Source organism: Planomonospora antibiotica (assembly GCF_014647955.1).
Lineage (GTDB): Bacteria > Actinomycetota > Actinomycetes > Streptosporangiales > Streptosporangiaceae > Planomonospora > Planomonospora parontospora.
Map to the genome: position 1 here is coordinate 1 of NZ_BMQE01000020.1, position 113,428 is coordinate 113,428.

Genomic DNA, 113,428 nt, shown 5'->3' on the forward strand with positions numbered 1-113,428 from the left:
CACAGTACTCATCAGGGGTGTCCTCCTTGATCAGGAGTTACACCGAAAACCGTACAGTCCCGGTCCTGGAGGTGGATGCGGCGGCGGCGGCCGTACGGCTCACGCGCTGGCTGTCCCTCCCCGAGCGGCCTGCCGGCACGTTGCGGGCCGGAGCGACGGAGTACCTGAGGGAACTCGCCTGGGTGGACCGTGCCCTCGCACAGGTGTGGGGAGCGAACACGGCGCGGATCCCCTCCGCCGAGGCCGCCTACGGAGCACTGTACGAGGCGGTCCGCGAGCGCCGCGCCGAGTTCGACCGGCTGTTCGCCGGACGCCTCGCCGCCTGGTCGGAGCTGTCCGGCGACACCGACGACCTGGTGCTCGCCGAGAACCTGCTGGAGCGGATCGCCCGGCCGCTGGCCGAACGGCGACCACCGCTGATCATCGTGCTGGACGGCATGAGCGCGGCCGTGGCCTGCGAGCTCGCCGAGGACATCGTCGCCGGCCGCCGCTGGATCGAGACGGGGCGCCGTGACGACGGCCGGGAGCCGGCGATCTCCGTGGTGCCGTCGACGACCCGGTTCTCCCGTACGAGCCTCCTGACCGGAGCGCTGCGGTCCGGTGGACAGTCTGAGGAGAAGGCCGGGTTCTCCGCGTTCTGGCGGGGCCGGTCCTCGGTGCTCTTCCACAAGGGGGAACTGCGCGGCGGCCCCGGGACGCACCTCGCCGAGCCGGTCCTCACCGCCATCCGGGACACCTCGACGGTCGTCGGAGTGGTGCTGAACACGATCGACGATGCCCTCGACCGCGGGCGGGAGGACGGGCTGCCGCACTGGAGGCTCTCCGACATCGCCTACCTCGACGCGTTGCTGGAAGAGGCGTGGATCGTCGGCCGTCCGGTCGTCCTCACCTCCGACCACGGGCACGTGCTGGACCGCGGCGCCGACGTCCACCCGGTCTCCGCCGAGGCCGCACGTTACCGTTCGGGGACTCCGGGAGAGGGAGAGATCGAGGTCCGCGGACCCCGCGTGCCGACCGGCGGGTCCGTGGTCGTCCCCTGGGACGAGCGGGTTCGCTACACCTCCCGCAAGGCGGGCTACCACGGTGGGGTCTCCCCGGCGGAGACGGTGATCCCGATCCTGGTCTTCGTGCCGGCGTCGGACCTCGTGCCTAAGGGCTGGACCGCGTACGGCACGCCCGTGCACGCGCCCGTCTGGTGGGACACCCCCGTGGCGGCGGCTCCCGTCTCCTCCCCCGTGGAGAGGCCGGAGCGGAAACGCCCGCGCAAGCCTCAGCAGGCTTCCGGCGAAGGACTGTTCGACGTCACGGAGGTATCGGCCGCCGGCTCTCCGGCGTCGGTGGGCGCCTCCATCGCCGCTTCGGAACTCCTGGCCGCCCAGCGGGCGTTCGTACGGCGTGCGCCCGATGGCGCGGAGATCGCGAAGCTGATCGACGGGCTGGCCGCGGCAGGTGGCAAAATGCCGGTCAGTGCGGCGGCGTCGCTGGTCGGCCAGCCGGTCTTCCGCATGCCCGGCTACCTCGCGCAGGTGTCCAAACTGCTCAACGTCGACGGGTACGTCGTACTGGCCGAGACGGACGGCGGGCGTACCGTTGAACTGAACATCGCGTTGCTGCGTGAACAGTTCCTCGGGGGCACATCGTGACGACTCCGGTGTCGGTCAGCGCCGTTCGCCGACGTGAGGTGATCGACGCGCTCCGGCGCGGCACCGTGCCTTCCGCCGGACTCGACCTGTTCGCCGTCGGGCTGGAGCGGTTCGAGAACGCCCTGGACGACGAGATCTCCACGGTGATCTCGGGCGGGGCGGTCTTCAAGGCGGTCCGCGGAGAGTACGGCTCCGGGAAGACCTTCTTCACCCGGTGGCTGGCCGAGCGGGCCAAACGACGGGGGCTCGCCACCACCGAGATCCAGATCTCGGAGGCGGAGACCCCGCTGCACCGGCTGGAGACGGTCTACCGGCGGCTGGTCGAGCGGCTCGCGACCGCGTCTGCGCAGCCCAGCGCGTTGCGGGACGTCATCGACGGCTGGTTCTTCACCCTGGAGGAGGACGTCCTCGCCGCCGGGACCGTGACGCCCGAAGACGTCGAGGCGTTGAGCGCCGGTGTGGAGGAACTACTGGAGCAGCGCCTCGCCGCCGTGGCTCGCACGACTCCGGCCTTCGCCGCGGCGCTGCGCGCCTACCGGCGTGCCCGGATCGATGAGAACCATGCTCTCGCCGAATCGCTGCTGGCCTGGGTCGGTGGGCAACCCAACGTGGCCGCCTCCGCCAGGCGGGCGGCCGGTATCAGAGGGGACCTGGACCACTTCGGCGCCCTCGGCTTCCTGCAGGGGCTGCTCACGGTGCTGCGCGACTGCGGTCATCCGGGACTGCTGGTGGTACTGGACGAGATCGAGACCCTGCAGCGGGTGCGGACCGATGTCCGGGAGAAGGGACTGAACGCGCTCCGGCAGCTGATCGACGAGGTCGACTCGGGACGCTACCCGGGTCTCTATCTCATGATCACCGGGACGCCCGCCTTCTACGACGGGCAGCAGGGAGCGCAGCGGCTCACCCCGCTCGCGCAGCGCCTCGCGACCGACTTCGGCACGGACCCGCGATTCGACTCCCCGCGTGCGGTGCAGATCCGGCTGGCCGGATTCGACCTACCGAAACTCGTCCGGCTCGGCTCCGCCGTACGGGACCTGTACGCGGCCGGCGCCCGCTCGCCTGAGACGGTGCGTGCGAAGGTCGATGACACCTACATCGGGATGTTGGCCGCAGCTGTCGCGGGCGGGTTCGGCGGCAAGGTGGGAGTGGCACCCAGGGTCTTTCTTCGCAAGCTCGTGGCCGACGTGCTCGACCGCGTGGACGAGTTCGCCGACTTCGATCCGAGGCAGCACTATGCGCCGACGATGTCGGCCGCGGAGCTGACCGAGGAGGAGCGCAACTCCCTGACCGTCCGGGCCGCGGACGCCGGGGATGTGGAGCTCGACCTGCCGTGACGATCGAGAGGCTGCATCCCTCGCTGGCTCACCACATCGTCAACACGATGGGCTGGCAGAGCCTGCGCCCTCTCCAGTCGGCCGCGGTCACCCCCGTGCTGGACGGCGCGGATACGCTGCTCCTGGCGCCGACGGCGGGCGGCAAGACCGAGGCGGCGGTCTTCCCCGTGCTGTCGGCCATGGCGGGCAACGGCTGGAACGGTGTCTCGGTCCTCTATGTGTGCCCGCTCAAGGCACTGCTCAACAACCTGCTGCCGCGCCTGGAACTGTACGCCACCTGGGTCGGACGCCGGGTCGGACTGTGGCACGGAGACGTATCCGCATCTCGGCGCGGGGAGATCCTCCGGGACCCCCCCGACATCCTGCTGACCACCCCCGAGTCGATCGAGTCGATGCTGGTCTCGACCAAGGTCGATCACCGGTGTCTCTTCGCGGGCCTGCGCGCCGTGATCGTGGACGAGGTCCACGCTTTCGCGGGGGACGACCGTGGCTGGCACCTGCTCGCCGTACTGGAGCGGCTCACGCACCTGATCGACCGCCCGATCCAGCGGATCGGACTCTCCGCGACGGTGGGAAACCCGTCCGAGCTGCTGTCCTGGCTTCAGGGCTCCAGCGAGGGGGTTCGGACCGCCCGTGTCGTGGCACCCGCCGTCACCACGGTCGTCGAGCCCGACATCCAGCTCGACTACGTGGGATCGGTCTCCAACGCCGCCCGGGTGGTCGCGGCGCTGCACCAGGGAGAGAAACGGCTGGTCTTCGCCGATTCGAAACGGCTCGTGGAGCAGCTCGGCGCCGAGCTGCGGACGCGGGGAGTCACGACATTCCTCTCCCACGCGTCGCTCTCCGCCGATGAGCGCAAAAGATCAGAGCGGGCATTCGCCGAAGCCCGCGACTGCGTGATCGTGGCGACGTCCACGCTGGAACTCGGCATCGACGTGGGGGACCTGGACCGGGTCATCCAACTCAACGCCCCTGGATCCGTCGCCTCGTTCCTGCAACGGCTGGGCCGTACCGGACGGCGGCCCGGAAGCAACCGGAACTGCCTGTTCCTCGCGCTGGACGAGGACTCGCTGCTGAACGCCGCAGGTCTCCTGCTGCTGTGGAGCCGGGGCTTCGTCGAGCCGATCAAAGCGCCGCCCGAGCCGCGTCACATCATGGCCCAGCAGATGCTCGCCCTGTGCCTGCAGGAGCACCGAGTGGGATCGAAGCTGTGGTCGGAGTGGTGGAACGGGCTCTTCGGCGACGCTGCCCGGCCGATCGTCGACTACCTGGTCGAGGAAGGCTTCCTGGATCAGGACGGCGGGATGTTGTTCATCGGCACGTTGGCGGAGAAACGCTTCGGACGCCGTAACTTCATGGATCTCACCGCCGTCTTCACCGCCGCACCGGAGTTCACCGTGCTCTCGGGAAGAGAGGAGCTCGGCCGTACGGATCCGGGACTGCTCACCGAGAAGATCGAGGGACCTCGGCTGATCCTGCTGGGTGGGCGGACGTGGAAGGTGACCTGGATCGACTGGAGGCACCGCAGGTGCTTCGTCGAGCCCTTCGACGGGCTCGGGGGCAAAGCGCGCTGGATCTCCTCCGGGCTCGGCGGCGCCTCTTTCGCGCTGTCCAGGTCCATGCGCGACGTGCTGCTGGGTGCTGACCCACCCGTACGGATCACACACCGTGCCGCGACGGCTCTCGCCGCAATCCGAGAGAACTCTCTCGATACCGTTCATCCCGGTGGGACGGTCATCGTTCGGGATGGCGACGATCTCCGCTGGTGGACCTGGGCCGGCTACCGTGCCAATCGCACCCTGCAGAGCACCCTCGGGTCCTTCGCCGACCAGAAGCAGCAGGTGGGCGACGCCTATCTCCGGCTCCGCCCGGATGTCTCACACGAGAACTGGAAAGCCTTGATGCGCGGTGCGCAGGACACGCTCTGCCGGCCGGATCCCGATCGGAAGGCTCTCGAAGGCTTGAAGTTCAACGCCGCTCTTCCCGTCCGGCTGGCCGAGCAGACCATGGCCGCGCGGCTGGCCGACCTTCAGGGGGCCGCTACCGTTTTGAACGAGGCGGGAAGGTTCACCGACCGCACTGCTTGAGGCGTGTTCCAGGCGCGACGGCATCAGGAAGTCATTCGCCTGAGCAGAGCCGCCTCATCGAGTCTCTGCAAGGCGGCCCGAACCGTATCGGGATGGAACAGGCGTCGTTTGCGGTCGCTCCACTGCGCCAACTGCCTGACGACGGAATCAGCGTCAGCGGACCGGTCTGCGCTCCCGGCCAGGTAGTGGACGCTGGCCAGGAGTTCCATGCCTTCTGGGTATTCGTAGCCGAGAGTGGCCCGTCGTACTGCTTCCCAGGCTCTCTCGAACTCCGCGTCTGACCGGACCGCGGCTTCCGCGGCTTCAGCGGCGCCCGGCAACAGTCGAAGGTCGGCGCGGGCACCGCCCGTCCCATCACCGAACCCCATCAGGTAATGGCCTTCCAGCCCGGCTAGGCCCTGGTTGAGCGCGCTGGAGAACGGGCCGTAGTGAAGACGGACGAAGCTGAGACCGAGGTCCGCTCCGGCGCTTTGCAGAAGGTAGGCCACCTTGTGGATCTCTATCAGAGAGGCACGTGGCTGATCGCTGATCCCTGACTCCCAGGAGGCGCGGATGTAGCGATGCAGCGCCGCCAGTAGTCGAGCACGAGGGCGATTGAGCTCAGGGCGCGCCGTACTGGTGGGCATGTCTTCCGGTGTCGGCGTACCGAGTCCGTAGAGCCGTACGGTGACGTCGAGCGCTCCCAGTCTCTCGATGATCAGAGGGCGTACCACCGACCAGTCCAAACCCCCGTTCCCACACCCCAGAGGTGGTACGGCAACGCTACGGATGTCCAGGTCGCGCAGGACTCGGACCAGATCGTCGAGACCGGCCTCGATGTCCTCTATCCGAGAGGGCTGACGCCAGTGACGCTTGGTGGGGAAGTTCAACACCCAGCGGTCGTCGTCACCGGGAATGGGCACGGCGAGGATACGGCCGGGTTGAACCTGACCGGCTTCACTGGCCTTCCGGTAGGCGGAGAAGACCTCGGGGAAAGCACGCTTGAACTGCAGCGCCAGCCCTTTTCCCATGACTCCTACGGTGTTCACGGTGTTGACCAGGGCCTGAGCGTCGTCTCGCAGTAGGTTCCCGGTGACTTCGGTGATCATGATTCATGCCTCCCCTCTGCCATCATGGCTGATTTCGCAAATATTTTCGAGTCGGTGTCTAGAAGTACCAGTTCGCCCGGATGATCGGTTTGGGGTGGAGGGGGTCGTTTTTCAGCAAGTCGCTGACCCTGCGTGTACTGCTATCGGAGCGGACCGCCACGTGGGAGAAGGCTCCCCAAGGTACATGCTCGTATACCAGCAGTTCAGCCATGCGGCGTTGCATCCGCGAACCGTCCTCCGGCGTGTTGGCCCACAGCTTGGCTTCCAGGACTTCGTGGTCGAGGTGAGTCTCGAGTTCGGAGGCCTGATCGGTGAATGTGGCCGTAGCCAATGCGGCGTTGAGGTCGCTGGCTACCCAGCTCAGGTTGTACGCCTGGATTCGGGAGAGTCGGGTCACGAGATAGATCAGTTCGTCCTGACTCCGCTGATATCCGCTCACACCGCCCTTGTGGATGCGGTACAGCATCGGGGACCGAGGCGCGAAGTAGAAGGGGACGTAGTCGGCGACCACTCCACCGGGTCCGATCGGCACACGGTTCGACCGGCGGCGTTCCTTGATTCCCGGCTCGGCGCATTCGACTGACACGTGGGGGTTGCGGCCATCCGCCAGCAACCCCTTGGTCGTGATCCCCGGCAGGTTGTCCACATGGGTGAAGTGGTACAACCAGGGATCCTGCAAGTTCAACATCGGAATCGTCATCGTACTGGGACGCGGGTCTTCGACCGGTCGGTCGGCGTGCTCGGTCCGTCGTAGCCGTCTGGAACGCTGAACCGCGACGACCCGATCGCTGCGATGGAGAGTGGACATGGGATTCGTGGGCGGGATCTGGCGGGTGCTGCGCGGACGGGAGCTCGTCGGGGAGATCATCGTCGAGGACGCCGACTTCCCCTGGTTGCGCGGGCGCTTCGCCCCCGGTCCGGCGTTCGCCGGGGTGAAGCCGCTGTTCGACCGTGATCTCGAACTGATGGAGGAGCAGCGGTGGGACGAATGGGAGGAGGTGTACGAAGAGATCCGGAAGGCCGTCCGCATGGTGGCGCCGTCCGGGCCCGTCGCGGAGTTCCTCCTGCACATCGAGAAGGGTGAGGCGTGGTTCCGTTGGAGTGAGGAGCCGTTCGACGAGAGCCGGGTGCGGTGACCTCGCGATAGGCACGCCGGCCGTGCCGAGCGTGCGGTCTGGACGCTCTCCGGGCGGGCCGTCCGCCCTCCCGTTCACGATCCGGCGGATGCCGTCGGAATCGCCCGCGGTGGATTCTCCACTGCGGTAGGCGATCCTTGTCCCGCTGTCATCGGTGAAGACGCCGAATACGCCCGACTGTCATTTCCGCCGTGCCGGATGCGATCGGCATCGCGATGGAGTACAGAATCCGGAATCCGGATACCGGCTCCCCGTCCGGGTGATCACCGAGCAGGGGCCGCCGGGCAGGGGGCCGCCGGGGGCGGCCGCGGATCCGGGCGTCGCGCGAGCACCGGCACCGGCCTCACCCGGTCCGCCGAACGGAACCCCGCACGCGTCGGGAAGCCCGGCGGGTACGGGAATCCGGGGACGGGCACCCGGCCGCGCCGGCGCCCGTCCCCCGCCGGCGGGGAAGCGCCGGGGGACGCTTCGGAGCGCGGATCTCGTGCCGCGGGCGCCGACCGGCGCGGTCGTCCACGCGGTCGTCGGCGCGCTCATCTGGGAGAACGCGAACGCCCGTATTGGCGGGCGGAATCCCAAGCCGGTCGCAAGACGCTCGCAAGTCGCCTGAATCAAGATCTCGACCATAAGCGCCGATCGGTCGGACGATTTCCAGGATTTCTCGTCACCGGGTGTGATTTCAGCTGGAGAAGAGGGCGAAGTGACCGTTGATGTGGAGCGCATCGATGCGGTGGGCCGCCGTGTCCCGGCGGCTGCAGGAGGGGCCGGCGCGGCGGGGCGCGTCCACGAGGCGATAGAGGCCCAGTGCCGGCGCACTCCGGAGCGCACCGCCGTCGTGGCGGGCACCAGCCGCCTCAGCTACGCCGAGCTGGACCGCAGGGCCGACGGCGTCGCACGCACCCTGGCCGGACGCGGCATCGGGCGGGGCGATCTGGTCGGGATCTGCCTGGAACGCGGCGAGTGGCTGCTCCCCGCGCTGGTGGGGGTGTGGAAGTCGGGAGCGGCGTACGTGCCGCTGGACCCCGCCTACCCGGCCGAGCGGTTGCGGTTCATGGCCGAGGACGCCGCGGTGGCCGCGGTGGTCACCTCGGTCGCGTTGCGCGAGACCGCGGCCCTGACCGGGGCCGAGGCCGTACTCGTCGACCACGTGGAACCGGGTGGCGGGGCCCTGCGGGTGACCGGAGAACCGGGTGGCGGGGCCCTGCGGGTGGCCGGGGACCCGGGCGACGCGGCGTACGTCATCTACACCTCCGGTTCCACCGGGACGCCCAAGGGCGTGGTGGTGGAGCACCGCAACACCATGAACCTGCTGACCTGGGAGGCTTCGGCGTACACCGCCGAGGAGCTGAGCGGCATGCTGGCCGGCGCCTCCATCTGCTTCGACGCGTCGATCACCCAGCTCTTCCTGCCCCTGGTCACCGGTGGGACGGTCATCCTGGCCGACAACGTGCTGGCGCTGCCGACCCTGCCGGCCCGGGACGAGGTGACCACGGTCTACGGGGTCCCCTCCGCGCTGGCGGTGCTGCTGCGCGAGCCCCTGCCGAGCGGGGTGCGCGCGGTGTTCTCCGGTGGTGAGCAGCTGACCGGCGCCCTGGTCCGGCGGATCTACGCCAACCCGGGGGTGCGCCGGGTGCTGAACCTGTACGGCCCGACCGAGTGCACCACCTCCTGCACCTTCGCCGAGGTGGGCCGGGACGACGAGGGCGAGCCGCCGCTCGGCGCGCCGATGGCCGGTGCGCTGCTCTCGGTGCGCGACGCGGACGGGAACCCCGTCCCGGAGGGTGAGCTGGGCGAGCTGTGGATCGGCGGGCCGGGGGTGACCCGCGGCTACCTGGGCCGTGAGTCGTCCGCGTTCCGCACCGGGCCGGACGGTGGCCGCGTCTACCGCAGCGGGGACCTGGTCCGCCGGGTGGACGGCGTGCTGCGCTACGCCGGCCGGGCCGACGACCAGGTCAAGATCCGTGGCTACCGGGTGGAGCCGGCCGAGGTGGAGGCGGTGCTGGGCCGCCATCCCGCGGTGCGCCGGGCCGTCGTGCTGGCCGTCGCGGACGACGACGGGACCGCCTACCTGGCCGGTCACGTGGCGGCCTCCGGCCTGGGCGAGCCGGAGCTGCGGGACTGGCTGCGCGCCCGGCTGCCCGATCACCTGGTGCCGACCCGGATCGGCGTGGCCGAGGAGCTCCCGCTCGCCCCCAACGGCAAGGTGGACCGGGCGGCCCTGCCCGTGCTCGGCGCCGCCCGGCTGGCCGGCGCGGCACCGGTCGCGCCCCGCACCGAGGACGAGCGCCTGGTGGCGGGGGTGATCGCGGAGGTGCTGGGCCTGCCGCAGGTCGGCGTGCACGACCGCTTCGCCGACCTGGGCGGGCACTCGCTGGCCGCGGCCCGGGTGGTCACCGAGCTGTCCCGCCGGTTGGGGCGCACCGTGCCCCTGGCGGCCTTCCTGTCCGCTCCCACCGCGGCGGGCCTGGCCGCCGGGCTGGACCGGGCCGGACCGGCGGCGGTACGGCGGAGCGGCCGGTCCCGGTACCCGCTCACCGACATGCAGCGCCAGTTCTGGACCCTGAGCCGGCTCCATCCGCACAGCCCGGTCACCACGCTGGGGATCCGGTTGCGTGTGCGCGGCCTGCGGGAGGCCGCGCCGCTGAGGTCGGCCCTGGACGCGGTCGTCCGCCGGCACGAGGTGCTGCGCAGCACGGTCGCCGTCGACGCGGACGGCGTGCCGTACGCCGTGGTGCACCCGCCGGCGGCCGTGCCCCTGGTCGAGCATCCCGTGGGCGAGGACCCGGAGAAGGTGGCCAGGGCGGCGGCCGCGCACGTGTTCGACCTGACGGGCGAGGTGCCGCTGCTCCGGGCCGAGCTGTGCCGGGTCGGCGAGGCGGAGGCCGAGCTGGTGGTCGTGGTGGACCACATCGCCTTCGACGGCGGCTCGGTCGCGGTGCTGATGGAGGAGCTGGCCGCCGAGCTGGCCGGCGAGCCGGTACCCGGGCCCGCGGTCCAGTTCGGCGACGTGGCCGTGGAGGAGCGGGAGCGGCCGGATCCGGCGCCGCTGCGGGAGTTCTGGCGGGACGAGCTGGCCGGGGCGCCGGTGGCGGACCCGGCGCCCGCGGACCTGACGGCCGGCCGGGTGATCCGTGCGCTGCCCGAGGAGTTCGAGGCGGGCGTGGGCGCGCTGGCCCGGGACTGCCGCGCGACCCCGTTCGCGGTGTACCTGGCCGGGCTGGCCCTGGCCTCCGGCGAGCCCGACACGCTGGTCGGGGTGGTCGCGGCGCGGCGGGCCCGGCCGGAGCTGACCGGGGTCATCGGCCCGCTGGTGGACACGGTGCCGGTGCGGTTGCGGCCGACCGGCGCGCTGACCTTCCGGGACCTGGTCCGGCAGGCGGCCGACGCGGCCACGCGGGCCCTGGTCCACCAGGAGGTCCCGGCCGGCGACCTGCCCCGCGCCCCGGTGCTGCTGGCCGTGCAGCACGCCGAGGTGCCGGTGCGCCTGGGCGCTCTGGAACTCCTCACCGACCTGGGCTCGGGCGCCACGGGCCACGAGTTCGGCGTCCTGGTCAACCGGACCGCGGACGGCGCCGAGCTGCAGCTGGAGTACGGCGTCGCCCGGATCGACCCGGTGCGGGCCGAGGCGTACCTGGACCGACTGATGTGGCTGCTGCGGTGCGCGCTGGCCGACCCGGACCGGCCGCTGTCGGCCTTCGAGATCGTCATGCCGGACGAACGCGCCGCCCTGCTGGCCGCCGCGGCCGGACCGGCGGTTCCGGAGTTCCCCGAGACGGTGCCGCACGCGCTGGCGGCCCACACCGGCGGGACGGCGGTGGTCGGCCCGGACGGCGCCTCGATCGGTTACCCGGAACTGCACGACTGGTCGGGCCGGGTGGCCGCGGCGCTGCTCGCGCACGGCGTGGCGCCGGGCGAGGTGGTCGGGGTCTGCCTGCCCCGCGACCACCTGATGCCGGCGGCCCTGCTGGCGGTGTGGCGGGCCGGGGCGGCGTACCTGCCGCTGGACCCGGAGCACCCGGCCGAGCGGCTGCGCCGGCTGGCCGAGGACGCCGGCGCGCGCGTGGTGCTCACCCGCGGCGGGGCGGCCGCCGTCCCCGGCGTCACCGTCCTGGACGCCGACGACCTGGCCGCGGCCCCCGGCGGGCCGGTGGAGCTGCCGGAGGTGCGGGGCGGGGACCTGGCCTACGTGCTGCACACCTCCGGCTCCACCGGGACGCCCAAGGGCGTGGAGGTCACCCACGGCAACCTGGCCGCCTACGTGGCCGGGCTGGTGTCCGAGCTGGGCCTGGGCCCCCGGGACGTGCAGCCGGTCGTGGCGCCGCTGACCTTCGACACCTCCGCGTCCGAACTGTGGAGCATGCTGAGCGTCGGCGGCACCTGCGTGGTGGTGGACCGGGCCACGGCCGTGGACGGGCACGCGCTGGCCGCGCGGATCGCGGACAGCGGGGCGACGGTGGTCGACCTGGTGCCCACCACCTACCGGATGCTGCTGGCCGCGGGCTGGGCCGGGGATCCGGGGCTGCTGGCCATCGCGGGCGGGGAGACCCTCGACCCGGCCCTGGCCGGGCAGATCCTGCCCCGGGTCCGGGAGCTGTGGAACACCTACGGCCCCACCGAGGCCACCGTCGCCTCGATCCAGCACCGGGTGCGCCCGCACGAGCCGGGTCCGGTGCCGATCGGGCTGCCGATGCCGGGGGAACGGGCCTACGTGGTCGACTCCGAGCTGCGGCTGGCGGCGCCGGGCGCGGTGGGCGAACTGCTGCTGGGCGGCGCCGGGGTGACCCGGGGCTACCGGGGCCGGCCCGAGCTGACCGCGGCCGCGTTCGTCGACGACCCGTTCGTCCCCGGCGGCCGGTGCTACCGGACCGGTGACCTGGTGCGGTGGCGGCCGGACGGGACGCTGGAGTTCCACGGCCGCAGGGACCACCAGGTGAAGGTGCGCGGATACCGGATCGAACCGGGCGAGATCGAGGCGGTGCTGCGCGAGGTGGCGGACGGGGCGGTGGCCGTGGCCGGTTCGGGCGCGCAGGCGCACCTGGTCGGCTACGTCGTGCCCGAGACGGCCGACCCCGCCGCGGCCGAGCGGCATCTGCGGTCGCGGCTGCCCGGCCACATGGTGCCCCGGCGGTGGGTCGTGCTGCCCGCCCTGCCCACCCTGCCCAGCGGCAAGGTGGACCGGCGGGCCCTGCCCGAGCCGGTCGACGATCCGGCGGCCGGGCGCGTCGCGCCAGGCACCGACCCCGAACGCCTGGTGGCCGCCGTGTGGAGCGCCGTGCTGGAGCGGTCCCCGATCTGGGCCGACGACGACTTCTTCGCCCTGGGCGGCCACTCCTTCGCCGCGACCCGGGTGGTCGGCCGGCTCCGCGAGACGTTGATGGTGCCCGTTCCGGTGCGGCTGCTGTTCGAGCGGCCGGTGCTCGCCGACTTCGCCGCCGGGCTGGAAGAACTGATCCTCACCGAACTGATGAACGGGAGCGACGCATGACCGAGGTCACCCAGGACCGGATCGCCGAGTTGGTCCGGTCCCGGTTCGCCGCCGCCCGCGCCGCGGCGGAAGCCCCCGGCACCGCGGCGGAAGCCCCCGGCGCCGCAGGGATCCCGGCGCTGTCGGCGGCGGACATGCCGCTGTCCCCGGCCCAGGAGAGGCTGTGGTTCCTGGCCCAGCTGGAGCCGGACACCCCCGCCTACAACGTGCCGCTGGCGCTGCGGCTGAGCGGGCCGGTGGACGTCGCCGCCCTCACCGCCGCGGTGGCCGAGCTGGCCGAGCGGCACTGGATCCTGCGCGGCGTCATCGACGGGACGAGGGTACGGCCGGCCGGCGGCGTGCCCGTCAGCGTGGTCGACGTGGAGCCCGCGGCGCTGGAGCGGGAACTGGCCGCCCACGCCTGGCGTCCGTTCCGGCTGGACGCCGAGCCGCCCATGCGGGCCGCGCTGTTCCGGCTCGGCGGGGACGAGTGCGTGCTCGCGCTGACCCTGCACCACATCGCCACCGACGCCTGGTCGGAGCGGCTGCTGCTGCAGGACCTCGCGGCGCTGTACGCCGCCCGCCTCGGCCTGGCGCCGCAACCGGAGCCCCCTGCGCTGCAGTACGCCGACGTGGCCGCGTGGCAGGCCGGGCGGTCCGAGGGCGGAGGCTCCGACGACGACCTGGACTGGTGGACGCGGCACCTGGCCGGCCTACCGCCGGTGCTGGACCTGCCCGTCGCCCGGCCCCGTCCGGACGTTCCCACCTGGGAGGGGGCCGCGGTCGCGTTCGAGGTGCCCGCGGACCTGGCCGCCAAGGTGCGCGCGGTGGCGGGCACGACGCCGTTCATGGTCTTCCTGGCCGGTCTGCAGACGCTGCTGTCCCGCCTGTCCGGCGGCGACGACGTCGCCGTCGGGGTGCCGGACGCCGGACGGCACCACCCGGACACCGAGGGCGTGGTGGGCTGCTTCATCAACACCCTGGTGATCCGGACCGACACCTCCGGCGACCCCACCGGCGCCGAGCTGCTGGCCAGGGCCCGTACGGCGGCGCTGGACGCGTTCGCGCACGCCCGCACGCCGTTCGAGCGGATCGTGGAGCGGCTGCAGCCGGAGCGGAACCTGTCGGTCACCCCGCTGTTCCAGGTGATGCTCAACGTGTACGACACGGGCGCGCCGGTGAGCCTGCCGGGGGTGGAGGTCCGGCCGGAGCCGCTGCCCGTGCCGACGGCCAAGTTCGACCTGAACCTGACGCTCGGCGACGACGGGGAGCGGTTCGCCGGCGAGCTGCGCTACCGGACCGACCTGTTCGAGGAGACGGTCGTCCGGCGGCTGGTGGACTGGTACCTGGCGCTGCTGGACGGGATGCTCACGGACCCGGACGCGCCGGTCCTGCTGCCCGCCGGCTCCGACCTGCACGGCCCGGCCGCCCGCCCGCCGGCGGACGTGCCGCTGCACGCGCTGGTCGAGCGGGCGGCCGAGGCCTCCCCCGACGCGGTCGCGGCGGTGTCGCCCGGCCGTGCGCCGCTCGGCTACGCGGAGCTGGAGCGGCGGGCCAACCAGGTGGCGCACTGGCTGCTGGAGCGCGGGGTGCGGCCGCAGGAGCCGGTCGGGGTGCTGATGGAGCGGCGGCCGGAGCTGGTGGTCGCCCTGCTGGGGGTACTCAAGGCCGGTGCGGCCTACCTGCCGCTGGACCCGGTCTACCCGGCGCGGCGGACCGAGGCCGTCCTGGCCGCCGCCGGCGCCCGGATCGTGCTCACCGAGTCCGAGGTCGCCGACGCCGCGGACCGGCCCGCGCACCGCCCGGACGTGGCCGTGCCGCCGGACCACCTGGCCTACGTGATCTACACCTCCGGCTCCACCGGGGAGCCCAAGGGCGTCGCGGTCGAGCACCGGCAGATCACCCACTACCTGGGCGCGGTGGGCGGACGCCTCCCCGAGGGGGCCGGCTCCTTCGCCCTGGTGTCCACCGCCGCGGCCGACCTGGGGCTGACCAACGTGCTGTGCGCGCTGACCTCGGGCGCGACCCTGCACCTCGTCGACCACGAGACGGCCACCGACCCGGCCGCGTACGCCGCCTACCTGGCCGCGCACCCGGTGGACGTCGTCAAGATGGTGCCCAGCCAGCTGGAGCTGCTGGGCGTGGACGCCCTGCCCGCGAAGCTGCTGATCCTGGCGGGCGAGGCCGTGCCGCGGGATCTGGTGGAGCGGGTGCGGGCGGCGCGGCCGTCCCTGGACGTGCAGATCCACTACGGCCCCACCGAGACCACGGTGTCGGCGCTGGCCTGCGACGGGGCCGAGACGGCGTCCGGCGCGGTGCCGCTGGGCCGGCCGCTGCCCGGCGTGCGGTGCCGGGTGGTGGACCCCGCCGGGCGGCCGCTGCCGCACGGCGTGCCGGGGGAGCTGTGGATCGGCGGGCCCGGCGTGGCCCGCGGCTACCTGGGCCGGCCCGACCTGACCGCGCAGCGGTTCACGGACGGCTGGTACCGCACCGGGGACCGGGTGCGGGTGAACCCGGCCGGGCTGGTGGAGTTCCTGGGCCGGATCGACGACCAGGTGAAGGTGCGCGGGTTCCGGGTGGAGCCCGGTGAGGTCACCGCCGCGCTGCGGGCACTGCCGCAGGTGGCCGAGGCGTTCGTGCAGCCGGTCGGCGCCGGGGCGCAGCGCCGCCTGGCGGCCTGGGTGACGCCCTCCCGGGAAGGCGCCGTGGACGTCGCGGCGATCCGGGCCGCGCTGCGGGAGCGGCTGCCCGACTACATGGTGCCGTCCGCGATCGGCGTGCTGGAGGCGCTGCCGCTCACCCCGAACGGCAAGGTGGACCGGGCGGCGCTGCCGGTTCCCGAGGCAGGTCCGGCGGTGCGGGTGCCGCTGGGCACGCCGCAGGAGCACCTGGTCGCCGAGGTCTGGGCCGAGGTGCTGGACCTGCCGCAGGTGTGGGCGGACGACGACTTCTTCGCCCTGGGCGGGCACTCCTTCGCCGCGACCCGGGTGGTCGGCCGGCTGCGGGAGCGCCTGGGCGCGCCGGTGGCGGTGCGTCTGCTGTTCGAGCACCCGGTGCTCGGCGACCTGGCCGCCGCCCTGCCCCGCCCGGCCGCGGCGCCCGCCGTACGGCGGGCGCGGGCGGACGGTCCGGTCCCGCTGTCCGGGGTGCAGGCCAGGCTCTGGTTCCTGGCGCAGCTGGAACCGGAGAGCACGGCCTACAACGTGCCCCTGGCGCTGCGGCTGCGCGGGCCGCTCCAGGCGGAGGCGCTGCTGGGCGCGGTGCGGGACCTGGCCGAGCGGCACCACGTGCTGCGCAGCGTGATCGACGACTCCGGCGCCGAACCGGTCCTGGTGGTACGGCCGGCCGGGGACGTGCCGGTGTCCACCGCGGAGATCGGCCCGTCGGAGGTCGAGGACGCGGTGGCCGCGCACCTGGCCGCGCCGTTCGCGCTGGACCGGGAGCCGCCGATGAGGGCGGTGCTGCTCGCGGTCGGCGAGACCGAGCACGTGCTCTCGCTCACCTTCCACCACATCGCCACCGACGCGTGGACCCGCGGGCTGCTCCTGTCCGAGCTGGCCGCGCTGTACGCCGCCCGGCTCGGGCTGCGCCCGCCGCCGGAGCCGCCGCCGGCCCAGTACGCAGAGGTGGCCCCGGTTCCCGACCTGGCCGAACTGGACTGGTGGGCCGAGCGGTTGCAGGGCCTGCCGCCGGTGCTGGACCTGCCCACCGACCGGCCGCGTCCCGCCGTGGCCGACCCGGGCGGCGCCTCGGTGGACCTGGAGCTGCCGGCGGAGCTGAGCGAGCGGGTCCGGACGGTGGCCGCCGCCTACCGGGCGACGCCGTTCATCGTGCTGCTCGCCGCCCTCCAGGCCCTGCTGGCGCGGCTGTCGGCCGGCACCGACATCGCGGTGGGCGTGCCGGTCGCCGGCCGGGACCACCCCGACACCGAGGGCGTGGTGGGCTGCTTCCTCAACACGGTGGTGGTCAGGACCGACGTGGGCGGCGACCCGACCGGCCGGGAGCTGCTGGCCCGGGTCCGGGAGTCGTCGCTGGGCGCGTTCGCCCACGCTAGCGCGCCGTTCGACCGGGTGGTGGACCGGCTGCGGCCGGAGCGGAACCTGTCGGCGACGCCGCTGTTCCAGGTGATGCTGAACTACGTCCCCGGCGCGGGCCGGCCGGAGCTGCCCGGCCTGGAGGCGGACGGGATCGAGCCGCCCGAGCGGACGGCGAAGTTCGACCTGAACTGGTACGTGGTCGACGACGGGCCGGGACGGCCGCTGCGCGGCGGGCTCGGCTACCGCACCGACCTGTTCGGGGAGGCCACCGCGGCCCGGTTCACCCGGTGGTACCTGGCCCTGCTGGACGGGATGCTGGCCGATCTGGACGCGCCCGTGGGCGCGCGGCCGCTGGAGCCGGTGACCGGCCCGATCCTGGTCGGCGGCCCGGCGCCGGAGGCGTGGACCGGTCCGGTCCCGAGCGGGGGCCTTCCGGCGGAGGCGGTGGCCGGCCGGGTCCCGCCCGGCACGCCGTCGCCGGTCGCGGCGGACGTCCCGGTGCACCGGCTGATCGAGCGCTGGGTGGACGCCTCCCCCGACGCGCCGGCCGTGGTGGGCGCGGACCGCAGCCTGACCTACGCGGAACTGGAGACGGCCGCCAACCGGATCGCCCACTGGCTGCTGGAGGGCGGGGTGGGCGCCGACGAGCCGGTCGGCGTGCTGCTGGAGCCGGGGGCCGGCCTGGCCTGCGCCCTGTTCGGGATCCAGAAGTCGGGCGGCGGCTACCTGCCCATGGACCCGGCCTATCCGGCCGCGAGGATCGCCACCATGCTCGACGCCGCCGGGGTGCGGGCCGTGATCACCACGGCCGAGTTCGCCGGCCTGATCGGGCCGGACCGCCGGGTGCTGGCGCTGGACCGCCTGCCGTCCCTGCCGCGGACCCGGCCGGAGACCGACGTGCGGCCCGGGCACCTGCACCATGTGATCTTCACGTCCGGGTCCACCGGCACGCCCAAGGCCGTGGCCGTCGAGCACCGCAGCGTGACGGGCTACCTGAACGGCATGCTGCCGCGGATCGGCGTGCCCGGCGGGTCGTACGCGGTGGTCTCCACCCCCGCCGCCGACTTCGGGCTCACCTGCGTGTTCGGCGCCCTGACCACGGGCGGGACGGTGCACCTGGTGCCGAGGGAGACCGCCATGGACCCCGAGGCGTTCGCCGGCTACCTGAGTGCGCACCGCGTCGACGTGGTCAAGTGCGTGCCCAGCCACCTGGAGCTGCTGGCCTCGGGCGGCGACCTGGCCGCGGTGCTGCCGGAGAAGCTGCTGATCCTGGCCGGTGAGGCCTGCCCGTGGGACCTGGTGGAGCGGGCCCGGGCCGCGCGGCCGGGGCTGCGGATCCAGAGCCACTACGGGCACACCGAGTCCACGATGATCTGCCTGGTCTGCGAGACCGAGGAGGTCGAGGCCGAGCACCGGACCGGGATCGTCCCGCTGGGCCGGCCCCTGCCGGGGGTGTACGGGCACCTGGTGGACGCGGAGCTGCGGCCGGTGCCGGTCGGCGTGCCGGGTGAGCTGGTGGTCGGCGGTCCGGGGGTCACCCGCGGCTACATCGGCCTGCCGGAGCTGACCGCGGAGCGGTTCGTGCCCGACCCGCTGACCGGGCGGGGGCGCTGCTACCGCAGCGGCGACCTGCTGCGGGTCACGGCCGACGGGCGGGTGGAGTTCCGCGGCCGGGTGGACGACCAGGTCAAGGTGCGCGGTTACCGGGTCGAGCTGGGCGAGGTCGTGGCCGCGCTGCGGGCCCTGCCCCAGATCGCCGAGGCCGTGGTGCTGCCGGTGGGCGAGGGGAAGGCCCGGCAGCTCGCCGCCTGGGTGACCCCGTCGGCAGGGGGCACCGGAGGCGCCCGCGAGGACGCCGGGAACACCGGGAACACCGGGAACACCGCGAGCACCGGGAACGCCGTGGACACGGCGGCGGTCCGGTCCGCGTTGCGGGATCGGCTGCCCGACTACATGGTCCCGACCCAGTTCGTCGTGCTCGACCGGCTCCCGCTCAACCCGAACGGGAAGATCGACCGGGCCGCCCTGCCCGAGCCGCAGCCGGAGACCGCCGAGTTCGTGCCGCCGTCCACGGCCGCCGAGGAACTGGTCGCCCGGGTGTGGGCCCAGGTCCTCGGCGTGCCCGAGGTCGGGGCGAACGACGACTTCTTCGCCCTGGGCGGGGACTCCTTCGCCGCGGTGCGCGCGGTCAAGGAGATCGGCGGCGGCCTGCGGGTGATCGACCTGTTCACCCGTCCCACGGTCGCCGAGCTGGCCGCCTTCCTCGGCGACAAGGACGGCGGCGGGCTCCTGCACCGCCTGAGCGGTGGCCGCACCAGCGAGTTCACACTGGTGTGCGTGCCGTACGGCGGCGGGTCGGCGGCGGTGTACCAGCCGCTGGCCTGGGCGCTGGGCGAACGGGTGGAGGTGCTCGCGGCGGAGCTGCCCGGCCACGACCCGGCACGGCCGGACGAGGCGCCGCTGCCGCTGGAGGAGCTGGTGGGGATCCTGGCCGCCGAGGTGACCGGGACGGCGTCCGGCCCCATCGCGGTCTACGGCCACTGCGTGGGCTCCGCGCTCGCGGTGGCCCTGGCCCGCAGGCTGGAGGCGGACGGGGTCCCCGTGCTGGGCGTGATCGCGGGCGGCAGCTTCCCCGCCGCCCAGCAGCTGCCCGGCCTGACCCGGCGGTTCTTCCGCGGTGACCGCTGGGTCTCCGACCGGATGTTCCGGGACGCGCTGCGGGCCACGGGCGGGCTGCAGGACGACATGGACGAGGCCGCGGTGCGGGCCGCGGTGCGGGCGATGCGCCACGACGCGACCGAGGCGCGGGAGTGGTTCGGCCGCGAGCTGGAGGCGGGGGGAGCGCCGCTGCGCGCCCCGATCCTGTGCGTGGTGGGGGAACGGGACCGGGCCACCGATCTGCACGAGGAGCGGTACGCCGAGTGGGCGGTCTTCGCGCCCAGGGTGGAGCCGGCCGTGCTGCCCCGCGCCGGTCACTACTTCCTGCGGCACCAGGCCGAGCCGCTGGCCGCGCTGGTGGTCGAGCACCTGCGGCGCTGGGCGTCCGGGAAACTGCCCGCTCCGGTGCGTCCACCGGAGCGGACCGGCCTGCGTCCCTTCTACGCCGTCGCGGGCGGGCAGTTCGTCTCGGCGGTGGGCACGGCGCTGAGCTCGTTCGCGCTCGGCGTCTGGGCCTACCAGCTCAGCGGCCGGATCCTGGATCTGGCCCTGGTCGTGATGCTCTCCCAGATCCCGGCGGTGATCCTCACCCCGCTGGGCGGCGCGCTGGCCGACCGGGTGGACCGGCGGCGGGTGATGCTGGCCTGCGACGCGGTCTCCGGGCTGGTCACGGCGGCGCTGGTGCTGCTGCTGGTCACCGGCCGGCTGGAGCTGTGGAGCGTGTGCGCCATCGTCGGCGTCACCTCGATGGTCACCGCGTTCCAGCAACCCGCCTATCTGGCCGCGATCGCGCAGCTGGTGCCCAAGCCGTACCTGCCGCAGGCCAACGCCCTGGCCAACCTGGGCTTCGGCGTCGGCAACGTGGTGGCCCCGCTCGCCGGCGGCGCGCTGATCGGCATGTTCGGGCTGTCGGCCGTGGTGGCCATCGACGTGGTCTCGTTCGGGGTGGGCGTGGTGACGCTGCTGGCGGTCCGCTTCCCCGACCGGTTGTTCCACCGGCAGGAGGAGACGTTCGGCGCGGCGCTGACCGGCGGCTGGAGGTTCCTGAACCGGCGCCGGCCGCTGCTGGTGATGGCTTTCTACTTCGCGGTGGTCAACTTCTGCACCGCGCTGATGTGGGTGCTGATCACTCCGGTCGTGCTGGCCATCGGCTCCCCGGCCGCCCTGGGCACGGTGACCGCGGTCGGCGGCCTCGGCGCGGCCGTGGGCACCGGCGTGGTGCTGATCTGGGGCGGGACCCGGCGCCGGGCCACCGGCATGATCGGTTTCGTGATCGGGTCCGGCGTCGGAGTGGTGCTGATGGGCGCGTGGCCGGCGGTGTGGCTGATCGCGGCCGGTCTGTTCCTCCGGCTGGCCTGCATGAGCATCGGCAACGCGCACTGGCTGTCCATCATCCAGGTGAAGGTGGGACCGGAACTGCAGGGCCGGGTCCTGGCCGTCAACGTCATGCTGGCCACGGCCATGCAGCCGCTGGGCTTCCTGACCGCGGGCCCGCTGGCCGACTGGGCCCAGCAGCACACCTCCGGACCGGGCCGGGGCGCGGCGGCGGTGCTGCTGGCCAGCGGCGTGTTCCTGGTGGTCTGGGGGCTGCTCGGGCTGCGTTACCGCAAACTGCACCACCTGGAGGACCTCGTCCCCGACGCCGCGCCGCCGCCCGAGGCCGCGGCCGATCTCGACGCCATCCAGGCCGAGGTGCTGGACAGATGAACCTGATGACCGAGGAGACGAGCCTGGTGGCGGCGGCCGACGTGGCCGCCGCCGCGGCCCGGATCGCGCCGTTCGTACGGCGCACGCCGCTGCTGCGCCTGCCGGGCGGACGGCTCTGGATCAAACCCGAGAACCGGCAGCCCACCCGCTCGTTCAAGGTGCGGGGCGCGGTGAACGCCGTGGGGCGGCTGGCGGAGCGGGGCATCGGGCACGTCATCGCCCAGTCCTCCGGGAACCACGCCCAGGCCGTCGCGTACGCCGCCGGCAGGTACGGCCTGCGGGCGACCGTGGTCCTGCCCGACACCGCGCCGGAGCTGAAGGTGGCGGCCGCCCGCAGGCTCGGCGCCGAGGTGGTGATCGTGCCGCCGGCGTTGCGGGAGGTGACCTGCCTGGCGCTGGCCGACCGGCTCGCGGCGACGGTGGTCCGCTCCGACGACTTCGACGTCATCGCCGGACACGGCAGCGCCGGGACCGAGATCGGCCTGGACCTGTCCGGCGTCGGCGCGATCCTGGTGCCGGTCTGCAACGGCGGGCTGCTGGCCGGGGTCGCGGTCGCGGCCAAGGCCGTCGACCCGGCGGTCATGGTGATCGGCGTCGAACCCGAGCTGGCCGCCGACGGCGCGGACAGCTTCCGCTCGGGCCGGCGCACCGCGTGGCCGGTGCAGCAGACCTACCGCACCCGGGCCGACGGGCTGCGTGCCCCGGTCCTCGGTGCGCTGGCCTGGGAGCACATCAACCGGTACGTGGACGACATGGTGACCGTGAGCGAGGACGGCATCGAGGCCGCCGCCGGCGTCCTCTGGCGGGAACTGGGGGAACGCGCCGAACCCAGCGGCGCGGTGGCCGCCGCGGCCTACTTCGCCCACCGGGCCGCGCTGCCCGACGGGCCCGTGGTGGCCGTCCTCTCCGGCGGCAACGTGATGGCCCGCCCCGATGCCGGGAACGTCAGGGAATGCTCTCTCATCGGAGGCCCGTGACGCGGATCCCGTCCCGGCCGCGGACCCCTGGACGCGAATTCACCGGGGCCGCGGATATCTCCCCGCGGACGTCCCATCGATCCGCAAGCGATATCCAAGCGCACCGGTTCATTCTCTTTTCAGGACACCGGATGTCCTACGGGTGATTCTCACTTGAATCGCCGTTCATGCAGAACCCGCTTCTTCACGAAAGGCAGGGAGAAATGAGAGCTCGTCGTCTGGCCGCAGCGGCGCTGATGGCCGGTGGGCTGGCATTCGGCACCGTCGCCGGCTCGGCCACGGCCGCCTCCGCTCAGGCCGCCGAGGGCTGGCACCTCATGGGCCACTACAAATTGCGCAGCGAATGCGTCAGCACCGGTTTCCGGGCGCTCGTCAACGGCGCTGCCCTGGACTTCCGGTGCACGCTCTCCGGTTCGCGTTTCGACCTCTACCTCTACTACTGACACGGGCCGGTCCCCGGCCCCGATCACAGGGCCGGGGACCACACCCCGGGCCGTCGTGCCGCCCCCGGGATTCGAACCCGGACCCTCCGCGACCTGAGCGCGGCGCCTCTGCCGGTTGGGCCAGGGCGGCGAGTGGGCGAGCCGCGCGTCCGGTCCGGGTGGCGTGGCCCGGGCGGACGCGGGTGGACCGTGGACCGGGCGGGGGTCGCCAATCCCGCCGCCGAGTCCCGGTCCGGTGCCCTCTCCTTTCAGGGCACTCGTGGACCGGCAGGGAATCGAACCCTGGACTCCTGCTTGCAAGGCAGGTGTGATCCCGCTTCACCATCGGCCCGGGAAGGTGCTCGTCGCGGCCCGCGCCGAGGGGAGCGGGCCCGCAATCCCCGCCGTGCCCCGCGGACGCCTGCGGACGCCTGTGGACGCCCGCCGCGCAGGCGGCGGAAACGACGGTTCAAAGGAAATGCATTCCACTGTGGAGTTGTCGGTCGTGTTCCCCGGGAAATCGTGCGGGACCGCGGAGACGAATCCGCGCGGGTCGATCCATGTGAGTCGGCGTGCACTCCGTTCCGGAGTCCGGACGCAGCCGGAACGCGCCGCAAGGATTCCCTTCCCGTCCGGAATCCGCCCCCGAACGAAGAAGCCGCCCGTCGGGTGGTGCGTCCCGGGGCGGCTGGCGTGCAGACGATGGCTACACGGCGGCCCCGGGGGACGGCAGCCCGCCGCCGAGGGCGGCTCGCACGCGCGGTGCGTGCCACTGCTGCGCGATGGCGTGGTAAACGTTCACTGCCGTCCCTTCTTTCGCTCGGCTGATCTCCGTATTCGAAGATTAGGTTTTTCCGTACGGAACGCCAAGTGGTTTTCTGCGCGGCCTTCTCCGCGGCGTCGCGCGTCCCGCCCTCAGCCGCGTGGATCCGAGCGGAGGGGGGGTGGGAAGCGCAGCACCCAGCGACGCTGCCATGGGGTTTCGACGGCCCGGTGATGATGGTGCTCGCGTGCCCAGGCGACGGCGTCGACCGGGTCGAGACCGGCCAGGACGGCCAGGCAGGCGACGACCGTGCCGGTGCGGCCGACGCCGCCCCCGCAGGCGACCTCCACCGCGGTGCCCGCCCGCGCCCGCTCGTACAGCGCACGGATCTGCTGTACGGCCGCCTCGCGGTCGCGGGGCAGCAGGAAGTCGGGCCACCGGATCCACGCGTGCGGCCACTGCAGTTCACCCTCGTGGCGGCGGCGGAGCCCGTCGGAACCCAGGTAGAGGCCGAAATCAGGCACGGGCCCCTCCGGCAGCGGACGGCGAAGGCCGCGGCCGCGGATCCAGGTGCCATCGGGAAGCCGGAAAGCGCCTACGAGCGGAGGCCCGCTCATCGGACGGGCCGTCGTGCCGTCCACGGAGTCGTTCATGGGGGTCCTCCTGGTCTCTTCGGAAAGCGGAGCCGTCTTCTTCAGCGAGCGGTGCGGTCGAGCCGCCGCCGTTCGCGGTGGTTCGCGACATTGATCCGGTTGCCGCACACGTCGGGCCTGCAGTAGACGCGACGCCCCCCGCGGCTGACGTCGACGAACACCCCGCGGCAGCCCGGGGCGGCGCAGGCGCGGAACCGGCCGTGCCCGAGCGCCCGGACGGCGCCGAGCAACCCGATGCCGATGAGCGTGGCCAGTTCCTCCGCCAGCGGCGCGCCCGGCCTGGTCGGGACGTACCACTGCCACCGCCCGTCGGGATCGCGCTCCAGCACCGGCCTGAGCCCTGCCCGCCCGGCCAGCACGGCGCCACCCGCGACGGCCTGGTCCTCCGTCTCGGTCTCCACGACGCCGCGTGCCTCCCGGCGCAGCAGGTGAACCTCGCGGACGTCGTCGTCGGTCGGCGCCCGCCCGTCCGCCACGGCGTCGAGCCGCAGCCCGTGTCCTGCGAGGAATCGCGTCAACGCGTCCGGGGTCGGCAGAGCCTCGCCCGCCGCGGCCTGCACGGTGGGCGAGGTGTTGGCCAGATCGCCGGCTAGAGTCGCCCCGGCCGTGTAGTCGGTGATGGAGATCCGCACGCCTCACCTCGTCTCAGTAATCGAATAAATAAAACTGTAGCCCTTACAGCAGCCGGGTAGGGATGACCGGACCCAGCCGGGGCGACGTGAATCCGGCCGAGCGGTGAGAGCGGTCCGCGCACGTGGGCGCAGGGCGAGCGGAGGCGGGCCGGGGTGGGCTCTCACCGGCGGAACACCGTGCCGGCCACCAGTCCGCGCAGTACGGTCCCGGCCGGCCGGCATGTCGTGCTCCCGAGACTACGAAGGGCCGGATCCGCCTCACCGTGATCGCCGAGACCGACGGGCTGACCGCTGTGCCGGGCTTCGTCCCCCGGCCTCCTGGACTGGTCGCCGCCACCAGGGAGAACGGTGATCTCACCGCGGTCGCACGCGGCTACACCCTGACCGGGGCTCCTGACTCCCCTCACGGGCGCCCGCCGCGATCGAGGGCGGCACGGCCGTCCCCGATCGCGGCGGGAAGCGATCCGCGGTGGCCCGGCATGCCGGTGAGCCGCCTCTCCGCCGTCCGGACGGGTCTCCCGGATCTCACCCGGCGGGCCCCGCCGGTCGCGGTGGCGCCGGGCGGGGCCGGTGGACTCGGCGGGTCAGCTGAAGTTCACGTCGCTGCACAGGTAGTACGCCTGGTCCATGTGCGAGGCCTGCCAGATCGTGAAGACGACGTGGCGGCCGGTGCGTCCGGGGGCGCTGACGTCGAACGAGATGTTCTGGCTGGGGGCGTACCGGCCGGTCTGGTGGACCAGCTCCAGGTTGCTCCAGCGCAGCGGCTGGGTGGTGGCGTCGTAGCCCTGGCGCGTGACGTACACCCGGAAGTAGTCCGCGCCGTGGCTGGCCTGGTCGTAGAGCTTGACGGTGAAGTCGCTGCGGATGTCGGTCGTCTTCCACGCGCCCACGGCGTCGAGCGCGTTGTAGCGGCCGCCCTCGGTCCGGCCGCCGCTGCACAGCTGCCCGTCCGGGATCGCCGCCTGGTGGTTGCCGCCGACGCCGTTGCGGTACAGGCCGTTCCAGTTCCACATGGCGTTGGGGTTGGCCTGCCACGCCTGCCAGCACATGGGGTCCTGCTGCTGCATGGAGGGGTTCAGGTGGTCGTTGCCCCAGCGCTGCCAGCAGCCGTAGTTGCGGGACGCCGGGTCGACGATCGACCCGTGGGCGGAGGCGCTCTCGGCCAAGGGGATCAGGAAGAGCGCTGCCGCGGACAGCAGGGCCATGGAGCGAAGCGTCCGGCGGGGCCTTCCGGCGTGGTCGTCACGGTGCATCGTGCGGTCTCCGTCTTCCGGTCGGGGGGTTTCCGGTGAGTGGGAGCGCTCCCATACGATGGAGATATTACCTGACAAACGGCAGTCGCAACCTCTGACTTCGAAAAGTTGAAAGTTTCATCCGATCATCGGTTCCTCCATGGGGACGCCTCTGCCGAGGAGGCGGCCGGACGGCGACCGTGACACGGCAGCGCGCCCGCGCCGGGCTCCGAAGCCGGGTGTACGGCCTGCGACGAGTCCGAGGCAGGGCCCGTACGGCCTGCGACGGTGCGGAAAACCCTCAAGACCGGTCCCCTCCCGTCGATGGGCCTCCGCAGGGGAAGTCGGAAGCGTCGCAAGGAGGCCAGGACATGCGAACAGGCCGGAGCGAGCGCACCGTGCCCCCCGGTGCGATCCTGACCCGTCTCCTGACCCGTTCCCCGGCCGGCCCGCTGCCGCTGCGGGGCGGTGCTCCAGGCCGGGTGCCGTCCCCGTCGCCGACGGCCGGCCTCGGCGTGCTCGCCGTGTTCGGCGCGGGATGGTTCGTCCTCGACTTCGTGCACCCCGTGGGCGCATCCGTCGTGGCCTGGGTGCCGGTGGTCCTCAGCGCGCTCCTCGGCGCGCTCGTGTGCATGCGCACGGCGGGTCGCACGTCCCTGAACGCCGCGGCACGGCTTTTCTGGCGGTGGCTGGGCACGGCGGCGCTCATCATCGGGCTCGGTGTGGCCTGCAACGCGTACGACGCGGTCGCCGGGCCCGGTGCGCCGACGCAGCGGCCCGGGCCGCTGACCACGGCACTGTACCTCGGCGGTGTGCTGTCCGCCCTATGGGCGCTGCTGCGACTGCCCGTCGCGCGCCGCTCGCGCAGGGAGCGGCTCACCCTGTGGCTCGACACGGGCATCGTCATGCTGGCCGCCGGCCTGTTCGCCTGGGCCTTCGCGGTGCACGGCTCGCCGGAGCTGGCCGCGACCACAGGCTCGTCCCTGCCGGGGCTGGTCACCATCATGCTGGGGTTCGTCGCGGTGCTCACCGCCGTCAAGCTGGCGCTGGCCGGCGCCGGGCCGCTGAACCGGGAGTCGCTGTCCGCCCTGGGGGCGGCGGCCCTCGTGGGGGCGACGGGCGGGGCGCTCATGCCGTTGATCCAGTCCAGGCCGGACCTCAACGCCGCCCACGTCGGGGTCCCGATCACCTTCCTCCTCCTCGCGATCGCGGCCGGGCGGCAGCGGGAGGCGGAGGGGGAGACCGTCCGGCCTCCGGGGCGGGGCAGGCCCTTCAGCCTGCTGCCGTACGCCGCGATCGCGGCGACCGGCGGCCTCCTGCTGGTCTCGACGCGTACGGCGGGCCTGGAGACCCAGGTGATCGCGGCGGGCGCGACCGTCATCACCTGCCTGGTGGTGGGACGCCAGATCCTGGCCTTCTACGACAACGCCGACCTGCTGGCCCGGCTCGACGCCAGCATGCTGGAACTGCGCCGGCACGAGCGGCGGGCGCGCTCGCTCGTGCAGAACTCCTCCGACATCATCGCCGTCACCGCCGCGGACGGGACGCTCTCCTACGTCAGTTCGAGTGTCGAGCGCATCCTCGGCGTACCGGCCGACCACTGGCTCGGCCGGCCCGTGGCCCACTGCGCCCACCCGGACGACGTGCGGCTCCTCGAAGGTATGCGCCGGCGGCTCATGCGCGACCCCGGCGCCACCGCCACCTGCCAGGTCCGCATGCGGCACGCGGACGGGGACTGGCGGTGGCTGGAGCTCGTCGGCGCGAACCGGATGGACGACCCCGGAATCCGCGGCATCGTGAGCAACGCCCGCGACATCACCGAGACCAGGCGAGTCCAGGACCAGCTGGCGCACCAGGCCACCCACGACGCGCTGACCGGGCTCGCCAACCGGATCCTGTTCAACGAGCGGGCGGCGAGCGCCCTCGCACTCGCCCGCACCGCGACCGACACCGCGACCGCGACGGTGGACGGTGCCGCGACCGCGACCGGCACCGCGATCGCGACCGCGACCGGGGCGGTGGACGGCGCTGCGACCGCGATCGGGGCGGTGGACGGCGCCTGGACCAGGGCGGGGATGGGGACCGGGGCGGGGGACGACACCGGGACCGGCGCGGGTCCCGGTTCCGGCGCCCGCGGGGTCGCGCTCGCCCTGGTCGATCTCGACGACTTCAAGACGATCAACGACCGACTCGGGCACGCGGTGGGCGACGCGCTTCTGACGGTCGTCGCCGACCGGCTCCGTGAATGCGTCGGGCCCGACGACACGGTCGCGCGGCTGGGCGGCGACGAGTTCGCCGTCCTGCTGCGGGACGTCTCCGCGGAGGAGGCCGACCGCATCGCCGGACGCGTCATCGTGGCGCTCGGCACCCCGGCCAGGGCCGCCGACCACGACCTGCTGGTGCAGGCCAGCATCGGCCTGGTGGCCGGCGAGCCGGACACGGACGCCAGCGAGTTGCTGCGCCGGGCCGACGTGGCCATGTACGCGGCCAAGGAGCAGGGCAAGAGCCGTTACGTCCGGTACACCGCGGAGATGGACGCCCGGACCGTCGAGCACGCCCGGCTGGGCGCCGAACTGCAGCACGCCCTCGTCTCCGGCGAGCTGTTCCTGCTGTACCAGCCCGTGGTGACCCTGCCCGAGGGGGAGCTCTCCAGCGTGGAGGCACTGGTGCGCTGGCGTCACCCGGAGCGGGGGCCGGTCTCCCCGGCGGAGTTCATCCCGGTCGCGGAGCGCAACGGCATGATCGTCCAGATCGGTGCCTGGGTGCTGCGGGAGGCATGCCGCCAGATGGCCGAGTGGCGGCGGCGGTACGGCGCCGCCGGGCCTGTGCGGATGGGCGTGAACGTCTCGCCCCGGCAGCTCCGGGAGCCGTCGTTCGTGCAGGCCGTCACGGACGTGCTGCGCGAGACCGGGCTCCGGCCGGAGGACCTCCTGCTGGAGATCACCGAGACGGCCGTTTTCGACGGCGGACCGGCGCTGGAGACGGTTCGGGCCCTGCACGCGCTCGGGGTCAAGCTCGCCCTCGACGATTTCGGCACCGGGCACTCCTCGCTCGGGCTGCTGCGCACCTGCCCCGTCGACGTGCTCAAGGTGGACAAGCTGTTCGTCGACGGGGTGACGGGCACCGTCGAGAACTCGGTGATCGCCACCTCGCTGGTGCAGATCGCCCATGCGCTGCAGCTGCAGGCCGTGGCCGAGGGCGTGGAGACCGAGGCGCAGGCGAGGAGGCTGTACCAGCTGGGTTACCGCCTGGCTCAGGGTTTCCACTTCGCGCCGCCGCTGCCCGCGGAGGGGGTCGGCCGCCTGCTGGCCGCCCGCGCGGCGGGCCTCGGCTGCGACCGGCTCGACCCGCCCGCCCTGGCCGGCTAGTCCGGCGAGCCCGTCCGGTGCCCTGTCCGTCCGGTGCCCTGTCCGTCCGGTGAGCCGGCCCGCCAGGGGAGACCGCCCGTCAGTCGAGTCCGCCTGTCAGGCGGATTCGGGGAAGAAAGTCAGAGTCCGGTAAACCGGGCGGAGTCATCGGCCGTCCTGTGGGGTGGGCGCGAAGGAAGACGCCCCGCCCCTTCGAAGGGTGGGATGCGGTCCTCCGAGGGGGTGTGGGCGCCCCTGGTCATCGTGCCCCGGTGACCAAAGGCGCCCTCCCCCGACGCGAGCGTGGCTTCCCCCTTCGATAACCTCACCCGCACCAGATGTATCTACCAGTAGTCGGTCGATCACATCAGGTGAATGTGCGAACACGGGGTGTGAACACGCTCTCTTGTTTCTTCTCCGTACGGGAGATGGAGTCGTCCGCCCAGAATTGAGGCTTTCCTTCCCGCCGTGGTCGTGGACCGATGTCCGTAAGCGGCACCCCGCAGCTCGGCATCCCACGGACCGGCACCCCGCAAGCCGGCACCCCGCAGCTCGGCATCCCACGGACCGGCGACAGGACGGCCGCGACCCGCAGCCCCGGTGGCCCCCGCGGCCCCTGCGGCCCCCGCGGCGCGGATTTATTGATGCGACATCATGAGAGGAAGACGGCAGGATGGTTCCTCTTGTGGATTCTGTGAGGAGCCGGCCGTGACCCCCTACCGTCGCGACATCGACATGCTTCGCGATCGGCGTTTCAGCCTGCTGCTCGCCGCGCGGACCATCTCCGTCCTGGGCAGCTCGTTCGCCCCCGTCGCCCTCGCCTTCGGCGTCCTCGAACTGCCCGGTGCGACGGCCACGACGCTGTCGGTGGTCCTCACCGCCGAGGCGCTGCCGATGGTGGCGTTCATGCTCGTCGGCGGGGTGATCGCGGACCGTTTCCCCAGGCACCGGGTGATGATGGCCGGTGAGGCGCTCAACGCGGCGGCGTTCGCCTGCCTCGCCGCGATGCTGCTCACCGGCTGGACCCCGCTTCCCGCGCTGGTGACGGCGTCGGCGTGCAGCGGCATCGCCATGGCGGTCCTCTTCCCGGCGCTGACCGGCATCATCCCCGACGTCGTCCCGGCCGACCGGCTGCAGACCGCCAACGCCCTGCTCGGACTGGGCGCCAACAGCTCACGCGTCGCCGGCCTCGTGCTGAGCGGCGCCACGGTGGTCCTGATCGGCGGCGGCTGGGCGCTGGCGGTCAGCGCCGCGATGTTCGCCACGGCGGCGGTCCTGGTCGCGGCGCTGCGCCTCACCCCGGCGGAGCGTACGGCGGGCGAGGGGCACTCGGTCCTCGCCGACCTGCGCGACGGCTGGCGCGAGTTCGTCTCCCGGCAGTGGCTCTGGGTGGTCGTCGCGCAGTTCTCCGTGCTGATCATGGCCGTGCAGGCCGCACACGGCGTGCTCGGCCCGCTGGTGGCCACCGAACGCCTCGGCGGGGCGTTCGCCTGGTCGATGATCCTGGCGGGCGAGGCGGTCGGCATGATCGGTGGCGTCTTCATCGCGATGCGGCTGCGGCCCCGCCGTCCCATCCTGGTGGCGACGCTGCTGACCGCGCCCACGGGCCTGCCGTACCTCCTGCTCGGATCGGGCGCCCCGCTGTGGACGATCGTCGCCGGGGCGGTCCTGATGGGCGTCTGCTTCGACGTCTTCGGCGTGCTGTGGAGCACCACCATGCAGCGCGAGATCCCGGCCGAGTCCCTGTCCCGGGTCAGCTCCTACGACGCCCTGGGGTCGCTGATGTTCGGCCCGATCGGCCTGCTGGTGGCCGGACCGGTCGCCTCCATGATCGGTCCGGAGCCCGCGCTGCTCGGCTGCGCCGCGATCGTCACGCTGTCCGCCGCCGCGGCGCTGCTCTCCCCCGGCGTGCGCGGGCTGCGCGCCCCGGAGCCGGAGCCCGTCGCCGACGCCGACAAGGTCCCGTCGCACTGATCCGGGCCGCCCGGACGATGGCCGGTGCCGTCGCCCGGACCGTAGCGCGGCGGGCGGCCGCCGCTTCCCGCGGGGCGCCCGGCATGGTGACGGTCCGGACCCACCGGGTAAGGGTGAGTCCGGGGGCATGGCGTGACCAGGACGGTGGATACGGTTCGGGAGTCGCGGTGGTCGCAGGCGCTGCGGGTCACCGGTCTGTTCGACGCGCCCGGCGCGTCCGCGCTGAGCGGGCCCGCCCGGCTGGCGGCCCGGCTGCTGAAGGCGCCCGCCGCTTTGGTGGCGCTGGCCGACGGCGACCGGCTGGTGTGCCTCGGCGCGGCGGGGCCGGCCGAGCGCTGGACGGGACGGGACCTCGCCCCGCACCCGCCGTTCCGGCGGATCCTGGCCGTGGACGCGCCGCTGGCCGTGACCGACGTGCGGGCCGATGCCCGGCTGGACGGCATGCCCGCCGTCGACGGGCTGGAGCCGCGCGCCTGCGCCGTCTTCCCGCTGCGCGCACCGGACGGCGAGGTGCTGGGCGTGCTGTGCGCGCTGGACGTACGGCCCCGGCGGTGGGACCCGCACGGGCTGCGCCTGGCGGGAGAGGTGGCCCGCTCGGTGGAGGAGCAGCTCGCGGCGCGGTCGGACGAGGGGCGGGCACGGCTGGCGGCGGCACGTCTGGGCGCGATCCTGGAACGGTCGCGCGACGCGTTCGTGTCCATCGGCGCCGCCGGGACCGTGACGGCGTGGAACCCCGCCGCCGAGCGGTTGTTCGGCCGCTCGGCGGGTGAGGCCGTGGGACGGCCGGTGGACGAGCTGATCGTCCCGCGGAGGTTCCGGCCGCGGCTGCGCGAGGAACTGGACAGGGTACGGCGCGCCGGCCCGCCGTACCCGTCCGGACGCCGGATCGAGCTGACCGCGGTCGACCGGACCGGTCGGGAGCTGCCGGTGGAGATGGCGCTGCAGGTCCACACCGAGCAGGGTGAGCCGGTCCTGCACGCGCTCGTGCACGACATCGGGCACCGGGTGGCGGTCCGGCGGCGGCTGGAGCAGGAGCGGCGGTTCCTGACGGCGCTGATGGACAGCCTGGACGCCGGGGTGGTCGCCTGCGACAGCGACGGCACGGTGGTGCTGGTCAACCAGACGCTGCGCGAGATCGAACCGGCTTCGCGATCGGGCGCCGAGTCACCCTCCCCGGAGGAGCTGAGAAAGGGCGACTGGAACGCCCTCTACGAGCTGTACGACTCCGACGGGCGTCCGCTGCGACCGGAGGAGGTGCCGCTGGCACGGGCGCTGCGCGGGGAGCGGGTCGACGGCTGCGAGGTGACGGCCCGTATGACCGGGACCGGGACGGATCTGCGCCGCTATCTGGTCAACGCCCGGCCGATCGAGGCCGCCGACGGGCGCTGCCTGGGCGCGGTGACCGCCATCCACGACATCACCGAGCGGCACCGTGCCGAGTTGCTGCGCACCGCGCAGGAGGCGGTGGCCCGGGTGCTGGCCGAGGCCGCCTCCAGCGGGCAGGCCGCCGCCGGCGTCACCGCCGCGGTCGCCGGCACGCTCGGCTGGACCTGCGGCGAATACTGGCAGGTCGACCCCGACGAGACCGTCATCCGGCGGCTGGGCCTGTGGGTCCGGCCCGGACGGGACCTCGACGCGCTGATCCGCGACGAGCCCGACGTGTTCCCGCGCGGGGGCGGTCTGGCCGGAACGGTGTGGGTGAGCGCCCGCCGGACCTGGGTCCCCGACCTGGCCGCCGACCCGCTCGACTTCACCCGGAAACCGGCCGCGCTGCGCGTCGGGTTGCGCGCCGCGATGGGCCTGCCGGTGCGCAGCGGCCGACGCGTACTGGGAGTGCTGACCTTCTTCGCCGACACCGTCCAGGAGGCCGACGACGACCTGGCGGCCATGCTGGACGGCGTCTGCGCCCACATGGGCCGTTACCTGGAACACCGCCGCTCCCACGAACTGGCCCTGGCCCTGGATGCCGACCGCCGCCACCTGGACCGCATCGTCGCCCAGATCGACGACTACGTGTGGACGGTCGAGGTCGCCGCCGACGGCACGGTCCACCCGGTCTGTCTGGACTCCGACAGCAGCGTCGTGTTCGGCGGCAGGCTGCCCGCCGGCGCCGACGCCGCCGCGGTCATGGCCGAACTGGTCCACCCCGACGACCGGGAGTCCTTCGCCGCCTTCCACGCCGCCATCGCCGATGCCAGACCCGCCCGGCTGGAGTGCCGGATCATCGGGCTGGACGGGGTGACCCGGTGGGTGTGGATCCGGGCCCGGCCGCGCCGTGAGGGTGACCGGCTGCTGGTCGACGGCATCACCAGCGACGTGACCGAGCGCCGCCGCCTGGCCGAGCAACGCGAGCTCCTGCTGACCCGCCGGCAGGAGCAGGTGCGCCGACTGCGGGAGCTGGACCGGATGAAGGACGAGCTGGTGGCACTGGTCAGCCACGAGCTGCGCTCGCCGATCGGCGCCATCCGCGGCTATGCCTCACTGCTGCTGGACGATCCGGAGCTGAGCACCGAGCAGCGCGCCTTCACGGACGTGATCGACCGCAAGAGCGCGCACCTGCAGCGGCTGGTCGACGACCTGCTGGATCTAGCGCGGTTGGACGCCGGACGGATCGCGCTCGATCCGCGGCCGGTGGCGCTGGACGGACTGGTGCGCCAGGCGGTCGACGACCACCGGCCGGCGGCGACCGCCAAGCGGCTGGCGGTGCGGGCGGAGGCGGCCGGAGGGCTCTGGGTGCGGGCCGATCCGGTGAGGCTGCGCCAGGTGCTGGACAACCTGCTCTCCAACGCGGTCAAGTACACCCCGGACGGGGGCGAGATCACCGTCGTCGCCCGCCCGGGTGACGGGACCGGTGACGGGACCGGTGACGGGACCGGTGACGGGAGCGGTGACGGGACCGGTGACGGGAGCGGCGGGAACGACAGCGGAAACGAGAACGACAGCGGAAACGAGAACGGGGGCGGGAGCGAGAACGGGAGTGAAGACGGCCCGGGTGGCACGGTCACGGTCGCGGTCGCGGACACCGGCATCGGGATCCCCGCCGAACAGTATCCGCGGTTGTTCGGCCGGTTCTTCCGGGCGTCGACCGCGGTGGAGTCCGGGATCAAGGGCACCGGCCTGGGGCTGGCGATCACCCGGGCGATCGTCGAGGCGCACGGCGGCACCATCACCGCCTCCCCGAGGGAGGGCGGAGGAACGGTCTTCACCCTCATCCTGCCCGCCGCCGGACCGCCCCGGGAGGAAACGCCCTGAGGCGGCCTGGCCCGTCTGGGTCCACCAGGGTCCGGTCCGCCGGGGTTCAGCCCGCCGGGATCCGGTTCGCCGGTCCTGCCGGTCGGTGAGGATCCAGGTCACAGCCGTGGCAGAACCGGGAGGAGCCGAGTGACGGCCGTGGCGGAACCGGGAGGAGCCGAGTGACGGCCGTGGCGGAACCGGGAGGAGCCGAGTGACGGCCGTGGCGGAGCCAGGAGGAGCCGAGTGACGGCCGTGGCGGAGCAGGGAGGATCCGAGTGACCGGGATCCGACCGGATCACATGACGGGGCCCCGGCGCCTGGAAGCGCCGGGGCCCAAGAGTTCAACACCGTTCTTCCGACTGTCGTGTCGGTTTCCTCATCCGCACGGCCGCCTCATCGGACGGGGCGGGGTGCGGGAATCGCGTAGGCGTGACCGGAAACCACCTCCCGTTCATCCGGAACCGTTGCACCCGCGCGGCGGAAGCCGGTCCGCGGGCGCTCCCGATGGTGTCCGACCCTCCTTTCCCGTGTCGCCGGTATCACTGCGTTCTCGCAGGCGGCACGTGGCCGCCCGACGCGTCGGACGGCGGATCCCGCACGGCCGACGGTCATCTCACAAGGGTCATCGACATCTGCCGCATAGGCTGTTTTTCCCCTGTGCACAACAAACGCTAATCACACCTATAAAAGATGTCCACATCGGCTGATGTAGATCTTTATTGGCATTCTGCGGCGTCGCGACCGTGCCCTCTCGGGAGGATTCAGGGAGAGCAGGAGCGATCCGGATCAGGGCACTTCCCAGTCGACCTCGGCGCTGCCGCTGACGCGGAGCTTGCGGCGGGCGCGCTCGTAGAAGGTGGTCGTCCCCAGCCGGACGACGCGGGCGGCGGCGCGCATCGCGGTGACGGTGAGCCGGTGTCCCGGCGGCAGGTGCCCGACGACCGCGCCGTCCACCTCCACGGCCAGCCGCCCGCTCGTGGGCAGGACGTCGAGGGTGACCTCCTCGTCCGCGGAGAGCACGATGGCCCTGTTGAACGTCGAGTGGGCCGCGGCGGGCACCACGAGGAAGCCTTCGACGGTCGGGGAGACGATGGGACCGCCGGCGGAGAAGCTGTAGGCCGTCGACCCCGTGGAGGTCGCCACGATGACGGCGTCGGAGGCGTAGCGGACGAAGGGGTGCCCCTGCACGGAGACCGCCACCTCGGACAGTCCGTGACCGGGGGTGCGCACCAGGGCGATGTCGTTGAACGCGGTCACCGTCGCCCCTTCCGGCAGGGTCGTCCGTACGGCCATGCGGGGCTCGACGGCGTACTGACTGCCGTCGATGGCCGACAGCGCGGCCGACAGCTCGTCCACGTCGATCTCGGCGAGGAAGCCGAGCCGTCCGAGGTTCACGCCGAGCACGGGGGTCGGCCGCCCTGCGATGAGCCGCATGGTGCGCAGCATCGTCCCGTCGCCGCCCAGGCTGACGAGCAGGTCGGCGCGGTCGATCAGGGTGGCGCCGTCGACCGCGATGGCGCTGCAGTCGATGCGGCCCACCTCCTCCGGCGACCCGAGCACCGTGACGTTCCGGGAGCGGGCCCATTCGATGATCGTGTCGATGGCCGTCTTCGAGTCGCGCCGCGGGTGCAGTACGAGTCCCACTGTCTCAACCATGCCCATGGGGACACCGTACGACCGCCCGGATGGATCGCAGGGCGGCCCTCCCGGGCCGGGACCGGGCGCGGCGCGGAGGCGGGACGTCCCGCCGCGCCGTACATGATCCGGGAGCGCGGTGGCAGGGGGAGGGTGGCCCGGGCCCGCGCGGCCGGGGAATGAAAGCCGGACGGAACCGGCTGATCGTGGCAGCAGGAGAGACCGAGGAGACTGTGATGACCGTCAGCATCGCGTTCGTGCCCGAGAAGGACCTCTTCGAGGCCAAGGTGGACGGTGAGCACGCGGGACAGCTGGAGTTCACCCGGAGGGACGGTGTGATCGTCTACACCCACACCGAGGTGGATTCCGCGTTCGAGGGCCGCGGTGTGGGCAGCGCGCTCGCCCGCGCGGCGCTGGACGCGGCGCGCGCGGAGGGGGCGCGGGTACGGCCCCGCTGCTCGTTCGTGAAGCACTGGATCGACCGGCACCCCACCTACGCCGGGCTGGTGGAGGAGGCCTGACCCCCATCTACGCCGGGCCGGCCGAGGAGGCCTGACCCTATCCACACCGGGCCGGCCGAGGAGGCCTGACCGCCCGGCCGGGCGCGTCCGCCCACGACCGGTGCTCGGGCCGCTCGGAGAAGGAGGACGGCTACGAGGCGGAGCTCGTGGCGGATCGTGATCCCGTGGACGCCCACCGTGCGGAATCGTGATGAAAATCACGCAGTGCGCGCAGATTCGCCGCTCTGGGATCAAGCGCCTTCCCGGCCGGACTGCCGTTCCTTGCTAGGCTGCAAGGAACCGTTTTGAACCGGGCGTCGTCTCACCCCGGCAGGTGAGACCGTCGAGAAGTGGGGTCACACCGTGAAGAAGCTGCTCGTTCTGGCGCTCGTCGCCCTTGGGGGGCTGCTGGTCTGGCGTAAGGTGCAGGCTGACCGCGCCGAGCTCGATCTGTGGACCGAGGCGACCGGCAGCGATAACTGACCGCAGCGGCTGCCGATCAAGGTGTGCCCACGGTCCTGAAGCAAGGTTGGGGGAATGGCACCCATCAAGCTTGCCTGTCTGGATCTGGCAGGCACCACGATCGGTGATGTCGCCATGGTCGAACGGGCGTTCGCCGAGGCGATCGCCACGCAGGGCATCGTGCCCGGGACCGGCGCGTACGCACGTGCCATGGTGCATGTGCACCGGTCCCGGGGCTGCCCCAAGATCGATGTTTTCCGGGGCATCTTCCCCGACAACGAGGCCCAGGCGCAGGCGGCCAACCTGACCTTCGAGCGCTCCTACCAGGGCGCGATCGACCGTTCGGGACTCCTTCCCGTCCCGGGCACCGTGGAGGCGCTGGAGAAGCTCCAGGGCTCCGGGGTCAAGGTCTGCCTCATCACCGGCTTCAGCCGGTCGACCCTCGACCGCGTGCTGGCCGCGCTGAGCTGGTCCGACCGGATCGACCTGGCACTGAGCCCGGAGGACACGGGCGGCCGGGGCCGTCCGAGACCCGACATGGTGCTCACCGCGCTGCTGCGCCTCGGCGTCGAGGACGTCCGCGAGGTCGCGGTCGCGGGCGACTCGGAGAGCGACATGCTCTGCGGCCGCCGGGCGGGCGCCTCGGTGATCGCCGGCGTCCTGACCGGAAGCCACAGCCGGGAGCGGCTGGTCAAGGGCGGCGCCACCCACGTCCTGGACTCCATCGCCGACTTCCCCGGCCTCGTCCTCGGCGACGACCTGACCGGGCACCGCACCCCCGCCTCCTCCGTCCACTGACGGTTCCGGCCCCGGCCTCGTGACCGGAGAGCCGTACGGAGGCGCAGGAGACGCACCGCGGCCGGTTCAGATGGTGATCTGTTCACAGCATCTGTCGTGCGGTGAGTCGGTGGAAACCGGTCTACTGCTTCTCCGTCTGGCGCTCGCCGTCCTCGGGGACGGAGACGAAGGTCCCCTTGCCGTGGATGCTGTAGACCTCACCTGACTCCAGCAGTTCGTTGATCACTCGCCGTGCTGTGCCGCGGGCTACTCCGAACTCCTCGGCGAGGCGCGGTTCCCCTGGGATGGGATGGCCTGGCTGGTACTGACCCTCATGGATGCGTCGCCGTATCTCGTTGAGGATGGCCTGCCACTTGAGCTCGTCCGGGCGAAAATCGATCACCTGGCAAGGCTAGAAAACTTCGCCTGACCTGCGAATACCATAGTATCCAATGGATATCTATGAGTACCCATGGGAATGACTATGTATGTTGAGGTAGCGTTCCTGCCTGGCGCACCTGACAGCAGACGGGCCCGGCAGGCGCGCGAACGCCGTACCGGGCCCTTGATCGGACGTAGGAGGTCCGACCTGTGGACAACTTTAGACCGCCGACGTTACCCCGGGTTCCAGTCACTCCAATCGAATCCGTCTGCGGGCCGTGCTTCTCCGCTGAACGGCCTCCGCTGCCGATGGGCTGCGCCGTCTGCGGGCACCCGCCGTACGACCACGGATGCCTGCACGTCGAGGCGCACGACTACCGGGTGCCCTCCGCAGGGCAGGCGGCCGCCCGCTGGGAGCTGATCCGGGCCGCCCGGCTGGACGAGCTGAGGATGCCCGCGCGGGACTGGGTCCGCCCGGCCGAGTGCCTCCCGGCGCCTGCCTCGCAGCCCACCGAGCAAGAGCCCGTTCCCGCCGGGCGGCCCATCGAGCGGCAGCGCGTCCCCACCGGTCAGCCGGCCGTGCGGACGCCGGCCGTACCCGCGCCCCGCACGGCCGAGCCCGTGTCCGGTACGAACCTTCCCGCCGTGGGATCGTCCTGGCCGATGGCGCTCGCCGAGACGTGCCGTACGGCGGACCGGCCGGTGGAAACCCGGGAGACCCGTGCCCTGCGGCTGTCGCTCGCCCGGGAACCGCTCGCGCTGCGGCGGGCCCGCGCGGTGGCCGCCCGTGAACGGCAGCCGCGTCCGACGGCCGCCATCGGCCACCTGATTCCCGGCGGGCCGTCACCCGGGACGGCGGGCCCGGTGAGTCCCGGCGAACTCGCCGTGCACCACGCGGCGGCCCGGTCGCCGTACCCACCCGGCTCCACCCGGTGGCGGCCGTCCACACCTGTGGAGAGGGCCGCGTGACGGGAGGCTCCATCGGCATGACCTTCGACGAGGAGCAGGCGGCGCTCATCAGGTACCTCCGGCGCGCCTGGCCCGGCTGGACGATCTGGCGGAGTGGCGGCGTCTGGTACGCCACCGGATCGTGCGCGGTTCCGGACTGCCGGTGTGGGCGGACGCTGCACGCCCGGGGCATGATCCGGTTGTGCGAGCGGCTGGCCGAGGAGGAACAGGCGCGTAAGGGAAGGACGGCATTGTGACCGGTCGGTCTCCCCTGGGGCCGGGTCCTCGGTCCCGTATGACCTGCCGCCGACCTGCTGTCCCGGACCGGCGTCGTTTCCGGGGCTGCGGAGCGGATCGCGGATCGGCGTCCATGCCGACGGGAGCGTTATATGCTGTCCTGGCGGTGTGATGAACACGGATTCGCCGTTCACGGTGTTTCCTCAGGTCACGTCACCCGCAGAGGGGCCTTAGCTCAGTTGGCAGAGCGCCTGCTTTGCAAGCAGGATGTCAGGAGTTCGAATCTCCTAGGCTCCACCAGGGGCGGTTCTTGAGATGGCCTGATCACGTGTCACGAGTGCTCGTCTGATCATGAGAATCGGGCGGGCTATCTCCGTTTCCGGGCCCGTGACCGTGCTCGCCGGGCGGTTCGAGGCCGGTGCGGCGGTCGTGGTGAAGGGCTCGGGTGGTGTCCGGTCGCGTCGAGGGCAGGGCGAACCAGCCGGTGAGCATGCTCGCGCCGGCTCCTTGGGACGTGCTGCCGGGACGGGCCGGGGTGACGATCTGTTCAGGGCCGGTCGGGCGGGGGCCTGCCGCTGTTGTCGGTGGTGTCGTCGATGCCCGGCTCGGCCGGGAGGTTCTCTCCGACGGTAGGCAAGGGCTGGGTTTCGTGGTCGTGGACCTGCCGCCAGGACAGCAGGATCTTCTGGTTGGCGACGCAGATCATGAGGGCGACCAGGATGGTCTGGGCGACGCGGCCGTGGGCGAGCCGGTTAGTCGGGTCGGCCAGGTTGATGACCTGGCCCTTCAACCTGCCGTTGATCCCTTCGGTATTGGCGCGGATGGCCTTGAACGCGCCTTTCCAGGCCGGGCTCAGATAGGGCAGGTCCTGGCGGAGCTTGTCCTTGTGGCCGAGGTCGCCCGGGTGCAGGGTGATGGTCTGCTGGGTGCAGATCGTCGGCAGGCACCCGTCGCCGCTGCTGGGCTTCGGCAGCAGGACGGTGGGCTTGGCGGCGGCGTGCGCGGCCCGCTGCCGTGCGTCGGTGAGGTCGATGCGGGTTCGCGGGCCAGGGGTCGCCGCTCTGGCCTGGTTGAAATGAGGGCAGTTCACCGACGGGGCGGTCCCGGCGGCCGGGCACTGCAGGCGGAGTTTCCCCTCGGCGTCGGGGGTCTGCTTGACCTTCAGGAAATACGGCCGGCGCGCGTGGATCAACGCGGTGAGTTCGTCGTCGGGGGTGCGGACGGCGGCGTCGTCGAGACCGGTCGTGGCGTGGATGAGCGGGGTGGGCATCAGGGGGCAGGCCAGGCTGCCGTCGACCAGGAGCGCGCCGTGCACCGAGCCTTGCAGTCCGCGCTGCTCGGCTTTGTAGTCCAGGGCGAGCCGGTAGCCGTGGGCGCGGGCGGGGCGCGCGAAGTGGTCGGCGGTCTGGTCGGTGTAGGCGCGGTCGACGGCGAGCGTGCCGGTGGGCAGGCCGAGCGAGGCGATGGCGTCCAGAGCGGTGATCGCGGCCGGGCCGACGCGCCGGTGCGGAGTGTCGATGACCAGGCCGAGCGCGAGTTGCGGGTGGGTGCCGAGCGTGTCGCGGGTGCGGGCGGCGGTGGCGAGGGTGGCGCTGTAGCCGAAGGTGGGCGGGCCGTCGCCGGCGCTGTGGTGCCAGCCCGCGGTGATCTCGATCGAGGCCAACGGCTGGCCGGTGGAGCGGCGAAGCCGCGGCGGCTGGGCCCAGGTAGGAATCGCGGTGGCGTCGATCCCCACATCCCCGCCGTAGTGCGCGAGATAGCCGCGACCGCGGGCCCGGCGGACCGGGGTCAGCACGAGCCGGGTCACGATGTCTTGCAGCAGGTCGCGTTTGCGCTGGTGCTCGGGCTCGTCGCCGTCCCAGGCGGAGGTGTAGGCGCCGGCTTCGGCCGCGGTGAGGCGGCGGCGCCGGTCGACGCGGACGACGTCCAGCCCTGTGGTGACCTTGTCGAAGGTGCGGTAGAACCTGCGCGACAACGCGTGCCGATCGTATGCGTCGTCAGGGTCGAGGTCGGGGATGTGGTGGCGTCGGCGCATGTCCGGGCTGAGGCTGAAGGCCATCAGCCGCCAGGCGTCCGCGAGCTGAGCACTGCCGGTGTAGTAGATGGCGAGCAGCAGGCCGAGCAGCACCGTGCGGACCGGCAGCCCGGGCGGCCCGGGACGGTGCGCGAGCTCAGCCTCGATCACCTCGATGACCCCGGTGTCGGTGAGCAGGTCATCGAGGTGGGCCACCATCGCGTCCGGGATCAGCAGCGGCGCTTCGGTGACCGGCCGGGGACGGCAGGCGGCCACCCGCTCCGTGCGGGGACGCGACCCGCCCGCCATCAGCGGCCGCGCAGCAGCTCGGTGGCGGTGCGGGTATCCAGAGGCGGGACGAAATGGCTGTAGCGGGCCAGCGCGCTCGGGGCGAGCCCGGCCGCCGCGGCGACCACGGTCAGGTCGATCCGCGCACTCAGCAACTCGACGATCCAACCGGCGCGCAGCCGCCGCGCCGACAGCGGGGGAAGGGCCCCGGTAGGGCGGTGCGCCCACGTCCACGAGGCCACGAGGTTCTTGGCGTAGGCGGTCGTCCGGCCTGGCCGGAACAGATACCGGTCCCCGCCGGTGAGCGCGGTGCCGACGGCGACGGCCAGGTCGCGTTCGAAGGCCGCGCGGGCGACGATCAGCCGGGTCGTGCCCGGCGCGGCGACGATGACCGTCCCGTCGTCGAGGACGCGCACGTGGCTGCCGCGGACGGCGGCGAGTTCGGCCGAGGTCAGTCCGCACCCGGCTGCCAGGGCGATCAGCGCGAGGGCATCGCTGCGGGTCTGGCCGCGAAGGTGGGCAGCCCACTCGCGCAGCCGGGCCAGTTCGGCCGGGGTGTAGGGGGCGGTGCGCTCGCTGGGGGCGCTGAGTGCGACCGGGGTGCTTTCCCCGCGCTGTGCCCAGGCGAGCGCGGCGCGGACCTGCCGCAGCCACGACCGGTAGGTCTGCGTGGTGCGTGGGGCCAGGCCGGCGCAGCCGGCCAGCACGAACGCGTCGATCGTCTCGTGCCGCAGCCACACGTCCGGGTCGGTGGGCAGGCCGCGCCCGTGGCACCAGATCGCCAGCCGGCCGACCACGTGCAGCAGCCGCCCGGCAGGGGGGGCTGGTCCACGGCGCGGACGCGGCGACGGTGGCGCGGACCTGGTCGGCCACCGCCTCCCAGCCCGGCGGGACAGGGCGTGGCCGATAGCCAGTGATCTTCGCCGAGGTGTCCGGGTCGAGGGTCACACTCCATCCATAGCGGCTGGACAAGCAGCCGTTACAGTCGCGGGTGACATCCACCGATAGGAGAACTTCGTGATGGTCGGAGGACGTGCGCGCTCGGCGGCTCCGCGGGAGCTGGCCGAGGATCCGCAGGCCTGGCCCAATGCGGACCTGACCCCTCATCCCGCCGCCGCCGTCGTTCAGGCCATCGCCGCCACCCTGGCCGGGATCCTGGTCGAACGCCGGCTGAGCCTGCGCGGCCTGGCCGCCGCCTCCGGTGTCAATCGCCAGTCCATCGCAGACCTGTTGGCCGGGCGGTCCTGGCCGGACGTGGCCACCATCGCCCTGCTGGAGACCGCGCTCGCGGCCCGGCTGTGGCCGGAGGGCACCTCGGCGCCCCGATGACGGCGCCGAACGCCGTGATGACCTCGACGGCATGGTCGAGCCTTCCCTCCGCCGCCCCGGCAACCCGGACATCCGGGCATGAGCGGCCGTCGTTTGGCTCGACAGCCTCCAAGCGATCACCTGGCGCGTTACGCTCGGAAGGCGCGAGCCTTCAAAGAGTTAGGTCTTCTGGGCGCTCACGCAACCCGGTGCCGTCGAGCTGCTACTCGGCGGCACCACTTTTCGATCCGGTCACCAGACCGGCACGCCGGTTGAGTCCGTGGCGGTGTCCCCCTCGCCGGTGAACCCGTTCATCCCGGATGCGATCGTGAACAGGCCCTGCTCGCGCTCGACCAGCCAGCCATCGCTTGAACCAGGCGAACGTCGCCTGCCAGGTGTTTTAACGTACGAAACAGGAACGCCATAGCTATGAGGCAGCAGGGGGGCCTAGCATGCCGGAGCGTAGTACTACCGCACAGCCGGGCATGACACCCGCGGTCCGCCCGACCGCAGGCACCATGTTCGCGGCCCTGTACGGGAAACTGATTCCGCATGCCTGGCGCGCTTCCGGGTCGACGGACGACGCCCACTCGCTGTTCTATCACCGGTCCCTCGCCATGGGCTGGCTCGACGAATCCTCGACCGTGGCGACAGGCGGAGATGAGGATCATCTGGCGGTCGCGCCCGGGTTGTGGGCTATGAACGACGCCGGATGGGATCACCCTCGCGGTGTTGCTGAAGCGGGACTGGTCTCGTGGTTCCAGGTCGAGGCCAGCGCGGTCGCCGCAGACCGCCCACTGCCGGTGCAGCCGTTCCTGCGCTGCGCCGGGGACGCGACAGTGCGGGCCGGCACACTACGTCTGTCCGCAGTTCAGGTCCTCCTGCCGGTTCAGGGACTCGGCACCGCGTCGCGTCCGCAGTACGCGCCCGTGCCGTCGATGCTCTCGGGAGGCTGGTTCGCCAGCTGCGACCCGGAAGCGAAGACGCACGTCGAGGTCAGTATCAGTAGCGGCCAGGACCCGTCGATCTCTGCTGTCGCACAGCAGTTCAGCGACCACCTCGACCGCTTGGAGCAAGACGTGTTCGTGTGCCGGTCGTTCGACATCGCCGGCGGAGGCGATTGCCCGCCTCCGCCGTTCGACGACAGTTTCTGGAACGGCCCGCCCCGGCACGGCGTCGTGCTGCGTGGAGACCTCACCGAGTGGTCGTGCGACGCGATCGGGTGGCTGGCTGAGACCATTGCCGACCTTGCCGCCAGACTCGATGTCCGCTCACCGCTACTACTCGCCGCCACACGAAGGTGACGTCCAGGGTCCCTTCGGTATTCAGATCATGAGATTGCGGATCCGCCTGCGCGGTGTCGTCACTGGGAAGCGATCATCCCCATTCTGGGAAGCGATCAACGGTTCCCCGTCTCATCTGCAGGTCAGGGCCACTCGTGAACAGCCCACCACCTCCACGACATGAAAAAGCCCAGGTCAGGCATGGTTGCCTCACCTGGGCTTTGATCTTCATTCGGCCTCGTCCGGCTCCCGTGCCCGTTGCGTGCCCGATCGCTCCCCGAGTGCCCCACGGGCGAGGCCGTCGAGCTTGCGGGCGACCTCCCGTTGCCGCTCGTCCGTCGAGTGCTGATAGATCATCTCGGCGCGCGTGCTGGAGTGGCCCATGCGCTCCATCAGCTCCCGGATCGACGCTCCGGCGCTCGCGGCGAGGGTGTTGCCGGTGTGCCGGAGGCCGTGAAAGTGGATCTTCTGAAGGTCCGGCAGGCCTGGGTGCGGGAGGGCAGGCTTACCGGGCCAGGGTCGAGGTGGCGAAGGACACAGCGGGGCGTCGGACGCACGCCCGCAGCCCTCTCTGTCAGACTGCTGTGAGACACGGGACGCATGAGTCCTTGTGATGTGAAGCAGGGCGAGACAGGACGACTACGACAGTGACGATGACCCTTGCCGACCAGACCGCGATGACGGGGCAGGATGGTCGTGTGACCTCCCAGCAGCCGCAGCGGCCCAAGCGGCGCACCTTCACCAAGGCCTACAAGGCGCGGATCCTGGCGGCCTTCGACGCCCTGCCCGAGGGCAGCGCCGAGCGCGGCGCCCTGCTGCGCAAGGAACGGCTGTACCACTCCCACATCGAGCACTGGAGAAAGCAGGCCGCCAGCGGGACCCTGGCCGCCTCGACGGGCAAGCCCGCGAAAAGCGCCGAGTCCGAGGAAATGGCCCTGCTACGCGCCGAGAACAAGAAGCTCAAGGCTGAAGCGGCCAAACTCGAAGCCCGCAACGAAAGACTCGCCGACGAGCTGGGAAAGACCAAGACCGCCCTGGACATCGCGGGAAAAGCGTTCGCGCTGCTGCAGGACATCTCAAGCAGCGCGGACTCCGAAAAGAGCTGAACCGGATCCTCGACGAGCATTTCCCCGCGATGGAGGAAACACTCGGCACGGCCAAAGCATGCGCGCTTTTGGGGAGATCCCGGGCCACGCTGCACCGGCACCGCAACCCCGCCCCGCCCCGGCTGGGACCGCGCCGCCCGTTCCACCACCCGGCTCAGCTCTCGGAGCACGAACGGGCCCAGGTGCTGGCGGTGCTGGACTCGCCGCGCTTCGCCGACAAGTCGCCGGGCCAGGTGTGGGCCACCCTGCTGGACGAGGGTGTCTACCTGTGCTCACAGGCCACCATGTACCGGCTGCTGCGGGAGCGCGGCACGGCCGGCGAGCGCCGCGCCCAGGCCGTCCATCCGGCGAAGAAGAAACCGGAGCTGGAAGCCGACGGCCCGAACCAGGTGTGGTCGTGGGACATCACCAAATTGAAAGGCCCGTCGCGCGGCGTCTATTATCTGCTGTACGTCATCATCGACATCTTCTCCCGCAAGGTCGTCTGGTGGGAGATCTGGCCGACCGAGACCGGGATCCTGGCCAAGGAGTTCATCGAGCACGCGATCGAGGCCAATGGCGGGATCGCTCCGGAGGCGATTCATGCCGATCGGGGCACGGCGATGACGTCGACCACCGTGTCCGGGCTGCTGGCGCTGCTGGGCATCGACCAGTCCCATTCCCGGCCGCGCGTGTCCAACGACAATCCGTATTCCGAAGCGCAGTTCAAGACGCTCAAGTATTGTCCGGCGTTTCCGGGCGAGTTCGGGTCCATCGAGGATGCGAACGTCTTCTGCGGGCAGTTCTTCCGGTACTACAACACCGAGCACCGCCATTCCGGGATCGGGATGCACACTCCCGCCTCGGTGCACGACGGCTCGGCGGTCGAGATCCAGGCCCGGCGGGCCGCCACGCTGGACGCGGCGTTCCTGGCGCATCCCGAGCGGTTCCGCGGCCGGCGGCCGAGCCCGCCGTCGCTGCCCTCCCGGGTATGGATCAACCAGCCGGCGACGGTGGCCGAAGCCGAGGCCTCAGCACAGACAACGAACGTGGCTTGATGTCTCAACAGGTTTGACAGGTACCGCAGTGGTCAACCTCGCTGCCGCGCCTGCTCCGGCGGATCGTCGGCAACCAGATCGAGCACTTCACCCGGCACACTGATCATCCGCCACTGCTCTTCGATGTGCTTCTCGGCCGCCAGACAGCCGGCCAACTCCTCCAGGGTCCGGCCGCACCGCACGTAGGACAGCCCGCGTCGCATGCTCTCCTGGGACAGGTCGTCTCGGCGCACCGCGTACCACCCGCCTCCCAGGGCCGCCGAGATCCTCCACCGCCTGCCGTAGACGGCGTTCAACTCGTTGACGGTCACACCGATCACCCCGGCTACGCAGGCGTGGTGAAGCGCTGCCCGCGCAGGTCGACCGGTCGGCGATCGTCCGGGAGCACGCATTGGACCTCTTCGACCGGCTTCGACGACGGGTGAGCGCCACGCAGCTCCGCATACCGGACGGCGACCCGGCGAGCGGCCGTCAGCGGATCACTCACCGGGCTGTAGGCGTACAGCCGCCGTCCGCGCGCCGAGGTGTTCCCCGACCACCAGTGATACGAGACCCCGTTCGTCCAGACGACCAGGTCGATCCAGACCGAAACCAATGCGACTCCGACACCGCAGTGAATATCGACGGGCATTCCCAGATTGCGCAGTTCCTCAGTGAGGCGCGCGGCGGCATATGAAGGATCGCCAGTCGCGGACTCAGCTGGTCGCCACCAAACAAGTGTGTCTGTCATGTTCCCTGCCGTCCGGTTCCGGCGCAGTCGAAGCAATCGCTCCGCGTTCTCCGAGCGCGTCGGCCGTCGATGGCCTGCGCGCCGTAGGCCGCGCTCACCTGCGTATATCGCCACCCCTTGCCCCGGCAGGCCGAGCAGCAGCCCTCCTGGCCGGTCTCGCGTGTGCCCGTCGTGTCCACTCCTTTTCCTCCGTCGTCATGGACGTTTTCTCGGTATGCCGAGACACTAGGAAGCAGTGGCCGCTCCGCCCCGGAAAAGAATTCCGGGGTCTCCGAGTTATCCATGCGAGGCTGACCGGTATGCGAGGCATGACGGATCACCTGACCATCGGGGAACGCGTAGCGTGGTACCGCCGACGCCGCGGAATGTCACAGGAAGTCCTGGCCGGCCTTGTCGGCCGCACGGTCGATTGGCTCAGCAAGGTCGAGAACGACCGGATCGATCTCGACCGCCTGTCGGTCATCAAGTCCTTGGCGGTCGCCCTGGACGTCGCCCTCGGCGACCTCCTCGCCGAGCCGTCCCTACTCGACTGGAGCCCCGACAGCGGGGACCGCACCGTCCCGGCATTGCGGGCGGCGATCACCGATTACCGCCAGCTCACCCCGCTCGCCGCTCTCGCCCAGGCCCACGAACCGCCCAGCCTCACCGAGCTGCGCAGCGAGATCGCCGACGTCTGGCACGCCTACCAGGCATCCCGGTACGGCCTCGTGGTCCGCCGCCTTCCGGCCCTGCTCGCCGAAGCCCACCACGCCGCCAGCGCCTACCAGGAAGACCAGCACGTTCAGGCGCTCAGCCTGCTGGGCCAGACCTACCACGCAGCCGCCACCATCCTCGTCAAGGTCGGGGAGACCGACCTCGCGTGGATCGCCGCCGAACGCGGTCTCACCTACGCCCAGAACTCCGGCGATCAGATCGTGGTCGCCTCACTCCTGCGCTCGGTCACCCATGCCCTGCTCTCCAACGGCCGCTACGACGCCGCCGCCCAACTGACCAACGACGCCGCCGGCCTTCTCCAATCAGATCTGTCCCAGGCCGGCCCGGAACTGCTGTCGGTGTACGGCACGCTCTTTCTCGCCGGATCGATGGCCTCCGCCCGCGCCGAGGACCGCACCACCACCCAAGCCTTCTTGAAGGAGGCCGCGGAGTCCGCCCGCCGTCTGGGGGGCGATGCCAACCACGTGTGGACCGCGTTCGGCCCGACCAACGTGGCCATCCACCAGGTGGCGACCGCCATCGAACTGGGAGACGTCCAAGTCGCCATCGACCTCGGCCCCGGCCTGGACACCAGCGCTCTGCCGATCGAGCGCCGCGCCCGCCACGGGATCGCCGTCGCCCAGGCGTTCAGCCTGTGGAACCGCACCGACGAAGCGTTGGAAGCGCTCCTTCAGGCCGAGCACCTGGCCCCCGAGCAGATCCGTCACCACTACCTCAGCCGCCAACTCGTCCTGAGCTGGATCCGCCGGCAGAAGGGCAAGCCCAGCCACCGGCTCAGCGACCTGGCCCGCCGTCTGCGCGTCACCTGAGCCACCCTCCGCACGGGGCGGACTTCCCGTACCGTAGGGATCATGACCGGACAAGAGACCCCGCCCATGGCCACCCCCCGCGCCGCAGCCGGGGCACTCTTCTTCGACGAGCACGGCCGCCTGCTCCTGGTTCGCCCGCATTACAAGGACTACCGCGATCTGCCGGGCGGCTACATCGAACCCGGCGAGGCCCCGTTCCAGGCATGCGTGCGCGAAGTCCACGAGGAACTCGGCATCCAACCGCCGATCGGTGACCTCCTGGTGGTCGACTGGGCACCCCATCCGCAGGAAGGCGACAAGGTCCTGTTCCTCTTCGACGGGGGAACCCTCAGCCCGAGCATGCGCGACAGCATCCGTCTCGGCGCCGACGAGCTGGCCGGCTACGACTTCCATCCCGTCGAGGAACTGCCCGGCCTCCTGATCGAACGCCTCGCCAACCGCGTCACGGCCGCCGTCACCGCCCGCAGCCTCGGCCGCCCGCTGTATCTGGAGCACGGCCAGCAGTTGCCGAATTAATCTCATAGGAATCAAGGCGGCGGCGCGGCGCGCCGCCGCACGGCCCAGCGTCGCGGACCCCGGCCGCGCTGCGGCCTGGGGGCCGGTCACGGCCGGGGCCGCACTCGGGCCGCCCGCCGACCGCCGGACTCGCCGTACCAACCGAACCGGCCGAAGGTGGGCCACGCCGCCGCCCAAATGCAGCCCTCACGATCGCCCCATCGCGACTGGTCACCGCTCATGGCTGGGGGCGATCGCCGATCCGGTGCTTCGTCCCTCAGCACCGGCTCACTGATCACCCTGACGGCAGACATGCTCGACCTGAGCCATACCGGCAGCAGGATCACAACCCTCCAGGCACACGACCGGGTAAGCCGCCGTTGTCCCGACAGCGTCCATTGACGGTGTACGTACAACTGCTGGTCGCATCACCGCACTTACCGTTCACGGTCCGCGTGCAGCGCGGCGGGCGCTTCGTGGGCGCGTTGTTCGGCCGGTCAGGCTCAAGAACGGCCCGATCACCTGTCCCACCTTTTGCGCGTGCCCTGTAGCTCTCGACACCGGTGCGATAGAAAGATCCGCCGACGGCCCTCCTGCCCACTGCAGATACATGATCATCGTAGGGGATGTGATACCAGGCGAAGCCGTTGTCCTCGTCGTCGCATCTACTGTCGGAGACTCGGACCCGCGTCTTCTCCTTCACACACACCTCGAACCGGACATCATCGGAGAGGGCCGCCTCAGAGCCGACCCCTCCACTCCTTCGTGCGGGAGAGGTCATCATGTAGCCGAGATCCTCGAACGTCCCGCCTTCAGCTTTCCTGCCGACGGCGGGGACTTTCTGCTCCCACGGTATGAAGTACCAGGTAAATCCGGGTTCGGCGTCATCACACGGACGGTAGGACATGCGGACCCGTGTGCGCTTTCTGACACAGATCACGATGGCCGAAGAGTCCTCCTCCAACTCCTCGGAATCATCTACGTCCATGTTGCCCTCCGACTCCCTGTCGGCGGTTTCCGGAGGTGAGGGCACTGAACGATCAGAGGTACATCCGGCGGTCAGCGTAACGGCCAAGAGGACAAGCAGCGACCGGAGAGCAGCAGGAGACAAATGTCCTCGAATCTCAGGGGAAGCTTCCATGCGGTCAACGAGAAGGGCCAGTTGCCGGTTCCGGGACGACGGATGAAGTTGGTGCTCTCCTCTCGTGCCCGTTGCGTGCCCGTCAGATGAGTGATCGAGGGGGACTCACAGCGAATCACGGGCAGTCGGACCGCTCCCCCACGGGTCAGCGTTTCCCCAGCTCAACAACCAAGATCGATAGAGACTTGCCAAGCTGACAACTCCGCCCTTACGTCACTCATTGCGCATGCGGCCTAGGGTCCTTCTCGTGCGAGCACCTCGCTGGCGAGAATGCGCTGTTAGCGTTGCCAAAGCGGAGCGAACTATCGTCCGTTTGTCTCAGCCGCTATGATCATGGCCATGATCTGGCGGAACATATTTCTCACGTTTGGCGTGCTCGCCTTGCTGATAGGCGCCGTTCTCGGCTTGGCCGGGAGTGGAGAATTCATGATCGGGACCTCCCTTGCGGGTATTGGATTCATGATCGGTGCTGTTGCCATGGCAATTACTGGACAGCACAAGTGAGACTGGGGCCTCCGGGTCACGCCTCTGTTTAAGTCTCGGTAAGGGTTGACATGGAAACCCGACCCCCAGGCCCGCCATCGCCCTGGGGTAAGCAGAGCAGACCACGAACCAAGATATCAAGATCGTTAGTCCAGCAATCTACTCCACCTTGGCCGCCGGCACGCTTCCCGGGCATAAGATCCAGAACATGCGCGGAATGCCGTCGGTGCATTCGACCAAAGCATCCCACAAGAAGCCTTCCTCTTTTAATCCGTAGGCTTCCGGATCGGGGTGCTTTCTGCGACACAGGGCGGTGACGGTCTCCGGTGCTATCCAGCATCCCGGGCGTCGCGCCCGATCGCCTACGGCAAGCCGTACCCATGCGGGGAGGCGCGGCGCAATGCCGGAGACCGTCTCGATAAGGGTACCGCCGTGCCCGTCGCGTGCCCGATGGGGCGGAGAATCAGGGGGAACAGCGGGGAGTCACGGGGAACGGGGAAAGTGTCGTGAGCTGCGTCTTCGCTGATGGCCCATGATCGGAATGTGTCTTTGCAAGCAGGATGTCAGGAGTTCGAATCTCCTAGGCTCATCCCAGCTCAAAGGCCACCTCCCATGATCGGGAAGTGGCCTTTTCGATCTTATACAGCAGCGAAATACAGCAACGGCTACGAATCCAGCCGGCACCGAGCTTCTTGAGCGCCTTGCGCGTCTCCTCCGATGAGACCTCGCTGTAGATGTTCATGGTCACCGAGATCTGACTGTGCCGGAGGATCTGCATGGCCACGCGCGGGTGGACGTCGAGGGCGATGAGAAGAGACGCGCAGGTCTTCCGGGTCGCGTGGACGTTGACCTTCCGCACGACCGCCCGGTCGCACGCCCTGGCGAAGCTGCGTCGAAAGTTCGACGGCTCCACCGGCCGTCCGCTCGCGGTGGTGAAGACGAGGCTCGTCTCCTGCCACGAGTCCCCCGCCGCCTCCCGGGCCATGTCGTGTGCCCGTCGACGGGCACGGAGCGCCGTCGTCACGATCTCGGGGAAGGGCAACGTCGCGTCCGAGGCGTCCGTCTTGGTCTGCCGGTGGAGGAGCTGGCCGGCCACCCGCTGGAGCTGCCAGCCGATGGTCATTTCGGTGTTGCCGAGGTCGACGTCCTCCCAGCGGAGCCGAGGGCCTCACCGAGGCGCAGGCCCAGGACGAGGACCAGGACGTAGACCGGATACATCGGGTCCTCATGGGTCCGGGCCGACTCCAATTCCCCCTCGCTCGCAAGATCCGCCGCCTGATAAGGTTTCGATCATGGTCTACATGTTCATCCGTCTTCGGACTGCCTGAGACGGTGTCCCGCCGGTCGCTCAGCGACCAGCGGCAGCTGAGGCGATCCCGCTATCAACGTTGCGGTCTGAATTCCGCGTTTCGCCCGGCTGACCCATCATCCGCGCACCCGCCCGCCGGCGCGTGCAGCCGCGTTCCGTCCTCGACGGTCTGCCGTGATTCGGGCCGGTACCGCCGCCGCGTCCACGCTCTCCTGTGCCGCCACCGGGTTCCGGTGAGCTCGCCGGCGGGTGCGCCCGCCGTCTCATCATCAGCGGCTCAACGCGCCGTTTTCTCCCCGCTTCGATCCGATCGGACTGATTCACATGTCATCCATCTCAACCAGCTCGCCGCACCCTCGATCCGTGTCCGGCGGTGCTCCCACGTTCGTGCTGGTCCACGGTTCCGGCTCCAGCTCGTTCATGTGGTCCTCCGTCCAGCGCGAACTCGCGTTGCTCGGCCACCGCAGCTTCGCCGTCGACCTACCGGGGCACGGCCTCGACGCGCAGTACCCCGTCGCCTACCAGGCTCCGCAGGACCTCGATGCGTGGGCGACCGAGCCGTCGACCCTGGCCGGGACCACCCTTCAGGACAACATCGACATGGTCGTCGACGTCGTCCGCCGCGTGGCCGGGTACGGGCCGGTGGTGCTGGTGGGTGCCAGCCTCGGAGGGACGGCCGTCACCGGAGTCGGTAACACGATTCCCGATCTGGTGGACCGGCTGGTGTACATCTCCGCGTGGGCGTGCGTGCAACGGTCGAACCCGATCGAGTACATGCAGGAGCCCGAGTTCGGAGACAGCCTGATGCCGTCCCTGGCCGCGTTCAATGTCGGAGATCCGACCCGACTCGGCGTCGGCCGGGCCAACTACCGCACCGCCGATCCGGCGCTGCTGACCGGTCTCAAGGCGGCGACCATGGCCGACGTCACCGACGAGCAGTTCCGGGCCTTCCTCAACATCCTGCAGCCCGACGAGTCGATCGCGGTGATGACGGCCGACGCCCGCGGTCACGCCGACACCTGGGGCACGATCGCCCGCACCTACATCCGTCTCACCGGTGACCGATCCATTCCGGTCGCCATGCAGGACAGGCTGATCGCCGAGGCAGACGCGCTGACCCCCGGCAACCCCTACGACGTCCACACCCTGGACACCACACATGCGGGGTTCGTGTTCAGAGCAGCGGAGGTGGCAGCGATCCTCGACAAGTCAGCTGTATAGCGACGACTCAGAGCCGCCTTGTGTCCAAGCCGCCAGAGCTTGGACACAAGGCGCTCGCAAGCAGAAGGCTCGATGCCCCATGCCGTTGGGCCGAGTCCTCGCGGCCGGCTGGCCTTCCCTTCTTCGGCAGGCTCAGGAGCACCAGCACCCGGTAACGCGGTTCGATCGCGTCGGCGAGCTTGGGGCACCTCGCGGGGAACCACGGGCAGCCGGACCGCTTCCCCGTAGGTCAGTGCTTATCCAGATCAGGGACCAAGATCGCTGGAGACTTCCCGGGCTGGCAGCGCACGGACCGAACGAGTGAAGTCGTCGGACCCCGCTGCCATGATCTTCGCGTCCACGGCTCTCGCGGGAAGGCATGAGAATGAGCAGCGCTACGGCGGCAGCCTACAGGTGGCTCTGCCAGGAGTTCAGCGACGGCGTCGGAGAGATGTGGCTCTTCGCCGGCTTCGTCCGGGACCTGCCCCCCGAACACGCCCTGCAGCGCATCGGCGTCATCCCGGGGGCCCTGGGGGAATCCGGATTCGGCGTCGCGGCCTATGCGGCCGGCGGCGGAACCGTTCTGATCGAACACGGCTGGGCCGGCATCATCTGCAACCACGACATGCAACTGTCGGAGGGCACAGCCGCGGCCGTGGTGCGGGCGACCATCAACAACCGGGACTTCGCCTACTCTGTCGACGGCCGCTTGATCACCACGTTCGGCCTGTACTCCTACCGCTTCCGGGAGGGGGCCGACCCCGACCGGCTCCAGGCGGATGTCGAGGACCTCGGCATGGACATCGACGGCGACCGGCCCGGCTTCCCCGACGATCCCGTCTCCAGCGCTCTGGCCCTTGCCGAACGCGCCACGGGCGTCCACCTGTCTTCCGCCCGTTTCGCCCGTCCGGCTCTGATCGGATCCACCGACCACCTCCATCCCTACTGCTGACGCCCTCGGCTCATGAAGATCCGGAACATGCACGGAACGATCCCGGCCCGTCATGCTCGATGCGGCGCGAAACCTCAGGCCACGGCCCCACACGCCGCGTAGGAAGCACTCCTCGGCGATGCCGCGTCCGAGGTGTCCGTCTTGGTCCGCCGGTGGAGGAACTGACCGGTCACCCATTGGATCTGCCGGTCGATGCTCATTTCGGCGTTGCCGAGGTCGACGTCCTCCCAGCGGAGGCCATAGTGGTTCCTTGGTCGGATCCGTGGAGTCCTGCGCCTGGGGTGGATCTATGATCAACCCATGCGAACCGGGTACAACGCGTTATCGGCGATGCTCGGGTATGTACTGGGCATGTTCGTCACGTCCGTACTCGCCGGGTGGGCGCGCGGGGGCGGTGGGGAGTCGCTCAGCGAAGTCCTGCTCATGTGTTCACTGCTGTTCGAGATCGCGTTCCTCTTCGGGTTGGTCCGGTTTTTCTTTCGGGGGTTGCGGTGGGGCGGCCGCCGCTTCGCGCGTCGGCGGCGGATGACGGCCCCGCAGGGGCCCGGGCCACGACCGGCGGCTTCGAGTACCTGATGCAGCCGGTGATCGCCGAGGTCGCGGCCCGTGGGCAGGTCGATCGGCGGCCGAGCCTGGCCGCTCGCGGGGCGGGCTGAGCAGCGAGGTCCACCTGGCGGCCGACCGGATCCGGAGCCTTCGGCTCACGTGAGGATCCGTACTCCGTACGGGCCCTGGAGCGGCCCTCCAGATGGACAGGCCTCACGCCAGGATGAGGACGGCCGCGACCACCGCCATCACCGCGGCGGTGAGGCCGTGGACGCCGAACGCCACCGCCCGCGGACCCCCGTTCCTGAGCACGACGACCATGTCGCCCAGCGGGGCGAACACGCTGGCGAGAATCAGCCAGCCGAGCATGTGCTGGTCTCCCGTCACGAGGGCCGGGAGCACGACGAGCCCGGCCGTGATGTCCCGTACGCCCTTGACGGTCAGGTACGCGTTCATGGACACGGGAACCCCGAAGCCCTCCGCCGACGCGACCGGCTGCAGCAGGAAGCGGATGCCGATGAGGATGATCCCGATGGCGACCAGCCCGGCGAGCCAGGTGGCGATGGTGACCATGTCGTCTCCTTTTAATCGTCGCTAGAAGTGTTAGCGACGCTAGCCTAGCGAGGCTCACCTGTCTAGCGATGCTAGAATTCGAGGGGTGTCCACACAGCAGCGCAGAGAACGCGAACGCGCCCAGCGCCACGACCTGATCGTCAAGACCGCCCGCAGGCTGGCCGAGTCCGAGGGCTGGGACGCCGTGACCACCCGCCGCCTGGCCGACGAGATCGAGTACAGCCAGCCGGTCCTGTACAGCCACTTCGCCGGCAAGGACGCCATCGTCGCGGCGGTGGCGCTGGAGGGCTTCACGGAACTGGCCGTACGCCTGCGCGCCGCGGCCCGGGCGGGCGAGCCGCGGGCCGCGCTGGAAGGGCTGGCCAGGACCTACCTGGCGTTCGCTGAGGAGAACCCCGCGCTGTACGACGCCATGTTCACGATGGCCGTGGATCTGCCGTTCGGCCAGGACGACACCCCGGAGCCGCTCCGGGACGGCTTCCAGGCGCTTCTGTCCGGAGTCGCACAGTTCGCCGACGGCCGCGATCCGGCGACCCTGACGGAGGTCGCCTGGAGCGCCCTGCACGGGCTGATCGTCCTGTCCCGCGGCGGCCGCCTCCCCGCCTCGGGCCGCGAGGCCCGCCTGACGCTGCTGCTCGACCAGCTCAGCGTCACCCGCTGACCCGGCAGCGTGCGGCTCCGGTCCCGGAGCCGGAAACGGAGGGCATGCTCCACAGCCGCACCGTGCCGCCCGCATCGGGGGCGGCCAGCAGGCTTCCCCTGGGGTGGAAGGCGAGTGAGGAGACGTGCCCGGTGTGACCGTTCAGCGGCTCCCCGGCGGGCCGGACGGTCGCGGTGTCCCACAGCCGCACCATGAGGTCGTCACCCGCGGTCGCGAAGAACCGGCCGCCGGGGTGGAAGGCCACCGCCCAGACGTGATCCCCGCGATGGCCGAGCACCGGTTCGCCGACGGGGCAGCCGGTTGTGACATCCCACAGTCTCACCTGGTTCCGGTCGTATCCGGCCGCGGCCAGCAGGCGCCCGCCGGGGTGGAAGGCCACCGCGTGGACGGATCCGCTGTGATCACCCGGCAGGTGGCCGACGGGCCGTCCGGTCTCGCCGTCCCACAGCCGCACGGTACGGCCCGCGGCGCCGGCCAGCAGCCGCCCGTCAGGGGAGAAGGCCACCGCGTAGGCGGGATCGCCGGTGCCGCCCAGTGGTTCACCGGCGGGCTGCAGGGTGTCGGCGGGCTGCAGGGTGTCGGCGGGCTGCAGGGTGCCGGCGTGCCACAGCCGTACGGTCCCGTCCTGGCCGGCGCTGGCCAGCAGGTGACCAGCGGGATGGAAGGCCAGCGCGGTGACGCCCTCGGCGTGGCCGCCCGGCGCTTCACCGGCGGGCCGGAAGGCGTCGGTGCGGAACACCCGGATCGTGCCGTCCGACCAGCCGGTGGCGACCAGACCGCCGCAGGGGTGGAAGGCCACCGCCCAGGCCTGTTCAGCCGGGCCGGCCGGGGACCGGCCGACGGCGTGGCCGGTGGCGGTGTCCCACAACCGCACCGTCCCGTCCTCCCCGGCGACGGCGAAACGGCCGCCGCCGGGGTGGAAGGCGACATCCGCCGGGGTGCAGCGCCCGATCTGGACGTCCCGGAAAGGAAGGGCCATATCGATTGTCAGGCGTCCCGCGAGCGGAACACCGCGAAGGCCGCCAGCAGCAGACCGGCGGTGAAGGCGGTCATCAGGCCGAAGCCCGTCCACGGAGCGAGCCGGTCCGCATGGTGGACGGTGGTGGTGACCTGGAGCCCGGCCGAGATCGGCCAGTAGACGGTCACCCAGTCTCCGACGGCTGCGGGCATGAGGCGGGGCCCGATGATCGGGATGATGAAGTTGACGATCGTCACCGCGGTCGTGGCGGCCATCGTGTTCCGCAGCAGGCAGCCGAGTGCCACGCCGACCAGGCCCACCAGTGACCAGATCATCCCCATGCCGACGACGGCGCGCAGGACACCGGGCTCGCCGAGTGCGGCGGACGGAGCACCGGCGGCGCCGATCAGGGTCTGACCGAGGAGGAACGAGCCGAAAGCGGCGACCTCTCCCATCACCAGGGTGATCAGGCCGAACGTCCAGATCTTGGCGGCCAGCAGCCGTCCGCGCCGCGGGACCACGGTCAGGCTCGTACGGATCGTCCCGGTGGCGTACTCGGAGGTCACCGCCAGCGCGCCGAGTGCGCCCACGCTGATCTGCGCGAACAGGAACCCGCCGTACATGCTGACGTGGGTGGCGTCGAACGCCGCTCCCGCCGCCCGGTAGGTCCCGCTCGCCCTGCCGGCGGTGAGCGCGCCCGCGCCCACCATGACGGTGACGGTCGCCAGCAGGATGGGGATGTTGGAGGGGACCGAGCGGAACTTGGTCCACTCCGACCGCATCGTGTCCGCGATGGCGGCCCTCATGCCGCGCTCGCCTGGAACTCGACGCTGTCGCGGGTCAGATCCATGTAGGCCTGTTCCAGTGAACGTTGCGGCGTCAGCTCCGTCAACACTGTCCCGGCGGCCAGCGCGGCCTCGCCGATCCGCCGGGCCTCCAGGCCGATGACGATGAAGGAACCGTCGGTCCCCTGCCTGACGGAACCGCCCGCCTCCACCAGGAGGGGGACGAGCCGGTCCGGGTCGTCCGCCCGCACCAGCACGTTGGACCCCTGCCGGACGAACTCGCTGATCCCGATGTCCGCGATCAGCTTTCCCCTGCCGATGATGAGGAGATGGTCGGCGGTCTGCGCCATCTCGCTCATCAGATGGCTGGAGACCAGGACGGTGCGGTTCTCGCCGGCCAGGCCGCGCATCAGCTCGCGGATCCACTTGATGCCCTCGGGATCCAGGCCGTTGACCGGCTCATCGAACAGCAGCACCTTCGGATCGCCGAGGAGCGCCACCGCGATCCCGAGCCGCTGGCTCATCCCCAGGGAGAAATCACCGGCCCGCTTACGCGCCACCGATTCCAGCCCGACCAGCTCCAGCACCTCGTCCACCCGTCCGCCCGGGATGCCGTTGGTCCGGGCGATGCAGAGCAGGTGGTCGCGGGCCGTACGCCTGGGGTGCAGCGCGCGGGCGTCCAGCAGGGCGCCGACCTCGTGCATGGGCCTGGCCATGCCCACGTAGTCGCGGCCGTTGACCGTCACGCTCCCGGCGTCCGGCCTGTCGAGACCGAGGATCATCCTCATGGTCGTCGACTTTCCCGCTCCGTTCGGGCCGAGGAAACCGGTGACCCTGCCGGATTCGACGGTGAACGACAGGCCGTCCACGGCCGTCCTGCCACCGAAGCGCTTCGTCAGCCCGTCTATTCGGATCATGTCCCATCGCCTCACGCGCGTTCTTTTCGATCAAGAAGTTCGTTCAGCCCGTACACCGGCGCAGTGAGGGAGCCGAGCACGGCCCTTCATGGCCTTGCTCTCCGTGCTCCAGGGGCATGTGTCGTCGGCCGGCATGCGGCGTCGGCTGCCCCTGCCGCCTCCGGACCTCATTCCGAACGACCGGTCAGTCGTAGAGCCGCCACGGCATCCCGCCGTCCTTCGCATGCTTGAGCGCGAGCACGCCCTCGGCCTTCAAGAGCTCCTGCTCGCGCTCTTCGAACGCTTCGGCCTTCCTGTAGAGATCGTTGCTCGCCGTCTCCAGTATCGTTTTCCAGAGGTACAGGATCTTCTCTCTCGTATCGAAGAAGAGGGCGTCCGCCCGGTCCCGCTCGGATCGGATGTCATGGACCTCTAAGTCATTTTCCGCCGCCTCCAGTTCTGCGGCCAGATCCGGGTTCTCCAGGTTTCCCTGGAAATCCCGCTGGTGTCCGCGGAACAGGACCAGGGAAAGCTTTCCGCTCCCCCTGAGGGTGAAATTCCTCCTCGCCAGATCCAGGGCTCCGGAGGCGGCCTCGAAGAGGAACTCCTTCCGGTGTCCGGGTGTCTGCCCGGATTCGTGGACGTGGGAGACGAGGCCGCCGTCCCCGTCCACCGGGCTGACGATCATGCCCATGCAGCCGGCGAAGGATCCGCTGTAGATGTCCGTACGTCCCGATCTGGAGATGCCGATCCTGCTCATGCCGAGGAGGAGAACGGTGGCGTCATCCCGCCAGACTTTCCCGGAGGCGGCCCACAGTTCGTCGGTGACGTATTTGATCTCCATCGTCGGATGGTATGGCGACGCGCTTCGGCGGGTCAACGGGTGGAATTCCGCCTCGTCTTCGCGTGGCGCGGGAAAACCGGATCGGTGCACGTGTCCGGTGGATTCGGCGTCTTGTTTTCGGACCGGCCGTAACCGGAGGCCGCAGCGTATGAGGTCGATATCGCCGAGGTCGATATCGCGGCTTGCTTCGGAAATGAGCGGCGCGCCCACCGGCGCCGCCGCCTGGTCGGAGGTCGCCCAGGCGAGCCTCATCATGGCGGGCGTCCGGGCGCTGGGCGGCAGCACGAAGAACTGGGCGCTGGGCGGCAGCACGAAGAACTGGGCGCTGCCGGTGGACATCCGGATGCCCGTGATGGACGGCATCGCGGCCGGTCCCAGGCCGTGGTGGTGGCATACGAGACCGGCCTGGCCATGCCGTCATCGGCGGACACCGGTCCTGTCGGCGGAGCCGCCCGTGCCGGTTCCCGGCCGGATTCGTAGCGTCCCAGGTCCGGGGGCGGGTCTGAGATCGACTCATGCGTGCACCACCGGTCCGCGCGTACCATTCGGCGGTGGAGGTTTTGGAGCCGGAGGTGTGGCGCGTCCGGGCGGAGGAGCACCGGCGGCGGGTCGAGGAGTGGACGGCGCCGTACCTCGCGCGCAAGGCGCGGCGGGAGAGCCATCCCGTCGAGGACTTCCTGTTCGTCTACTACGACCACCGGCCGGCCTGGCTGCGGCGGTGGCACCCGGGCGCCGGGGTGGTGCTGAAGGGGGCGAGCGGCTTCGGCCGCTTCTACCTCGACACCCCCGAGGGGGCCGTGCTCGACACCGCGGCGCTGATGGCCAGGCGCGGGCCCTCCGTCGAGTGGATCGCGCGGCTGCTGGCCGCCACCGCGTCGCGGCCGGCCTATCTCGGCTGCTTCGGCCTGCACGAGTGGGCGATGGTCTACCGGGCCGCGGAGGTACGGCACGGCGCCTGGCCGCTGCGGCTCGGCGACGAGGAGATCGCGGAGGTCGTGGAGCAGCGGGGCGTGCGGTGCGGCCATTTCGACGCGTTCCGCTTCTTCACCCCGGAGGCGCGCCCGCTCAACGTGCTGCAGCCGACGCGCGAGCGGCAGCGGGAACTGGAGCAGCCGGGCTGCCTGCACGCCAACATGGACCTGTACAAGTGGGCGTACAAGCTGTCGCCGCTGGTGAGCAGTGAGCTGGTCGCCGACTGCTTCGCGCTGGCCCGCGACATCCGCGAGGTGGACATGCGGGCCAGCCCGTACGACCTGAGCGCGCTCGGCCACCGGGCGATCCGGATCGAGACGCCCGAGGGGCGGGCCGAGTACGCCGCCGAGCAGCGGGGCTTCGCCGAACGGGCGCGGCCGTACCGGCAGCGCCTGCTCGACGCCTGCGAACGGCTCCTCGCCGGCGCCCGCCGCCCCTGAGAACCCGCGGCCCGAACCGAGGTCCGTGAGAACCGCAGACGCTGAGAATCGCCGCCCCTGAGAATCAGGCCATGCGGCGTACCATTCCGCCATGATGGAGCTGATTTCCATGCCCTTTGCGCTTATGGGCATCCCTGCGGCGTTCGTGATCGGCGCTGTGGGGTTCGCGGCGCGATCGGCTCCGGCCGGCCGGCACGCCCGCGTACTCCGGCACCACCTGGGCTGGGGATCGGTCCTGTCGGCGATCGGCCTCGCGGTGATGCTGCTCACCGCGTGGGCCACGTACGGGGATCAGTACTACGACGACCTCGAATGGGCTGGGATCTTCCTGGCGTCCGTGATGGGCGGAGTGCTGTTCCTCTTCGGTCTGGGACCGTTCGTCCCGTGGCTGCTGGGACTCCTCGGGCGGAGCGCCGTACGGCTGCCGCCACCGGTCCGGCTGGCGGCCCGCGACCTGGCCGGCAACCGCGCCCGGACGGCCCCCTGACCGCGGCGACGATGACCGCGACCGCCTTCGCCGTCGCTCTGACGATCATCGCGCTCGCGATGACGGCGCAGGACCGGGCGCAGTACCAGCCGCAGGCCCGTCCCGGAACCCTCCTGGTGCGGTCGTTCTCCGCGGAGGAGACGGCGGCCGTGCGCGCGGCCGTCCAACGTGAGCTGCCTGGAGTTCCCGTCGTGCAGAGAGACGTCCTGCGTGAGCACGGACCCTTCGGCTCGGACATCGAGAACGTGGAGCTACCGGACCTGGAGAGCGTCAGCCCGTCCGAACTCATCGGTGACCGGGCGCTGCTCCACTATCTGACGGGAGATCCGTCGACCCCCTACGACGAGGGTACGGCCGTGGTGGTCACGGCCGCCGACGTGGAGGTCGACGAGGTGACGATCCACTACGACCTCTCCGGAAAAACCGACTCGCTGCAGCACAAGACGATTCCTGCGATCGCCGCCAAGCCCGCCGCTCCTCACCTGGAGACGATCTTCCTCCCGGCGGAGGTCGTGCGAGGCCTCGGTTACCACCTGGACCCGGAGGAGCTGATCATCGATCCCTCCGCCCATCGGACCTCGGTGGCCGAGCAGGAGCGGCTCGACGGCCGGCTGGGTGACGCCGCGGTCACCTATGTCGAACGGGGGTTCCAGGAACCGACCGGCTGGCGGATCGTCGCCGCGTCGGCGGCCGTCATCGCACTCGGCTGGGCGCTGGCCGTACCCGGCAGGACGGTCGCGGCCTCCCGGTCGAGACGCGTGCTGCTGCGGCTCGGCGGCTCGGCCGCGACCCTGCGGTTGTTCACCGCGTTCCGTACGGGGCTCGGCGCGGCCTGCGGCGCGGTGACGGGCGTGGCCGCCGGGTGCGTCATCGGCCTGCTCCTGGCGTGGCCGATGACGTACCCCGCCTCGTCCGGCTGGGAGCCGGTGCCGCGGGTGGCCTTCGACACCCCGTGGCCGCTGCTCGCCGTGCCGGCAGCCGTACTGCCCGTCCTCGCCGCCGCCGTCGCCGGACTCCTCCCCCTCAGGCGGTCCGCCGCGGTTCCGTCCGTCCGGCGGTGAGGTCCCGGCCTCGTCTCTGCCTGCCGCGGTTCCGTCCGTCCGGCGGTGAGGTCCCGGCCTCGTCTCTGCCTGCCGCGGTTCCGCCCGCGGGCCCGGACGTCGCCGGCCTCGGATAGCGTCGGGGCCATGCGGCTTCATGTGGGATGCGCGATGTGGACGCACAAGGCATGGCAGGGGCGCCTCCTGCCCCACCCGCTTCCCCCGGAGGAGCGGCTGAGGTCCTACGCGACCTGGTGCAACGCGGTGGAGGGCAACACCACGTTCTACGCGACGCCGGCGAGGAGCACGGTGGAGTCGTGGGCGGCGCAGGTCGGCCCCGAGTTCCGCTTCGTGGTCAAGCTGCCCAAGCCGATCACGCACGAGCGCCGCCTCACCGGCGCCGACGAGGAGCTCCGGGCGTTCCTGGAGGCGATCGAACCGCTCGGGCAGCGGGCCCATGCCCTCTGGGTCCAGCTGCCGGGGTCGTTCGGACCGGACGACCTCGGCGTCCTGGCGGGCTTCCTCCGCGGGCTCCCCCGCTCGTACAGGTACGCCGTCGAGGTCCGGCACCGCGCGTTCTTCGACGACGAGCGATCCGCGCGGCTTCTCGAAGGGGTCCTGTCCGGGGTCGGGGCCGAGTGGGTCCCGTTCGACACCACGGCCTTCTTCCGGAGCCCGCCGACCAGCGACGCCGAACGGGACGCGTGGCTGAAGAAACCGCGGTTGCCGCGCCGGGCGCCCGCTCTCACCGACCGCCCGATCGTCCGCTACCTCGGCCGGGACGACACGGCCCGCACGGTCGAGGGCTGGCAGGAGTGGGTCGCCACGGTCGCCGGGTGGTTGCGCGAGGGCCGGTCGCCGACCGTGTTCGTGCACACCCCCGACAACGCCGACGCGCCGGTGCTCGCCCGCCGCTTCCACGACGAGGTGCGAGCCGTGCTGCCCGGGGTCGAGCCGCTGCCCGAGCCCGCGCCGGTCGAGCCGCTGACCCTGTTCTGACAGTGAGGACGCAGGTGAACGACTCCCAGCGGAGTCCGGCTCCTGCTCTGACCGACCACGGCGTCTTCGACCGGATCCGCCGGCCCGCGCCGGCCGGCGGACTCCGCACGGGTGCGGCTCGTTCCCCGGCGAGGCCGTACAGCCGGGCCGTACAGGGGAGAAAACGCTTTGTGCCGGCGTGGGACGGGGAGGCAGGGTACTCTGCATGCCGGTTCAGCACCAGGTGAGAGCGGACTACGACGCCGAGACGATCGTGGTCTACCAGGCGTACCCGTCCGCCGTGGCCGACCCCGCCCTCAGCGCCGGGCGGTTCGTGCCGCCCTTCTCGTTCACCCGCATGACGTGGATCAAGCCTTCGTTCCTCTGGCTCATGCACCGCAGCAACTGGGCGCGGAAGCCGGGTCAGGAGCGCGTCCTGGCGGTGCGGATCACCCGGGACGGATGGCACGAGGCACTCTCCCGGGCCGTGCTGACGACGGCCGGACCCGCGGCCGTCGACCGGGCGGCGGTTCACGTCCAGTGGGACCCCGAGCGCTCGTTGCGCGGGGCGGCGCTCAACCACTACAGCATCCAGGTCGGGATCGGCCGGACCCTGATCCGCAGGTTCGCGGACGAGTGGGTGGTCGGCCTCACCGACGTCACGCCCACGGTGAGGAGGATCGCCGGGCTGGTGCAGTCCGGGCAGGCGTCGAAGGCGCAGCGGCTGCTGCCCCCGGAGCGTGAGTACCCGGTGCCCCCGGAGATCGCCCGGCGGCTTCTCATCGGCTCGTGACCGTGAACGCGGCGAGCAGGCGCCCGCGCGTGAACCGGGCGCCCGTGCGTGACGCCCGTGCGTGACGCCCGTCCGTGAACCGGACGTCCGGCCGGGGCGTCCACCGCGCAGCATGGAGGTTCAGGAGGGCTGCGTCGCCAGCCGCAGTCCGAACCCGATCACGACGAGGCCCGTCAGCCGGTCCAGGCCGCGCTTGACCGGCGGCCTGCTCAGCCAGCCGCGCACCAGCCCGGTGAACCCGATGAGCAGCGCGCTCCAGAGGAGCCCCTCGCAGACGTGCACGCCCGCCAGCAGGGCGCCCATCGCGACGTGCGGCGCGCCGTCCGGGATGAACTGGGGGAGCATCGCGATGTAGAAGACGCCCATCTTCGGGTTGAGCAGGTTGGTCAGCAGCCCCCGGCGGAACGCGGGCCACGATCCGTCCCTCCCGGACGGTCCGGACGCCGCCGTCTCGCCCGCGCCGCCCCGGCGGCTGTGCCAGAGCATCTGGCCGCCCATCCACATCAGGTAGGCGACACCCGCCCAGCGCAGCACCTCGTAGGCGAGCCGGGAGGTGGAGAGGAGGGCGGACAGGCCGGCGGCGGTGACGACGCCCCACACGAGCGTTCCGGCCTGGATGCCGAGGACCACGGCCCAGGCGGGTCTCCTGCCGGCCAGCAGCGAGGTGCGCAGGATCAGCGCCGTGTCCAGGCCGGGCGTGAGCGTGAGGAACCCCACGACGACGGCGAACGAGGCGATCGAGCCGTAGACGTCCATGGGCCCTCACCGTAGTCCAGCGCGGTGCGGGCACGACGGCCGCCCCGAAGCGCCTCACCCGGCGCGCCGCTCCGTCATCCGGTCCTCCAGTTCCTGCGGGACTCCTCCACCAGCTTGATGAACCCGGCCTCGGAGTCGGCGAACTTCATGACGCGCCTGCCGGGATCCGTCGTCACGAAGAACAGCCAGGGACCGGGGGCCGGACGCAGCGCGGCCTCGACGGCGGCGGCGCCCGGGTTTCCGATGGGGCCGGGCGGCAGGCCGGGGTGCACATAGGTGTTGTAGCGGGACCGGCTCCTGAGATCCTCGACCGAGACGGTGGAACCGGTCTTGCCCAGGCCGTACATCACCGTGCTGTCCAGCTCCAGTTTCCTCGGGGGCGTGCGGTCCAGCCGGTTGTAGACGACCCGTGCGATCTTCGGCATGTCCTCTGCGCGGACCGCCTCGGCCTGGACGATGCTGGCGACGGTCAGGACCTCCAGCGGCGTACGGCCGATCCGCCCGGCGCCCTCCACCAGCCCGGCGTCCCCGGCGGCGCGGTCGAACCGGGCCACCATCGCGGCGAGGATCTCGCGGGGGCTCGACCCGGCCGGGAACTCGTAGGCCGCGGGGAAGACGAATCCCTCCAGCGCCCCCTTGGCGTAGGCGGGGAGACCGAGCGCCTCGCCGTCCTCCGCGGCCCGCTCGAACTCCGCCACCGGCCTGCCGGTGGCGTCCGACAGCAGCCGCAGGACCTGGGAGAGCCGCATCCCCGCCCGCACGGTCAGGACGATCGGCTTCCGCGGGGTCTCCGCACGCGTCTCGTCCGGGCCCCGGCCCGTGACACCGGGCGGATCCGCCACCGGTGCGGGCAGCGCTCCGGCCACGAGCGCCGCTCCGGCCGCCAGCACGGCGACGGCGGCCGCCGCCGCGAGGGCAGGGCCGCGACGGGAAGGCCGGCGGGACCGGAGGAGCCGGCCGGGCGGAGGCGGCTGCTCCTCGTGGGCCATGTCCGAAAGGGTCTCCCGCAGCAGGTCCTCGATGTTCATCGCATCTCCCTCACGCCGTCCAACTCGGGAGCGGCCTTCCGCAGCCGTTCCAGCGACCGGTGGATCTGACTGCGGACCGACCCCACCCCGATGCCGAGCAGCCGGGCGATCTCGGTCTCGGACAGGTCCTCGAAGTAACGCAGCACCAGCACGGTCCGCTGCCGGGGCGTCAGGCGGGCGAGAGCCGTACGCATCACCAGGCGGAGGTCCGCGGTCTCGGCGTGCCCGTCGCCGATCCGGTCGGGAGGCTGCTCCGTGGACACCTCCGTGATCCGGGAGCGGCGCCGCCACCCGCTCACCTGCTCGTGGTACATGGCACGGCGGACGTAGCCCTCGACGGCCGCGGGGTCGCGGAGACCGCGCCACCTGGCGGCCGTCTTCGCCAGTGCCGACTGCACCAGGTCCTCGGCGGCGTGCCGGTCGCCGGTCAGCAGGTACGCGGTGCGGAACAGCGCCCCCGACCGGGCGACGACGAACTCCCGGAAGCCCGCCTCGAAACCTGGATCCACCTGTCCTCCTCGCGGTGTCACCAAGCAAGGACGCGGGCGGGGCGCCGATCTATGCCGGTACGGCGGAAAGCCGGAAGGGAGCGGAGAACCGGGCGGGAGGACGGTGCGGCGGGAGGACGGGCGGGTGGGAACGGTGCGGCGGGAGGACGCCGGTGGCCGGGGGACACGGGACTCAGCGGGAGCGTGTGTACGTCACGGTCCGGGCCCCGGCGCGGAATCCCAGCGAGCCGTACAGCTTCGCCGGGACGGGATGGGCCTCGTCCCCCCTGGCGTAGACCATCGCCTCCTCCGCCCCCTCGGCGCGCAGGCGGTGCATCGCGTACAGGCACGCGGCCCGCGCCAGGCCGAGCCGCCGGAACTCCCGGGAGGTGCCGACCGGCTCGAACTGCCCGACGCGGTTGTCCGGGTCCAGCCAGGCCAGGCAGTAGGAGACCAGCCGCCCGTCCGGCGCCTCCACGACGCAGTCCAGCTCACGCCGGTACGGCCACGCCCGCATCACCCGGCGGTAGCTCTCCTCGGTGACCCCGGACGGGTGGAAGGCGGACCGGTGCGCGGCCACCCGGCCGGGGACGTCCTCGTCCCCGCGCAGGGAGCGCACGGTGAACCCGGGCGGCGTCTCCACCTCCGGGAGCCCGTCCAGGCCGCGCGACATGCGCAGGAGGAAGGAGGCGTCCTGCGCCCGCCGGTAGCCGCGGCGCGTGAGGACCTCCGCCAGACCCGTCTCGGTGTCGAGGATCGTGGTGGCCAGCCGGTCGCCCGCGGTGACTTCGTGGAACCAGTCGAGCACCTCGTCGGCGAGGTCGTCGGGCGCGACGAACTGCAGGCCGCCGGGGAGGCGCACCCAGGCCCACGCGATCGTGCGGCCCTCGCGCTCCCACAGCATCGTCGGCCACTCCGCCTCCCGGCCCCGGTGCTGGAAGCGGTCCCAGGCGAGCTCCCCCACATGGCACCGGCCGCCCGGCCCCCAGCCCGCCTGGACGAGCTCCTGCATCCTGCGCAGGTCCTCGGCGCCGCCGTACGGCCGCATGGTGATGTCGGACACCTGCTCGGCTCCTCCTCGGGTCGCTGCCAGGTCTTCCTCGGGCGGGACGACGACCGGCCCCGGGCCTGACCGGTCCGCGGTGCTCGGGGGCGGGTCCGGGAGCCGGTCGGGTCTCCGGCCCGGACGCACGGCTCCACGAGATCGCGTTCTATACGAGCATCATGCCTCTGATCCGGACGCGGTGCTGACGCCGGTGAGGCCGCCTTCGGACGGGACCGGACTCTCCGAGGTGCTTGCGGCAGGCGGACGGAACCCGTCATGATCATCCCTTCCGCCGGTGAAGGGATGATTCACGTGAAACATCGGACCGCCGTGATCGCCGCCGTGGCGGCGGGGGCGCTGGCCCTGGAGACCGGGCAGGCGTCCGCGCTGCCCTCCGGCTCCGCTCTCACGCACCCGTCCTCCCTCGCGAGCGCCCCCGTCTCCGCGAGCGCCCCCGTCTCCGCGAGCGCCCCCGTCCTCGGCGGATCCGTCCTTTCGGACGCCTCAGCCTCCGCGGGCTTCTCCGGTCCCGGATCGCGCCGGGCGCCGAAAGTGGTCGGGACCGACGTCAGCAACTGGACGGGGGACATCGACTGGGAGGCCGCCGCCGGCGCCGGCGCGGCGTTCGCGTTCGTGCACGCCTCCGAGGGCGTGGACTACGTCAGCCCCCGGTTCGCCGCGCAGTACGGCGGAGCCGCCGAAGCCGGCCTGCTGCGCGGGGCCTACCACTTCGCCCAGCCGCACGAGTCCGGCGGTGCGGAGCAGGCCGACTTCTTCGTGCGGAACGGCGGCCGCTGGACCTCCGACGGCCGTACGCTGCCGGGCGTCCTGGACCTGGAGGACAATCCGTACGGCAAGAGGAACCGCCTCGACAACTGCTACGGGCTCACCCCGCAGCAGGCGGTCACCTGGGTGGGCGACTTCACCCGGCGCTACCGGCAGCGGACCGGCAAGGACGCGATCATCTACACCACCACGAGCTGGTGGCGGACCTGCACCGGAGACTCGCGCGCCTTCGGCCGCCACCCGCTCTGGCTGGCCCGGTGGGGCACCGAGCCGGGGGAGATCCCGGCGGGCTGGAAGCGCCACGCCTTCTGGCAGTCGGCGGACAGGAGCGGCTCCCTGCCCGGCGGCCAGAACTCCTTCAACGGCACGGCGTCCCAGCTCAGGGCGCTCACCCGGGCGCCGTCGAAGATCCGGCTGACGGGTGCGGCGCGCGGGAACACCTACACGGTGACGGTCGCCAACACCGGCACCGAGCCGGTCACGGCGCTCAAGCTCACCGGCCGCACGTTCGGCGGCCAGAAGTTCACCAAGGCCGGAAAGGGCTGCCGGTTCAGCGGTACGGCGGTGCGCTGCACGATCACCAGGCTGGGCCCGAAGACGACGGCCAGGCTGACCTTCACGGTCGCGCCCGCCAGATCCGGCGGCCCGAAGCGGGGGCTGAAGGTCGCGGCCGGTCCGGTGACCCTGACCCTGGCCGCGGCCCGGTGAACCGGTCGCGTCGCTGACCGCGGCGGTCCCGGTTCTGGCAGGCTCGGAGGATGATCGAACAGTGGCGGGAAGTCGGTGACCGCGTCTACGTCAGGCGGCACGAGTCGTTCGACCTGAACGTCGGCCTCGTCGTCGGCGGCGAGGGCTGCCTGGTCGTCGACACGCGCATGTCCCACCGTCAGGGCCGGGAGCTGGCCGGAGCCGTCCGGGAGATCACCGCCCTGCCGTGGACCGTGGTCAACACCCATGCGCACTTCGACCATTTCTTCGGCAACGCGGTCTTCCTCCCCGCCGACATCTGGGGTCACGTCCGGTGCGCGGAGGCGGCCGCGGCCACCGGGGAGGAACAGCGGCGGACGTGGCTCCACGAAGGGCCGGAGGAACTGGCCGAGGTGGAGATCGTCCCGCCGAGCCGTACGTTCACCGGCTCCGTCACCCTCGACCTCGGCGGACGCCCGGTCCACCTGCGGCATCTCGGCCGGGGCCACACCGACAACGACGTCGTGGCCGAGGTCCCCGACGCCGGGGTGGTCTTCGCCGGGGACCTGGTGGAGGAGGGCGCGCCGCCGCAGTTCGGGGACGCTTTCCCGCTGGAGTGGCCGGACACGCTCGCCCGCCTGCTAGACCTGCCGGGCGAGGCGGTCGTCCCGGGCCACGGCGCCGTCGTCGACCGCGACTTCGTACGGCACCAGCGCTCAGATCTCGTCACCGCCGTCGGGATCCTCACGACGGATGGCGACCCCGCCCGGGCCCCGTTCCCCGCGGACACCATGGCGGAGATCGCCGCGCGGCTCCGCGGCCGGTAGGGCGCCGCTCAGGCGGGTGACGGTGCGGTCCGGGCCGGAGGGGCGAGGGGGAGGCGGGCGCGCAGGCAGGCTCCCGGCGGGCCGGACGCGACGGCCAGGCCGCCGCCGTGCCGTACCGCGACGTCCCGGGCGATCGCCAGCCCGAGCCCCGCGCCGCCCGCGTCCCGGTCCCTGGCCTCGTCCAGCCGGGTGAAGCGGTCGAAGACGGCCTCGTGGTGCTCTGCGGGGATGCCCGGCCCGTCGTCGCGCACCTCCAGGACGGCCTCGTCCCCCTCCGCCGCCAGCCGGACGGTGACCGCCGACTCCGCATGCCGTACGGCGTTGTCCACGAGGTTGGCCACCAGGCGGCGCAGTTGCTCGGCCGAGCCGCGGACCAGCACGTCGGCGGCGATCTCCAGGGCGACCCGCACCTCCGGCCGCGGCCGGGCCCGGGTGCCCTCCTCCGCGGCGACCTGTCCCAGGTCCACCTCGTCGTGGCGGGCCGGTTCGCCGGCGTCCAGCCGGGCCAGCAGCAGCAGGTCGGAGGTGAGCGCCTGGATCCGCTCCACGTCCGCCAGCGCCTCGGCGGTCAGCCGCTGGGGCGGCGCGAGTTCCAGGCGGGCCCGCAGGACGGCCAGCGGGCTGCGCAGCTCGTGGGCGGCGTCGGCGACGAAGCGCCGGTGGCGGCCGACGGCCAGCTCCAGGCGGTCGAGCGTGCGGTTCGTGGCCTCGGCCAGCCGGGCGATCTCGTCGCGGGACCTCGGCACGGGGACCCGCCGGTGCAGGTCGCTGGCGGTGATGTCGGCCAGCTCCGCCCGGATCGCGGAGACCGGCGCGAGCGCCCGGCCGACCGCCAGCCAGGTGAGGACCGCGACCAGCAGGAGCAGCGCGGGGATGCCGGGGAGCAGGACGCCCTTCAGGGTCTGCAGTGCGGCCTGGGCGGGCTCCAGGGAGGCACGGGCCCGCACGACCACCGTCCCCCCGGCGGTGCCGACCGGCGCCGTGGCGGTGACGAAGGTGTCCGCCGGCGCCCACCGCTCGGCGGGCAGGGCGGGTACGGCGTGCACGGAGAACTCCGCACCGGCGGGGGGATGCACCGTCTCGGTGAGGATCTGGACGTCCGGGTCGGCGGCCCCGGGGGCACGCCCGGTCGAGGAGCCCGGCGCGGGAACCGCCTCACCGGAGATCCGCTCGGCGACGACTCCGGCGCGCCGGACGGCCTCGTCGGAGGCGCTCGCCATCAGGCTCTCGCTGAGCACGCCGACCAGCACGGCGGCGGCGGCGGCCAGCGCGACCGCCACGATCGCGGTGGCCGCGAGGGCCGTCCGGACCCGGACCGACAGGCGCGGCACCTCAGGCCTCCAGCCGGTATCCGGCGCCGCGCACGGTCACCAGGGACGACCGGCCGAACGGGGCGTCGATCTTCCGGCGGAGCGCGCTGACGTAGACCTCGACGATGTTCGGGTCCCCGTCGTAGGCGAAGTCCCACGCCTGGGCGAGCAGCTCGCTCTTGGAGACCACCTCGCCCTGCCTGCGGGCCAGGCCGTGCAGGACCGCGAACTCCTTCGGGGTGAGGGAGACCTCCACCCCGCCCCGGTGGCAGCGCAGTCCCGCCGGGTCGACGACCAGGTCGCCGACCCTGATCGACGCCGGCCGGGCCCGGCCGCCCCGGCGGACCAGGGCGCGCAGCCGGGCCGGCAGGACGACGTAGGAGAACGGCTTGGACAGGAAGTCGTCGGCCCCGGTGTCCAGCGCCTCGGCCTCGTCGTGCTCGCCGTCCTTGGCGGTGAGCATCAGGATCGGCGTCCAGTTCTCCGCGTCGCGGAGCCGCGAGCAGACGGTGTAGCCGTTCATCCGGGGCAGCATGACGTCGAGCACGATCACGTCGTAGGGATTCTCCCCGGCCATCCAGAGCCCTTCCCGGCCGTCGTGGGCGACGTCCACCGCGAAACCCTCGCCGGCCAGCCCGCCCTTCAGCAGGTCGGCCAGGCGCTTCTCGTCCTCCACCAGCAGCACGCGCATGGCGCCAGCGTGCCGGACGCGACCTAAAGCCACCCTGAAGAAGGCGGGACGGCGAAGAGGAACCTGAAGAAGACGGGGCGGCGAGGAGGAACCTGAAGCCGGCTTCGGCGGCGTTCAGGACGGCTTCAGGTTCCGGGAGGGACGGTGTGGCCGCACCTTCCCACCGGACGCGGCCGATGCCCCAGCGGACACCGGCCGCCGGCCGGACGTCCGCCCGGCGCCGACAGGACTTCGATCCGAAGGGCGCCGGCCGGACGCCGGCCGGACTTCGACCCAACGAGGAGAACCGACCATGCGCATCCGCTTCCTCGCCGCCGCCGCGGTGACCACCGGAGCCCTGATGACCGTCCTGACCGGCGCGGCCGGTGCCTCCGGCACCCCCGCCCCCGCCGAATCCTCCGCATCCTCCGGGCTCGCGGTCCCGGCGGTCCCGGCGGCCCCGCCGGAGGGCGCCGTCACCATCGCCTGCAGGGGCGGAAAGGGGTTCGTCACCCGCGCGCTCACCGAGGCGGAGCGGGAGAGGCTTCGTGCCGAGGGGCGCAGGCGGGCGGGGGACGGGGAGGTGGTGCCCGCGGTGCCCGCCCTCCCCGCCCTCCCCGCCGACGGCCCGTCCGAGGTCCGGGTGGCGGAGCGGGGTGAGACCGTCCACCCGGAAGGGTGGGACGAGGTCCGGGTGCCCGGTGAGGCGACGCGCGGCAAGAGGCCCCACGGGAAGCCGTACTGCGTGAAGGCGTTCCCCGGCAGGGGGTCCTGCGAGGTCGTCAAGGGGCGGGCGGTCCCCGTCCCGCGCCACGGCTCCTCCGGCTCCTCCGGCTCCTTCCACTCCTCCGGTCCGGAGGACGTCGTCCGCGTGCGCAAGCTGCCCGGCAAGCCGGCCGTGGTCTGCGTCTCCGAGCGGCGATAACGACCCCGGGCGCCGTGCCGTACCGGGCGGGGACCGGTACGGCACGCACACCGGGAGCCGCCCGGCAGGACGGGGCGGACCCGAGGAGGTCCCGCCGTCCGGCCCCGGGGCGGACCCGCGGCCCGCAGGCCGCCCGGCGGCTCCCCGCACGCGCGTACGGCCCGCACCCGAGGGGGCGCGGGCCGTACGCGGCGGTCACGGATCAGGTCAGGTCAGGTCATGTTCCTGGTGACCTGGCTCCGGTCGGCGTCGGTGCCCTGACCGGTCACACCGGTCGTGGGCTCAGCCTTGTGGCTGAACTCCTCGGCCTTCGACTTCATCCCTCCGGCCACGCCGGAGACCTTGTCGGCCGCGGTCTTCGCCTTGTCGCTCATCCAGTGGGACGCGTCGCTCGCGCTGCCCTTCATCGTGTCGGTCCACTGGCTGGAGTTCTTGCGGTACATCGCGAAACCCGCGGCTCCGGCCGCGAGGCCGGTGAGCAGCAGGAGCATCGGCCAGTTACGGGATCTGACCTTGGCCGGGGGTGAGGGATCCAGCTTGGTCGCCGCCTGGGACAACATCGAGCTCAGCTTGGGTCCCAGCTGCTGCTCGACGGTGTGCGCGGCGGCGTCCAGCTGCGGCGCGGCCCATCTGCGGGCCTCGCTGATCTTCTCGTCCGCGGCGCTGACGGCGGCCTCACGGGCCTGCGCGGCCATCGGGCCGACCCGTTCGGCGGCTCGGGCGATCTGCAGCATGGCCTGGTCCCTGGCCACCATGGCCTGGTGTTTGGCCAGTCGCATCCGGGTCTCCGGAACCATGCTGGTGTTGCGCTTTCCGAACAGTGTTGCAAGAGGCACGGCAACTCCTCCCCTGTCGTTGGGGCCCCGCAGCGACCCCTTCCCGCTCGAAAGCGGCTCAATCATGACCAGTCGTGGGAGGATGTTGACGGGCCGGTGACGGCCATAGTTGACACAACAGCACAAATGCAGCGCCTGAGGCAGGCTTTGCGTGATTACCTGAAGGGGGCAGCCCGACCGTGGCTGAGAAGTTGATCGCTACCCTGAACACGAACCGCGGCACCGTGAAGGTGCAGCTCTTCCCGGACCACGCGCCCAAGACCGTGCGCAACTTCGTGGAGCTGGCCGAGGGCACCCGGGAGTGGACGCACCCCGAGACCGGCCAGAAGACCACCGACAGGCTCTACGACGGCACCGTCTTCCACCGGGTCATCGACGGCTTCATGATCCAGGGCGGCGACCCCCTGGGCCAGGGCATCGGCGGCCCCGGCTACAAGTTCGACGACGAGATCCACCCCGACCTCTACTTCAACCGCCCCTACCTGCTCGCCATGGCCAACGCCGGCATCCAGATGGGCCGCGGCACCAACGGCTCGCAGTTCTTCATCACCGTGGTGCCCACGCCGCACCTGAACGGCCGGCACACCATCTTCGGTGAGGTCGTCGAGGGTCAGGAAGTCGTCGACGCCATCGCCAAGACCCCGACGGGCCCCGGCGACCGCCCCGTCGACCCGGTCGTGCTGGAGAGCGTCACGGTCGACCGCGTCCAGGGCTGAACCTCCCGTGCGGCGGCCGCGGTGACGGCCGCCGCGCACGGGCGCCCCGATCGCACAGGCCTCGCGGTGAACCGCCGCGCGCGGACGCACGGCTCCCGGGGGCCGCGGTGACGGCCGCCCGGGCGCACGGTGCCCGGAAATCTGCATAGGGTTGGGTGAGGATCCGAGCACGGTCGAAAGGGTCGCCGACGCGTCATGACCACCCAGCCCCCCGGCGAGTCCGGGACCCAGGCCGTTCCCACCTGCTACCGCCATCCGGACCGCGAGACCTATGTGCGCTGCCAGCGCTGTGAGCGGCCCATCTGCCCCGACTGCATGCGCGACGCGGCGGTCGGCTTCCAGTGCCCCGAGTGCGTGGCCGAGGGCAACAAGGGCGTACGGCAGGCACAGGCGGTGTTCGGCGGAGGAGCGGTCACCACGCCCTACGTCACCTGGGGACTGCTGATCCTCAACGTGCTGGCCTACGTCGCGGAGAACGTCTCCGCCCAGGTTTTCAACGGCCTGGCCATGTCATCGGGGGCCGTCGCCTACGGAGGCGAGTGGTGGCGCCTGATCACCGGTGCCTTCCTGCACTCTCCGCTCGACGCGGGGAGCTTCGCGCTCACCCACATCCTGTTCAACATGTGGGCGCTCTACGTCATCGGCCCCGAGCTGGAGCGCCGTCTCGGCTCGATGCGGTTCCTGGCGCTCTACCTGCTCTCCGCGCTCGGCGGCTCCGTCGCGGTCTACCTGTTCGGCATCGCCGCGGTGGGCGCGTCGGGTGCGATCTACGGCATGTTCGGCGCGTTGTTCGTGGTCTCCAGAAAGCTCGGCTACGACGTCCGCGGAGTGCTCTGGCTGATCGGCATCAACGTGGTGGTCACATTCATGATCCCCGGCATCAGCTGGCAGGGCCACCTCGGCGGCCTGGTCACCGGTGTCGTGGTCGCGGCGACCCTCGTCCACGCCCCGGCCAGGAACCGCACCGCGGTCCAGCTCGCCGGCTGCGCCGCGGTCCTGCTGCTCCTGGTCGCCGCGGTCGGGCTGCTGCCGCCGTACGCCTACGACACCGCCCTCATCAACGGCCTCTTCGGCTGATCCACACCCTGACGCGCGTCCCCAGGGTGTGGACAGCCCTGTGGAAAGTCCTAACGCCAGCGGGTGGAGAGGATCACACCGAAGATGATGAAACCGAACCCGATGAGCAGGTTCCAGTTCGCGAGCGTCCCGAGCAGCGGCGCGTCCGGCGCCACGTAGTAGACGGCGATCCACAGGATGCCGATGATCCAGGAGGCCACCATGACCGGCGCCAGCCAGCGCGGGCTCATCTTGACCTGCTGGGTCGTCTTCGGCGGAGTGTAGACCGCCTTCTTGCGAGTCTTGGGCTTGGGCACTGGGGTTCTCCTGCGTCAACCCTGCGCGATCCGGATCGTGCGCAGGCTCTGTCGGCTAGCGTAGTCGCTGGTGAGCAAGGATAGTCGGCGCAGATGGGACATGGCGATCCCGCGGGCGCGGGCTTTCTCCGCCCGGGGCGGGCCGGTCGGCGGGTGGACATAGTCTGATGTGTCGTGTTCTCCTGCTGTGAATCGCAGATCCTCCCCGGCCGTCCGGTCGTGGCACGATGACCCGCGTCCTCGTCGTGGACAACCACGACAGCTTCGTGCACACCATCGTCCAGTACCTCCGCGAGCTCGGTGCCGTCTGCGACGTGCGCCCGCGCGACCACGTGGCGGTCGAGGACACGGCGGGCTTCGACGGGGTTCTGATCAGCCCCGGTCCCGGCGCCCCCGAGGACGCCGGGGTGAGCCTCCCGCTGGTCCGCCACTGCGAGGCCCGCGACCTGCCGCTGCTCGGTGTCTGCCTGGGCCACCAGGCCATCGCGGTCGCCCACGGCGCCGTCGTGACGCGGGCCCCGGAGCTGATGCACGGCCGTACGAGCGCGATCTCCCACGACGGGCGCGGGGTCTTCGCCGGACTGCCCTCCCCGGTCACCATGACGCGCTACCACTCGCTGGCCGTACTGCCCGGCACGGTGCCGGACGTCCTGGAGGTCAGCGCGACCGCGGACGACGGCGTGATCATGGGTCTCCGCCACCGTACGGCACCGGTCGAGGGGGTGCAGTTCCACCCGGAGTCGGTGATCTCCGAGCACGGGCACCGGCTGCTCGGGAACTGGCTCGCACGGATCGTGTAACGCCGCCCGCGCGCCGTACGACTAACCGGTGAGCCCTTCCGCCATTGCCCCCGAGTGGCGGAGGGGCTCTTCTCGTGCCCGGCGGAAGGCGCCGCGTCCGGTGTATGCGAGAGGGCCCCCGCCACGGGCGGGGGCCCTCTCAGGCCGGGCGGCCGGTCAGCCGTGCTCGCCGTCGGGATTGTCGAAGAACGGGTCGTCGGTCGGCTCGTCGCTCGGGACGTCCGGCTGGTCGTCGGTCGGCTCGTCGGTCGGGATGCTGGGATCGTCGGTCGGAAGGGTCGGCTCCGCCGTCGGCATCGGAGGCTGGCCGCTGGAGACGGTGAGCGTGATCGTGGTGCCCGGCTGGATCTTCGCACCGCTCCCGGGGGTCTGGCTGAGGACGGTGCCCTCCGCCTGGTCGCTCGGCTGCTCGACGGTCTTGACCTTGAAGCCCGCGTCCTTGAGCGCCTTGGTCGCGTCGCCCACCGTGTAACCGGTGACGTCCGGGACCTCGACGGCCTCCTTGGGGATGTAGATGCGGACGGTCCCGCCCTTGGCCGCCTTCTTCCCGGCCGCCGGATCGCTCTCCAGGACGACGCCCTGCGGGCGGGAGGACGCCTTGGTCACCACGGTCACCTCGAAGTCCTTGCCCTCGAGCTCGGCGGTGGCCTCCTCCACGGTCTTGCCGACCACGTCGGGCACCGTGACCCGCTCCACGCCCTTGGAGACGACGACGACCACCTCGGTGTCCTTGTCCACCTTGGCGCCGGCCGTCGGGTCGGTCTTGATGACCGCGTCCTTCGGCAGCTCCTCGTTGAACTCGTGGGTCACCTTGACCTTCAGCCCGAGATCGCTGAGCTGCTTGGTCGCGGCCTCGACCGTCTGGGAGGCCAGCGCCGGGATCTCGACCTTGCCGTCGCCCGTGGGCGTGCCCGGAGCACTGAGGAAGGTGTAGCCCACGCCGATGAAGGCACCGATGACCAGGAGCGGGATCAGGATCCACGCGGCGGTCTTGAGCGCGGTGTTGCCGCCTCCCTGGGCGCGCCGGCGTCCGCGCTCGCCCCGTCCGGCGCCGTCCTCGGTGCCGTACTCGTACGCCGGGACGGCGGTGGTGCGCTGGGTGACGGGTCCGCCCGGACCGGGCTGCTGCTGCTGCATGGTCCGGGTGGCCGCGCCGTAGTTGTTGGCCAGCGCCATCGTCTGGGCGTCCATCGGCATGCCCTGCAGGGCCCGCTGGATGTCGGCCCGCATCTCCCCGGCGCTCTGGTAGCGGTGCGCCGGGTCCTTCGCCATCGCCTTGAGCACGATGGCGTCGGCCCACGCGGGGATCTCCGGGTCGATCTGCGACGGCGGGATCGGGTCCTCGCGGACGTGCTGGTAGGCGATCGCCACCGGAGAGTCACCGGTGAACGGCGGCTGCCCGGTCAGCAGCTCGTACAGCACGCAGCCGGTGGAGTAGATGTCGCTGCGGGCGTCGACCCGCTCGCCCCTGGCCTGCTCCGGCGAGAGGTACTGCGCGGTGCCGATCACCTGGGCGGTCTGCGTCATGGTCGCGGCCGAGTCGGCCATCGCGCGGGCGATGCCGAAGTCCATGACCTTGACGTCGCCGTTGCGGGTGATCATGATGTTCGCCGGCTTGATGTCCCGGTGCACGATGCCGCCGCGGTGGCTGTAGTCCAGCGCCCGCAGGATCCCGTCGACCAGCTCGGCCGCCCGCTCGGGCAGCAGCCGCCGGTCGGCCCGCAGGATGTCGCGCAGCGTGCTGCCGTCGACGTACTCCATCACGATGTACGGCACGGGCGCACCCTCGGAGGTGTCCTCGCCGGTATCGTAGACCGCCACGATGGACGGGTGGTTCAGCGACGCGGCGGACTGCGCCTCGCGGCGGAAACGCGCCTGGAACGTGTGGTCCCTGGCCAGGTCCGCGCGGAGTGTCTTGATCGCGACGATCCGGTCCAGCCGGATGTCTCGGGCGCGATAGACCTCGGCCATGCCGCCACGCCCGACGACGCCGTCAAGCTCGTAGCGGTCGCCTAGGCGTCGAGGCTGAGTCATTTCCTGCACTGTCCCTTACCGTTCATCTTGGGTGCCGGTGAGCTCTCAGGCCACCGGTGTCCATCATCGGCCCCTTCCCGCATCACGTCTCCCCATTCGGTGGGACCGTCTCGCCGGGCTCGGTCGTGACACTCGGCGTGGGGTTCGGCGTCGTCGTCGGGGGCGGGGGAGTCGGGGTCGGAGTGGTCGGTGTGGGGCTCGGGGTCGGTGACTTCGTCGGCCCCGTGGTGGGCGTGGCCGACGTACTTACCGTAGCCGACGGCGACGGCGAAGGTCGGGGCGACTTGGTCGGAGGAGCGGCCGGCCGGGTCGTCGCAGGTCGGCTCCTGCCGGGGGTGGCGGTCGGCGACGTGGAGGCCCGCGGCTCGGGGGTGAACGGCTCCACCGACTCCTGCCTGTCGTCCGGGCCGGCCAGGTCCTGGGACATCAGCACGCCCAGCCCGACGGCGGCGGCGCAGCCCGCGGCCACCGCGGTGATCGCGCCGGCCCGGCGCAGCCCGTTGCGGCGCGGCGCGGCCCGCACGGCGCCCGCCGGGTCCGGTACGGCGCCCGCCGGGTCCGGTACGGCCTCCGCGGCGGGGAGGCCCCGGTAGCCGGTGGGATCGGTGAGCAGGACCAGGCCCGCGGCGCCCGCGGTGGCGAGCGACTCGCGCAGCACGTACGCCCGGTCCGACAGCTCCCTGGCGCTCGCCGGGCGCTGCGCGGGATCCTTGGCCAGGCAGGCCGCGACCAGGTCGCGCACCGGGCCGGGGACGCTCGCGGGCAGCGGCGGCGGCGGGTCGTTGAGGTGCATCAGCGCGATCGCCACCTGGTTCGCGGCGGTGAACGGTGGACGGCCGGTCAGGCACTCGTAGGCCACGACGCCCAGCGAGTAGAGGTCGGTGGCGGGGGTCAGCGTGGTGCCGGACGCCTGCTCGGGGCTGACGTACTGGGCGGTGCCGAGGATGGTCCCGGTCCGGGTGACGGACGCGGACTCCAGCGCCCTGGCGATGCCGAAATCGGTGATCTTGATCGCGCCGGCCCCGGTGACCAGCAGATTTCCGGGCTTGACGTCCCGGTGGATGATCCCGGAGGCGTGCGCGGCGTGCAGCCCTCTGGCGGTCTGGTGCACCACGTCGAGGGCGACCTCGGGGCTCAGCGCGCCGTTGCGGGCCAGGATGGCGGCCAGGGACTCCCCGGGGACCAGCTCCATGACGAGGTAGGCGACGTCGTCGGCCTCGCCGTAGTCGAAGACCTGGGCGATCCCGGGGTCGGCCAGCCCGGCGGCGATCCTCGCCTCGGTGCGGAACCGCCCGCGGAAGTCGGGGTCGTCCGCGAGGTGCCGCCGGAGCAGCTTCACGGCGACCTCGCGGCCGAGCAGCTCGTCCCTCGCCCGCCAGACCTCGCCCATGCCGCCCGCCGCGATGCGCTCCAGCAGGCGGTAGCGGTCCCCGAGGAACGACGTCATCTACCGAGCACCGCTTCCATCACGCTCCTGGCGATGGGGGCCGCGGTCTGGCCGCCGGAGGCGTCGTTGCCGGCGCTGCCCGACTCGACGATGAGCGCGACGGCGACCTTGGGGTCCTCGGCGGGGGCGAAGGAGACGAACCAGGCGTGCGGGGCGCGGTTGCCGGAGGTCTCGGCGGTGCCGGTCTTGCCGGCGACGGTGACGCCCGGGATCTGCGCCGCGCTCGCCGTGCCCAGGTTGACGACGTTGACCATCATCTCCTTGAGCTTGGCCGCGGTCTCCTCGCTCATCGCGGTGGAGAGCTCCTCGGGGTCGGCGGTCTCGACCTCGCCGCCCTCGGCGTCGGCGACCTTGTTGACGAGGTACGGCTTCATGACCACGCCGTTGTTGGCGACGCCCGCCGCGACCATGGCCATCTGCAGCGGCGTCATCTGGTTGTTGCGCTGGCCGATCGAGGCCTGGGCGAGCGCGGCCTGGTCCTCCTCGTCGCCGATGCTGCTGGCCGAGACCGGCATCGGGATCTCCAGTTGCTCCCCGCCGATGCCGAACCTGGCGGCCTGCTCCTTCATCGCGTCGTAGCCGAGGTCCATGCCGATCTTGCCGAACGGCGTGTTGCAGGACTTCTCCAGCGCGTACGAGAGCGTCACGCGACCGTTGCCGCAGGCGGAGTTGCCGTGGTTGGGCAGGTCGTGAGTGGTGTTCGGCAGGTCGAGCCGGGTCGGGGCGTCGATCTGGCTCTGCGGGCCGAGGGTGTCGTCGCTCTCCAGGTAGGCCGCCATGGTGACGACCTTGAAGGTCGAGCCCGGCGGGTAGGTCCGCTCGATCGCCCGGTTCAGCAGCGGCTGGTCCTCGTCCTCGGCCAGTTTCTCGTAGGCCTTGTTCACCCCCGCCTTGTCCGCCTTGGAGAGCGGGTTCGGGTCGTAGGTGGGGACGGAGACCATGGCCAGGATCGCACCGGTCTTCGGCTCGATCGCGACCAGCGCGCCCTTCTTGCCGCTCTCGCTCAGCGCCTTGTAGGCCGCCTCCTGCGCCTTGGGGTTGATCGTCAGGTCGACGTTGGCGCCCTTGGTCTGGGTGCCGCTGAACAGGTCGATGCTGCGCCGGATGAGCAGGTCGGCACTGGACCCGTCGAGCAGGTTGTTCTTGGCCCGCTCGATGTCGCGGGTGCTCTCCGGCGCGAAGAACCCGGTGATGGGCGCGTAGACCTTGCCCTCGGGGTAGCGGCGGGCGTATTTGAAGGTGTTGTCGCCGGTCTCCACCGACTCGGCGAGCACCTTGTTCCCCGCGGTGATCCGGCCGCGCTGGACCTCGTAGCGGGCGTAGAAGTTGCGGAAGTTGCGGGAGTCCTCCCGGATGCCCTCCGCCCGCACGGCCTGCAGGTAGTTCACGTTGAGCATGAGCAGGCCGAACATCAGGATGCAGGCCAGGGCGACGCGCTTGAGGGGACTGTTCATCGCTGGAACACCTGCGTCATTCCTTCGTCCTGGATGGCCTGGGGCGCCGGCCTGCGCGCCGCGTCCGACATCCGCACCAGCAGCGCGATGAGGATCCAGTTGGACAGCAGCGCCGAGCCGCCCTGCGACATGAACGGGGTGACCAGGCCGGTGAGCGGGATCAGGTTGGTGACGCCGCCGACGATGATGAAGACCTGCCAGGCCAGCAGGAACGACAGGCCGCCCGCCAGCAGCTTGGTGAACGGGTCGCGGGCCGCGATCGAGGTCCGCAGGCCGCGCTCGACCAGCAGTGCGTAGACCATCAGCAGGGCCATCAGCCCGGTCAGGCCCAGCTCCTCGCCGATCGCGGCGAAGATGAAGTCGGAGAAGGCCAGCGGGATCAGCCCCGGATGGCCCTGACCCAGCCCGGTGCCGAGGATCCCGCCCTGGCTCAGACCGAACAGGCCCTGCATGAGCTGCGCGCTGCCACCGAGCTCGCGCTCGAAGAGCACGGGGTCCGCCGGGTTGAGGAAGACCTCGAAGCGGGCGTACACGTGATCGAAGATCGTCCCGGCGAGGATCGCGCCGCCGACGAAGAGCAGGATGCCGATCAGCACCCAGGAGGTGCGCTGGGTGGCGATGTAGAGCATCGCGATGAACGTGCCGAAGATCAGCAGGGAGGAGCCGAGGTCCTTCTGCAGGATCAGCACGCCGAGGCTGAGCCCCCAGGTGATGAGGATCGGCCCGAGGTCGCGGGCGCGGGGCAGGTCGATGAAGAGCAGTCGCCGCCCGGCCAGCGCCAGCACGTCGCGCTTGGCGACCAGGTAGCCGGCGAAGAAGACGATCAGGGCGAGCTTGGCGAGCTCGGCGGGCTGGAGCTGACCCACGCCGGGGATGCCGATCCAGATCCGCGCACCGTTGATCTCGACGCCGAGGAACGGGATCAAGGGTGAGACCAGCAGGAGGAGACCGGCGGCCCCGGCGGTGTAGGTGAGCCGCTGCAGGGCGCGGTGGTCGCGGAGCACGATCAGCGTCACGCTGAACACGACGACCCCGACGGCGGTCCACAGCAGCTGGGTGTTGGCGGACACACCGCCCTTCCCGCCCGCGCCCAGCTCCAACCGGTAGATCATCACCAGCCCGAGGCCGTTGATCAGCGTCACCAGCGGCAGGATCAGCGGGTCGGCCCAGGGCGCGAACTTCGCCAGCACCAGGTAGGCGGCCAGCATGAAGCCGCCCAGGCTGAGCCCGTAGGTGAGCATGCCGGAGGGGACCTGCCCGTCGATCGCCAGGCCCACGTTGGCGTACGCGCCCAACGTGATCGCGACCGCGAAGGCGAGCATCGCCAGCTGCGCCAACCGCCGTTTGGCCGGCAGGGGGACGGGTTCGACGCTAGGGGTGCTCATGTCTCTATTGTGACCTTGTGGGTTTCGGGGTGGGGGTGCCCTTCTGCGGCGGGCTGGCGGTGGCGGCGGGCGGATCGGTGCTGGTCGTGCCGTCGTCGGGGGCCTTGTCACCGGTGTCACCGGTGTCTGCGGTGTCGGGGGTCTGCTCGGCGGAGGCCTTCAGCTCGGCCACCTTCTTCAGGCCCGCGTCGACGTTCGCGACCGGGATGCCGTCGCGCACCTGGCCCTGCTGGAACGCGCCGAGGGTCGAGACCGCCACCTTGGTGCCGCGGACGGGGTCGAAGAGCTCGACGGGGCCGAGGGTGGTGTTCACCCCGCGGTAGACCACGATCTCGTCACCCCGCACCCCCACGAAGTACTGGTCGTCGAGCCACTGGCTCCCGAAGTACCAGCCTAGGCCGCCGCCGACGAGGACGACGCCTCCCAGCGAGGCCAGGATCGGCCACACGCGCCGGCGTCTGGCCGGGCGGCGGGCCGCGGCCTGACCCCTGGGGGCGGGCTCGTCGAGGTCGTCGTCCGTGACGACGGGCTGGGGCATGGTGATCGCCCCGGCCCGGGCGCCGGGCGTGCCCGGCGCCGCCGGTGACGGCTGCGAGAGGCTCAGGGTGGAGCCCGCGGCGCCCACCACGGCCGCCTCGGTGGACGGGGCGGAGAACCCCTCGTCCAGTTCCAGCACGTCGGCGACCACGCAGGTGATGTTGTCGGGGCCGCCGCCGCGGTTGGCCAGGTCGATCAGCGTGCGGACCACCGTCTCGGGGTCGTCGATCGTGGAGAGCGTGTGGTGCAGCGTCTCGGCGCTCACGACCCCGGACAGCCCGTCGGAGCAGAGCAGGTAGCGGTCGCCGACCTGGGCCTCGCGGAGCGACAGGTCGGGGTCGACCTCGCCGCTGCCGTCCAGCGCGCGCAGCAGGATCGAGCGCTGGGGATGGGTGGCGGCCTCCTCCAGGGTGATCCGGCCGTCGTCCACCAGCGACTGCACGAGGGTGTGGTCGTGCGTGATCTGGTAGAGCTCCCCGGTGCGCAGCAGGTAGGCGCGCGAGTCTCCGACGTGGACCAGCGCGACCCTGGTGCCGGACCACAGCATGGCGGTCAGGGTGGTGCCCATGCCCTTGAGGCTGGGGTCCCGCCCCACCATCTCGTGGAGACGGCGGTTGGCGTCGCGGACGGCCGCCTCGATGGCGCTGAGCAGGTCACCCCCGAGTGCGTCCTCTTCGAGGGACGACATGGCGGCGATGGCGACCGAGCTGGCCACCTCACCGTGTGCGTGTCCGCCCATGCCGTCCGCGACGGCGAGCAGGCGGCCGCTGGCGTACGCCGAGTCCTCGTTGCCTTCGCGGAGGAGGCCGACGTCCGAGCGGGCGGCGTAACGGAGTGCGATGGTCATTTGCGCAATTCGATGACGGTCTTACCGATGCGGATCGGAACGCCGAGCGGCACCGGAGTCGGACGGGTGACTTTGGAGCGGTCGAGGTAGGTGCCGTTGGTCGATCCGAGATCTTCCACGATCCACTGACCGTCCTGGGGGAAGAGCCGGGCGTGCCGGCTGGAGGCGTAGTCGTCGCTGACTACCAGGGTGGCGTCGTTCGCCCGGCCGATGGTGATGGGCGTCTCCGAGAGGGTGATGGTGGTGCCCTGGAGGGGGCCGCCGGTGACGACCATCTGCCGGGGCTCTCCCTTCTTGGACTTGGCCGCGGGTTTGGCCGGTTTGGGAGCCTTGCGCGCGGGAGCGGTGGCGGGCGTGCGTGATCCGAACAAGTCTGTCCGGATCACACCGACCGCGGCAATCACGAAGAACCACAGCACCGCGAGGAACGCGAGGCGGATCAACAGCAGCGTGAGCTCGGACATGGACCGTCTGTTTACCTTTAATCGCGCCGGAAAACCAGGGTCGTGCGCCCGAGCGTCACGCGAGTGCCGTTCTGGAGCTCGATCCGGCGAACCGGCTGGCCGTTGACGAAAGTGCCGTTCGTGGAACCGAGGTCGACGAGCACGACCTGCGGGCCCTCCACTCGCAGCTCGGCGTGGTGCCGGGACACGCCCGGATCCACGAGCCGGAGATCGCAGTCGGTGCCCCTGCCGAGCAGGGTCACCGGTGTGGTCAGATCGTAGGACCGCTGGCCCTGCGGGTCATCCTGGGTGGAGACCAGCAGCCGGGGCCTGCCCTCGAACGCGTGCGAGCGGCCGGCGGGCACGTCGGTCACGGGCTTGCGGATCTCGTCCTGCTCGACCGTGGCTCCGCGGATCACTCCGGAGCGGATCCGGAACAGGCCGACCGCGAGGTCGTCCGCCGTCTCGAAACGCACCCGGACGGGTCCCACGAACGAGTAGCCCTGCTCCTTGGCGTACTCGCGGGCGAGGTTGGCCAGCTCGTGGCTGATGCTGTCGGCGTACACCTGCAGGCGCTCGCTGTCGGTCGTGGACAGCTCGACCACGAAGTCGTTCGGGACGAGGGTCCGCCCCTGAGCGACGATCGCGGCCCGCTCGTCCATCTCCCGCTGCACCGCGCTGGCGACCTCGACCGGCTGAAGGTCGGACTTGAACGCACGCGCAAAGGCCCCCTCAACCAAGCCTTCGAGCCTCCGCTCGAAGCGCTGAAGGACTCCCACCGGGTACCTCCCTTCCTCCGTCATCTAGAAGGATCGTATCCGGGTTCGTGGGTACCGGCTGATCCGTGCTAATGTTTCGAGCGCACCCAAACAAGGGCGGGTGGCGGAACGGCAGACGCGCACGGTTCAGGTCCGTGTGTCCGAAAGGACGTGAGGGTTCAAATCCCTCCTCGCCCACTCTGGATCGCCGACGAGATCGGTGATCCGACAGTGACGGAACTCGGCCCCGGCTCGCAAGAGCCGGGGCCGAGTGCTTTCTGCGGATCCCGCGCGGTGTTCGGGCACGGAGAGATGTCTACCCGGCCCGGCTTGCGAGCTGCTTTCGTCCCACTTGCACCATTTTTACCGGATGAACCTCACCGCCACGTCAACGGTCCTACCGGGCAGTGCGTCGCTCGCGTTCGAAGCGGTGGTCATGGTCCAGGTCTCCTTCTGTTCGTGCGTGGCTCCAGGCGCTCCGGGCCGTCTGCGCGCGGCGCTACCCGCGTTTTGCGTTGGAAGCATAGAATATTGCGCGTGACGCAAGAAGATGGAGACCTGGACAGCCTCGTACGCAAACGCATCCGCGCCCTGCGGGTGGCGCAGGGCTGGTCCCTGGAGGAGTTGTCCACCCGCGCGAACCTCAGCCAGTCCTCACTGAGCCGCATCGAGAACGGCCGGCGCCGCCTTGCGCTGGATCAGCTGGTCGTCCTGGCCCGTGCCCTGGACACCACACTGGATCAGCTCGTGGAGACCGCCGCCGACGATGTCGTCACCAGCCCGATGATCGACGGCGCCCACGGTCTGATGCGGTGGCCCATCAAGGGCGATCCCGGCATGAGCGTGGTGCGCCAGCGCATGACCGAACCGCCGCCCGACAATCCGGCGCGCATGCGCGCCCACGCGGGGCGCGAATGGCTCGTCGTCCTGTCCGGCACCGCGGTCCTCATGCTCGGCCACCGCCGCTTCCGCATCGAGACCAACCAGGCCGCGGAGTTCCCCACGATGATGCCCCACGCGATCGGCGCCGAGGGCGGCCCCTGCGAGATCCTGGGCATCTTCGACCGCGACGCCCGCCGCGGCCACCAGCGCGAGAACGGCGAGCGCGACGCTCAGGGCGCCGGTGAATGACCGTGCGCGGCGGCGGCATCTTGCGCACCGGGCAGCATATTCGGCCATCGTCTTGCCTAAACTGAAAGAGGTTGTGCTCCAGGCGCATGACCGTCCTACCTTGAAGGCATGAACCAAGCGCACTCGCACACCCCGCACCACGGCGCTCAGCATGATCACCACCGGGAGCACGACGCCGGCGGCCAGGCGGAGATCCTCGACCTGGACGCCGAGGTCCTCGCCGAGCACATTGCGTCGATCACCGCCTGGCTGCCGCTGGAGAGCGCGCCGCGCCGGATCGTGGACCTGGGCTGCGGCACCGGCGCGGGAACCTTCGCGCTCCTCGAACGCTTCCCCGACGCGCACGTCACCGCCGTCGACACCTCGGCCGGACACCTCCATCTCCTGCGCGAGAAGGCACGCGCCCGCGGTGTCGAGGGGCGCGTACGGACCGTGCAGGCCGACCTCGACACCGACCACTGGCCCGACCTCGGCACGCCGGACCTGGTGTGGGCCTCGGCCTCGATGCACCACATGGCCGACCCCGACCGCGCCCTCCGGAGCGTCCGCGAACTGCTCGCCCCCGGCGGCCTGTTCGCCGTCGTGGAGCTCGCGGGTTTCCCCCGCTTCCTCCCCGCCCACGCTCCGGAGAACCGGCCCGGCCTCGAAGAACGCGTCCATGCGGCGACCGACGCCTTCCACGCCGAGCATGTTCCGCACCGCGGCGCCGACTGGGGCCCGATGCTGACGGCCGCCGGCTTCACCGTCGAGGACAAGCGCATCCTCACCGTCGACATCGAAGGTGAGCGCAGCGAAGCGGTCGGCCGCTACGCCCACGGCGGCCTGCAGCGCATCCGCGACGTCGCCGCACCCGCCCTCGGCCCCGAGGACCTCGCCGCGCTCGACGAGCTCCTGGACACCGACAGCCCGAACAGTCTTCTACGCCGCGAGGACCTCGCCGTACGCACCGAGCGCACCGTCTGGGCCGCCCGCCGCGCCGGGGGTCCTCTGTAGCCGCGGTCGCTTGTCGGCGGCTTTCGGACGGCTCGTACAGGCTTCATAGGCTGCGGTTCTACGCTGACAGAGAGAAACGGGCCGGAGAAGGCGACTTCTCCGGCCCGTCCGTGAATCCGGCTCAGTGCGCGACCGGCACCCGGACGTCCAGCAGCTCGCCGAGCAGGTCGGTGAGGCTCACCATGCCGACCACCTCGTCCCCGTCCCTGACGAGGCCCACGTGCGCGTGGGCCTCCTGCAGGGTGGCGACGGCCTCCGAGACGGTCGTGGACCTCTCCAGCCGGGGGACGGGGCGGGCCAGCTCCGCGGGGCGCGCCTCCGGCCGGATCAGGACGTCCCGGACGTGCAGGACCCCCAGGACGTCGCGAGGGTCGCCGGAGCCCACCAGCAGGCGCAGGTGACCGCTGTCGGCGGCGGTCCGCCGCACCTGCGCGGCGGGGGCGTCGGCGGCCACCCGGACGGCCGCGGCGATGGGCAGCATCAACCGCTCGATCGGCTGCTGGTGGACCCGCAGGGCCCGGGTCAGCAGGTCGTGCTCGTCGCGGTCCAGCAGTCCCATCCGGCCCGACTCGCCGACCAGCATGGCCAGCTGGACCGGGGTCCTGGTGGTGGCCAGCTCGTCCCTGGCGTGCACGCCGAACAGCCGCAGCGCGGCGTTGGTGAGGCCGTTGAGGGAGGCCAGCACCGGCCGGACCACCCGGGTGAAGCCGCGGAACGGCAGGGCCAGGCCCATCGCCGCGATCTCCGGATGGGTCAGCGCCCACGACTTGGGCGCCATCTCGCCGATCACCATGTGCAGGAAGGTCACCAGGGCCAGCGCGATCACCAGGGAGACGGGGACCCGGAACGACTCGGGGACCCCGATCGCACCGAAGACCGGCTCCAGGAGGTGCTCGATGGCCGGCTCGGTCACCATGCCCAGGCCGAGCGAGCACAGGGTGATGCCGAGCTGGGCCCCGGCCAGCATCAGGGAGAGCTCCCTGCCGCCGCGTACGGCGGCGCGGGCGGCCAGCCGGGTCAGCCGGCCGCCCTTGCCCGCGAGCTCCTCCAGGCGGTGCCTGCGGGCCGAGATGACCGCGAACTCGGCGGCGACGAAGAAGGCGTTCCCGATGAGCAGGGCGACGCCGAGCAGCAGTGCTCCGGTGGTGCTCATCGGCCGCTCACCCGCCCGCTCCGGGCCATGGATCGCTCGCCGGACGTCTGGCCGGACCTCTGACCGGGCTCCTCACCGGAGCCGGAGTCCTCCGGGGAGGCCGCGTGGGAGTCCTCGGGGGAGCCCCCGGCGGGGGCCACCCGTCCGGGGGGACCCGGTTCCGCCGTCGCGGGCCCGTCGGCCGCCTCCGTCCCGGACAGGCCGGGAGCGGCGTGACCGGCCGGGGCGAGCCGTACCCACTCGGGGACCCTGCGGTGCACCGAGAGGACCGTCAGGACCGCCTCGGCCTCGTCCGGCCCGTCCGCCTCCAGCGGGTCGCCCTCCACGGTCAGGGTGACGGGCACCGCGTCGCCGGGCTCCGCCATGCGGCCGAGCACGGACAGGACCAGCCCGGCGATGGTGTCGTAGCCGTCGCTCTCGGGGAGGGACAGGCCGGTCGCCCGCTCGACCTCGTCGAGGCGGAGCGTGCCGGGCACGTCCCAGGTGCCGTCGGCGCCCGCCACGACGCCGGCGGGCTCGGGGTCGTTCTCGTCGACCAGCTCGCCGACGAGCTCCTCGGCGAGGTCCTCGACGGTGACCACGCCGGCCAGCCCGCCGTACTCGTCGATGACGCAGGCGAGGTCGTCGCGGGCGGCGCGCATGCGCTCCAGCACGACCGGGAGCGGCAGGGAGTCGGGGACCAGCAGGGCCGGGCGGGTGATCAGCTCCAGCGGGTCGTCGTCGGTCAGGTCCGAGCGGAGCAGCTCGCGCACGCCGGTGACGCCGACCACATCCTCGCCGGTGCGCCGGCAGAGCACCGGGTAGCGGGAGTGGCCGTGCTCGCGGACCGCGTCGAGCAGGTCGGAGATCGGGCGGTCGTCGCGGAGCAGCACCACGCGGGGGCGCGGGACCATGACGTCCTCGGCCGTCCGGTCGCCGAACTCCAGCGCGCGTTCCAGCAGCTCGGACAGGCGCGGCGGCAGGTCGCCGGTCGCGCCCGACTCGGCGATGATCCGGGACAGCTCCTCGGGGCTCGCGCCGTGCTCGACCTCCTCGACCGGTTCCACGCCGACCCTGCGGAGCAGGCCGGTGGCGGCGGAGTCGAACAGCCGGATGACCGGCCCGGCGACCTTGAGGTAGACCAGCGTCGAGCGGGACAGGAACTTGGCCACCGGCTCGGGCCGGGCGATGCCGAGGTTCTTGGGGGCGAGCTCGCCGAGGACCATCTGGACGACGGTCGCCACCGCGACGGCCAGCGCGATCGCCACGCCGGGCACCGCGCCCGCGGGCAGCCCGGCGGCCTCCAGGCCGGGGCGGATCACGGTGGCGATGGCGGGTTCGGCGATGAAGCCGACCAGCAGGGCCGTGACGGTGATGCCGAGCTGGGCGCCCGAGAGCATGAAGGACAGGCGCCCCGTCACCTCCAGCGCGCGCCGGGCGGCGGCGTCACCGGCGTCGGCCTGCTCGCGCAGCACGCCGCGGTCGGCGGCGACGAAGGCGAACTCCTGGGCGACGAAGTAGCCGGTGGCGGCGGTGAGGAGCAGTACGGCCAGCAGGCCGAGAGCCGTGGTCACCGGGCGGCTCTCCCGATCAGGTCAGCGGGGCCCGTGCATGCGCACGGGCAGGTACTCCACGAGTCCGGAGTGGACACGATCATCCTTTCGAGCGGTTGTCGTCCTCTACGGTAACGATCGGGAGGGTGATCGATGTTTCCGGATGGCCCAACGATCGGGTTCTCGACCGTCCAGTACCCTTCTGAGTACTTTTCCACAGGGAAACCTTGACGACGTCTCTACGCGGGTGAGAGCCACGAAGTAGCGTCGATGGTGACGATTCCCTCGTTCCCGCCGCCGGTTGGAAACGCAGGGCTGGAAGCGGCTTCGAGAAGTGGCGGAGATTCGACGTGGGTGACTGGCAGGAAGACGACGACCGCACCCGTGCGCTGCGGTCGCCCGTGCCCACACCCGTGGCGCGGGACGAGACCACGCCCCGGGCGGTCTCCCGGGTGTACGGCAAGGCGCGGCAGGGCGGCGCCCCCGTCCGGCCCCTTCCGGGTTCGTCCGGGTCCCCCGCCGGGCCCGCGGGGAGCCCGTCCGGCGCTCCCTCCTCCGGCGGGAAGGGCGGCTTCCGGATGCCGAACATGAGCCTGCGGGCGAAGGGACCGGGGGGGCCGAGACGGCCGGGCCGGTGGTTCCTGCGGATCCTCGCGGGCCTGCTCGTCCTGCTGCTGGTGCTCGCCGTCGGCGGATACTTCACGATCGACTCGCGGCTGAAGCGGATCGAGGCGCTCGGCGACTACGAGGGACGTCCCGCCGACACCCCCGGCACGAACTGGCTGCTGGTCGGCTCCGACAGCCGGGAGGGCCTGACCAAGGCCCAGCGCCGCAAGCTCGCCACCGGCAGCTCCGTGGGACGCCGCACCGACACGATGATGCTGCTGCACATCCCCGACGGCGACGGCCGCCCGACCCTGGTCAGCCTGCCCCGCGACTCCTACGTCCCCATCGACGGCCACGGCAGCGACAAGCTCAACGCGGCCTACGCCTACTCCGACGGCGGGCCGAAGCTGCTGGCCAAGACCGTGGAGCAGGTCAGCGGGCTGCGGATCGACAACTACATGGAGATCGGCTTCGGCGGCTTCGTCGGCATCGTGGACGCCATCGGCGGCGTCGAGATCGACGTCAAGCAGAACATCAAGGACCCCAAGGCCGGGATCAACCTGAAGAAGGGCGTGCAGACGCTCGACGGCGGCACGGCCCTCGGCTACGTCCGCACCCGCGCGACCGGGGCGATCCCCGACTTCGACCGGACCCAGCGCCAGCGCCAGTTCTTCTCCGCCGTGGTGAAGAAGGCCGCCAGCCCGGGCGTCCTGCTCAACCCCTTCACCTCCGTCCCGCTGGCGTTCAGCGCCACCGACTCGGTGGCCGTCGGGACGGAGACCGGCTCGTTCGACCTGCTCTCCCTCGCCCTGGCGATGGGGGACAACCCGGTCACCACGGTCGTGCCGATCGGCTCTCTGCCCACCATCGGCGGCCAGTCGGTCGTCAAGTGGGACCGGGAGAAGGCCCTGCGCATGTTCAGGGCCCTGGCCGAGGACAAGCCCGTCCCCAAGGACGTCCTCGCCAAGTAGTGCCCCCGGCGGCTCCGCCGGACGGGCCCGTCAGGATGCGGCGACCACGACCACGGCCCCGACCGCGATGGCGGCGTTGATCGAATCGATGGTCTCGGCCACGGCGCGGCCCACCCACTCGCTCTCCACGATCTCCTTGACGCGTTCCTCGCGCACGCCGGGGAACGCCTTGCGGTCGATCTTGGCCGCGTGCAGGACGGCGATCAGCACGGCCACCCGCTCGTCCGGGTCCGCCCCGTCCAGCACGCTCCGCACCCGCTCGCGGATCTCCCGCTCCACCCGCGGGTCGCGCTCCGGGTAGCGGGCGACGGGGAAGACCCCGAGGACCCTCCGGTGCTCCTCGTTCAGCACTCCGCGCTCGGCCAGCCCGGTGAGCAGGCGCTTGCGGAGCTTGGCGGAGGAAAGCCGGTAGACCCACCAGTCGGGTTTGCGCTCCTTGCTCTCCCCCGCGATCCGGGCGAGCGTCGCGTCCAGTTCCTCGTCCCCCAGCGGGGTCGTGTCCCGGACCGTGACCTTCTTCCCGTCCAGGTCGATGCGGCCGTTCACGGCGAGCTCCGCCAGCAGCGCGCCGCCGAGTGCGGAGTCCAGCTGCGTCGCCCCGACCAGCGGTTTGCCCTCGGTCTCCTCATGGGCGAGGAGGAGGACTTCTTCGGCGATGGTGGTCATGATCCGACCCTATTGCCGCACCCCTGCGTTCCGGCATCCCTGCTTCGCCGTTCCGCCGTTTCCACCGGGCGTCGAGCCGTAAGCGTCACGTAACAGCCGGGCCGGGGCCGCGGGCGTACCTTCGGGGCGAAGCCGGGAGAGCGCCGGCAGCACGCCGGGAGGGACCTGTGAAGACGAAGAAACTGCTCCGCCACCCCGTCACCCGGGTGGTCCTGGTGCTCGGTGCCGCCGGGCTCGCCGTCGCCCTGTACCTGTTCCAGCCGTGGCGGCTGTTCACCACCGTCGAGGTGAACGAGGCGCCGCCGGTCGCGGCCGCCGCACCCGCCTCCTCCCCGGCTCCGGCCGCGTCGGACGACACGGCTCCGGCCGCGCCCGCCGCGGGGCCGAAGACCCTGGCGACCGGCGTGTTCGTCTCCCACGAGCACGAGACGGCGGGCACCGCCGAGGTCCTGGAGCTGGCCGACGGCAGCCGGGTGCTGAGGATCGAGGACCTGGACACCTCCGACGGGCCGGACCTGCGGGTCTGGCTGAGCGACCAGCCGGTCAAGGAGGGCCGGGCGGGATGGTTCAATCTCGACGACGGCGAGCACCTGGAGCTGGGCGGGCTGAAGGGCAACAAGGGCGACGCCAACTACGCCATCCCCGCCGGGGCCGACCTGGAGGATCTGCGGACCGTCACCATCTGGTGCAGGCGCTTCAGCGTCTCCTTCGGCGCCGCCGCGCTGGCCTGACCCGGCCGGAGGAGACTGCGCCGTACCCGGCCCGGTGCGGTGTCGTGCGCCGTACCCCGGTCCTGGGGGGAAGGCGGGCTCTGCGAAAATCTCCGGCCTATGAGCATCTCTGAGGAACTCCACGCCATCGGCCGCCCCCTGCTCGACGCGCAGCTCGCCCATCCGACGGTGACCGGGATCGCGCGGGGCGACCTGGCCGAGCCGGTGTTCCGGTCGTGGCTGGAGCAGGACTACCTCTTCCTGCTGGACTACGTCCGGGTGTTCTCCCGGCTGGCCTGGCAGGCCCCGGACGGGCACCTCGGCGACCTGGTGGACCTGGCCCACGCCACCTTCCACGAGGAGCTGGACCTGCACCGCTCCCTGTCCGCGGAGTTCGGGGCGGACCTGGAGGGGGCGCGCAAGGGGCCGGCGTGCGCGGCCTACACCGCCTTCCTGCTGGAGTCGGCCGCCTCCTACGCCGAAGGGCTGGCGGCGCTCTACCCCTGCATGTGGGGCTATTCGACGCTGGGCCGGATCCTGGCCGAGAACCCGCCCGCCGAGCCGCGCTACCGCGCCTGGGTCGACACCTACGCCCACCCCGGTTTCGCGGAGCTGACCGGGCGCATCGCCGTGATGATCGACGAGGCGGCTCCCGAACCGCGGCGGGCCGGGGAGCTGTTCACCGCGGGGATGGCCCACGAGCTCGCTTTCTGGGACGTGCCCTGACCTGCGGCGGGGATTCCGGCCGGAGGCGGACGGGGCGGTCCGCCGAGCGGGCATCATGGGGGCCATGAATGTTCCTGAGGTCGAAGTGCAGGCCGTACCCGGTGAGGCGTTCCTGCTGGACGTGCGCGAGGACGACGAGTGGCGGGCGGGGCACGCGCCCGCGGCCGTGCACATCCCGCTGGGGGAGCTGCAGGCGCGCGTGGAGGAGGTGCCCGGCGACGTCCCCGTCTACGTGGTCTGCCGGGTGGGCGGGCGTTCCGCGCACGCCGCGGCCTGGCTCAACCACGTGGGCCGGGACGCGGTCAACGTCGGGGGCGGCATGCAGTCCTGGGCCTTCGCGGGCCGTCCGATGGTGAGCGAGACCGGCCAGGACCCGTTCGTGGCCTGAGGGCCGGGATCCGTTCGTGGCCTGAGGGCCGGGATCCGTCCGTGGACAGAGGGGCGGGACCCGCTCGTGACCTGAGGGGCGGGCCGGGCTCTTGCGTCGAACGGTGCGGATGGCATAATCCGGGACGGAATATCTACCGCGGGAGCTCGGGCGGAGCCGGGCTGAGAGGGCGGGACCACGCGGAGGGCCGGACAGGCCCTCCCACGCGCCGCCGACCGCATGAACCTGTCCGGGTAATGCCGGCGTAGGGAGCGCGTGATGACGTCCGACGTCGCCGACTCCGGGGTGGCCGCAAAGCGTGCGGAAGCCCCCCTCACCCTCGACGAGGCCCCGCCCAAGGCCCTGGGAGCGCTCGACCAGGGTGCGCTCTGGGCCAACCTGGGCGTCAGTCTGCTCGGGTTCTCCGGTGCGATCGCGCTGATCGACCCGCTGGGCGACCGGCCGCTGAGCTTCCTGGCGGCCGTGACGGCCGCGGTCGTCGGCAGCCTCATCGGCACCGCGATGGTGGCGCTGGCCGCCGTCCCGGGCCAGCAGACCGGCGCTCCGGCCATGGTGCTGCTGCGGGGGCTGTTCGGCGCGCGGCTGTCGTACGTGCCGACCGTGCTGAACATCATCCAGATGCTCGGCTGGGGGGCCTTCGAGCTCTGGGTCATCGCCCAGGGCGCCCAGGCCATCGCGGGCTCGTTCGGGGCCGAGGTGCCCTACGCCGTCTGGGTGGTCCTCGGCGGGGCGATCACCACCGCGCTGACCATCCGGCCGCTGGGCGCGGTCCGCCTGCTGCGCCGCTTCGTCACCGCCGGCGTGGTCGTCTCGATGGCCTGGTTCGCCTACGCGCTCTTCAGCCAGGACCCGGCGATCGGCGCGGGCACCTGGGAGGCGTTCGCCCCCTCCGTCGACTACGTGATCGCGCTCTCGGTCTCGTGGGTCCCGGTCGCCGCGGACTTCGCCCGCTTCTCCCGCTCCGGCCGGGCCGCCTTCACCGGCGTGGTCGGCGGCTACACCGTCGCCCAGGTGGCCTGCCTGACCCTGGGCATCGCCGCGCTGGCGCTGGTGGGCAACGACCCGGACAAGGTCTGGGACCCGTTCGTGGCGGCCTCGCTCGGCTGGCTGTTCTTCGGCATCCTGGTGCTGCGTGAGACCGACCAGTCGTTCGTGAACGTCTACTCCACCGCGATGTCCCTGCAGAACCTGCTGCCCCGGCTGGACCGCCGGATCATCTCGGTCGGCACCGGCGCACTGGTCACCCTGCTCGCGATCTTCGTCAGCGCCGACACCTACACCGCCTTCCTGGGCCTGATCGGCGCGGTCTTCGTCCCGATGTTCGCCGTCCTCGCGGTGGACTACTTCCTGCTCGGCGGCAGGGACCGCTGGGACACCTCGGAGACCGCGCCCTCGCGCTGGCTCATGGTCCTGCCGTGGGTGCTCGGCTTCGCGGCCTGGTGGATGCTCGCCGCACTGCCGACGGCGCCGGAGCTGGCCTGGTGGACGGCCTTCTGGACGGGCGCACGGGACGCGGTCGGGCTCGTCCCGCAGCCGTGGATGAGCGCGGCCGTCGGCGCGTTCCTCGTCGCGGCCCTGGTCACCCTGGGCGTCGGCGCCTCCCGGCGCAGGCTGAAGGGCCGCCGCTGACGGGCGGACCTCCCCGTTCTACCGGGGGCGGTTGCGTTTCTCGACGCGGAGCAGCCGCTCCTTGGCGACCGTGCCCCCGGCGTAGCCGCCCAGCACGTCCTCGCTCTCGACCACCCGGTGGCAGGGCACGATCACGCACACCGGGTTGGCGCCGAGCGCGTTGCCGACCGCGCGCAGCGCCCGCGGCCGGCCGATCCGCTCGGCGATCTCCCGGTAGGTGGTCACCGTCCCGTACGGCACGGCGAGCATCATCTGCAGCACGGTCCTGGCGAACGGCGTGGCCAGCTGGAGGTCGACCGTGGTGGTGAAGGCGCGCAACCGGCCGGAGAAGTAGGCGTCCAGCTCCCGGCGGACGGGATCGAGCCGCCGGGGGTCGGGCCCGATGAACGAGCTGACGCTCCGGGCGACGCGCTCGAAGACGACGTTCTCGTCCTCGTAGCTGCAGGCCGCCACCCCCCGGCCGGACACGGCGAGGATCAGCCGCCCCACCGGGCCGTCGTGGACGCCGAACGCGACGTCGGGATGCCGGTCCCCCATGTAGGTGGGCGAGGTCACCCGCAGCAGTGCGTCGAGATCGCCGGATGACCCGGATGACATGTCCCACCCTCTCCCGTCCAGGCGCGTGGTCACGGCAGCGTATCGGACGGCTCCCCAGGCCAGGTCCACCGCGGCGGGCCCCGACACGCCCGGCTCCCGTTACCGGCGGGGACACGCCGGGGCGGTAACGAGGCGGCAATGGAAGCGCCGATCTATTGTCGAGCGTGCACAAGCTGTAACCGGTCTGCGGTTTCTATGACTATCTAACGGGGCATTTCGGTCGTACTGGGGTGTGCTCCTCAGGGGGGAACAGGGATAGGGGGAGGTGGGTCCGTCGAGCGTCGTCTTGTTGCCGTATGCACCGTCCAGCGTCGCCGTCGCGCGTCAGTACCTCAGCTCTGACCTGCAGGAATGGGGCGTCTACGAGACCGTGATAGATGACGCCGTGCTGGTGGTGAGCGAGCTGCTGAGTAACGCGCTCCGGCATGCGCACCCCCTGCCGTCCGGGCAGATCAAAGTGGCATGGCAGTGCACTGACGGATATGTCGAGGTAGCTGTGAGTGACGGTGGTTCGGCCACCGAACCCCGCGCGGGGAGAGCCGCGCTCTCCTCGCTGGGGGGCCGGGGGCTCGGCATCGTCGAATACCTGGCCGAGAACTGGGGGGTCAGACACGAAGGGGACGTCACCACCGTGTGGGCGGCCGTCGCGACCGTCGACACGGTGAGCAACGGTCATGCCACCGTCCCCTCACCCGCCGTCCGGGAGTGCATCTGATCAGGCGGGGGAGGGAGAGGCCCGGTACAGCACTGCCCTCTCCCCCGCCGTCCAGGCCGTCGTGACGAGCAGGTAGATCCCTGCCGCGAGCGGCAGCACGGCCGCCGCCAGGAGCGTCCCGAACGGGAGCAGCGGCATCAGCCCGCGCAGGGCCGCCGGCTGGACCTCCTGGTCCCCTTCGGCCATCGTGCGCCGGATCCGCCGCGACGTGATCACCGCCACGGCCAGCAGGAGCAGGAAGAGCCCGGCGAACACCAGGGACGGGCCGCTGATCAGCCCGAACCCGGCCACCGTGCCCGCGAACTGCTGCCCCAGTGGCACACCGAACAGCCCGTGGGTGAGCAGCGCGTTCGCCTGCCCGGCGATGGTCGACGAGACGAAGACCTGGTACATGACCGCGAAGAACGGCAACTGGGCCAGGCCCGGCAGGCAGCCCGCCAGAGGCGAGGCGTTCTCCTCGGCGTAGAGGGCGGCCAGCTCCCGCCGGAGCCGCTCGGGGTCGCGGCCGTGGCGGTCCTTCAGCTTCCTGATCCGGGGAGCGAGCCGCCTGCGCACCCGCTCGCCCCTGGCCTGCATGACGCTGAGCGGGAGCAGCAGGAGCCGGACGGCGACGGTGAACAGGACGATCGCCGGTGCGGTGGAGCCGAGCGGAGCGGCGAGCGCGGCGATGAGGTCGGCGGTGAGGCCGAGGACGGGATCGAACACTGGGGAGCCCTTCTGAGCGGAGTGGAGTCGGCGCAGAAGGCACCCGCGATCGGCCCTCCCCGGATCGGGGAGGGCGGTCTCTCAGGAGGTCACGCGGGCGCCGGGCCCGCGGAGGGCGCTCGCGGACGGGACCGTCCGGGCGCGCCGGGATCGCACTGCCGTACGAAGACCGGTGAGGCGGCGCGGCCCCGCCCCGGGGGACGGAGGCCCGGCCGGGACGCGGCGGCGGAGGGCGCCGTGCGCAGCGCCCACGCGAGGAGGAGCACGCCCAGCCCGGCCACGGCGGTCACCGTCAGGGCGCCGCCGTCGGGCAGCCAGACGAACAGCGTCTGGAGGACGAGCAGGGGGTTCACCGCAGGGCCGCCCGGGTGGCCCGGGTCACTTGGACCGGCCGACGACCGTGACCAGGGCGACGACCACGAAGGCCACGAAGGCCAGCACCAGCAGGAGCTTGAACAGCCCGAACAGGGCGGGCAGCACGAGCCCGAACACCACGTAGAGCGCGAGGAGGACGCCCAGGACTGCCATCACGATACGACCCATGGGTCCACCGTACGCCGGAGATCGGCCCGGTGCGGGGCGGGGCGCATAACGATGGCGCATAACGCGGGCCCGCCGAGGCCCGCCGAGGTCTTACGGGCCGGTGACGGTTTCCCCTGGAGGGGATCGCGCGGGCCTACCGTGGGGGTCATGAGCGCGCGGATTCTGGTGGTCGAGGACGACCCGACGGTGGCCGAGGTCGTGGCCCGCTACCTCGAGCGCGACGGGCATCGCGTCGAGTGCGTCGGTGACGGGGCCGAAGCGCTCAGGCGGGCGCTGTCGGACCCGCCCGACCTGCTCGTGCTCGACCTGATGCTGCCCAAACTGGACGGTCTGGCGGTCTGCAGGAAGCTCAGGGAGCGCTGGCCGGTCCCGGTGATCATGCTGACCGCGCTGGGCGAGGAGATCGACCGGGTCGCCGGCCTGGAGACCGGCGCCGACGACTACGTCACCAAGCCGTTCAGCCCCCGCGAACTGGCCCTGCGCGTCCAGTCGGTGCTGCGGCGGGCGCGCGGCGCGTCGATGCCCGCGGGGACGGGGGTGCTGCGGGACGGCGACCTGGTGGTCGACGTGGGCGCGCACGAGGTACGGCTCGACGGCGAGCAGGTCACGCTGACCGCCCGCGAGTTCGACCTCCTGGCCCACCTGATGCGCAACCCCCGCCAGGCGTTCAGCCGCTCCACCCTGCTCGACCAGGTCTGGGGCTGGTCGTTCGGCGACTCCTCCACGGTGACCGTCCACGTCCGCCGCCTCCGCGAGAAGATCGAACCGGACCCGACCGCGCCCCGCCGCATCGTCACCGTCTGGGGCGTCGGCTACCGCTACGAACCCGCGGAGTCGCCGTGATCCCCGAGATCGTGGAGATCGCCGCGGTCACCGCCGGCCTCGGCCTGCCGGTCGCGCTCGCCGGTCTGGGCGCCATGCACCTGCTCCGGGGGCGGTCGATCGGGACGATGCTCGCGGTGCTCGCCGCGGTCCCCGTCGTGGTGACGGTGGCGGGCGTCGCGGCGATCACCATGAGGATGATCATCGAGGGCGGCTCCCGGGACATCGTGCTCAGCGTGGTCGTCATCGGAGGACTGACCGGCCTGGGCGTGGCGGCGGTGCTCGCCCGGCGCGTCGTGGCGGCCAGCCGCAGGCTCGTCGCCGCCGTGCACGACGTGCCCGACTCTGGGGAGTTCACCCCGCCCCCCGGCCTTCCGGCCGAGCTCGGCACGATCGCCGCCGCCCTCGACGAGGCCTACCGGCGGATCCGCCTCGGCCGTGAGCGCGAGCGCGCGCTGGAGGGCGCCCGCCGCGAGCTCGTCGCCTGGGTCAGCCACGATCTGCGCACCCCGCTGGCCGGGATGCGCGCCATGGCCGAGGCGCTGGAGGACGGCGTGGTGTCCGACCCGGAGACGGTGAACCGCTACCACGCCCAGATCCGGCTGGAGGTGGACCGCCTCTCCGGGATGGTCGACGATCTGTTCGAGCTGTCCAGGATCCACGCGGGCGCGCTGCGCCTGTCCCGCCGCCGGATCGGCCTCGCCGACCTGGTCGCCGACGCGCTGGCCGGGGTGGAGCCGCTGGCCCGGGCCAAGGGGGTACGGCTGGCGGGCTCCGCCGATCCGGTGGTGCCCGTCCAGGCGGACGCGGGGGAGCTCTCCCGCGCCCTGCGCAACCTGGTGGTCAACGCGATCCGGCACACCCCGGCCGACGGCACGGTCTCGGTCCGCGCGACCGCGGAGGGCGGGCTGGCCCGCCTGTCGGTGTCCGACTGCTGCGGCGGGATCCCGGCGGAGGACCTGCCCCGGGTCTTCGACGTGGCCTTCCGGGGGGAGGCGGCCCGGAGCCCGCGGGGGGACGGCGCGGGAGCCGGGCTCGGCCTGGCGATCGCCCGAGGCATCGTGGAGGCCCACGAGGGCGCCATCGGCGTCGTCAACACCGGACCCGGCTGCCGCTTCGAGATCCGCCTTCCCCTGTCGTCGTGAGACCACCGGGATCGCCGCGGGGCCGTGGGGCCGTCGTGAGACCACCGGGGTCGCCGCGGGGCCGTGGGGCCGTCGTGAGACCACCGGGATCGTCACGGGGCCGTGGGGCCGACGCGAGCCGTGGTGGGTCGACGTGCGGCCGTCCCGGGCCCCGCGGTCAGACCGGCATGTCTCCGACGACCCTCCGGGGCACCGCCGACAGGGCGGCGGTCTGGCCCTCCGACTGGGCCGGGACCATGAGGGTCACCTGGACCTCGTCGGAGAGGGAGACACCGCCGGGAGCCGGTCCGGCGGGCTCGACGGGTCCGCGGGAGAGGGGGTCCCGCAGTGCGCCGAAGCTCTCCGCCATCGCCCGGAAGGTCGGGCACGGCCAGCGCCACATGCAGCTCCGGCAGCGCAGGATCGGGTGCGCCGCGTCGCTGGTGATGCCGCCCGCGTCCCGGGGCTGGTGCAGGTCCAGGAGCCGGATCCCGAGTTCGGCGAAGTCGAGCAGCTCCTGGCGGGCTCCCTCCAGGAAGTCGAGGTCGTCGCTCGTGAGGCGCGTCCGGATGGGGACGAAGCCCTCGCGGTTCACCAGGCCGCGGAGGGAGTGGGTCGCGTCCTGCCACGAGGTGGACCTGGTGGCGCGCGTGATGGTGGACTCCAGGCGCGTGCGGAGCAGTTGGCGCTGGGGGTCCTCAGGAAGATCGTTGTTCATCGAAGATGCTGGGCCCGTTTCTACTCGTCGTCCGTCGTCGACTTGGTGCAGCGACGGTCGGGAGGTTCCGGGCCTCCCCCCTTTCCGGCCGAGCCGGTGTTGCACGCTGTCAAGCTTCGCGCACCGAGGGTTCGCGTGAGGGGAGAACGGGTGACAAAGGGCCGGGATCGATAGCCCCGACAGGCAAAACCTTGAACAGGACACCCCCTTGGAGCGTAGAACGTGACCCGGGGCTCCGTCGCCGCTAGTGTGCCCGCTGTGGAGCTAAAAGTCTCAACTCGATCTCATGGTGGCCACACAATCGTGACCATTGTCGGAGAAATCGACCTATATACCGCGCCTCGCCTGCAGTCCGAGTTCGATCGGCTGCTGGACGAGAGCGCCGCCGCCTTCATGGTCGTCGACATGTCCGGCGTGGAGTTCTGCGACTCCACCGGCATGAACGTCCTGTTGTCCGCGCTCAAACGGCTGCGCGAGCAGGGAGGGGTCCTGGAGATGGCCGGGCCTCGCCCCGCCGTCCGTAAGATTCTTCAGGTCACCGGTCTCGATTCGGTGTTCACCGTCCACGAGGCGGTGCCCGAGGAACTGCTGGCGGCCGAGCCGCAGGCGTGAGCCGCCTCGCGGGGCCCGGAACGGAGGGCCGCGCGCACGCGGCGACCGGCGGACGAGGCGACCTGCGGAAGAGGGCGGCATGACCGGCACAGCAGTGATCATTCCGGCCAAGGACGAGGCCGACCGGATCGGTGCCACCGTGGCCGCCGGCCGGGCGCTGCCCGGGGTGGACCTGGTCGTCGTCGTGGACGACGGCTCGGCCGACCGGACCGGCAGGGTGGCCAGGGCCGCCGGAGCCCGCGTCGTACGGCACAGCCGCAACCGGGGCAAGGCCGCCGCGATGGAGAGCGGTGCGGAGGTCGTGCGGCTGTTCGACGAGGAGCGGGGCGGGCCCCCGCGGCACCTGCTGTTCCTGGACGCCGACCTGGGGGAGACCGCGCACACGGCCGCGCCCCTGATCGAGCCGGTCGCAGCGGGTGAGGCGGACATGACCATCGCCGTCTTCGTCACCCGGGTCAAGCTGGGGGGCCACGGGTTCGTGGTCCGGCTCGCGCGTGACGGCATCGAGCGCGCCACCGGCTGGACGCCCACCCAGCCGCTCAACGGCCAGCGCTGCCTGACCCGGGCCGCCTTCGAGGCCGCCCGGCCGCTGGCGCGCGGTTTCGGCGTGGAGACGGGTCTCACGATCGACCTGCTCCGCCGGGGTTTCCGGGTCCGCGAGGTCGAGGTGGAGATGTCCCACCGGGCCACCGGCACCGACTGGCGGGCCCAGCTCCACCGGACCCGGCAGTTCCGCGACGTCGCCCGCGCCCTCCTGGCCCGCAGGGCGCTGCACGTGTGAGCTCCGTCGCCGCGGGCGCTGTACGTCTGAGCCTCGTCGCCGGGGCCGCCGCGGGCACTGCGGCGGGTGTGCTGGAATTTGCGGGTGACTCAGGACACGGCGGTGGCCGGCGGACCCGTACGGCACGGCCCGCGTGACGCGCTGGGCGTGTTCGCCCCGGTGGCGATCGGGCTCTCGGCCGGGCTGACCGTCCTGATCGGCCTGCTGGGGCCCTCGGCCATGGTGCCGGGCCTGTCCGGCCCCTCCTGGCACCCGCCGTACTCCCTGGACGCCGGGCCGGACGGCCACCTGGTGATCGCCCTGGCCGCTGCGGCGATCGTGCTGGGCGGGACCGGCCTGGCCGCGGCCCTGCGGTCGCGGTGGCGGCCGGATCCGCGGCTGCTGCTCGGGGCCGGGTCCGCCGTGGCCGCCCTGCTGGCCTTCCTGCCGCCGTCGGGCTCGGCCGACCACCTGAACTACGCCGCCTACGGACGGCTGGCCGCTCTGGGCCGTGATCCGTACGCCGTCACGCCCGCGGCGCTCCCCGGCGACCCGGTCGCCGGGGCCGTCGAGGAGTGGGCCGGGGTGACGAGCGTCTACGGCCCGGTCGCGACGGCGGTGCAGGCGCTGGCGAGCCTGGCCGGGGGCGACTCGGTCCGGTTGACCGTCTTCGGGATGGCGCTGTTCAACGCCGCGGCCTTCATCGGGACCGGGCTGCTGCTGCACCGCCTGACCGCCGCCGACGCGGACCTTCAGCGGCGGGCGGCGCTGCTCTGGACGGCCAACCCGTTGATGATCTACCACCTGTCCGCCGGGATGCACGTCGACACCATGGCCGTGGCCTGCATGGTCGCCGCGCTGCTCGCCTTCTCGTCGCTGCGGGGCGCGGCCGGGGGCGCGACGTCGGGGGTGCTGCTGGGGCTGGGGATCGGGGTCAAGCTCAACGCCGGGCTGGTCGCGCTCGGGCCCGCCTGGGAACTGCGCCGCCGGCCCGGCAGGCTCGTCCTGGTGGCCGGTACGGCGACGGCCACGGTGGCGGCGGTCTACGGGATCGCCGGGCCGCACGTGCTCGACCAGGTGGGCGCGGCCAGCCGGAAGGTCTCTCTCGGCACCCCGTGGCAGCCGGTGAAGCTCGCCCTCCAGTCGCTGTTCGGACCGGGCGCGTACGCGGTCTGGATCCAGGCAGGGTCGGTGCTCCTGCTGGCGGTCCTGGCCTGGCTGGTGTTCCGGGCCGTGCCGGGCGGCCCGATCAGCCCGATCAGCCCGATCGGCGCGGGCGGCGCGGTTCCGGCGGGCGGCCTGCGTCCCCCGGCACCTCCGGTCCCGCCGTCGCCGTCGGCCTCGGCGCCGGTCCTGCGGCCGGTTCCGCCGGCGGTCCCGGCCCCGCTGGTGGCGGCGGTGATCGTCGTGGCCTGGCTGTTCGCCGCGCCGTACGCGCTGCCCTGGTACGACGGCCTGGCCTTCGCGCTGCTGGCGGCGGCGCCCTCCTGGCCGGCCCTGGAGGGGTTCGTGGTGGCCAGGACGGCGATCCTCTCGCTCGGCTACCTGCCGGCCCGGGAGGCGCTCCGCCCCGACGACCTGCTCTGGCTGAAGACCGTCGTCAGGCAGCAGGCGGTGCCGTGGTCCCTGCTGGCTCTGACGGCCGCTCTGCTGTGGTGGGCGGCGCGAGCCGGAGCGCGCGCACGCAGGCGGCCAGTGTGAGCGGCACCGCTACCGTGAGGGCCATGGCCGGGATGGCGATGCCGGAGTCGTTCATCAGGAACCCGATGAGCGCGCACGTCAGCGCGCCGATCAGGCCGGCCCGCAGCGCCGGGGCGAGGGCGTAGGCCCGTCCCAGCGCGGGGGCGCCCCAGCGGGAGGGGCGGTCCAGCACCAGGAAGAGGAAGGCCAGCGCGACCAGCGTGAGCAGGGTCAGCGACCAGTTGCCGACCGTGACCCCGACCATCGCGGTGAACTTGCGGGCGATCACCGTCCCGGCCTCGCCGTCCAGCACCTGCTGGACGAACGCGCCGAGGTGGGTGCGCTGCCCGGCGGGGCGGAGCCGGTCGGCGACGGCGATCGCGGTGATCAGGCCGATCCCGGCCAGCCCGACCAGGCCGAGCCGGACCGCCGAGACCCGGCGGCCCGAGAGCAGGATCAGGAAGACGGCCAGCCCGGTCAGGAACGCCGGGACCCCGCCGAAGTCGGCCCCCCAGCCCGGCCAGCCGTCCGCGAAGACCGCCAGCCCGCCGTACAGCGCGCAGACCGGCAGGGCGAGCCCGCGGCGTCCCCGGGACGTCAGCCACTGGGCGACTCCGGCCAGGGCCAGGATCGTCCCGGCGGAGTAGACGGCGAAGGCGATGTTGCCGAAGCCGTAGAAGCGCCCGCCGGCGACCGGCTCGTACCCGGTGACGGCGTTGACCTGGAGCGTCGAGCCGGTCATCACGTCGGCCAGCAGGGTGAGCGAGGTGATCCCGGCGACCACGGCGGGCGGGCCCAGCACGTGCGACCGCCAGGGCCCGGCGAGCGCGAGCGCGGCGACGGCGCAGGCGATGCCGAGGATGGTCAGCACCACCCCGGCCATCGGGACCGGGAACGCCCACCAGGGCACCAGCTGGGCGAGGAAGGTGGCGACCGCGATCGACCCGCTGACGGCGGCGACGGCCCGGACCGCGGCCAGCGCCCGCGCGCCGCCCCAGCCCCGGCGGATCGCGGCGGCGGCCAGCAGGTAGAAGAGGATCTGCACCGCCACGAAACCGCCGAAGAACGGGCCGCGGACCCGGTTCACCACCCGGCTGGCCAGGTTCTCGCGGGCCAGGTCCGCCACGACGGCCCCGGTGGCGTCCCCCGGGGCGTCTCCGTCGCCTCCGGCGGCTCCGGCGTCCGGGGCGGGGTCCCCTCCTGTCCAAGGGCGGCCGACGACCGTCTTCGGCGTCTCCAGCCCCAGCAGGGCGATCGCGGTGGCGGTCAGGTCGGTGGTGGTGACCAGGCCGTTCTGGCGGGTGGAGGCGGCGGTGAGGTAGCCGCGGGGGTACGGCGAGCCGTCCGGCGACGGGCCGGAGGCGATCGCCACGTGCAGGTGGGCCACGTCGGAGGCGTCGGACAGGCCGCCGAGCAGGAGCGTGGAGTCCGGGGGGAGGCGGTCGAGGACGGCGCCGACCTGCCGGTCGATCCCGGCCACGGCCTCGCGCCTGACCCCGTCCGCCGGCGCGGCGGGCACGCCGTGATCGCCGTCGCCGTCGCCGTCGCCGTCGTCGCCCGCGCCGCGCTTGAGCCAGGCGCGGGTGAGGTCCCCGGCCTCGATGACGACGAGCCGGTACGGGGTCAGCTCACCCAGCTGCTCCACCGTCTCCGCGTATACGGCGACTTTCCCGGACTTGTCGGCGGCCCCGAGGGCGGCCCCCGGCCCGGCCGCCGCAACCTTCCCTCCGGCGTCGGCGACGAGCTGCCCGAGCTGCCCGAGCACCGGCTTGTAGGAGGTGTCCGCGTTGAAGGCGACCAGTTCCGCCCAGCCCGGCACGCTCGCGCCCTCGCCGGAGACCTGCGGGACCGGAGGCGGGGAGCAGCCCGGGGCGGACGTGCCCGCCCGCTGCCCCGCCGAGGCCGTCAGCCAGCCCTCCACCGGGCAGATGAAGCCCCGTCCCCTGGGCGGGTTGGCCCGGGTGGACAGCGAGGCCGCCCCGCCGGAGCCGGTGAGCCGCCACAGGTTCGGCGTCCGCACCGGGTCCAGATCGCTCCAGAGCAGCCCCGGCGCCCCGACGACCACGACCCGGGCGGGCGGCCCCCCGCCGGTGACCCGGACGGAGGCGCCGGCCGTACCGGCTCCCGGCAGGACCGCGAGAACCGCGGCCAGAAGCAGGAGGGCCAGGAGCGGCCTCCGGGAGTGGACGGTCCGGTGCGGTGTGCGGCGTCCGCGTGCCGGGCCCGTCCGGTCTCCGCCCCGTTCGCGTGCTGGGCCCATCCGGTCTCCCCCTCGTTCCTTCTCCGTCGGCGGCCGGTTCCCGCGTCACGGTAACCTGCCTGGTCGTGAGGACCGACGAGGCGACCGAGACCAGGCGGCCGATCCGGGCGTGGCTGCCGGTGCCGGTGCTCATCGCGCTGGCGGCGGCCCCGCTGGTGCTCCACTGGCTGGGCAACGTCGACGACCAGCGCCTGGTCGATCTGGACGTTTACCGTACCGGCGGGGAGATGGTGCTGGCCGGGCGGCCGGTCTACGACTTCGCCACGCCCGCGCCGCAGCTGCTCCCGTTCACCTACCCGCCGATCGCGGCGCTGCTGGCCACGCCGCTGGCGGCGATGTCGTGGCCGGCGGCGCAGTGGGTCTGGACGGCCGGGATCTTCGCCACGCTCATGGTCACCGTCTGGTACGGCTTCCGCGCCGTGTGGGAGCGCCTGGACCGCGCCCGGCCCGTTCCCGGGGCGCGGTGGACGCCGCCGCGGTCGCTCTGGACGCCGCTGGCGTTCGCGTTCCTGACGGTCGCCTGCACCTACCTGATGCCGATCAGGGACCAGGTCCGGTTCGGCCAGGTGGACATCCTGCTGGTCGCGCTCTGCCTGGCCGACTGCGCGGCGCGGCGGCCGGCCTGGCCGCGCGGCATGCTCATCGGCCTGGCCACCGCGGTCAAGCTCACCCCCGGGGTCTTCCTGATCTACCTGCTGGTCACCGGCTTCGGCCCGGGGGCCCGCCCCGAGCAGCGCCGGGCCCTCTTCATGGCCGCGTTCACCGCCGGGTTGCTGACCCTGCTGCCGTTCGCGGTGATCCCGGCCGACGCCGCCGACTTCTGGTTCCGCGCGCTGCTCGACCCCGAGCGGCTCGGCTCCAACGCGGCGACCACCAACCAGTCGATGCGCGGCATGCTCATCCGGCTCTACCTGCCCGACGCGCCGACGAGCCTGCTCTGGCTGGCGCTCGTGGCGGCGGTCGGCTGGTACGGCTTCCGCCGGGCGCGCGCGGCGCTGCTGGATGGCGACGCGATGACCGCCGTCGCCCTGACCGGCCTGATGGCCGTGCTGCTCTCCCCGGTGGCCTGGATCCACCACCTGGCCTGGGTCGTCGTGGTGCTCGGCGCGATCGCCGGAGACGGGCGGGACCCGGTGCGGATCCGGGTGGCCGCCGGGGTCTGGCTCTACTACGTGGTGCCGATCCCCTGGTGGGGGGTGGCGCTGAAGGCGGCGGAGATCCCGGTGCTCAGCCCGGTGCTGGGCAAGCTCGTGCAGAACGCGTTCGGGCTCGGCGCGCTGGCCCTGGTCTGGCTGCTCGGATCCTGGCTGCCGAGGCGACGTGCGACTTTCCGTACTTTTCAGGCGTCGGATGTGGAATTCTCCCCACGGTTCCGGACGGCCGCCGGATAGCCTGGGAGCATGCTGAAACTCGCCTACCTGGGACCCGAGGGCACCTTCGCCGAGGAGGCCCTGCGGATCCTGGCGCCGGAAGCCGAGCGCCTGCCGAGCGCCAACGTCAGCGCGGCGCTCGACGCCGCCCGGCGGGGCGAGGCGGACGGCGCCGTCGTCCCGCTGGAGAACTCCATCGAGGGCGGCATCGCGACCACCCTGGACGAGCTCGCCCGGAGCGAGCCGCTGCTCATCACCGCCGAGCTGCTGCTGCCCGTCGAGTTCTCCCTCCTGGCCAGGCCCGGCAAGGAGATCGGCGACATCAAGCGGGTCATCTCCCACCCGGCGGCCCTCACCCAGTGCCGCGGTTACATCGCCCGCGAACTGCCCGACGCCGTGCCGGTCTCCGCCCCGTCCACCGCCGGCGCGGCCCAGGAGGTCGCGCTGCCGGGCTCGCCGTACGACGCGGCCATCGCCGCGCGCATCGCCGGGGAGCACTACGGCCTGGTCGAGCTCGCCGGGGGGATCGGCGACCGCTCCGACACCGTGACCCGGTTCGTCCGGGTCTCCCGGCCCGCCCCGCCGCCCGCTCCGACCGGCTCCGACCGCACCTCCCTGGTGGCCTTCCTCTCCGACGACCACCCGGGCGCGCTGCTGGAGATGCTGACGGAGTTCTCCGTGCGCGGGGTCAACCTGACCCGGATCGAGTCGCGGCCCACCGGCGACGGCATCGGCCGCTACTTCTTCCACTTCGACTTCGAGGGCCACATCGCCGACGCCCGGGTCGGTGAGGCGGTCTCCGGCCTCCACCGGGTCTGCGAAGGCGTGCGCTTCCTCGGCAGCTACCCGCGCGCCGACGGCCTCGCACCGCAGATCAGGCGCGGTACGGCCGACGCCGACTTCGACGAGGCGTCGGGCTGGCTGTCCAGGATCAGGGGCGGGCAGGTCTAGCGGGCCCGCGCCCTCCGGGGGCCTTCCCGGGCGTTCCCAGGCCTTCCGGGGGCCTTCCCCGTGTCGAAAGACCCGCTGGACACTCCTTATCCGTGTGCGGGCCCGAACCGCTCATCTGTAGCCTGGGTCTGTGATTGACCTGCGTACCCTTCGTGAGGATCCCGACCGGCTACGGGCGTCGCAGCGCGCCCGCGGCGAGGACGACTCCGTCGTCGACACGCTGCTCGACCTCGACGGGCGCCGCCGCTCCGCGCTGGCGTCGTTCGAGTCGCTGCGCGCCGAGCAGAAGAACATGGGCAAGCTGGTGTCCAAGGCCTCCGGCGAGGAGAAGGCGGAGCTGCTGGGCCGCGCCAAGGACCTCGCCGCGCAGGTCAAGTCCCTGGAGGCCGAGGCCGAGAAGCTGGCCGGCGAGCTCGACGCGGTCCTGCAGACGGTGCCGAACATCGTCGACCAGGACGCCCCGCACGGCGGCGAGGACGACTACGTCGTGCTGGAGGAGGTCGGCGAGCGGCGCACGTTCGACTTCGAGCCCAGGGACCACCTGGAGCTGGGCGAGCTGCTCGGCGCCATCGACATGGAGCGCGGCGCCAAGGTCTCGGGCTCGCGGTTCTTCTTCCTCAAGGGCGTCGGCGCCCGCCTCCAGCTGGGGCTGCTCAACATGGCCATGCAGCAGGCGGTCGAGGCCGGGTTCGTCCCGATGATCACGCCTGTCCTGGTGAAGCCCGAGGCGATGCAGGGCACCGGCTTCCACGTGGCCCACGACAAGGAGATCTACCGCCTGCCCGACGACGACCTCTACCTGGTCGGCACGTCGGAGGTGCCGCTGGCGGCCTACCACGCCGACGAGATCCTCGACGCGGGCGAGCTGCCGCTGCGCTACGCCGGCTGGTCGTCGTGCTTCCGCCGGGAGGCCGGCTCGTACGGCAAGGACACCCGGGGCATCATCCGCGTGCACCAGTTCGACAAGGTCGAGATGTTCTCCTACTGCCGCCCGGAGGAGGCGGGGGAGGAGCACCTGCGCCTGCTCGCCTGGGAAAAGGAGATGCTCGCCAAGATCGAGGTTCCCTACCGCGTCATCGACACGGCCGCGGGCGACCTCGGCACCTCGGCCGCCCGCAAGTTCGACTGCGAGGCCTGGATCCCCACCCAGGGCCGCTACCGCGAGCTGACCTCGACCTCCAACTGCACCGACTTCCAGGCCCGCCGCCTGGGGGTGCGCTTCCGCGACTCCGGGGGAAAGCCGCAGCACGCCGCCACGCTGAACGGCACCCTGGCCACCACCCGCTGGATCGTCGCCATCCTGGAGAACCACCAGCAGGCCGACGGCTCGGTCGTGATCCCCGAGGCGCTGCGCCCCCACGTCGGCCTCGACGTCCTGGAGCCGGCCAAGTAGGGCCCGCCGACGAGGCCTCCAAGTAGGCCCGCCGACGAGGCCTCACCGGTGAGGATCCGGCTCCGCCGGGTCCTCGCCTCCTTTCCGGGACCGGATCCCTCCCTCCTCCGGCGGGTTCCATCCCTCTCGGGCGGGACTCCTCCCGCCTTTCCAGCCGACCAGCACCGACGCCGCCACACCGGCGATCGCGGTGAGCCAGGAGATCAGCACGGCCGTCGAGTAGCGGAGAGAGGAGACCGTCGTCGCTCACGCCCACGGCGGCGACGAAGAAGCCGACCGCCGCGAGAACATAGGCGGTCGCCGCAGGGCCGTCCTCGTCCAGGCCGCCACGCCGGGCCGTGGCGACTCCGGCCAGGAACACGAACAGCCCCGCGAACAGCCCCATGACGTACTCCCTGGTCAGGCTCACGTTCGCCGCGTGCAGCGGGGCGGCCCCCTCCGCGGAGAAACCCCCGGCGGAGAAGCCGAACCGCCGCCAGCCACCGTTCACGTCCAGCACGGCGATGCCGTCGCTGCCGTTCGCCGCGACCACCACGTGGCCGTCCGCGACCGGATGCACCACGATGGCCTGGGACCCCTTCCACGCCCCCGGCCCCAGGTGCTCCGCCGCGGTGCGTTCGAGCAGCTCTTCACGCCCCTCCGAGACCTCCCAGACCGTGGTCCAGGTCCTTCCGCCGTCACGGGACTCGTCCACGGCCAGACGGGGCGGGACGACGCGGTAGCAGTGCGCGGGGTCCCCCGGGACGCAGCTCAGGGTCACCCGGGACGGCCGGTCCGACGGCGTCGAAGTCGACTCGGGAGTGGGCGTAGGCGACGGGGGCCGGATCCAGGTACGGCCTCCGTCCCGGGAGACGACCGGGCCGTCGCCGTGACCGCTGAGGACGGTGATCACCTCACCGTCGCTGAAGACCGCGTGGGCTTGCGGGTGCAGGTCCGCCTGGCCGGTGGCGGTCACGGCGACGAGGGCGACGGGGACGATGACGAGCGTGCGGGCCCGCCGTACGGCGTGCTCGGTACGGCTGCGCCGGTGGACGGCCCAGGCGGCGGTGAGGGCCGGCAGGGCGACGAGGTCGGTGGGGTCGGCCAGGACGAGGGAGGGGCCGACGAGCAGGGTCCAGACCTGGGAGGCGAGGACGGGCGGAGGGCCTGGGAAGCACGAAGGCGAGGCCCGCCCAGGGCGAGCCTCGCCTTCACCTCCTGTTCCGGGGAGCCCGCCACTGGAATGAGACGGGACCCCGGAACGGGATCTAGTGCTGTCTAGGTCTGATTGTGTGGTTCAGACGGCCTGCCGAGTCAGATGGCGCGGACCTGGGAGGCCTGCGGGCCCTTCTGACCCTGCGTGATCTCGAACTCGACCCGCTGGCCGTCCTCGAGGCTCCGGTAGCCGTTGCCGACGATCTCGGAGAAGTGAACGAACACGTCCGGCGCACCGCCGTCCGGTGCGATGAAGCCGAAGCCCTTTTCAGCGTTGAACCACTTGACGGTTCCCTGAGCCATTAAAGCTCTCCCTCAGGATTTGAAACTTTGGGATTCACACCTCGTGAACCCCAGTGTGTCGTACAGCGGGGCCCCGGGTGGCTCAGACTTGCAAGTTCTGGTTATGCACTACGGGATCAGCTAATACAACGCCATCATATCTAACACCATCCCGCCTGTGGGTGTTCCCTCGATCAGGAAGATTCCTCCTCCGGACGGTCCCGGCGCTGGCGCGCCGGGGCGCACCGTGCAGACTGGGATCTGTTATGGGAAGACCCCGGCTCGTCGCCACCGACCTCGACGGCACCGCCCTCCGCTCCGACGGCACCGTCTCGTCCCGCACCGCCGCCGCGTTCGCCCGGGTGGAGGGGGCGGGCGCCACCCTGGTCTTCGTGACCGGCCGCCCGCCACGCTGGATGCACACCGTGGCGGGAGCCGTACGACACAGAGGCCTGGCCATATGTGCGAACGGTGCCCTGGTCTACGACCTCCACACCGAGAAAATCGTAAAATCACGCCTAATCCAGCCAGACGTGCTGGAAGAGGTCGTCGGGAGGCTCCGGGAAAAGGTGCCTGACCTGTCGTTCTCCGTGGAATACGAGGGCGGGTTCGCCCACGAGTCGGACTTCCGTCTCGGCGGGTGGGACCGGAAGGCGGTCGGCGGGCTGTCCGTCGCCGCCGACACCCTCACCTCGCGGCCGTGCGCCAAACTCCTGGCCCTGCACCCCGGGATGGACCCCGACCTCCTCCACGAGGCGGTCTGCGGGCTGGTCGGCGACCGGGTCACGCCCACCCACTCCAGCGGCCGGGCCCTGATCGAGATGAGCGCGCACGGGGTGACGAAGGCCTCGGCGCTCGCCGAGCTGGCGGAGACGCAGGGCATCGGGCCCGCAGAGGTGGTCGCCTTCGGCGACATGCCCAACGACCTGCCGATGCTGCGGTGGGCCGGGACCTCCTACGCCGTCGCCAACGCCCATCCCGCGGTCCTGGCCGCGGTCGACCACGTGGCGTCCGCCAACGACGAGGACGGGGTCGCGCGAGTCCTGGAGGACCTCTTCCGGTAGTCCCTCTTCCGGTGGTCCCGCTTCCGGTGGTCCCGCTTCCGGTGGTCCCGCACGGCGCGCGGCCTGCTCCCGGTACGCCGGGCAGGCCGCGCGCCGTGCGGGGATCAGATAGGAGCGGTGGTCACAGGTAGGGGCCGGAACTGGACTGGTGGGGACCGTCCTGGTGGAGCCCGGCGCCACCGGGCAGCGCCCGGCGCATGTTCTCCAGCTGGGCGCGGGCGGCCATCTGCTGCGCGAACAGCGTGGTCTGGATCCCGTGGAACAGGCCTTCCAGCCAGCCGACCAGCTGCGCGTGGGCGACCCTGAGCTCCGCGTCGCTCGGCGGGGCGCCGTTCTCCTCGGTGAACGGAAGCGACAGCCGTTCGAGCTCCTCGACCAGCTCCGGGGCCAGGCCGTCCTCGAGCTCCTTGATGGAGCTCTGGTGGATCTCCTTGAGCCGCTTGCGGCTCGCCTCGTCCAGAGGAGCCGCGCGGACCTCCTCGAGGAGCTGGCGGATCATGCTGCCGATGCGCATCACCTTGGCAGGCTGCTCGACCAGATCGGTGATCGACCGCTCGTCGCCGCCGTCCTCCTTGGGCTGGAGGCCCTGGGAACCCACGACGACCACGTGCGGAGTGCTCTCCTCAGCGTTCATAGTCTCAACCTACTAGCAGGATTTTCCCGACGTGCTCTCCGGACTCCAGGAGCCGGTGGGCCTCGGCGGCGTCGCTCATCGGCACCCGCGCGTGCACCACCGGGCGGATCGCGCCGGCGTCGAGCAACGGCCAGACGTTGTCCACGACGCCGCGCACGATGACGCCCTTCTCGT

General features: G+C 71.9%; 100 protein-coding genes and 4 tRNA genes (1 of these 104 cut by a window edge). 56 read left to right on the forward strand and 48 right to left on the reverse strand.

Annotated features, from left to right (window positions below; genetic code table 11):
• The 3 genes from pglZ to IEZ06_RS19020 all read left to right on the forward strand — a co-directional run.
• On the forward strand, positions 1-1,643 hold a 1,643-nt coding region (pglZ, locus tag IEZ06_RS19010; protein ID WP_229798362.1), incomplete at its 5' end, for a BREX-2 system phosphatase PglZ.
• Entirely contained in the window at positions 1,640-2,980 is a 1,341-nt protein-coding gene (gene brxD, locus IEZ06_RS19015; RefSeq protein ID WP_189238053.1) for a BREX system ATP-binding protein BrxD, read from the forward strand. The genes pglZ and brxD, both read left to right, overlap by 4 nt.
• Positions 2,977-5,067: a DEAD/DEAH box helicase gene (locus tag IEZ06_RS19020; protein ID WP_307811717.1), complete on the forward strand. Its 2,091-nt coding sequence runs from the start codon at positions 2,977-2,979 to the stop codon at positions 5,065-5,067. Before brxD ends, IEZ06_RS19020 begins: the two co-directional genes overlap by 4 nt.
• Positions 5,068-5,090: 23 nt before the next feature.
• Here IEZ06_RS19020 and darG read toward each other — a convergent pair whose 3' ends face one another.
• Positions 5,091-6,155 carry a type II toxin-antitoxin system antitoxin DNA ADP-ribosyl glycohydrolase DarG gene (darG, locus tag IEZ06_RS19025; protein ID WP_189238054.1) on the reverse strand — a complete coding sequence of 355 codons (1,065 nt, stop codon included), beginning with the start codon at positions 6,153-6,155 and terminating at the stop codon, positions 5,091-5,093.
• Between the two features lie 58 nt (positions 6,156-6,213).
• On the reverse strand, positions 6,214-6,843 hold the full coding sequence (darT, locus tag IEZ06_RS19030) for a type II toxin-antitoxin system toxin DNA ADP-ribosyl transferase DarT (RefSeq protein WP_189238055.1): 630 nt from the start codon (positions 6,841-6,843) through the stop codon (positions 6,214-6,216).
• Between the two features lie 118 nt (positions 6,844-6,961).
• Between darT and IEZ06_RS19035 the strand changes: the two genes are divergently transcribed.
• From IEZ06_RS19035 to IEZ06_RS19055, 5 genes are all read left to right on the forward strand, one after another.
• Positions 6,962-7,291 carry a hypothetical protein gene (locus IEZ06_RS19035; protein WP_189238056.1) on the forward strand — a complete coding sequence of 110 codons (330 nt, stop codon included), beginning with the start codon at positions 6,962-6,964 and terminating at the stop codon, positions 7,289-7,291.
• A gap of 700 nt (positions 7,292-7,991) precedes the next feature.
• Positions 7,992-12,776 (forward strand): non-ribosomal peptide synthetase, encoded by a 4,785-nt coding sequence (locus IEZ06_RS37235; RefSeq protein WP_189238057.1) that lies wholly within the window; start codon positions 7,992-7,994, stop codon positions 12,774-12,776.
• Positions 12,773-21,157, forward strand: a complete 8,385-nt coding sequence (locus tag IEZ06_RS19045) for a non-ribosomal peptide synthetase/MFS transporter (protein WP_189238058.1) — start codon at positions 12,773-12,775, stop codon at positions 21,155-21,157. Before IEZ06_RS37235 ends, IEZ06_RS19045 begins: the two co-directional genes overlap by 4 nt.
• Complete coding sequence (locus IEZ06_RS19050) at positions 21,154-22,134, forward strand: threonine ammonia-lyase (RefSeq protein WP_229798364.1); 981 nt, start codon at positions 21,154-21,156, stop codon at positions 22,132-22,134. Before IEZ06_RS19045 ends, IEZ06_RS19050 begins: the two co-directional genes overlap by 4 nt.
• 203 nt (positions 22,135-22,337) lie before the next feature.
• Positions 22,338-22,577: a hypothetical protein gene (locus IEZ06_RS19055; RefSeq protein ID WP_189238059.1), complete on the forward strand. Its 240-nt coding sequence runs from the start codon at positions 22,338-22,340 to the stop codon at positions 22,575-22,577.
• 56 nt (positions 22,578-22,633) lie between these two features.
• Here the strand turns inward: IEZ06_RS19055 and IEZ06_RS19060 are convergent.
• From IEZ06_RS19060 to IEZ06_RS19080, 5 genes are all read right to left on the reverse strand, one after another.
• Positions 22,634-22,707, reverse strand: a tRNA-Leu gene (locus IEZ06_RS19060).
• A 130-nt stretch (positions 22,708-22,837) separates the two neighbouring features.
• A tRNA-Ala gene (locus tag IEZ06_RS19065) sits at positions 22,838-22,908 on the reverse strand.
• A gap of 563 nt (positions 22,909-23,471) precedes the next feature.
• Positions 23,472-23,843 (reverse strand): phosphatase domain-containing protein, encoded by a 372-nt coding sequence (locus IEZ06_RS19070; RefSeq protein ID WP_444544040.1) that lies wholly within the window; start codon positions 23,841-23,843, stop codon positions 23,472-23,474.
• Between the two features lie 170 nt (positions 23,844-24,013).
• Entirely contained in the window at positions 24,014-24,604 is a 591-nt protein-coding gene (locus IEZ06_RS19075) for a CGNR zinc finger domain-containing protein (protein WP_189238060.1), read from the reverse strand.
• Positions 24,605-25,188: 584 nt separating this feature from the next.
• Entirely contained in the window at positions 25,189-25,809 is a 621-nt protein-coding gene (locus IEZ06_RS19080) for a lytic polysaccharide monooxygenase auxiliary activity family 9 protein (RefSeq protein WP_229798366.1), read from the reverse strand.
• A 398-nt stretch (positions 25,810-26,207) separates the two neighbouring features.
• Between IEZ06_RS19080 and IEZ06_RS19085 the strand changes: the two genes are divergently transcribed.
• The 3 genes from IEZ06_RS19085 (at position 26,208) to IEZ06_RS19095 (ending at position 34,409) form a co-directional block, all read left to right on the forward strand.
• The gene (locus IEZ06_RS19085) at positions 26,208-29,204 is read left to right on the forward strand and encodes a putative bifunctional diguanylate cyclase/phosphodiesterase (RefSeq protein ID WP_189238062.1); all 2,997 of its coding nucleotides are present in this window, start codon (positions 26,208-26,210) and stop codon (positions 29,202-29,204) included.
• A 687-nt stretch (positions 29,205-29,891) separates the two neighbouring features.
• On the forward strand, positions 29,892-31,157 hold the full coding sequence (locus IEZ06_RS19090) for an MFS transporter (protein ID WP_203872024.1): 1,266 nt from the start codon (positions 29,892-29,894) through the stop codon (positions 31,155-31,157).
• A gap of 144 nt (positions 31,158-31,301) precedes the next feature.
• Entirely contained in the window at positions 31,302-34,409 is a 3,108-nt protein-coding gene (locus IEZ06_RS19095) for a PAS domain-containing sensor histidine kinase (RefSeq protein WP_189238064.1), read from the forward strand.
• Between the two features lie 768 nt (positions 34,410-35,177).
• On the opposite strand, the gene IEZ06_RS19100 is transcribed toward IEZ06_RS19095, so the two are convergent.
• A complete protein-coding gene (locus tag IEZ06_RS19100; RefSeq protein WP_189238065.1) occupies positions 35,178-36,053 on the reverse strand; it encodes an NAD(+)/NADH kinase in 876 nt (291 codons plus the stop codon).
• A 209-nt stretch (positions 36,054-36,262) separates the two neighbouring features.
• Here IEZ06_RS19100 and IEZ06_RS19105 point away from each other — a divergent pair, with 209 nt between their 5' ends.
• From IEZ06_RS19105 to IEZ06_RS19110, 3 genes are all read left to right on the forward strand, one after another.
• Complete coding sequence (locus IEZ06_RS19105; RefSeq protein ID WP_189238066.1) at positions 36,263-36,547, forward strand: GNAT family N-acetyltransferase; 285 nt, start codon at positions 36,263-36,265, stop codon at positions 36,545-36,547.
• Between the two features lie 342 nt (positions 36,548-36,889).
• Positions 36,890-37,009: a DLW-39 family protein gene (locus IEZ06_RS36440; RefSeq protein WP_218061633.1), complete on the forward strand. Its 120-nt coding sequence runs from the start codon at positions 36,890-36,892 to the stop codon at positions 37,007-37,009.
• A 54-nt stretch (positions 37,010-37,063) separates the two neighbouring features.
• A complete protein-coding gene (locus IEZ06_RS19110) occupies positions 37,064-37,786 on the forward strand; it encodes an HAD-IA family hydrolase (RefSeq protein WP_189238067.1) in 723 nt (240 codons plus the stop codon).
• Positions 37,787-37,907: 121 nt separating this feature from the next.
• Here the strand turns inward: IEZ06_RS19110 and IEZ06_RS19115 are convergent, their stop codons facing one another.
• Positions 37,908-38,168 (reverse strand): GntR family transcriptional regulator, encoded by a 261-nt coding sequence (locus IEZ06_RS19115; RefSeq protein WP_189238068.1) that lies wholly within the window; start codon positions 38,166-38,168, stop codon positions 37,908-37,910.
• Between the two features lie 287 nt (positions 38,169-38,455).
• Between IEZ06_RS19115 and IEZ06_RS19120 the strand changes: the two genes are divergently transcribed.
• The 3 genes from IEZ06_RS19120 to IEZ06_RS19130 all read left to right on the forward strand — a co-directional run bounded on the left by IEZ06_RS19120 (position 38,456) and on the right by IEZ06_RS19130 (position 39,631).
• Positions 38,456-39,115 (forward strand): hypothetical protein, encoded by a 660-nt coding sequence (locus IEZ06_RS19120; RefSeq protein ID WP_189238069.1) that lies wholly within the window; start codon positions 38,456-38,458, stop codon positions 39,113-39,115.
• Positions 39,112-39,351: a hypothetical protein gene (locus IEZ06_RS19125; protein ID WP_189238070.1), complete on the forward strand. Its 240-nt coding sequence runs from the start codon at positions 39,112-39,114 to the stop codon at positions 39,349-39,351. Before IEZ06_RS19120 ends, IEZ06_RS19125 begins: the two co-directional genes overlap by 4 nt.
• A gap of 204 nt (positions 39,352-39,555) precedes the next feature.
• Positions 39,556-39,631, forward strand: a tRNA-Ala gene (locus IEZ06_RS19130).
• A gap of 247 nt (positions 39,632-39,878) precedes the next feature.
• On the opposite strand, the gene IEZ06_RS19135 is transcribed toward IEZ06_RS19130, so the two are convergent.
• Positions 39,879-41,621 carry a hypothetical protein gene (locus IEZ06_RS19135; protein ID WP_189238071.1) on the reverse strand — a complete coding sequence of 581 codons (1,743 nt, stop codon included), beginning with the start codon at positions 41,619-41,621 and terminating at the stop codon, positions 39,879-39,881.
• Between the two features lie 32 nt (positions 41,622-41,653).
• Complete coding sequence (locus IEZ06_RS19140; protein WP_203872020.1) at positions 41,654-42,430, reverse strand: hypothetical protein; 777 nt, start codon at positions 42,428-42,430, stop codon at positions 41,654-41,656.
• Between the two features lie 223 nt (positions 42,431-42,653).
• Between IEZ06_RS19140 and IEZ06_RS19145 the strand changes: the two genes are divergently transcribed.
• The gene (locus IEZ06_RS19145) at positions 42,654-42,962 is read left to right on the forward strand and encodes a helix-turn-helix domain-containing protein (RefSeq protein ID WP_189238072.1); all 309 of its coding nucleotides are present in this window, start codon (positions 42,654-42,656) and stop codon (positions 42,960-42,962) included.
• A gap of 497 nt (positions 42,963-43,459) precedes the next feature.
• The gene (locus tag IEZ06_RS19150) at positions 43,460-44,245 is read left to right on the forward strand and encodes a hypothetical protein (protein ID WP_229798368.1); all 786 of its coding nucleotides are present in this window, start codon (positions 43,460-43,462) and stop codon (positions 44,243-44,245) included.
• A gap of 207 nt (positions 44,246-44,452) precedes the next feature.
• Here the strand turns inward: IEZ06_RS19150 and IEZ06_RS37505 are convergent, their stop codons facing one another.
• Positions 44,453-44,848 (reverse strand): tyrosine-type recombinase/integrase, encoded by a 396-nt coding sequence (locus IEZ06_RS37505; RefSeq protein WP_189238138.1) that lies wholly within the window; start codon positions 44,846-44,848, stop codon positions 44,453-44,455.
• A gap of 29 nt (positions 44,849-44,877) precedes the next feature.
• On the opposite strand from IEZ06_RS37505, the gene IEZ06_RS19160 reads away from it, so the two are divergent.
• A complete protein-coding gene (locus IEZ06_RS19160; protein WP_189238074.1) occupies positions 44,878-45,330 on the forward strand; it encodes a hypothetical protein in 453 nt (150 codons plus the stop codon).
• A gap of 5 nt (positions 45,331-45,335) precedes the next feature.
• The gene (locus IEZ06_RS19165) at positions 45,336-46,367 is read left to right on the forward strand and encodes an IS3 family transposase (protein WP_307811716.1); all 1,032 of its coding nucleotides are present in this window, start codon (positions 45,336-45,338) and stop codon (positions 46,365-46,367) included.
• 32 nt (positions 46,368-46,399) lie between these two features.
• On the opposite strand, the gene IEZ06_RS19170 is transcribed toward IEZ06_RS19165, so the two are convergent.
• Both IEZ06_RS19170 and IEZ06_RS19175 read right to left on the reverse strand, forming a co-directional pair.
• A complete protein-coding gene (locus IEZ06_RS19170; RefSeq protein ID WP_189238076.1) occupies positions 46,400-46,678 on the reverse strand; it encodes a hypothetical protein in 279 nt (92 codons plus the stop codon).
• A gap of 14 nt (positions 46,679-46,692) precedes the next feature.
• The gene (locus tag IEZ06_RS19175; RefSeq protein WP_189238077.1) at positions 46,693-46,962 is read right to left on the reverse strand and encodes a hypothetical protein; all 270 of its coding nucleotides are present in this window, start codon (positions 46,960-46,962) and stop codon (positions 46,693-46,695) included.
• 443 nt (positions 46,963-47,405) lie between these two features.
• Here IEZ06_RS19175 and IEZ06_RS19180 point away from each other — a divergent pair, with 443 nt between their 5' ends.
• Together IEZ06_RS19180 and IEZ06_RS19185 are read left to right on the forward strand one after the other, a co-directional pair.
• Positions 47,406-48,620, forward strand: a complete 1,215-nt coding sequence (locus tag IEZ06_RS19180) for a helix-turn-helix domain-containing protein (protein WP_268245613.1) — start codon at positions 47,406-47,408, stop codon at positions 48,618-48,620.
• 42 nt (positions 48,621-48,662) lie between these two features.
• Entirely contained in the window at positions 48,663-49,136 is a 474-nt protein-coding gene (locus IEZ06_RS19185; protein WP_229798372.1) for an NUDIX domain-containing protein, read from the forward strand.
• A 322-nt stretch (positions 49,137-49,458) separates the two neighbouring features.
• Here IEZ06_RS19185 and IEZ06_RS19190 read toward each other — a convergent pair whose 3' ends face one another.
• Positions 49,459-50,103, reverse strand: coding sequence for a hypothetical protein (locus tag IEZ06_RS19190; protein ID WP_189238079.1), 645 nt, complete (start codon positions 50,101-50,103; stop codon positions 49,459-49,461).
• 492 nt (positions 50,104-50,595) lie between these two features.
• On the opposite strand from IEZ06_RS19190, the gene IEZ06_RS19195 reads away from it, so the two are divergent.
• Entirely contained in the window at positions 50,596-50,760 is a 165-nt protein-coding gene (locus tag IEZ06_RS19195) for a hypothetical protein (protein WP_189238080.1), read from the forward strand.
• A 565-nt stretch (positions 50,761-51,325) separates the two neighbouring features.
• On the opposite strand, the gene IEZ06_RS19200 is transcribed toward IEZ06_RS19195, so the two are convergent.
• Positions 51,326-51,862: a tyrosine-type recombinase/integrase gene (locus IEZ06_RS19200; protein ID WP_203872018.1), complete on the reverse strand. Its 537-nt coding sequence runs from the start codon at positions 51,860-51,862 to the stop codon at positions 51,326-51,328.
• A 549-nt stretch (positions 51,863-52,411) separates the two neighbouring features.
• On the opposite strand from IEZ06_RS19200, the gene IEZ06_RS19205 reads away from it, so the two are divergent.
• Together IEZ06_RS19205 and IEZ06_RS19210 are read left to right on the forward strand one after the other, a co-directional pair.
• Entirely contained in the window at positions 52,412-53,269 is an 858-nt protein-coding gene (locus tag IEZ06_RS19205; protein ID WP_229798374.1) for an alpha/beta hydrolase, read from the forward strand.
• Positions 53,270-53,633: 364 nt separating this feature from the next.
• Entirely contained in the window at positions 53,634-54,200 is a 567-nt protein-coding gene (locus tag IEZ06_RS19210) for a DUF6461 domain-containing protein (RefSeq protein ID WP_189238082.1), read from the forward strand.
• A 759-nt stretch (positions 54,201-54,959) separates the two neighbouring features.
• Here the strand turns inward: IEZ06_RS19210 and IEZ06_RS19215 are convergent.
• Complete coding sequence (locus tag IEZ06_RS19215) at positions 54,960-55,319, reverse strand: DUF4267 domain-containing protein (protein WP_189238083.1); 360 nt, start codon at positions 55,317-55,319, stop codon at positions 54,960-54,962.
• A gap of 85 nt (positions 55,320-55,404) precedes the next feature.
• Between IEZ06_RS19215 and IEZ06_RS19220 the strand changes: the two genes are divergently transcribed.
• The gene (locus IEZ06_RS19220; protein WP_189238084.1) at positions 55,405-55,980 is read left to right on the forward strand and encodes a TetR/AcrR family transcriptional regulator; all 576 of its coding nucleotides are present in this window, start codon (positions 55,405-55,407) and stop codon (positions 55,978-55,980) included.
• On the opposite strand, the gene IEZ06_RS19225 is transcribed toward IEZ06_RS19220, so the two are convergent.
• The 4 genes from IEZ06_RS19225 to IEZ06_RS19240 all read right to left on the reverse strand — a co-directional run bounded on the left by IEZ06_RS19225 (position 55,970) and on the right by IEZ06_RS19240 (position 59,826).
• Positions 55,970-56,959, reverse strand: coding sequence for a WD40 repeat domain-containing protein (locus IEZ06_RS19225; protein ID WP_189238085.1), 990 nt, complete (start codon positions 56,957-56,959; stop codon positions 55,970-55,972). The genes IEZ06_RS19220 and IEZ06_RS19225 overlap by 11 nt on opposite strands.
• A gap of 8 nt (positions 56,960-56,967) precedes the next feature.
• The gene (locus IEZ06_RS19230) at positions 56,968-57,744 is read right to left on the reverse strand and encodes an ABC transporter permease (RefSeq protein WP_189238086.1); all 777 of its coding nucleotides are present in this window, start codon (positions 57,742-57,744) and stop codon (positions 56,968-56,970) included.
• Positions 57,741-58,640, reverse strand: a complete 900-nt coding sequence (locus IEZ06_RS19235; protein WP_189238087.1) for an ABC transporter ATP-binding protein — start codon at positions 58,638-58,640, stop codon at positions 57,741-57,743. Before IEZ06_RS19235 ends, IEZ06_RS19230 begins: the two co-directional genes overlap by 4 nt.
• A gap of 184 nt (positions 58,641-58,824) precedes the next feature.
• Complete coding sequence (locus IEZ06_RS19240; protein WP_189238088.1) at positions 58,825-59,826, reverse strand: hypothetical protein; 1,002 nt, start codon at positions 59,824-59,826, stop codon at positions 58,825-58,827.
• A 188-nt stretch (positions 59,827-60,014) separates the two neighbouring features.
• Here IEZ06_RS19240 and IEZ06_RS19245 point away from each other — a divergent pair, with 188 nt between their 5' ends.
• From IEZ06_RS19245 to IEZ06_RS19265, 5 genes are all read left to right on the forward strand, one after another.
• Entirely contained in the window at positions 60,015-60,875 is an 861-nt protein-coding gene (locus IEZ06_RS19245) for a 3-methyladenine DNA glycosylase (RefSeq protein WP_189238089.1), read from the forward strand.
• Between the two features lie 109 nt (positions 60,876-60,984).
• Positions 60,985-61,362, forward strand: coding sequence for a hypothetical protein (locus IEZ06_RS19250; RefSeq protein ID WP_189238090.1), 378 nt, complete (start codon positions 60,985-60,987; stop codon positions 61,360-61,362).
• Between the two features lie 11 nt (positions 61,363-61,373).
• Entirely contained in the window at positions 61,374-62,423 is a 1,050-nt protein-coding gene (locus IEZ06_RS19255) for a hypothetical protein (RefSeq protein ID WP_189238091.1), read from the forward strand.
• Positions 62,424-62,549: 126 nt separating this feature from the next.
• Positions 62,550-63,401 carry a DUF72 domain-containing protein gene (locus IEZ06_RS19260; protein WP_189238092.1) on the forward strand — a complete coding sequence of 284 codons (852 nt, stop codon included), beginning with the start codon at positions 62,550-62,552 and terminating at the stop codon, positions 63,399-63,401.
• A 205-nt stretch (positions 63,402-63,606) separates the two neighbouring features.
• Positions 63,607-64,173 (forward strand): DUF4291 domain-containing protein, encoded by a 567-nt coding sequence (locus IEZ06_RS19265; RefSeq protein WP_189238093.1) that lies wholly within the window; start codon positions 63,607-63,609, stop codon positions 64,171-64,173.
• Positions 64,174-64,293: 120 nt separating this feature from the next.
• Here IEZ06_RS19265 and IEZ06_RS19270 read toward each other — a convergent pair whose 3' ends face one another.
• The 4 genes from IEZ06_RS19270 to IEZ06_RS19285 all read right to left on the reverse strand — a co-directional run bounded on the left by IEZ06_RS19270 (position 64,294) and on the right by IEZ06_RS19285 (position 67,508).
• Complete coding sequence (locus tag IEZ06_RS19270; protein WP_189238094.1) at positions 64,294-64,929, reverse strand: LysE family translocator; 636 nt, start codon at positions 64,927-64,929, stop codon at positions 64,294-64,296.
• 74 nt (positions 64,930-65,003) lie between these two features.
• A complete protein-coding gene (mltG, locus tag IEZ06_RS19275; protein WP_189238095.1) occupies positions 65,004-65,957 on the reverse strand; it encodes an endolytic transglycosylase MltG in 954 nt (317 codons plus the stop codon).
• The gene (locus IEZ06_RS19280; protein ID WP_189238096.1) at positions 65,954-66,466 is read right to left on the reverse strand and encodes a SigE family RNA polymerase sigma factor; all 513 of its coding nucleotides are present in this window, start codon (positions 66,464-66,466) and stop codon (positions 65,954-65,956) included. The genes mltG and IEZ06_RS19280 overlap by 4 nt, the downstream gene beginning before the upstream one ends.
• Before the next feature lie 172 nt (positions 66,467-66,638).
• A complete protein-coding gene (locus tag IEZ06_RS19285) occupies positions 66,639-67,508 on the reverse strand; it encodes a GNAT family N-acetyltransferase (RefSeq protein WP_189238097.1) in 870 nt (289 codons plus the stop codon).
• Between the two features lie 294 nt (positions 67,509-67,802).
• Here IEZ06_RS19285 and IEZ06_RS19290 point away from each other — a divergent pair, with 294 nt between their 5' ends.
• Complete coding sequence (locus IEZ06_RS19290) at positions 67,803-68,984, forward strand: GH25 family lysozyme (protein WP_189238098.1); 1,182 nt, start codon at positions 67,803-67,805, stop codon at positions 68,982-68,984.
• A gap of 50 nt (positions 68,985-69,034) precedes the next feature.
• A complete protein-coding gene (locus tag IEZ06_RS19295) occupies positions 69,035-69,790 on the forward strand; it encodes an MBL fold metallo-hydrolase (RefSeq protein ID WP_189238099.1) in 756 nt (251 codons plus the stop codon).
• Positions 69,791-69,798: 8 nt separating this feature from the next.
• On the opposite strand, the gene IEZ06_RS19300 is transcribed toward IEZ06_RS19295, so the two are convergent.
• Positions 69,799-71,121 carry a sensor histidine kinase gene (locus IEZ06_RS19300; RefSeq protein WP_189238100.1) on the reverse strand — a complete coding sequence of 441 codons (1,323 nt, stop codon included), beginning with the start codon at positions 71,119-71,121 and terminating at the stop codon, positions 69,799-69,801.
• A gap of 1 nt (position 71,122) precedes the next feature.
• Positions 71,123-71,791, reverse strand: a complete 669-nt coding sequence (locus IEZ06_RS19305; RefSeq protein WP_189238101.1) for a response regulator transcription factor — start codon at positions 71,789-71,791, stop codon at positions 71,123-71,125.
• A gap of 292 nt (positions 71,792-72,083) precedes the next feature.
• Here IEZ06_RS19305 and IEZ06_RS19310 point away from each other — a divergent pair, with 292 nt between their 5' ends.
• Complete coding sequence (locus IEZ06_RS19310) at positions 72,084-72,695, forward strand: hypothetical protein (RefSeq protein WP_189238102.1); 612 nt, start codon at positions 72,084-72,086, stop codon at positions 72,693-72,695.
• Positions 72,696-72,907: 212 nt separating this feature from the next.
• Here IEZ06_RS19310 and IEZ06_RS19315 read toward each other — a convergent pair whose 3' ends face one another.
• Complete coding sequence (locus tag IEZ06_RS19315; protein WP_189238103.1) at positions 72,908-73,531, reverse strand: hypothetical protein; 624 nt, start codon at positions 73,529-73,531, stop codon at positions 72,908-72,910.
• A 179-nt stretch (positions 73,532-73,710) separates the two neighbouring features.
• On the opposite strand from IEZ06_RS19315, the gene IEZ06_RS19320 reads away from it, so the two are divergent.
• Both IEZ06_RS19320 and IEZ06_RS19325 read left to right on the forward strand, forming a co-directional pair.
• A complete protein-coding gene (locus tag IEZ06_RS19320) occupies positions 73,711-74,247 on the forward strand; it encodes a peptidylprolyl isomerase (protein ID WP_189238104.1) in 537 nt (178 codons plus the stop codon).
• 195 nt (positions 74,248-74,442) lie between these two features.
• Positions 74,443-75,324: a rhomboid family intramembrane serine protease gene (locus IEZ06_RS19325; protein ID WP_189238105.1), complete on the forward strand. Its 882-nt coding sequence runs from the start codon at positions 74,443-74,445 to the stop codon at positions 75,322-75,324.
• Between the two features lie 50 nt (positions 75,325-75,374).
• Here the strand turns inward: IEZ06_RS19325 and IEZ06_RS19330 are convergent, their stop codons facing one another.
• On the reverse strand, positions 75,375-75,620 hold the full coding sequence (locus IEZ06_RS19330) for a cell division protein CrgA (protein WP_068900149.1): 246 nt from the start codon (positions 75,618-75,620) through the stop codon (positions 75,375-75,377).
• A 227-nt stretch (positions 75,621-75,847) separates the two neighbouring features.
• Here IEZ06_RS19330 and IEZ06_RS19335 point away from each other — a divergent pair, with 227 nt between their 5' ends.
• On the forward strand, positions 75,848-76,420 hold the full coding sequence (locus IEZ06_RS19335; RefSeq protein ID WP_189238106.1) for an anthranilate synthase component II: 573 nt from the start codon (positions 75,848-75,850) through the stop codon (positions 76,418-76,420).
• A gap of 156 nt (positions 76,421-76,576) precedes the next feature.
• Here IEZ06_RS19335 and pknB read toward each other — a convergent pair whose 3' ends face one another.
• The 7 genes from pknB to IEZ06_RS19370 all read right to left on the reverse strand — a co-directional run bounded on the left by pknB (position 76,577) and on the right by IEZ06_RS19370 (position 85,346).
• Positions 76,577-78,454 (reverse strand): Stk1 family PASTA domain-containing Ser/Thr kinase, encoded by a 1,878-nt coding sequence (gene pknB, locus IEZ06_RS19340; RefSeq protein WP_189238107.1) that lies wholly within the window; start codon positions 78,452-78,454, stop codon positions 76,577-76,579.
• Between the two features lie 82 nt (positions 78,455-78,536).
• Positions 78,537-79,901, reverse strand: coding sequence for a serine/threonine-protein kinase (locus IEZ06_RS19345; RefSeq protein ID WP_189238108.1), 1,365 nt, complete (start codon positions 79,899-79,901; stop codon positions 78,537-78,539).
• On the reverse strand, positions 79,898-81,355 hold the full coding sequence (locus IEZ06_RS19350) for a peptidoglycan D,D-transpeptidase FtsI family protein (protein WP_189238109.1): 1,458 nt from the start codon (positions 81,353-81,355) through the stop codon (positions 79,898-79,900). Before IEZ06_RS19350 ends, IEZ06_RS19345 begins: the two co-directional genes overlap by 4 nt.
• Positions 81,352-82,740 (reverse strand): FtsW/RodA/SpoVE family cell cycle protein, encoded by a 1,389-nt coding sequence (locus IEZ06_RS19355; RefSeq protein ID WP_189238110.1) that lies wholly within the window; start codon positions 82,738-82,740, stop codon positions 81,352-81,354. The genes IEZ06_RS19350 and IEZ06_RS19355 overlap by 4 nt, the downstream gene beginning before the upstream one ends.
• Before the next feature lie 4 nt (positions 82,741-82,744).
• Positions 82,745-84,124: a PP2C family protein-serine/threonine phosphatase gene (locus tag IEZ06_RS19360; protein ID WP_189238111.1), complete on the reverse strand. Its 1,380-nt coding sequence runs from the start codon at positions 84,122-84,124 to the stop codon at positions 82,745-82,747.
• Positions 84,121-84,588, reverse strand: coding sequence for an FHA domain-containing protein FhaB/FipA (locus IEZ06_RS19365; RefSeq protein ID WP_068900135.1), 468 nt, complete (start codon positions 84,586-84,588; stop codon positions 84,121-84,123). The genes IEZ06_RS19360 and IEZ06_RS19365 overlap by 4 nt, the downstream gene beginning before the upstream one ends.
• Positions 84,589-84,605: 17 nt before the next feature.
• The gene (locus tag IEZ06_RS19370; protein ID WP_189238112.1) at positions 84,606-85,346 is read right to left on the reverse strand and encodes an FHA domain-containing protein; all 741 of its coding nucleotides are present in this window, start codon (positions 85,344-85,346) and stop codon (positions 84,606-84,608) included.
• A 94-nt stretch (positions 85,347-85,440) separates the two neighbouring features.
• Here IEZ06_RS19370 and IEZ06_RS19375 point away from each other — a divergent pair.
• The 3 genes from IEZ06_RS19375 (at position 85,441) to IEZ06_RS19385 (ending at position 87,449) form a co-directional block, all read left to right on the forward strand.
• Positions 85,441-85,523, forward strand: a tRNA-Leu gene (locus IEZ06_RS19375).
• Between the two features lie 339 nt (positions 85,524-85,862).
• The gene (locus IEZ06_RS19380; protein WP_203872016.1) at positions 85,863-86,456 is read left to right on the forward strand and encodes a helix-turn-helix domain-containing protein; all 594 of its coding nucleotides are present in this window, start codon (positions 85,863-85,865) and stop codon (positions 86,454-86,456) included.
• A 108-nt stretch (positions 86,457-86,564) separates the two neighbouring features.
• Positions 86,565-87,449, forward strand: coding sequence for a class I SAM-dependent methyltransferase (locus IEZ06_RS19385; RefSeq protein WP_189238113.1), 885 nt, complete (start codon positions 86,565-86,567; stop codon positions 87,447-87,449).
• A gap of 121 nt (positions 87,450-87,570) precedes the next feature.
• Here IEZ06_RS19385 and IEZ06_RS19390 read toward each other — a convergent pair whose 3' ends face one another.
• Entirely contained in the window at positions 87,571-88,602 is a 1,032-nt protein-coding gene (locus tag IEZ06_RS19390) for a hemolysin family protein (RefSeq protein ID WP_189238114.1), read from the reverse strand.
• Positions 88,599-90,155, reverse strand: a complete 1,557-nt coding sequence (locus IEZ06_RS19395; protein WP_229798376.1) for a hemolysin family protein — start codon at positions 90,153-90,155, stop codon at positions 88,599-88,601. Before IEZ06_RS19395 ends, IEZ06_RS19390 begins: the two co-directional genes overlap by 4 nt.
• A gap of 329 nt (positions 90,156-90,484) precedes the next feature.
• Between IEZ06_RS19395 and IEZ06_RS19400 the strand changes: the two genes are divergently transcribed.
• Positions 90,485-91,711, forward strand: coding sequence for an LCP family protein (locus tag IEZ06_RS19400; protein ID WP_229798378.1), 1,227 nt, complete (start codon positions 90,485-90,487; stop codon positions 91,709-91,711).
• Positions 91,712-91,741: 30 nt separating this feature from the next.
• Here the strand turns inward: IEZ06_RS19400 and IEZ06_RS19405 are convergent, their stop codons facing one another.
• The gene (locus tag IEZ06_RS19405) at positions 91,742-92,377 is read right to left on the reverse strand and encodes a GOLPH3/VPS74 family protein (RefSeq protein ID WP_229798380.1); all 636 of its coding nucleotides are present in this window, start codon (positions 92,375-92,377) and stop codon (positions 91,742-91,744) included.
• A gap of 167 nt (positions 92,378-92,544) precedes the next feature.
• Between IEZ06_RS19405 and IEZ06_RS19410 the strand changes: the two genes are divergently transcribed.
• The 4 genes from IEZ06_RS19410 to IEZ06_RS19425 all read left to right on the forward strand — a co-directional run bounded on the left by IEZ06_RS19410 (position 92,545) and on the right by IEZ06_RS19425 (position 95,830).
• Positions 92,545-93,108 carry a DM13 domain-containing protein gene (locus tag IEZ06_RS19410; protein WP_189238115.1) on the forward strand — a complete coding sequence of 188 codons (564 nt, stop codon included), beginning with the start codon at positions 92,545-92,547 and terminating at the stop codon, positions 93,106-93,108.
• A gap of 99 nt (positions 93,109-93,207) precedes the next feature.
• Positions 93,208-93,813, forward strand: a complete 606-nt coding sequence (locus tag IEZ06_RS19415; RefSeq protein ID WP_189238116.1) for a TenA family protein — start codon at positions 93,208-93,210, stop codon at positions 93,811-93,813.
• Positions 93,814-93,868: 55 nt separating this feature from the next.
• Positions 93,869-94,201 carry a rhodanese-like domain-containing protein gene (locus IEZ06_RS19420; RefSeq protein WP_189238117.1) on the forward strand — a complete coding sequence of 111 codons (333 nt, stop codon included), beginning with the start codon at positions 93,869-93,871 and terminating at the stop codon, positions 94,199-94,201.
• Positions 94,202-94,459: 258 nt separating this feature from the next.
• The gene (locus IEZ06_RS19425; RefSeq protein ID WP_189238118.1) at positions 94,460-95,830 is read left to right on the forward strand and encodes a purine-cytosine permease family protein; all 1,371 of its coding nucleotides are present in this window, start codon (positions 94,460-94,462) and stop codon (positions 95,828-95,830) included.
• Positions 95,831-95,848: 18 nt separating this feature from the next.
• On the opposite strand, the gene IEZ06_RS19430 is transcribed toward IEZ06_RS19425, so the two are convergent.
• Positions 95,849-96,427: a methylated-DNA--[protein]-cysteine S-methyltransferase gene (locus IEZ06_RS19430; RefSeq protein ID WP_189238119.1), complete on the reverse strand. Its 579-nt coding sequence runs from the start codon at positions 96,425-96,427 to the stop codon at positions 95,849-95,851.
• Between the two features lie 265 nt (positions 96,428-96,692).
• On the opposite strand from IEZ06_RS19430, the gene IEZ06_RS19435 reads away from it, so the two are divergent.
• Entirely contained in the window at positions 96,693-97,142 is a 450-nt protein-coding gene (locus IEZ06_RS19435) for an ATP-binding protein (RefSeq protein ID WP_189238120.1), read from the forward strand.
• Here the strand turns inward: IEZ06_RS19435 and IEZ06_RS19440 are convergent, their stop codons facing one another.
• From IEZ06_RS19440 to IEZ06_RS19450, 3 genes are all read right to left on the reverse strand, one after another.
• Positions 97,143-97,847 carry a YidC/Oxa1 family membrane protein insertase gene (locus tag IEZ06_RS19440; RefSeq protein ID WP_229798382.1) on the reverse strand — a complete coding sequence of 235 codons (705 nt, stop codon included), beginning with the start codon at positions 97,845-97,847 and terminating at the stop codon, positions 97,143-97,145. It abuts the gene before it with no gap.
• An 89-nt stretch (positions 97,848-97,936) separates the two neighbouring features.
• Positions 97,937-98,200 (reverse strand): DUF6412 domain-containing protein, encoded by a 264-nt coding sequence (locus tag IEZ06_RS19445; protein WP_189238121.1) that lies wholly within the window; start codon positions 98,198-98,200, stop codon positions 97,937-97,939.
• Between the two features lie 25 nt (positions 98,201-98,225).
• Entirely contained in the window at positions 98,226-98,390 is a 165-nt protein-coding gene (locus IEZ06_RS19450; protein WP_157237496.1) for a hypothetical protein, read from the reverse strand.
• A gap of 147 nt (positions 98,391-98,537) precedes the next feature.
• Between IEZ06_RS19450 and IEZ06_RS19455 the strand changes: the two genes are divergently transcribed.
• Both IEZ06_RS19455 and IEZ06_RS19460 read left to right on the forward strand, forming a co-directional pair.
• Positions 98,538-99,233: a response regulator transcription factor gene (locus tag IEZ06_RS19455; protein ID WP_189238122.1), complete on the forward strand. Its 696-nt coding sequence runs from the start codon at positions 98,538-98,540 to the stop codon at positions 99,231-99,233.
• Complete coding sequence (locus tag IEZ06_RS19460; RefSeq protein ID WP_189238123.1) at positions 99,230-100,357, forward strand: sensor histidine kinase; 1,128 nt, start codon at positions 99,230-99,232, stop codon at positions 100,355-100,357. Before IEZ06_RS19455 ends, IEZ06_RS19460 begins: the two co-directional genes overlap by 4 nt.
• 157 nt (positions 100,358-100,514) lie before the next feature.
• On the opposite strand, the gene IEZ06_RS19465 is transcribed toward IEZ06_RS19460, so the two are convergent.
• The gene (locus IEZ06_RS19465) at positions 100,515-101,054 is read right to left on the reverse strand and encodes a hypothetical protein (protein WP_229798384.1); all 540 of its coding nucleotides are present in this window, start codon (positions 101,052-101,054) and stop codon (positions 100,515-100,517) included.
• A 258-nt stretch (positions 101,055-101,312) separates the two neighbouring features.
• Between IEZ06_RS19465 and IEZ06_RS19470 the strand changes: the two genes are divergently transcribed.
• The 3 genes from IEZ06_RS19470 to mptB all read left to right on the forward strand — a co-directional run bounded on the left by IEZ06_RS19470 (position 101,313) and on the right by mptB (position 104,127).
• Positions 101,313-101,666 (forward strand): STAS domain-containing protein, encoded by a 354-nt coding sequence (locus tag IEZ06_RS19470; protein WP_189238124.1) that lies wholly within the window; start codon positions 101,313-101,315, stop codon positions 101,664-101,666.
• Between the two features lie 79 nt (positions 101,667-101,745).
• On the forward strand, positions 101,746-102,447 hold the full coding sequence (locus IEZ06_RS19475) for a glycosyltransferase (RefSeq protein ID WP_189238125.1): 702 nt from the start codon (positions 101,746-101,748) through the stop codon (positions 102,445-102,447).
• A gap of 84 nt (positions 102,448-102,531) precedes the next feature.
• Positions 102,532-104,127, forward strand: coding sequence for a polyprenol phosphomannose-dependent alpha 1,6 mannosyltransferase MptB (gene mptB, locus IEZ06_RS19480; RefSeq protein ID WP_229798386.1), 1,596 nt, complete (start codon positions 102,532-102,534; stop codon positions 104,125-104,127).
• Here mptB and IEZ06_RS19485 read toward each other — a convergent pair.
• Positions 104,027-106,366 (reverse strand): hypothetical protein, encoded by a 2,340-nt coding sequence (locus tag IEZ06_RS19485; protein ID WP_229798389.1) that lies wholly within the window; start codon positions 106,364-106,366, stop codon positions 104,027-104,029. The two genes, mptB and IEZ06_RS19485, sit on opposite strands and share 101 nt — an antisense overlap.
• 65 nt (positions 106,367-106,431) lie before the next feature.
• On the opposite strand from IEZ06_RS19485, the gene IEZ06_RS19490 reads away from it, so the two are divergent.
• The 3 genes from IEZ06_RS19490 to serS all read left to right on the forward strand — a co-directional run bounded on the left by IEZ06_RS19490 (position 106,432) and on the right by serS (position 110,080).
• The gene (locus IEZ06_RS19490) at positions 106,432-107,757 is read left to right on the forward strand and encodes a glycosyltransferase 87 family protein (protein WP_189238126.1); all 1,326 of its coding nucleotides are present in this window, start codon (positions 106,432-106,434) and stop codon (positions 107,755-107,757) included.
• Positions 107,758-107,766: 9 nt separating this feature from the next.
• Entirely contained in the window at positions 107,767-108,687 is a 921-nt protein-coding gene (pheA, locus tag IEZ06_RS19495) for a prephenate dehydratase (RefSeq protein WP_189238127.1), read from the forward strand.
• Positions 108,688-108,817: 130 nt separating this feature from the next.
• On the forward strand, positions 108,818-110,080 hold the full coding sequence (gene serS, locus IEZ06_RS19500) for a serine--tRNA ligase (protein WP_189238128.1): 1,263 nt from the start codon (positions 108,818-108,820) through the stop codon (positions 110,078-110,080).
• A 1,293-nt stretch (positions 110,081-111,373) separates the two neighbouring features.
• On the opposite strand, the gene IEZ06_RS19505 is transcribed toward serS, so the two are convergent.
• Positions 111,374-111,577 carry a cold-shock protein gene (locus tag IEZ06_RS19505; RefSeq protein ID WP_043619750.1) on the reverse strand — a complete coding sequence of 68 codons (204 nt, stop codon included), beginning with the start codon at positions 111,575-111,577 and terminating at the stop codon, positions 111,374-111,376.
• A gap of 245 nt (positions 111,578-111,822) precedes the next feature.
• On the opposite strand from IEZ06_RS19505, the gene IEZ06_RS19510 reads away from it, so the two are divergent.
• Positions 111,823-112,620, forward strand: a complete 798-nt coding sequence (locus IEZ06_RS19510; RefSeq protein WP_189238129.1) for an HAD family hydrolase — start codon at positions 111,823-111,825, stop codon at positions 112,618-112,620.
• 121 nt (positions 112,621-112,741) lie between these two features.
• Here the strand turns inward: IEZ06_RS19510 and IEZ06_RS19515 are convergent, their stop codons facing one another.
• A complete protein-coding gene (locus IEZ06_RS19515) occupies positions 112,742-113,254 on the reverse strand; it encodes a bacterial proteasome activator family protein (protein ID WP_189238130.1) in 513 nt (170 codons plus the stop codon).
• 4 nt (positions 113,255-113,258) lie between these two features.
• A protein-coding gene (locus IEZ06_RS19520) for an NAD(P)H-quinone oxidoreductase (protein WP_189238131.1) crosses the window boundary here: on the reverse strand, positions 113,259-113,428 show its 3' portion. 787 nt of this gene lie beyond the right edge of the window; the window shows 170 of its 957 coding nt (coding positions 788-957); the start codon falls outside the window, past its right edge; the stop codon is at positions 113,259-113,261.

Coding starts and splice junctions, on each gene's coding strand:
- darG (WP_189238054.1), bottom strand. CDS start 6,155: ATGATCACCGAAGTCACCGGGAACCTACTGCGAGACGACGCTCAGGCC.
- darT (WP_189238055.1), bottom strand. CDS start 6,843: ATGTTGAACTTGCAGGATCCCTGGTTGTACCACTTCACCCATGTGGAC.
- IEZ06_RS19035 (WP_189238056.1), top strand. CDS start 6,962: ATGGGATTCGTGGGCGGGATCTGGCGGGTGCTGCGCGGACGGGAGCTC.
- IEZ06_RS19045 (WP_189238058.1), top strand. CDS start 12,773: ATGACCGAGGTCACCCAGGACCGGATCGCCGAGTTGGTCCGGTCCCGG.
- IEZ06_RS19050 (WP_229798364.1), top strand. CDS start 21,154: ATGAACCTGATGACCGAGGAGACGAGCCTGGTGGCGGCGGCCGACGTG.
- IEZ06_RS19055 (WP_189238059.1), top strand. CDS start 22,338: ATGAGAGCTCGTCGTCTGGCCGCAGCGGCGCTGATGGCCGGTGGGCTG.
- IEZ06_RS19080 (WP_229798366.1), bottom strand. CDS start 25,809: ATGGCCCTGCTGTCCGCGGCAGCGCTCTTCCTGATCCCCTTGGCCGAG.
- IEZ06_RS19085 (WP_189238062.1), top strand. CDS start 26,208: ATGCGAACAGGCCGGAGCGAGCGCACCGTGCCCCCCGGTGCGATCCTG.
- IEZ06_RS19100 (WP_189238065.1), bottom strand. CDS start 36,053: ATGGGCATGGTTGAGACAGTGGGACTCGTACTGCACCCGCGGCGCGAC.
- IEZ06_RS19105 (WP_189238066.1), top strand. CDS start 36,263: ATGACCGTCAGCATCGCGTTCGTGCCCGAGAAGGACCTCTTCGAGGCC.
- IEZ06_RS19110 (WP_189238067.1), top strand. CDS start 37,064: ATGGCACCCATCAAGCTTGCCTGTCTGGATCTGGCAGGCACCACGATC.
- IEZ06_RS19120 (WP_189238069.1), top strand. CDS start 38,456: ATGGGCTGCGCCGTCTGCGGGCACCCGCCGTACGACCACGGATGCCTG.
- IEZ06_RS19145 (WP_189238072.1), top strand. CDS start 42,654: ATGGTCGGAGGACGTGCGCGCTCGGCGGCTCCGCGGGAGCTGGCCGAG.
- IEZ06_RS19150 (WP_229798368.1), top strand. CDS start 43,460: ATGTTCGCGGCCCTGTACGGGAAACTGATTCCGCATGCCTGGCGCGCT.
- IEZ06_RS19160 (WP_189238074.1), top strand. CDS start 44,878: ATGACCCTTGCCGACCAGACCGCGATGACGGGGCAGGATGGTCGTGTG.
- IEZ06_RS19180 (WP_268245613.1), top strand. CDS start 47,406: ATGACGGATCACCTGACCATCGGGGAACGCGTAGCGTGGTACCGCCGA.
- IEZ06_RS19185 (WP_229798372.1), top strand. CDS start 48,663: ATGACCGGACAAGAGACCCCGCCCATGGCCACCCCCCGCGCCGCAGCC.
- IEZ06_RS19190 (WP_189238079.1), bottom strand. CDS start 50,103: ATGGACGTAGATGATTCCGAGGAGTTGGAGGAGGACTCTTCGGCCATC.
- IEZ06_RS19195 (WP_189238080.1), top strand. CDS start 50,596: ATGATCTGGCGGAACATATTTCTCACGTTTGGCGTGCTCGCCTTGCTG.
- IEZ06_RS19200 (WP_203872018.1), bottom strand. CDS start 51,862: ATGACCATCGGCTGGCAGCTCCAGCGGGTGGCCGGCCAGCTCCTCCAC.
- IEZ06_RS19210 (WP_189238082.1), top strand. CDS start 53,634: ATGAGCAGCGCTACGGCGGCAGCCTACAGGTGGCTCTGCCAGGAGTTC.
- IEZ06_RS19215 (WP_189238083.1), bottom strand. CDS start 55,319: ATGGTCACCATCGCCACCTGGCTCGCCGGGCTGGTCGCCATCGGGATC.
- IEZ06_RS19225 (WP_189238085.1), bottom strand. CDS start 56,959: ATGGCCCTTCCTTTCCGGGACGTCCAGATCGGGCGCTGCACCCCGGCG.
- IEZ06_RS19230 (WP_189238086.1), bottom strand. CDS start 57,744: ATGAGGGCCGCCATCGCGGACACGATGCGGTCGGAGTGGACCAAGTTC.
- IEZ06_RS19235 (WP_189238087.1), bottom strand. CDS start 58,640: ATGATCCGAATAGACGGGCTGACGAAGCGCTTCGGTGGCAGGACGGCC.
- IEZ06_RS19240 (WP_189238088.1), bottom strand. CDS start 59,826: ATGCCGTCCATCACGGGCATCCGGATGTCCACCGGCAGCGCCCAGTTC.
- IEZ06_RS19250 (WP_189238090.1), top strand. CDS start 60,985: ATGCCCTTTGCGCTTATGGGCATCCCTGCGGCGTTCGTGATCGGCGCT.
- IEZ06_RS19255 (WP_189238091.1), top strand. CDS start 61,374: ATGACCGCGACCGCCTTCGCCGTCGCTCTGACGATCATCGCGCTCGCG.
- IEZ06_RS19260 (WP_189238092.1), top strand. CDS start 62,550: ATGCGGCTTCATGTGGGATGCGCGATGTGGACGCACAAGGCATGGCAG.
- IEZ06_RS19265 (WP_189238093.1), top strand. CDS start 63,607: ATGCCGGTTCAGCACCAGGTGAGAGCGGACTACGACGCCGAGACGATC.
- IEZ06_RS19270 (WP_189238094.1), bottom strand. CDS start 64,929: ATGGACGTCTACGGCTCGATCGCCTCGTTCGCCGTCGTCGTGGGGTTC.
- mltG (WP_189238095.1), bottom strand. CDS start 65,957: ATGAACATCGAGGACCTGCTGCGGGAGACCCTTTCGGACATGGCCCAC.
- IEZ06_RS19295 (WP_189238099.1), top strand. CDS start 69,035: ATGATCGAACAGTGGCGGGAAGTCGGTGACCGCGTCTACGTCAGGCGG.
- IEZ06_RS19305 (WP_189238101.1), bottom strand. CDS start 71,791: ATGCGCGTGCTGCTGGTGGAGGACGAGAAGCGCCTGGCCGACCTGCTG.
- IEZ06_RS19310 (WP_189238102.1), top strand. CDS start 72,084: ATGCGCATCCGCTTCCTCGCCGCCGCCGCGGTGACCACCGGAGCCCTG.
- IEZ06_RS19325 (WP_189238105.1), top strand. CDS start 74,443: ATGACCACCCAGCCCCCCGGCGAGTCCGGGACCCAGGCCGTTCCCACC.
- IEZ06_RS19335 (WP_189238106.1), top strand. CDS start 75,848: ATGACCCGCGTCCTCGTCGTGGACAACCACGACAGCTTCGTGCACACC.
- pknB (WP_189238107.1), bottom strand. CDS start 78,454: ATGACTCAGCCTCGACGCCTAGGCGACCGCTACGAGCTTGACGGCGTC.
- IEZ06_RS19345 (WP_189238108.1), bottom strand. CDS start 79,901: ATGACGTCGTTCCTCGGGGACCGCTACCGCCTGCTGGAGCGCATCGCG.
- IEZ06_RS19350 (WP_189238109.1), bottom strand. CDS start 81,355: ATGAACAGTCCCCTCAAGCGCGTCGCCCTGGCCTGCATCCTGATGTTC.
- IEZ06_RS19355 (WP_189238110.1), bottom strand. CDS start 82,740: ATGAGCACCCCTAGCGTCGAACCCGTCCCCCTGCCGGCCAAACGGCGG.
- IEZ06_RS19360 (WP_189238111.1), bottom strand. CDS start 84,124: ATGACCATCGCACTCCGTTACGCCGCCCGCTCGGACGTCGGCCTCCTC.
- IEZ06_RS19365 (WP_068900135.1), bottom strand. CDS start 84,588: ATGTCCGAGCTCACGCTGCTGTTGATCCGCCTCGCGTTCCTCGCGGTG.
- IEZ06_RS19385 (WP_189238113.1), top strand. CDS start 86,565: ATGAACCAAGCGCACTCGCACACCCCGCACCACGGCGCTCAGCATGAT.
- IEZ06_RS19390 (WP_189238114.1), bottom strand. CDS start 88,602: ATGAGCACCACCGGAGCACTGCTGCTCGGCGTCGCCCTGCTCATCGGG.
- IEZ06_RS19405 (WP_229798380.1), bottom strand. CDS start 92,377: ATGACCACCATCGCCGAAGAAGTCCTCCTCCTCGCCCATGAGGAGACC.
- IEZ06_RS19415 (WP_189238116.1), top strand. CDS start 93,208: ATGAGCATCTCTGAGGAACTCCACGCCATCGGCCGCCCCCTGCTCGAC.
- IEZ06_RS19420 (WP_189238117.1), top strand. CDS start 93,869: ATGGGGGCCATGAATGTTCCTGAGGTCGAAGTGCAGGCCGTACCCGGT.
- IEZ06_RS19425 (WP_189238118.1), top strand. CDS start 94,460: ATGACGTCCGACGTCGCCGACTCCGGGGTGGCCGCAAAGCGTGCGGAA.
- IEZ06_RS19430 (WP_189238119.1), bottom strand. CDS start 96,427: ATGTCATCCGGGTCATCCGGCGATCTCGACGCACTGCTGCGGGTGACC.
- IEZ06_RS19450 (WP_157237496.1), bottom strand. CDS start 98,390: ATGGGTCGTATCGTGATGGCAGTCCTGGGCGTCCTCCTCGCGCTCTAC.
- IEZ06_RS19455 (WP_189238122.1), top strand. CDS start 98,538: ATGAGCGCGCGGATTCTGGTGGTCGAGGACGACCCGACGGTGGCCGAG.
- IEZ06_RS19465 (WP_229798384.1), bottom strand. CDS start 101,054: ATGAACAACGATCTTCCTGAGGACCCCCAGCGCCAACTGCTCCGCACG.
- IEZ06_RS19475 (WP_189238125.1), top strand. CDS start 101,746: ATGACCGGCACAGCAGTGATCATTCCGGCCAAGGACGAGGCCGACCGG.
- IEZ06_RS19485 (WP_229798389.1), bottom strand. CDS start 106,366: ATGGGCCCAGCACGCGAACGGGGCGGAGACCGGACGGGCCCGGCACGC.
- pheA (WP_189238127.1), top strand. CDS start 107,767: ATGCTGAAACTCGCCTACCTGGGACCCGAGGGCACCTTCGCCGAGGAG.
- IEZ06_RS19505 (WP_043619750.1), bottom strand. CDS start 111,577: ATGGCTCAGGGAACCGTCAAGTGGTTCAACGCTGAAAAGGGCTTCGGC.
- IEZ06_RS19510 (WP_189238129.1), top strand. CDS start 111,823: ATGGGAAGACCCCGGCTCGTCGCCACCGACCTCGACGGCACCGCCCTC.
- IEZ06_RS19515 (WP_189238130.1), bottom strand. CDS start 113,254: ATGAACGCTGAGGAGAGCACTCCGCACGTGGTCGTCGTGGGTTCCCAG.